At 61.3% G+C, this 115343-nt stretch carries 95 protein-coding genes, 1 tRNA gene and 1 pseudogene (2 of these 97 cut by a window edge); 66 read left to right on the top strand and 31 right to left on the bottom strand.

Features of this window, described 5'->3' with window-relative positions; translation table 11 throughout:
- The 17 genes from DDF78_RS03830 to ilvC all read left to right on the top strand — a co-directional run.
- Positions 1-166 carry the final stretch of an ABC transporter permease gene (locus tag DDF78_RS03830; RefSeq protein WP_152580456.1) on the top strand. Its footprint begins 779 nt before the window's first position, so only the last 166 of its 945 coding nucleotides appear in the window; its start codon lies beyond the left edge, outside the window; it ends in the stop codon at positions 164-166.
- Between the two features lie 52 nt (positions 167-218).
- Positions 219-1061, top strand: a complete 843-nt coding sequence (locus DDF78_RS03825; RefSeq protein ID WP_162000680.1) for an ABC transporter permease — start codon at positions 219-221, stop codon at positions 1059-1061.
- Positions 1058-1948: an ABC transporter ATP-binding protein gene (locus tag DDF78_RS03820; RefSeq protein ID WP_152580454.1), complete on the top strand. Its 891-nt coding sequence runs from the start codon at positions 1058-1060 to the stop codon at positions 1946-1948. The genes DDF78_RS03825 and DDF78_RS03820 overlap by 4 nt, the downstream gene beginning before the upstream one ends.
- Positions 1945-2901, top strand: a complete 957-nt coding sequence (locus DDF78_RS03815) for an ABC transporter ATP-binding protein (RefSeq protein ID WP_152580506.1) — start codon at positions 1945-1947, stop codon at positions 2899-2901. Before DDF78_RS03820 ends, DDF78_RS03815 begins: the two co-directional genes overlap by 4 nt.
- An 83-nt stretch (positions 2902-2984) precedes the next feature.
- Positions 2985-5348, top strand: coding sequence for a family 1 glycosylhydrolase (locus tag DDF78_RS03810; RefSeq protein ID WP_152580453.1), 2364 nt, complete (start codon positions 2985-2987; stop codon positions 5346-5348).
- A gap of 102 nt (positions 5349-5450) precedes the next feature.
- Complete coding sequence (locus DDF78_RS03805; protein WP_152580452.1) at positions 5451-6101, top strand: TetR/AcrR family transcriptional regulator; 651 nt, start codon at positions 5451-5453, stop codon at positions 6099-6101.
- A 463-nt stretch (positions 6102-6564) separates the two neighbouring features.
- On the top strand, positions 6565-7866 hold the full coding sequence (locus tag DDF78_RS03800; RefSeq protein ID WP_152580451.1) for an adenylosuccinate synthase: 1302 nt from the start codon (positions 6565-6567) through the stop codon (positions 7864-7866).
- Between the two features lie 226 nt (positions 7867-8092).
- Positions 8093-9742, top strand: coding sequence for a ClC family H(+)/Cl(-) exchange transporter (locus tag DDF78_RS03795; RefSeq protein WP_237564540.1), 1650 nt, complete (start codon positions 8093-8095; stop codon positions 9740-9742).
- A 290-nt stretch (positions 9743-10032) separates the two neighbouring features.
- Positions 10033-11382, top strand: a complete 1350-nt coding sequence (locus DDF78_RS11930) for a FluC/FEX family fluoride channel (protein WP_152580449.1) — start codon at positions 10033-10035, stop codon at positions 11380-11382.
- Positions 11382-11762: a fluoride efflux transporter FluC gene (locus DDF78_RS03785; RefSeq protein WP_415481406.1), complete on the top strand. Its 381-nt coding sequence runs from the start codon at positions 11382-11384 to the stop codon at positions 11760-11762. The genes DDF78_RS11930 and DDF78_RS03785 overlap by 1 nt, the downstream gene beginning before the upstream one ends.
- A gap of 254 nt (positions 11763-12016) precedes the next feature.
- Positions 12017-13372 carry an ABC transporter permease subunit gene (locus DDF78_RS03780; RefSeq protein WP_237564539.1) on the top strand — a complete coding sequence of 452 codons (1356 nt, stop codon included), beginning with the start codon at positions 12017-12019 and terminating at the stop codon, positions 13370-13372.
- Positions 13373-13374: 2 nt separating this feature from the next.
- Positions 13375-14358, top strand: coding sequence for a branched-chain amino acid ABC transporter permease (locus tag DDF78_RS03775; protein ID WP_152580447.1), 984 nt, complete (start codon positions 13375-13377; stop codon positions 14356-14358).
- Complete coding sequence (locus DDF78_RS03770) at positions 14351-15337, top strand: ABC transporter ATP-binding protein (RefSeq protein ID WP_152580446.1); 987 nt, start codon at positions 14351-14353, stop codon at positions 15335-15337. The genes DDF78_RS03775 and DDF78_RS03770 overlap by 8 nt, the downstream gene beginning before the upstream one ends.
- Complete coding sequence (locus tag DDF78_RS03765; RefSeq protein WP_152580445.1) at positions 15334-16128, top strand: ABC transporter ATP-binding protein; 795 nt, start codon at positions 15334-15336, stop codon at positions 16126-16128. Before DDF78_RS03770 ends, DDF78_RS03765 begins: the two co-directional genes overlap by 4 nt.
- A gap of 296 nt (positions 16129-16424) precedes the next feature.
- Positions 16425-17687: an ABC transporter substrate-binding protein gene (locus tag DDF78_RS03760; RefSeq protein WP_152580444.1), complete on the top strand. Its 1263-nt coding sequence runs from the start codon at positions 16425-16427 to the stop codon at positions 17685-17687.
- Between the two features lie 757 nt (positions 17688-18444).
- Positions 18445-19845, top strand: a complete 1401-nt coding sequence (locus DDF78_RS03755; RefSeq protein WP_152580443.1) for an MFS transporter — start codon at positions 18445-18447, stop codon at positions 19843-19845.
- 213 nt (positions 19846-20058) lie between these two features.
- Positions 20059-21114 (top strand): ketol-acid reductoisomerase, encoded by a 1056-nt coding sequence (gene ilvC / locus DDF78_RS03750; RefSeq protein ID WP_024463103.1) that lies wholly within the window; start codon positions 20059-20061, stop codon positions 21112-21114.
- 266 nt (positions 21115-21380) lie between these two features.
- Here ilvC and DDF78_RS03745 read toward each other — a convergent pair whose 3' ends face one another.
- Complete coding sequence (locus DDF78_RS03745) at positions 21381-22307, bottom strand: response regulator transcription factor (protein WP_162000679.1); 927 nt, start codon at positions 22305-22307, stop codon at positions 21381-21383.
- 203 nt (positions 22308-22510) lie between these two features.
- On the opposite strand from DDF78_RS03745, the gene DDF78_RS03740 reads away from it, so the two are divergent.
- Positions 22511-25261, top strand: a complete 2751-nt coding sequence (locus tag DDF78_RS03740; RefSeq protein WP_272869815.1) for a helix-turn-helix transcriptional regulator — start codon at positions 22511-22513, stop codon at positions 25259-25261.
- Between the two features lie 170 nt (positions 25262-25431).
- Here DDF78_RS03740 and DDF78_RS03735 read toward each other — a convergent pair whose 3' ends face one another.
- From DDF78_RS03735 to DDF78_RS03710, 6 genes are all read right to left on the bottom strand, one after another.
- The gene (locus tag DDF78_RS03735) at positions 25432-26595 is read right to left on the bottom strand and encodes a glycoside hydrolase family 6 protein (RefSeq protein ID WP_152580440.1); all 1164 of its coding nucleotides are present in this window, start codon (positions 26593-26595) and stop codon (positions 25432-25434) included.
- Positions 26596-26742: 147 nt separating this feature from the next.
- Complete coding sequence (locus DDF78_RS03730) at positions 26743-27516, bottom strand: hypothetical protein (protein WP_152580439.1); 774 nt, start codon at positions 27514-27516, stop codon at positions 26743-26745.
- 161 nt (positions 27517-27677) lie between these two features.
- Complete coding sequence (locus tag DDF78_RS03725; RefSeq protein WP_162000678.1) at positions 27678-28487, bottom strand: glycosyltransferase family 2 protein; 810 nt, start codon at positions 28485-28487, stop codon at positions 27678-27680.
- Between the two features lie 101 nt (positions 28488-28588).
- Entirely contained in the window at positions 28589-29131 is a 543-nt protein-coding gene (locus tag DDF78_RS03720; protein WP_152580437.1) for a glycosyltransferase, read from the bottom strand.
- A gap of 349 nt (positions 29132-29480) precedes the next feature.
- Positions 29481-30698 carry a sensor histidine kinase gene (locus DDF78_RS03715; RefSeq protein ID WP_152580436.1) on the bottom strand — a complete coding sequence of 406 codons (1218 nt, stop codon included), beginning with the start codon at positions 30696-30698 and terminating at the stop codon, positions 29481-29483.
- A complete protein-coding gene (locus DDF78_RS03710) occupies positions 30695-30985 on the bottom strand; it encodes a hypothetical protein (RefSeq protein ID WP_152580435.1) in 291 nt (96 codons plus the stop codon). Before DDF78_RS03710 ends, DDF78_RS03715 begins: the two co-directional genes overlap by 4 nt.
- Before the next feature lie 436 nt (positions 30986-31421).
- Here DDF78_RS03710 and DDF78_RS03705 point away from each other — a divergent pair, with 436 nt between their 5' ends.
- Positions 31422-32150 carry an ECF transporter S component gene (locus DDF78_RS03705; RefSeq protein ID WP_152580434.1) on the top strand — a complete coding sequence of 243 codons (729 nt, stop codon included), beginning with the start codon at positions 31422-31424 and terminating at the stop codon, positions 32148-32150.
- A gap of 185 nt (positions 32151-32335) precedes the next feature.
- On the opposite strand, the gene DDF78_RS03700 is transcribed toward DDF78_RS03705, so the two are convergent.
- The 3 genes from DDF78_RS03700 to thiS are packed head-to-tail and all read right to left on the bottom strand — an operon-like array spanning position 32336 to position 34169.
- Positions 32336-33238: a thiazole synthase gene (locus tag DDF78_RS03700; protein WP_152580433.1), complete on the bottom strand. Its 903-nt coding sequence runs from the start codon at positions 33236-33238 to the stop codon at positions 32336-32338.
- A 9-nt stretch (positions 33239-33247) separates the two neighbouring features.
- Positions 33248-33973, bottom strand: coding sequence for a sulfur carrier protein ThiS adenylyltransferase ThiF (gene thiF / locus DDF78_RS03695; RefSeq protein ID WP_152580432.1), 726 nt, complete (start codon positions 33971-33973; stop codon positions 33248-33250).
- Between the two features lies 1 nt (position 33974).
- On the bottom strand, positions 33975-34169 hold the full coding sequence (gene thiS / locus DDF78_RS03690; RefSeq protein ID WP_152580431.1) for a sulfur carrier protein ThiS: 195 nt from the start codon (positions 34167-34169) through the stop codon (positions 33975-33977).
- 471 nt (positions 34170-34640) lie between these two features.
- Between thiS and DDF78_RS03685 the strand changes: the two genes are divergently transcribed.
- The 9 genes from DDF78_RS03685 (at position 34641) to DDF78_RS03650 (ending at position 40669) form a co-directional block, all read left to right on the top strand.
- Positions 34641-35108 carry a PhzA/PhzB family protein gene (locus tag DDF78_RS03685; RefSeq protein WP_152580430.1) on the top strand — a complete coding sequence of 156 codons (468 nt, stop codon included), beginning with the start codon at positions 34641-34643 and terminating at the stop codon, positions 35106-35108.
- Between the two features lie 99 nt (positions 35109-35207).
- A complete protein-coding gene (locus DDF78_RS03680) occupies positions 35208-36227 on the top strand; it encodes an aldo/keto reductase (RefSeq protein ID WP_152580429.1) in 1020 nt (339 codons plus the stop codon).
- A gap of 580 nt (positions 36228-36807) precedes the next feature.
- Entirely contained in the window at positions 36808-37836 is a 1029-nt protein-coding gene (locus DDF78_RS03675; protein ID WP_162000677.1) for a TetR family transcriptional regulator, read from the top strand.
- 91 nt (positions 37837-37927) lie between these two features.
- On the top strand, positions 37928-38281 hold the full coding sequence (locus DDF78_RS03670) for a hypothetical protein (protein ID WP_152580427.1): 354 nt from the start codon (positions 37928-37930) through the stop codon (positions 38279-38281).
- Between the two features lie 16 nt (positions 38282-38297).
- Positions 38298-38420 (top strand): hypothetical protein, encoded by a 123-nt coding sequence (locus DDF78_RS12190; protein ID WP_272869813.1) that lies wholly within the window; start codon positions 38298-38300, stop codon positions 38418-38420.
- Between the two features lie 372 nt (positions 38421-38792).
- On the top strand, positions 38793-39083 hold the full coding sequence (locus DDF78_RS11825; protein ID WP_152580426.1) for a hypothetical protein: 291 nt from the start codon (positions 38793-38795) through the stop codon (positions 39081-39083).
- The gene (locus DDF78_RS03660; RefSeq protein ID WP_202613194.1) at positions 39031-39987 is read left to right on the top strand and encodes an ABC transporter ATP-binding protein; all 957 of its coding nucleotides are present in this window, start codon (positions 39031-39033) and stop codon (positions 39985-39987) included. Before DDF78_RS11825 ends, DDF78_RS03660 begins: the two co-directional genes overlap by 53 nt.
- Positions 39984-40184: a hypothetical protein gene (locus DDF78_RS03655; RefSeq protein WP_152580425.1), complete on the top strand. Its 201-nt coding sequence runs from the start codon at positions 39984-39986 to the stop codon at positions 40182-40184. Before DDF78_RS03660 ends, DDF78_RS03655 begins: the two co-directional genes overlap by 4 nt.
- A gap of 14 nt (positions 40185-40198) precedes the next feature.
- A complete protein-coding gene (locus DDF78_RS03650) occupies positions 40199-40669 on the top strand; it encodes an ABC transporter ATP-binding protein (RefSeq protein ID WP_152580424.1) in 471 nt (156 codons plus the stop codon).
- Here DDF78_RS03650 and DDF78_RS03645 read toward each other — a convergent pair.
- Positions 40638-40910 carry a hypothetical protein gene (locus DDF78_RS03645; protein WP_152580423.1) on the bottom strand — a complete coding sequence of 91 codons (273 nt, stop codon included), beginning with the start codon at positions 40908-40910 and terminating at the stop codon, positions 40638-40640. The genes DDF78_RS03650 and DDF78_RS03645 overlap by 32 nt on opposite strands.
- Positions 40911-40914: 4 nt before the next feature.
- On the opposite strand from DDF78_RS03645, the gene DDF78_RS03640 reads away from it, so the two are divergent.
- The 5 genes from DDF78_RS03640 to DDF78_RS03620 all read left to right on the top strand — a co-directional run bounded on the left by DDF78_RS03640 (position 40915) and on the right by DDF78_RS03620 (position 47783).
- Complete coding sequence (locus tag DDF78_RS03640; RefSeq protein WP_152580422.1) at positions 40915-41649, top strand: ATP-binding cassette domain-containing protein; 735 nt, start codon at positions 40915-40917, stop codon at positions 41647-41649.
- A gap of 357 nt (positions 41650-42006) precedes the next feature.
- On the top strand, positions 42007-42561 hold the full coding sequence (locus DDF78_RS03635; RefSeq protein WP_152580421.1) for a MarR family winged helix-turn-helix transcriptional regulator: 555 nt from the start codon (positions 42007-42009) through the stop codon (positions 42559-42561).
- 195 nt (positions 42562-42756) lie between these two features.
- On the top strand, positions 42757-44637 hold the full coding sequence (locus tag DDF78_RS03630; RefSeq protein ID WP_152580420.1) for an ABC transporter ATP-binding protein: 1881 nt from the start codon (positions 42757-42759) through the stop codon (positions 44635-44637).
- Between the two features lie 114 nt (positions 44638-44751).
- Positions 44752-46593, top strand: a complete 1842-nt coding sequence (locus DDF78_RS03625; RefSeq protein WP_415481422.1) for an ABC transporter ATP-binding protein — start codon at positions 44752-44754, stop codon at positions 46591-46593.
- A gap of 437 nt (positions 46594-47030) precedes the next feature.
- The gene (locus DDF78_RS03620; protein ID WP_237564538.1) at positions 47031-47783 is read left to right on the top strand and encodes an alpha/beta fold hydrolase; all 753 of its coding nucleotides are present in this window, start codon (positions 47031-47033) and stop codon (positions 47781-47783) included.
- Positions 47784-48014: 231 nt separating this feature from the next.
- Here DDF78_RS03620 and DDF78_RS03615 read toward each other — a convergent pair whose 3' ends face one another.
- Positions 48015-49049: an FAD:protein FMN transferase gene (locus DDF78_RS03615; RefSeq protein ID WP_152580418.1), complete on the bottom strand. Its 1035-nt coding sequence runs from the start codon at positions 49047-49049 to the stop codon at positions 48015-48017.
- Positions 49050-49149: 100 nt separating this feature from the next.
- Here DDF78_RS03615 and DDF78_RS03610 point away from each other — a divergent pair, with 100 nt between their 5' ends.
- The 4 genes from DDF78_RS03610 to hutU all read left to right on the top strand — a co-directional run bounded on the left by DDF78_RS03610 (position 49150) and on the right by hutU (position 56491).
- Positions 49150-50988 carry a Zn-dependent hydrolase gene (locus tag DDF78_RS03610; protein ID WP_152580417.1) on the top strand — a complete coding sequence of 613 codons (1839 nt, stop codon included), beginning with the start codon at positions 49150-49152 and terminating at the stop codon, positions 50986-50988.
- Positions 50989-51125: 137 nt separating this feature from the next.
- Positions 51126-52583, top strand: coding sequence for a formimidoylglutamate deiminase (locus tag DDF78_RS03605; protein WP_202613193.1), 1458 nt, complete (start codon positions 51126-51128; stop codon positions 52581-52583).
- A 109-nt stretch (positions 52584-52692) separates the two neighbouring features.
- The gene (locus tag DDF78_RS03600; RefSeq protein ID WP_202613192.1) at positions 52693-54339 is read left to right on the top strand and encodes an amidohydrolase family protein; all 1647 of its coding nucleotides are present in this window, start codon (positions 52693-52695) and stop codon (positions 54337-54339) included.
- Between the two features lie 100 nt (positions 54340-54439).
- Positions 54440-56491 carry a urocanate hydratase gene (gene hutU, locus DDF78_RS03595; RefSeq protein ID WP_152580416.1) on the top strand — a complete coding sequence of 684 codons (2052 nt, stop codon included), beginning with the start codon at positions 54440-54442 and terminating at the stop codon, positions 56489-56491.
- 714 nt (positions 56492-57205) lie between these two features.
- Here the strand turns inward: hutU and DDF78_RS11820 are convergent.
- Positions 57206-57889, bottom strand: coding sequence for an IclR family transcriptional regulator (locus DDF78_RS11820; protein ID WP_162000675.1), 684 nt, complete (start codon positions 57887-57889; stop codon positions 57206-57208).
- 400 nt (positions 57890-58289) lie between these two features.
- Between DDF78_RS11820 and DDF78_RS03585 the strand changes: the two genes are divergently transcribed.
- The 7 genes from DDF78_RS03585 (at position 58290) to DDF78_RS03555 (ending at position 67307) form a co-directional block, all read left to right on the top strand.
- Positions 58290-59321 carry an ABC transporter substrate-binding protein gene (locus DDF78_RS03585; RefSeq protein ID WP_202613191.1) on the top strand — a complete coding sequence of 344 codons (1032 nt, stop codon included), beginning with the start codon at positions 58290-58292 and terminating at the stop codon, positions 59319-59321.
- Between the two features lie 116 nt (positions 59322-59437).
- Complete coding sequence (locus DDF78_RS03580; protein WP_202613190.1) at positions 59438-60367, top strand: ABC transporter permease; 930 nt, start codon at positions 59438-59440, stop codon at positions 60365-60367.
- A 56-nt stretch (positions 60368-60423) separates the two neighbouring features.
- A complete protein-coding gene (locus tag DDF78_RS03575) occupies positions 60424-61299 on the top strand; it encodes an ABC transporter ATP-binding protein (RefSeq protein WP_237564531.1) in 876 nt (291 codons plus the stop codon).
- Between the two features lie 131 nt (positions 61300-61430).
- A complete protein-coding gene (locus tag DDF78_RS03570) occupies positions 61431-62858 on the top strand; it encodes an aconitase X catalytic domain-containing protein (protein ID WP_152580414.1) in 1428 nt (475 codons plus the stop codon).
- Positions 62858-63397 carry an aconitase X swivel domain-containing protein gene (locus tag DDF78_RS03565; protein ID WP_202613189.1) on the top strand — a complete coding sequence of 180 codons (540 nt, stop codon included), beginning with the start codon at positions 62858-62860 and terminating at the stop codon, positions 63395-63397. Before DDF78_RS03570 ends, DDF78_RS03565 begins: the two co-directional genes overlap by 1 nt.
- Position 63398: 1 nt before the next feature.
- Positions 63399-64445, top strand: a complete 1047-nt coding sequence (locus tag DDF78_RS03560; RefSeq protein ID WP_152580413.1) for a C-terminal binding protein — start codon at positions 63399-63401, stop codon at positions 64443-64445.
- A 177-nt stretch (positions 64446-64622) separates the two neighbouring features.
- Positions 64623-67307 (top strand): ATP-dependent Clp protease ATP-binding subunit, encoded by a 2685-nt coding sequence (locus DDF78_RS03555; RefSeq protein ID WP_152580412.1) that lies wholly within the window; start codon positions 64623-64625, stop codon positions 67305-67307.
- A 155-nt stretch (positions 67308-67462) separates the two neighbouring features.
- On the opposite strand, the gene DDF78_RS03550 is transcribed toward DDF78_RS03555, so the two are convergent.
- Positions 67463-68281 (bottom strand): hypothetical protein, encoded by an 819-nt coding sequence (locus DDF78_RS03550; protein ID WP_152580411.1) that lies wholly within the window; start codon positions 68279-68281, stop codon positions 67463-67465.
- A 347-nt stretch (positions 68282-68628) separates the two neighbouring features.
- Here DDF78_RS03550 and DDF78_RS03545 point away from each other — a divergent pair, with 347 nt between their 5' ends.
- From DDF78_RS03545 to DDF78_RS03530, 4 genes are all read left to right on the top strand, one after another.
- A complete protein-coding gene (locus DDF78_RS03545) occupies positions 68629-68910 on the top strand; it encodes a metal-sensitive transcriptional regulator (RefSeq protein WP_152580410.1) in 282 nt (93 codons plus the stop codon).
- 194 nt (positions 68911-69104) lie between these two features.
- Positions 69105-70448, top strand: coding sequence for a DNA recombination protein RmuC (locus tag DDF78_RS03540; protein WP_152580409.1), 1344 nt, complete (start codon positions 69105-69107; stop codon positions 70446-70448).
- Between the two features lie 216 nt (positions 70449-70664).
- Positions 70665-71402, top strand: a complete 738-nt coding sequence (locus DDF78_RS12075) for an orotate phosphoribosyltransferase (protein ID WP_237564530.1) — start codon at positions 70665-70667, stop codon at positions 71400-71402.
- A 40-nt stretch (positions 71403-71442) separates the two neighbouring features.
- On the top strand, positions 71443-72264 hold the full coding sequence (locus DDF78_RS03530) for a TrmH family RNA methyltransferase (protein ID WP_152580408.1): 822 nt from the start codon (positions 71443-71445) through the stop codon (positions 72262-72264).
- A gap of 358 nt (positions 72265-72622) precedes the next feature.
- On the opposite strand, the gene DDF78_RS03525 is transcribed toward DDF78_RS03530, so the two are convergent.
- Positions 72623-73594 carry a hypothetical protein gene (locus DDF78_RS03525; RefSeq protein WP_152580407.1) on the bottom strand — a complete coding sequence of 324 codons (972 nt, stop codon included), beginning with the start codon at positions 73592-73594 and terminating at the stop codon, positions 72623-72625.
- Positions 73595-74151: 557 nt separating this feature from the next.
- Here DDF78_RS03525 and DDF78_RS03520 point away from each other — a divergent pair.
- The 10 genes and pseudogenes from DDF78_RS03520 to DDF78_RS03475 form a co-directional block, all read left to right on the top strand.
- Positions 74152-74851, top strand: a pseudogene (locus DDF78_RS03520) (ATP-binding cassette domain-containing protein); the annotation flags it as partial.
- A gap of 577 nt (positions 74852-75428) precedes the next feature.
- Positions 75429-76340 carry a permease of ABC transporter system gene (locus DDF78_RS03515; RefSeq protein ID WP_152580405.1) on the top strand — a complete coding sequence of 304 codons (912 nt, stop codon included), beginning with the start codon at positions 75429-75431 and terminating at the stop codon, positions 76338-76340.
- A gap of 299 nt (positions 76341-76639) precedes the next feature.
- Positions 76640-76936, top strand: a complete 297-nt coding sequence (gene gatC, locus DDF78_RS03510; RefSeq protein WP_152580404.1) for an Asp-tRNA(Asn)/Glu-tRNA(Gln) amidotransferase subunit GatC — start codon at positions 76640-76642, stop codon at positions 76934-76936.
- Between the two features lies 1 nt (position 76937).
- Entirely contained in the window at positions 76938-78479 is a 1542-nt protein-coding gene (gene gatA, locus DDF78_RS03505) for an Asp-tRNA(Asn)/Glu-tRNA(Gln) amidotransferase subunit GatA (RefSeq protein WP_152580403.1), read from the top strand.
- 21 nt (positions 78480-78500) lie between these two features.
- The gene (gatB, locus tag DDF78_RS03500; protein WP_152580402.1) at positions 78501-80000 is read left to right on the top strand and encodes an Asp-tRNA(Asn)/Glu-tRNA(Gln) amidotransferase subunit GatB; all 1500 of its coding nucleotides are present in this window, start codon (positions 78501-78503) and stop codon (positions 79998-80000) included.
- Between the two features lie 376 nt (positions 80001-80376).
- Positions 80377-81588, top strand: coding sequence for a GNAT family N-acetyltransferase (locus tag DDF78_RS03495; protein WP_152580401.1), 1212 nt, complete (start codon positions 80377-80379; stop codon positions 81586-81588).
- The gene (locus DDF78_RS03490) at positions 81585-81899 is read left to right on the top strand and encodes a DUF2469 domain-containing protein (RefSeq protein ID WP_152580400.1); all 315 of its coding nucleotides are present in this window, start codon (positions 81585-81587) and stop codon (positions 81897-81899) included. Before DDF78_RS03495 ends, DDF78_RS03490 begins: the two co-directional genes overlap by 4 nt.
- 248 nt (positions 81900-82147) lie before the next feature.
- A complete protein-coding gene (locus DDF78_RS03485) occupies positions 82148-83812 on the top strand; it encodes an NAD(P)/FAD-dependent oxidoreductase (protein ID WP_152580399.1) in 1665 nt (554 codons plus the stop codon).
- A gap of 358 nt (positions 83813-84170) precedes the next feature.
- Positions 84171-86267 carry a transcription termination factor Rho gene (gene rho, locus DDF78_RS03480; RefSeq protein WP_152580398.1) on the top strand — a complete coding sequence of 699 codons (2097 nt, stop codon included), beginning with the start codon at positions 84171-84173 and terminating at the stop codon, positions 86265-86267.
- A 144-nt stretch (positions 86268-86411) separates the two neighbouring features.
- Entirely contained in the window at positions 86412-86816 is a 405-nt protein-coding gene (locus tag DDF78_RS03475) for a chorismate mutase (RefSeq protein WP_152580397.1), read from the top strand.
- Between the two features lie 245 nt (positions 86817-87061).
- On the opposite strand, the gene valS is transcribed toward DDF78_RS03475, so the two are convergent.
- The 4 genes from valS to DDF78_RS03455 all read right to left on the bottom strand — a co-directional run bounded on the left by valS (position 87062) and on the right by DDF78_RS03455 (position 93131).
- Positions 87062-89854: a valine--tRNA ligase gene (valS, locus tag DDF78_RS03470; protein ID WP_152580396.1), complete on the bottom strand. Its 2793-nt coding sequence runs from the start codon at positions 89852-89854 to the stop codon at positions 87062-87064.
- Positions 89855-89895: 41 nt separating this feature from the next.
- Complete coding sequence (locus DDF78_RS03465) at positions 89896-91440, bottom strand: ABC transporter substrate-binding protein (RefSeq protein ID WP_152580395.1); 1545 nt, start codon at positions 91438-91440, stop codon at positions 89896-89898.
- A gap of 143 nt (positions 91441-91583) precedes the next feature.
- Complete coding sequence (gene nth, locus DDF78_RS03460; protein ID WP_152580394.1) at positions 91584-92246, bottom strand: endonuclease III; 663 nt, start codon at positions 92244-92246, stop codon at positions 91584-91586.
- 12 nt (positions 92247-92258) lie between these two features.
- The gene (locus tag DDF78_RS03455; protein WP_152580393.1) at positions 92259-93131 is read right to left on the bottom strand and encodes a winged helix-turn-helix transcriptional regulator; all 873 of its coding nucleotides are present in this window, start codon (positions 93129-93131) and stop codon (positions 92259-92261) included.
- Positions 93132-93385: 254 nt separating this feature from the next.
- Here DDF78_RS03455 and DDF78_RS03450 point away from each other — a divergent pair, with 254 nt between their 5' ends.
- Complete coding sequence (locus tag DDF78_RS03450) at positions 93386-94213, top strand: hypothetical protein (RefSeq protein WP_152580392.1); 828 nt, start codon at positions 93386-93388, stop codon at positions 94211-94213.
- Positions 94214-94536: 323 nt separating this feature from the next.
- Here the strand turns inward: DDF78_RS03450 and DDF78_RS03445 are convergent, their stop codons facing one another.
- The 3 genes from DDF78_RS03445 to DDF78_RS03435 form a co-directional block, all read right to left on the bottom strand.
- Complete coding sequence (locus DDF78_RS03445) at positions 94537-95103, bottom strand: manganese efflux pump MntP (protein WP_152580391.1); 567 nt, start codon at positions 95101-95103, stop codon at positions 94537-94539.
- Positions 95104-95756: 653 nt separating this feature from the next.
- Positions 95757-96248 carry an inorganic diphosphatase gene (locus DDF78_RS03440; protein WP_152580390.1) on the bottom strand — a complete coding sequence of 164 codons (492 nt, stop codon included), beginning with the start codon at positions 96246-96248 and terminating at the stop codon, positions 95757-95759.
- Positions 96249-96447: 199 nt separating this feature from the next.
- The gene (locus DDF78_RS03435; protein WP_237564537.1) at positions 96448-98553 is read right to left on the bottom strand and encodes a maltotransferase domain-containing protein; all 2106 of its coding nucleotides are present in this window, start codon (positions 98551-98553) and stop codon (positions 96448-96450) included.
- 564 nt (positions 98554-99117) lie between these two features.
- Here DDF78_RS03435 and DDF78_RS03430 point away from each other — a divergent pair.
- Entirely contained in the window at positions 99118-101421 is a 2304-nt protein-coding gene (locus tag DDF78_RS03430; RefSeq protein WP_152580388.1) for a peptidase, read from the top strand.
- Between the two features lie 239 nt (positions 101422-101660).
- On the opposite strand, the gene DDF78_RS03425 is transcribed toward DDF78_RS03430, so the two are convergent.
- Entirely contained in the window at positions 101661-103052 is a 1392-nt protein-coding gene (locus DDF78_RS03425; RefSeq protein WP_162000674.1) for an MFS transporter, read from the bottom strand.
- 331 nt (positions 103053-103383) lie between these two features.
- Positions 103384-103791 (bottom strand): winged helix-turn-helix transcriptional regulator, encoded by a 408-nt coding sequence (locus tag DDF78_RS03420; RefSeq protein WP_152580386.1) that lies wholly within the window; start codon positions 103789-103791, stop codon positions 103384-103386.
- A gap of 78 nt (positions 103792-103869) precedes the next feature.
- Here DDF78_RS03420 and DDF78_RS03415 point away from each other — a divergent pair, with 78 nt between their 5' ends.
- The gene (locus tag DDF78_RS03415) at positions 103870-104892 is read left to right on the top strand and encodes a zinc-binding alcohol dehydrogenase family protein (RefSeq protein WP_152580385.1); all 1023 of its coding nucleotides are present in this window, start codon (positions 103870-103872) and stop codon (positions 104890-104892) included.
- A 924-nt stretch (positions 104893-105816) separates the two neighbouring features.
- Here the strand turns inward: DDF78_RS03415 and DDF78_RS11925 are convergent.
- Entirely contained in the window at positions 105817-106209 is a 393-nt protein-coding gene (locus DDF78_RS11925; RefSeq protein WP_202613188.1) for a DNA alkylation repair protein, read from the bottom strand.
- Positions 106206-106448 carry a hypothetical protein gene (locus DDF78_RS11920; RefSeq protein ID WP_202613187.1) on the bottom strand — a complete coding sequence of 81 codons (243 nt, stop codon included), beginning with the start codon at positions 106446-106448 and terminating at the stop codon, positions 106206-106208. The genes DDF78_RS11925 and DDF78_RS11920 overlap by 4 nt, the downstream gene beginning before the upstream one ends.
- Before the next feature lie 196 nt (positions 106449-106644).
- Here DDF78_RS11920 and DDF78_RS03405 point away from each other — a divergent pair, with 196 nt between their 5' ends.
- From DDF78_RS03405 to DDF78_RS03390, 4 genes are all read left to right on the top strand, one after another.
- Positions 106645-107121, top strand: a complete 477-nt coding sequence (locus tag DDF78_RS03405; RefSeq protein ID WP_152580384.1) for a hypothetical protein — start codon at positions 106645-106647, stop codon at positions 107119-107121.
- Positions 107081-107437, top strand: coding sequence for a transcriptional regulator (locus tag DDF78_RS03400; RefSeq protein WP_237564529.1), 357 nt, complete (start codon positions 107081-107083; stop codon positions 107435-107437). The genes DDF78_RS03405 and DDF78_RS03400 overlap by 41 nt, the downstream gene beginning before the upstream one ends.
- 102 nt (positions 107438-107539) lie before the next feature.
- Positions 107540-108013, top strand: coding sequence for a MarR family winged helix-turn-helix transcriptional regulator (locus tag DDF78_RS03395; RefSeq protein ID WP_152580383.1), 474 nt, complete (start codon positions 107540-107542; stop codon positions 108011-108013).
- Positions 108010-108327 carry a DMT family transporter gene (locus DDF78_RS03390; protein WP_152580382.1) on the top strand — a complete coding sequence of 106 codons (318 nt, stop codon included), beginning with the start codon at positions 108010-108012 and terminating at the stop codon, positions 108325-108327. Before DDF78_RS03395 ends, DDF78_RS03390 begins: the two co-directional genes overlap by 4 nt.
- A 639-nt stretch (positions 108328-108966) precedes the next feature.
- On the opposite strand, the gene DDF78_RS12185 is transcribed toward DDF78_RS03390, so the two are convergent.
- The 5 genes from DDF78_RS12185 to DDF78_RS03365 all read right to left on the bottom strand — a co-directional run bounded on the left by DDF78_RS12185 (position 108967) and on the right by DDF78_RS03365 (position 114163).
- Positions 108967-109761 (bottom strand): preprotein translocase subunit YajC, encoded by a 795-nt coding sequence (locus DDF78_RS12185; protein WP_152580381.1) that lies wholly within the window; start codon positions 109759-109761, stop codon positions 108967-108969.
- 110 nt (positions 109762-109871) lie between these two features.
- Positions 109872-111098 carry an ABC transporter permease gene (locus DDF78_RS03380; protein ID WP_152580380.1) on the bottom strand — a complete coding sequence of 409 codons (1227 nt, stop codon included), beginning with the start codon at positions 111096-111098 and terminating at the stop codon, positions 109872-109874.
- Positions 111098-112216: an ABC transporter ATP-binding protein gene (locus tag DDF78_RS03375; RefSeq protein ID WP_237564528.1), complete on the bottom strand. Its 1119-nt coding sequence runs from the start codon at positions 112214-112216 to the stop codon at positions 111098-111100. Before DDF78_RS03375 ends, DDF78_RS03380 begins: the two co-directional genes overlap by 1 nt.
- Positions 112217-112220: 4 nt before the next feature.
- Complete coding sequence (locus DDF78_RS03370; protein ID WP_152580379.1) at positions 112221-113873, bottom strand: efflux RND transporter periplasmic adaptor subunit; 1653 nt, start codon at positions 113871-113873, stop codon at positions 112221-112223.
- Positions 113874-114086: 213 nt separating this feature from the next.
- Positions 114087-114163 (bottom strand) — tRNA-Met (locus DDF78_RS03365).
- Between the two features lie 227 nt (positions 114164-114390).
- Between DDF78_RS03365 and DDF78_RS03360 the strand changes: the two genes are divergently transcribed.
- Positions 114391-115343, top strand: the 5' portion of a protein-coding gene (locus DDF78_RS03360; protein WP_152580378.1) for a homoserine O-succinyltransferase. The gene runs 97 nt beyond the window's last position; the window shows 953 of its 1050 coding nt (coding positions 1-953); it begins with the start codon at positions 114391-114393; the stop codon falls past the right edge of the window.

The raw sequence follows: 115343 nt of genomic DNA, 5'->3' as shown, positions 1-115343 counted from the left end.
CTTCGGCATCCCCGGCATCGGCAGGCTTGCCGTCACTGCCCTGCAGGGGCGCGACATCCCCTTGCTCCAGGGCATTGTGGTGTTCGCAGCCTGCGCGGTGCTGATCATGAGCATGCTCGTTGACGTCGCCGCCTATCTCATCAACCCAAGCGGCGCCCATGAGTAAGGAGCGTACCAGTGAGGAAGATACAGGTGGAGATGATGCAGGTGAGGAACGCATGAGCGGAAAACCGAGAATGCCCCATATCGCATGGCATGCCTTCGTTGCGAGGCTTACCGCGGCTAGGGCCGTGGCGATTGTCTGGCTTGTCATGCTCGTCGTCATGGTGCTGTATTCCTATCTTGCGCATATCGATGCGTACGGCAACGACTATCAGGCACTGAGCCAGGCTCCCAGCGCCGCGCATCTTTTCGGCACCGACAATCTGGGCCGCGATGTGTTCGCCCGCACGATGCAGGGAGCCATAATCAGCGCGACCGTAGGTGTTACTGCGGTATGCATCGGCTTCGTCTGCGGGCTGGTGCTCGGCATGATCGCCGGCTATCTCAAAGGAACGGCCGATACCATCGTCGAATTCGTGTGCGATGTGGCCTTTGCGGTTCCTCCGATGCTGATCATCTCCACGATTGTCGCTTTGCGAGGGCCGAGCATCATGGTCATCGCCTGCGCGATAGGCGTGTTCAGCATCCCGATGTTCACGCGCATGTGCCGCGCGGCGACGGTGCCCATCACCTCGGAGAACTACTGCCTGGCCGCTCGCGCGCAAGGCGCTGGGCTGACGCGCATCATCGCGCGTGAGATCCTGCCCGGCGTGCTGCCGCAAGTCAGCGCTTACGCCTTCACCGCCCTGGCCGGCGCGATTGTGGCGGAAGGGTCGCTGAGCTTCATCGGCTTCGGACTGCGCCCGCCTACCCCTTCATGGGGCGGGCTGATCGCGGAGGGCCGCACGCAGCTCGCCGCCGCCCCGTGGGTCACGCTGTGCCCGGTTGCGGTGCTGTGCCTGACGATCTTCTCCATCAATACCATCAAGGAACTCTTCGAGCCGGAGACCAACGCATGAACGAACCATTGAACAGCACAGCAAATAGGCAGGCGGTGCCGGTGCTCGAAGTGCGCGATCTTTCCGTCACCTTCCAGACCGGGCACGGCCCGATTCAGGCCGTGAAGCATGTCAGCCTCGTCATCCGAGCCGGGCAGGCCTTCGGCATCGTCGGGGAATCGGGAGCCGGCAAAAGCGCACTCATGCGCGCCATCGCGGATATCCAGCCGCTGGGGACCAGAAGCGAGATCACCGGCAGCGTCACCATCAACGGCCAGGAGCCGGCTCGCATGTCTGCCCGCAAGCGTCGCGCGTTCATGTGCTCGCAGGTCGGCATGATCTTCCAGGATCCGCTGCGTTCGCTCAACCCCACCTACCGCGTCGGCAGCCAGCTGACCGAGGCGCTGTCCAATATGGACAGCCGGCCCGATGCGAAGGCACGCAGGGCTCGTGGTCTGGGCATGCTGAGAACCACCGGGTTCGACAATCCCGAATCGCTCTGGCGCTGTTACCCCTTCCAGCTTTCCGGAGGCCAGCGGCAGCGCATCGGCATCGGTGCCGCAGCCATCGGCCACCCGCAGCTGCTCATCGGCGATGAGCCCACCACCGCTCTTGACGTGACGGTGCAGCACCAGGTTCTCGACGTGCTGGACGACATCAGACGCGCCACAGGATCCGCTTTTCTGCTGGTCACCCACGATCTCGATGTGGCTGCGGAACGATGTGACACGATTGCGGTTATGAAAAGCGGCAAGATCATTGAGGTCGGGCCGACCGAGCAGATCATGACGCAGCCGCAGAATCCCTACACCAAGGCGTTGCTCGCCTGCATTCCCTCGCTTGAGGGGGAGCGGCTGCGCAGGCTGCCCACCGTCGAATCAATCTACGCCGAAGGAGGCGCGCAATGACCTCTGCAGTGCAACCTGAGGCAACGTCCGCGGATGGCGGGCGCGGCGAACGGGAGGAATCTGTGCCCGCCGCGCAGCCATCTCAGCCCTCGCAGTCCGCCGCGTTGTCTATACGGCATTTGGCTTGCACATATGGCGCAACGGAAGTGCTCCATGACATCAATCTGGAAGTGCCCCAAGGCCGGTGCGCGGCGCTGGTCGGAGAATCCGGCTCGGGCAAATCCACCATCGCCAAAACGGTTATGGGCATGAAGGCGCCTGCGCGCGGATCGGTTCTGGTGTGCGACCGGGAGGTGCAGTACGGGCGAAGCCGATTGCGCAAAGCCAGCCGGCGCAGCGGCAGCCAGACCGGAGCTGCCGGCGGTAATGGCAGCAACGGCAGCAACGGCAGCGGCAGCAACGGCAGCGACCATTGGGACAGCCGCCCACGGGTGCATATGGTGTTTCAAGATCCGGTCTCCTCGCTGAATCCACATCGCCGGATTCTCGACGTCGTAGCCGAGCCCTACACCATCGCCAATCACCTCGCATCGAGCGAGCGCCTGGCGAAGGCGGCGGCCCTGCTGGCCCGGGTGGGCATCGACCCGGATCGCTACGGCCCGGCGAAAGCGGGGGAGCTTTCCGGAGGTCAGGCGCAGCGTGTGGCCATCGCACGCGCCATCGCCGCCGATCCCGAGCTGCTGATCTGCGATGAGCCGGTCTCCTCGCTCGATGTGTCGGTGCAGGCCACGGTGCTTAATCTGTTCGCCGATCTGCGCGACCAGGAGCATATGAGCATGCTGTTCATTTCGCACAATCTTTCCGTGGTACGTATGATCTCAGACGCGGTCTACGTGCTCGACCAAGGATCCATCGTGGAAAGCGGCGACACCGAGCAGGTGATCCGGCATCCGCAGCACGCCTACACACAGCGGCTTATCGCATCGGTGCCGCGCTACCGGGCGCAGGCATAGCGCATAGGCGTCACCATCATTTAGCCACAATATCGTCAGCCACAATATCGCCAATCAATCACCGCAGCAAAGGAATAGCATCAATGAGTTCAGCACTTCCCGCAACATTTCTCTGGGGAACCAGCAACGCCGCATATCAGATCGAAGGCGGCTGGGATGCCGACGGCAAGGCTCCGTCAGTCTGGGATACGGCATACCGCAACGGCAGCCTTCGCGTGCGCGATGGCGCTGATCTGGGCAGGGCCGCCGACGAATATCATCGGCTCGACGAGGATCTCGATCTGATGCGTGACTTGGGCGCGCAGGCCCACCGCTTCTCGATTTCCTGGCCGCGGGTCGTGACCGATGCCGAAGGGCATATCAACGAGTCCGGGCTGGATTACTACGACCGGCTGGTGGATGGGCTGCTGGCGCGCGGCATCCTGCCGGCGGCATGCCTGTACCACTGGGACACCCCGCAATGGCTTGAGGAGCGCTGCGGAGGATGGATGGGTCGCGAATCAGCCGAGCAGTTCGCACGCTACGCCGAAATCGTGGCGCAGCGGCTCGGCGACCGCGTCGATCAGTGGTACACGATGAACGAGCCGTCCCACCCGGCGATGGCCGGATACGTCGCGGGCTTCCTCCCGCCGATGCGCAGCGAAGGGGCGCGCGGCCTCGACGCCGTGCACAACATCCTGCTGGCGCATGGCATGGCTGTGCGCGCGCTGCGCTCGGCGAAGGTATCAGGCCGCATCGGCACCATTCTTTCTGTTGCCGGCGTGCAGCCCGCCACCTGCAATCCTGCTGACGTGCAGGCTGCCGAGACCGCGCGGCGCTCGTTCGACCGGCTGATGCTTGACCCGCTGATGGGCAAGGGCCATGCCCCGCTGATTCGCGAGCAGGTGCAGGCCGATGGCGCTTGCCGCGAGGGCGATATGGATGTCATCGCCGAACCGCTGGATATCCTCGGCGTCAATTGGTATTCCAACATGTACGCCACGACGCCGGAGCGTGCGCCGATGTTCTTCGAATCCGGGAATGATAACGAGAAGGCCCTGCATGCGTTCTCATCGATGCTGGGCGAAGGAAACGGTGTCGCCATCGTGCCGGGCCCGGGCAGGCGCTGGTGGAGCCCGCGCGGATTTCGCCAGGAGACGCCCGGCGGCCTGCGCGCAACCGTGGAATGGGTGCACGAAAGCTACCCGGATCATCCGCGCATCATCATTACGGAGAACGGGCGCGGCACCGCGTATCCGAGCGCAGCGGAGGGGCTGACGGAGTCAACGGAATCAACGGAGTCGGCGATACTGGCGGAGTCGGCGGGCGAGACCGCAGAAGACGCTGGGCAATTGCAAGCAAGCCTGAACGACGCCGTGCGCATCCGGGCGCTTGCGCACAACATCCGCGATCTGCATGCGCTTGCGAGCGAGGGCATCGCAGTCGACGGGTATTACGTCTGGTCCAACATCGACAACATCCAGTGGATGGACGGGTTCTCCGAGCGCTTCGGGCTGGTCCATGTCGATGCGGCGACCATGAAGCGCACACCGAAGGATTCCTTCGCCTGGTACCGCGACGTGGTCCGGCACAACGGCGACCTTGAGGCGCTCGATGCTCCTGTTGCCGAGGAACGCTTCGATGGCGACGTCAACGGCATCGAGCTGGGCGACGTGCCCAACGCTCGCGGCATCGGCGGCCTGCGCACCGTGAGCGACCATTATCTACGTTCGGGCTTCTTCTTCCGCTCTGCGGGGCTGAACTTCATGAAGCCTGAAGGCGCTGAAGAGCTGCGCCGTCTGGGCGTGCACACCGTGATCGATCTGCGCGACCCGTGGGAGATCGGAACCTGGCCGTACCAGCTGGACGATGATATCGAGGTGCTGCGCATCGGACTGCTGGGCAGCGGCGTTGCGGATAGTGGCGTTTCCGGTGGCGGCGGAGAGGATGACGGAGCGGGCAATGAGACCGGGGATTCGACAAGCAAACCACTCAGCGCGCGCATGATGCAGGGGCTTGCGTCGGTGCAACTGCCGGAGCTGTATCGCCGGATTGCCTTCGACCATGCGGACAAAGTCATTGCGGTGCTGCAGGTTCTGGCCCGCAGCGAAGGCAGGCCAGTGCTGATTCATTGCACGGCGGGCAAGGACCGCACCGGCATCGTATCCGCCGTGCTGCTCGGATTGCTGGGCGTCGAGGATGCGCTGATCGTCTCGAATTACGCGCAGTCCGCAGCCAACCTGACCAGCGCGTTCAAAGCGGCCATCAGCCAAAGCCTTCCGGGAAAACTGGGCAAGATTGCCAATCTTCAAGGCGCGGCGGCGGCGCTGCTCGCCTCACCGGGCGAGACCATGCAAGGGCTGCTCAACGATATGCGCGGGCGCTACGGCACGGTCACGCAATACTGCCTCGCCAATGGAATGAGCGAAGAGGAGATCGCCACGCTGCGCACGCTGTTCATCGAATAGGCTTGGATCCGGGCGTTGCGGTGCCTGATTTGCATGTTGGAGGAAAGGCGGAGGATATGATGTCACGGTAAGACATAGTCCAACAGGTGGTGCAAGTCCGAAGTGGAAGCAAAGAAGAGCGTGCGCAAAAGCCCCAAGGGCGAACGCAGGCGGGAAGACATCGTCAGGTCGGCCACCCGTCTGTTCAGCCGATATGGATATGAGCGCGTTCGCATTGCCGATATCGCCAAGGAAGTCGGCATCTCCGATGCAGGAGTGCTCTATCATTTCCCGACCAAGGAGGCGCTGTTCACCGCCATCGTCGATCTGCGCGAACGCGACTACCGATTGGACATGGCGGATGCGGACAGCGTGCGGGAGATGCTCGACCGCAGCATCGAAAGCGTGCAGCAGGCGGCCACGCATCCTGATCTGCTGCGGCTGCGCGTCACGCTCACCGGCATCGACGTGGTGGAGGACACCCCGGTGCGCGGGCGGCTGGCGCGCAACTTCGCCCTCATGCTGCCGCCTGCGGAGAAGAGGATACGCAAGGGCATCGCGGCGGGCGAAATTCGCGCGGATGTCGACCCGCAGCATGCCGCGCTGACGATGTACGCCATCAATGAGGGCGTGCGCAGCCAGTGGGTGCTCGCCAGCAGCCTGCACTACGAGATGTCGTATGTGCGCACTTACGCCGACGGGGTGAACATGCTTTACCGCGGCATCGCGGAGCGGCCATTGCCCAGCAGAATCGACGTCGACTCCATCGAGTGACGGCTGAATGACGGGGGCTGGCCTCTAGCTGTGAGGCGACCGTCACGATTCCCGCACTATCGCGGGGCTTGTGCGGGCGTTGTGTCGTTTGGGCGCGGTTATACGTCACAAGGCCCGCATGATAGTCGAAGTAGTGCGGGAATCGTGATGATTCTTTGCCGACATACGTCACAAGCCCCGCATGGGGTGCGAGTTAGTGTGGGCGTTGTGACGGTTGCGTGTGCGAACGTCGCATTTTATACGCTAAGTCGAGGCTGGCGTATGAATTGCTATGGAATCGGACCTCATAACGTTGCCTTTTGCACGGCAGGGTCGAGTTAGCGTACAAAAGTCGACGCTGAAACAGTCATGTGCCCCGCAGCCGCACACCGTCCGCAACCGCCCAACAACCGCGCCAACCCCGCTGGTATAGGCGTCACGGTAGGGTGTTTTTGGCGTAATCAGGCGGACGCGGAGGTGCGGTATGGCCGGAATCATTCTTATTGGTGCTCAGTGGGGCGACGAAGGCAAGGGCAAGGCGACCGATTTGATCGGCACGCGGGTCGACTATGTCGCGCGCTTCAACGGCGGCAACAACGCGGGCCACACGGTGGTGGTCGGCGACGAATCGTACGCGCTGCACCTGCTGCCCAGCGGCATCATCAGCCCCAACGTCACGCCGGTCATCGGCAATGGCGTCGTGGTCGACCCCGAGGTGTTGTTCGAAGAGATCGAAGGCCTGGAATCGCGCGGCGTGGATTGCTCGCGGCTGCTGGTGAGCGAGGGCGCGCAGGTCATCGCGCCGTACCATCGCGTGCTCGACAAGGTCACCGAGCGCTTCCTCGGCAAGCATAAGATCGGCACGACCGGCCGCGGCATCGGCCCGGCGTATGCGGATAAGATCAACCGCGTCGGCATTCGCGTGCATGACCTGTTCAACGCTCAGCACTTGCATGACAAGGTTGAGGCGAGCCTGCATCAGAAGAACGAGATGCTCGTCAAGCTCTACAACCGCCGCCCGGTCGACGTGGACGAGACCACGGACCATCTGCTGGCGCTCGGCGAAAAGCTCAAGCCCTACGTCGCCAACACCTCGCTGATTCTTAACAAGGCGCTCGAAGAGGGCAAGACCGTGCTCTTCGAAGGCGGCCAGGCCACGATGCTCGACGTGGACCACGGCACCTACCCGTTCGTCACGTCGTCGAACCCGACCGCAGGCGGCGCGTGCACCGGAACCGGCGTCGGCCCGACCAAGATCACCCGCGTGATCGGCGTCTCGAAGGCCTACGTCACCCGCGTGGGCGAAGGCCCGTTCCCCACAGAGCTGAACGACGAATCTGGTGAATGGCTGCGCGCCCAGGGCCATGAATTCGGCGTCACCACAGGTAGGCCGCGTCGCTGCGGCTGGTTCGACGCGGTCGTGAACCGCTACGCCGTGCAGGTCAACGGACTGACCGACATCGTGCTCACCAAGCTCGACGTGCTCACGGGCCTGAAGGAAATTCCCATCTGCGTGGGCTACGACGTGGAAGAAGCAGACGGCACGCACACCCGCTACGACGATATGCCGGTCGATCAGGCTGCCTTCACCGCCGCCAAGCCGATTTATGAAACCATGCCCGGCTGGGATGAGGACATCTCCAAGGTGCACACGTTCGAAGGTCTGCCCGCCACCACGCAGGCGTATGTGCATCGCCTCGAAGAGCTCTCCGGCTGCCGCATCTCGGCAATCGGCACCGGCCCGCAGCGCGACCACATCATCTCCGTGCATTCGCTGATCGACTAGACGCCGGCTCAGATTCGTTCGAGGCATGCGGGGCGCTGCAATGGCTCATAATAAGGTGGCTCATAACGAGGATGCGCCGGGCGGGAACGCGCCTGACACATCCGAAAATGCTGAATTGCCCCAGAATGCCGATGGGCCCCAGAATGCCAACGCAACCCAAAACGCCAAGGCGTCCGAAGGCGGTGTCGCAAAGTTTCTTGGGCAGCTCGGTCGCAAGCAGTGGACGATTGCCATTCGTGCGATTGTGTGTGGCCTCATCGCCGGTCTGCTCGTGGCGCTGTATCGCTATGGCATCGGCTACGGCACGCGCTTTGCCCGGTGGATGTATCCGCAAATCCTGGCCCAGCCGTGGTTGATCGCACCGTTCGTATGCGCCGCTGCAGCCATCGGTCTGTTTGTCGCATGGTTGGTGCGGCTCGAACCGATGGCGAGCGGCAGCGGCATCCCGCAGGTCGAGGGTGTGCTCTTGCTGGGTCTGCGGATGCGCTGGCTGCTGGTGCTTGTGGTGCGCTTTGCGGGCGGGCTGCTGTGCGGCATGTTCGGCCTGTCGCTGGGCCGCGAAGGGCCGTCGATTCAGATTGGCGCAGCCGCGAGCCAAGGCGTGTCGGGCGCGATGAAGCGCGATGGTTTCGAAGAGAACACGCTGATAACCGCCGGCGCGGCGGCCGGGCTTTCCGCAGCGTTCAACGCGCCGCTTTCCGGCATGATGTTCGCGCTGGAAGAGGTGCATCGCAATTTCTCGCCGGTCATATTATTGTCAGCCGCAAGCGCCTCGCTCAGCGCCGATTTTGTCTCGAAAACCTGGTTCGGCCTGCGCCCTGTGCTCAATTTCACCAGCATCGGGCAGCTTGCCCTGCCGCTGTATTGGTGGATGATTCCACTGGGAATCGTGGCTGGGCTTGTCGGTTCGCTCACGAACCGGATGCTGCTGGGCTTCCAGAGTTTGTATGGCAAGCTTCCGGCCATCGCTGGCCCGGTTATCGCGCTGCTCATCGCCTTGCCATGCGGCCTGTTCGCGCCGAAAGTCCTTGGCGGCGGCGAGGAGCTCATCGATTTCGCCGAGCATGCCTCTTCGGGCGTGCTGATGCTGCTGGGATTGCTGGCCGTCAAAATGCTGTTCACCGGCACGAGTTTCGGCTCGGGCGTGCCCGGCGGCATCTTCATGCCGATTCTGGCTATCGGCACGCTTGCGGGAAGCATCTTCGGGCTGCTGGCCGTGCGGCTGCTTCCTGGTATCGTGCCGCAGGGCGCGGTCGCCGTGTTCGCGGTATGCGCGATGGCGGGCACGCTCTCGGCCTCGGTCAAGGCGCCGATGACCTCGATTCTGCTCGCTGTCGAGATGTCCGGCTCGCTTGTGCATATGCTTCCCGTCGCCGCATGCGCCTTCATTGCGCTCTTCGTGTCTGATGTGCTCGGTATTAAGCCGATTTACGGTGCCTTGCTGGACCGCTATATGGCGGCTCATGGCAACGACGGCAACGATGGCAATGCTGGCGGCGGGAAGGGCGACACTGCCGATACTGCACGTCATGAGTCCGGTACACAGTCCGCGCTGCAATGGCGACACGCGCTACATGCGCCGCACGCCCTGCACATGCCGCATGCGATAGCGCATAGCCATAGCCGTGCCGCGCTCGGCAACGCGGTTCTGGAATTCCCGGTCGAGTTCGGCAGCGCCATCGCCGGCCTGCGTGTGGGCGACATCGATTGGCCGCGTGGTGCGGCGCTTGTCGACATTCGCCGGGGCGAGCGCGAGGTGGTGCCGCGCCGCGAGGAGACCATTATGCCGGGCGATTACGTGTTCGTGATGTTCCCCGCGGACGGGCTGGCTCAGGTCCGGGCGGGCATGGTGGCGTTGTGCAGTTCGCCCATGTAATATGGACGGGTCGCATCCGCCGGCGGCGTGTCCGAGTTGCGTTGGCCCAGCCAAGGCGTTCGCGGCGGCCGAGTATGACCATGACGGTGTCGTCAGGGCTGTCTAGGCGACGATGCGGCGGCAGAGACTTGGCAGCAATGCTGGGGAAGAAAATACCGGGCAGACGGTAATAATGACGGTAACAACACAGACGATAACGACAATGACGGTAACAACACAGCCGAGAACAATGCTACGGAAGGCGGGCGCTATGCGGGTGCGGTTAGGTGAACGCGGTGGATGCAATCGGCATGAGCGCATGGAACGAGGGTGATATGGGACTGTCTGACAATCACACGACGCAGGAGCGTCCGGGCGCGCCGCAGCACGGGTCCGAGTCGCTGACCGGTGCCGAGGCCGACGGAGATCCCGATTATACCGGCGCCCGCACGGGCGCGTTGGCCGATCTGTTCACCGCTTCGGTGCTCGATTCCTTGCCGCAGCTGGATTCCTCACAGTCATCGGCAGCGGCATCGAATGAGTCTCATGAGTCCGATGCTGCGCAAGCCGCTCAAGCTGGCTCAAGCTCCGGCTCGGCAGCGGGATGGGAACCCGCCCCCACCACGCAAATGGTCGCGGCGAGAAGCAACAGCTCCCCGAAATCCCGTAGCGGCAATCGCCGCGCCAAGGCTCGCCTTCGGGCCGACGCCAACGATCCGGCGTTGCCGCCGCAGATACCGCTGGCCCCTCTCAAACGCCTGCAGGCCCGGTTCAATCCGCTTGCCGATTGGGTGATGTATCTGGTGATCTTCGCCGGCGGCTGCTTCGGCACCGGAGTGGTGTTCGGTTTGGCGCTCGCTTTCGCCGGACCTGATGCGGGAAGCGATGTCAGCCAGCTGTATCTTGCGACCTTCATTGTCAATACGGTGTCGTGCTTCGGATATGCGGCGCTGACCACGTACATGTCCCAGGCCTCGTGGCTGAGCAGACGCACGCGCCAGCTCGTCGGCGGCGGCGCAGGCATCGGGATGTGGGGCTCGATGTCGAGCACGTCGATACTGATGCTGCAGAGCTTCCTGCTGCTGCGGCGCGGCGCGGGCTGGGAGCTGATTGGGTATCTGCTGGTCTCCTTCTCCGCAGGCATCCTCGCCGCGCTGGCTGGCTCGCTGCTGTCCTCGCGCATCATGACAAGGAAACGCGCCGCAACGCTTATGCAGGTCGTCGCGAATCTCAACTCCCAGCAGGGCCATCGCAGGCACGCCAGAATGGGCGGTCCGGCGCATGCGGCAGGCGCTGCTGCGGCGGCTGCGGGCACCGCGCCAACAGCCGGGCCGGGTGCCGGCTCGGGAATCGACGGTAGCGGGCATCTCAGCGACTCGGCTCACTATGTGGACAGCAAACCGACAGCGGCCTATGGCGTTGCCGCGGCAATTGGGCAGAACGGTACGCCGCAGGCCGGCAAAGCCAACACGGTTGGCACACTAGGCACGCTCAGCAAACCCGGCGCGCCTGACACCCCTGATAACGCCGGAACAGTTTCCACAGGATACGCTGCTGGCGAACTCGCCAATCATCCGACGCAACCGCTGTCGTACGAGCCGAAGCCAATCACGGCCGAAATCCCGCTGATACCCGATCCCATCACAGGAGAGGTGCGCTGATGCTGCTGACGACTTTCATACTCGTATGCCTGTGCGGCGGCCTGGGCGCTGTGGCGCGCTTCATCCTGGACACCTCGATCCAGCGCTGGTGGAGCCGCGCGTTTCCCTTCTCCACGTTGGTGATCACCGCCGTCGGCACGTTCTGCGTGGGTCTGGCGGCAGCCGCCTTCATGAACCATGCGGTCGACACGCGCACCTATCTGCTATTCGTCATCGGCTTCTTCGGCGGGTTCTCGACCTTCTCCACAGCTGTCAACCAGATGACGTCGCTGGTGCGCAGCCACCGCCAATGGAGCGCTCTGGCGTATCTGGCCATCACGGTGCTGGCCGCGCTCGCATGCCTTGCGCTGGGCTGGTGGATGGGCTCATTGAACCGCTGAGCTGCTGAACTGATGAGCTGCCTAAGCTGCTGACCCAGCTGAGCCCATGCGCCGCTGAAATCTCTCGCCCATATACCCTATCGCCGCAACATCCCGGTTACATAGGGTCGCATCTGGTTACCTGACGGAAATCTGGGCGCAACCAAGTACGCCGTTCCCATCCCTAGGTTAAGAGGGAATCGAGGGGAGGACGCGATATGACAGCTGTACGGCGCAAACTGCGCAAATACCCGGCACGAATGCTGCTGAGTGCGATGTTCTTAATGCTGCTGCTTGCCATAAGTGGCGTATGGTCCACGACTGCGCAAGCTGCGCAGCCGGTTCCGGTGTGCAATCCGACCGGCACCAACGGATGCGTCAACGGCATCCTGCAGGATGCCAACAGGAATCCGGTCGTGGGCGCTACAGTGACGCTATCCGGCAAGGAAAGCGCCACGACGACGACCGACGACACCGGCAAGTGGGCGTTCAGCGTCACGGCCGACGGAAAGTACACGGCGACCATTGACGCCGGGGTGGCAAAGGACCACGGCCTTAAGGCCAACGCCGAAACGGTGGATATCGAGAAAAGCGACTTCTCCAAGCAGCGCGGCGTCGTGCGCTTCGACAAGCCGGGCGAGACGACTTCGAGCCCCAGCGCAAGCGGCAGCGCCTCAACGAGCTCTGGATCTTCCTCCAGCTCCAGCGCTTCCACGCAGAGCAGCTCAAGCAACTCCGCCGGTGCCAATTTCGGGGCGCGTGTATGGCAGCAGCTGTATTCGGGCATCATCTTCGGTCTGATGCTCGCGCTGATGAGCGTGGGCATGAATCTCGTCTACGGCACCACGGGCCTGAGCTCCTTCTCGCATGGCGAGCAGGTGACGCTCGGCGGCCTTATGGCCTACGTCGGCGTGCAGCTGCTTCATATGCCGCTGTGGGCTGCGGCCATCTTCGCCATCATCATCGGTGCGGCCTCCGGACTGCTGCAGAACGAGCTGGTGTGGGCGCCGTTGCGGCGCAAGCATGTCGGCACCATGCAGCAGATGATCGTCACCATCGGCCTGTCGATGGTGCTGCAATACCTCTTCCAGTTCTTCTTCGGCGGCAATGTCAAAGGCATCACAACCGCGGTCGACCAGGGATTCCAGCTCGGCCCGATCACCACTGATACGGCCACGCTGGTATCGGCGGCGATAGCCATCATCGTCATTATCGGCGTCACCTTCTTCCTGTACCGCACGCGGCTGGGACGCGCCACCAGAGCCGTCTCCGACAACGCCGCGCTGGCCTCCGCCTCCGGCATCAACGTCGAGCAGGTGGTCCGCGTCGTGTGGATTCTCTCCTGCGCGCTCGCCGCCCTGTCCGGCGTGCTCATGGGCATCTACCTCAACGGCATCGCATGGAACACCGGCGCTGTACTGCTGCTGCTCATGTTCTCCGCGGTCACGCTGGGTGGCCTGGGCACGGCGAACGGCGCACTGGTCGGCTCGCTGGTCATCGGCATCGTCGCGGATATGAGCTCGCTGTTCATTCCCAACGACATGCGCTACGCGAGTGCGCTCGCGATTCTCATCATCGTCCTGCTGCTGCGGCCGCAGGGTCTCTTCGGCAAGTTGCAAAGGGTGGGCTGATCATGGATTTCATGAACCTGATATCCAATTCACTGGGCGAACTAATCGCCCCGACCACGGCGGCATACGCCTTGGCCGCCATCGGACTCAATATCCACTTCGGCATGACCGGCATGTTCAACATGGGCCAGGCGGGCTTCATGCTGCTGGGCGCCTACGGCTTCGCCATCAGCCAGTCGATGGGCTGGAACCTGTTCGCCTCGGTGTGCATGGCGCTGCTGCTGGCAGGCATCTACGCGCTGCTGCTGGGCATACCGACGCTGCGGCTCGGGCCCGACTACCTCTCGATGGTGACGCTGGCCGCCGCCGAGATTGTGCGCATCGTCGGCAGATCGACCTCGATGACCAAAATCACCGGCGGCTCGGGCGGCATCTCGCCGCAGAACTTCACCACGCAGTTCGAGGGCGCTTCGCCCTTCCCCTCGGGCCGGTCGACCTTCCTGCTGTGGACGTATTCAAATAATGTCGCTGATTCCTGGTGGATTCGTCTCGTCGGGTGGGCGCTGGTGCTCATCGCCGCGCTGCTGACCTGGCGCTGGTTCAAATCGCCGTGGGGCCGTGTGCTCAAGGGCATCCGCGAGGACGAGAACGCGGTGCGCTCGCTGGGCAAGCCGGTCACGCGCTTCAAGCTGCAATCGCTCTTCCTCGGTGGCGCGTTCGGCGCGCTCGCAGGCATCCTCTTCGTGCTGCCGAGGTCGGTGCAGCCTGATTCGCTGGGCCGCCAGGTCACGTTCTACACTTGGACGATTCTGCTCATGGGCGGCGCGGCCACGGTGCTTGGGCCTATCCTAGGCTCGTGCCTGCTGTGGGTGAGCCTGACCTTCATCAAGGAGCTGATGCGCGACACGATTCCCGACACCATCATCTCCTCCAATCAGGTCGAGGCGCTGGGCTGGGTGATCATGGGCATCGCGCTGATGTGCCTGGTGATTTTCAGACCGCAAGGATTGATGGGCGACCGAAGGGAGCTGGCGTTCCATGGCTGAGCAAAACATTCCGTTCCACGATCTGGCCAAGTGGGCGACGAAGGCGCCGGAAGGCGAGGAGCTTATCTCCACGGCCTTCGGCGACAAGGTGGAAAAGGACCTTGCATTCGTCGACAACACGCCGGGCGTGCCCAAGCCGGATCCGATTCTGGTGGCCGACTCCGTCACCCGCAAGTTCGGGGGGGTCACCGCCGTCGACGTGCAGCATTTCGAAATCGAGCGCCACGGCATCACGGCGTTGATCGGGCCGAACGGCGCGGGCAAGACCACTTTCTTCAACCTCATGACCGGCTTCGACACGCCGAATTCGGGCACCTGGCAGTTCGACGGGCATCCGCTCTCCTCGGTTTCGCCGGAGAAGGTGGCCCGTATGGGCATGGTCCGCACCTTCCAGCTGACCAAGGTCATGAGCCGGCTCACCGTGCTCGACAACATGCTGCTCGGCGCTCCGGTGCAGCCGGGCGAGGGCATGCTTACCTCGCTGTTCCCGGTGCGGTGGCGCAAATACGAGAAGCAGAACATCGAGAAGGCCGAATCGCTGCTCGAACGCTTCCTGCTCATCAAGAAGAAGGACGATTTCGCCGGCTCGCTTTCTGGCGGGCAGCGCAAGCTCCTGGAAATGGCCCGGGCGCTTATGCGTGACCCGCAGCTGGTCATGCTCGACGAGCCGATGGCCGGCGTCAATCCGGCGCTCAAGCAGTCGCTGCTCGACTGCATCATGTCGCTGCGCGAAGATGGCACCACGGTGCTGTTCGTCGAGCACGATATGAATATGGTGCGCCATATCGCTGATTGGGTCACGGTTATGGCCGAGGGCAAGATCGTGGCGGAAGGCCAGCCGAAGAGCGTGATGAACGATCAGGCCGTGGTCGACGCCTACTTGGGCGCGCGTGCCAACATCGATCTGGGCGATATCGAGGATATCGAAGAGGTGGAGCAGCCTCCGGCAGCTACGCAGGCGGAAGGAGCCGAACTATGAGCGAGACAGCAGTAGTATCCCGCGCCGAAATCCACGTCGGCGAACCTGAGGGCGAGCCGCTTATGGACGCCATCGACTTGGTGGCCGGCTATCTGCCCGGGGTCAACATCCTCGACGGCGCATCGCTGACCCTGCACGACGGCGAGATCGTCGGCATCATCGGCCCCAACGGTGCCGGCAAGTCCACGCTGCTCAAGTCGCTCTTCGGCCTGGTGCACGTATCGTCGGGCGAGCTGATGCTGCGTGGCGAGAAGATCACCAATATGCGCGCCGACAAGCTCGTGGCCCGCGGCGTGGGCTTCGTGCCGCAGACCGAGAACGTCTTCCCCTCGCTCACCATCGCCGAGAACATGCATATGGGCGCCTTCCAGGCCCCGAAACTGTTCGCTGAGCGCTTCGACTACGTCTGCTCGATCTTCCCCAAGCTCGCCGAACGCAAGGACCAGCTCGCTGGCTCGCTCTCCGGCGGCGAACGCCAGATGGTGGCCATGGGCCGGGCGCTGATGATGAAGCCTTCCGTGCTGCTGCTTGACGAGCCTTCGGCAGGCCTGTCGCCGATGCTGCAGGACGAGACCTTCATCCGCGTGCGCGAGGTCAACAAGGCCGGCGTCTCCGTCATCATCGTCGAGCAGAACGCCTCGCGCTGCCTGCAGATCTGCGACCGCGGCTACGTGCTCGACCAGGGCCGCAACGCCTACTCGGGCCGGGGCCGCGACCTGCTCAACGACCCCAAGGTGATCTCGCTCTATCTGGGCAACCTCGAAGAGGAAGTCGAAGAAGAAGGGCGCTGAGAGCGCAATTGGGCGACGATATTGCCTTATTGGCTACGGCCAAGCGGCCCGACGGGATTGCCCGCCGGGCCGCTTGGCCGTTTCGTAAGTTGCTGTGTTCCTATACCGCTGACGCATCCATGTGTCGGCAATGTTTCGGGCAGTTTACCAGCATCACTGGGTGGAAACATTCGGCACACGCCCTCGTTGCATCGCCCGCTTACATTCATCACCAAGACCGGCGGCCGTATGCGCTGCCGTTCCCGAACCATCGCCCGCGGACGCGGGCCTGAAGAGAAAAGATAGGGTGATTGCTGATGAATAATGTCCGTTACAAGAAGTTGCCGCTTATCGCGACGGCCGCGGTGGCTGCTGCGCTTATGGCCCTGGCTGGCTGCGGCTCGTCGTCATCCGGTTCCAGCTCCAGCTCGTCGTCCGGCGCCTTCGTGCTGGGCGCGCTGTTCCCGGAGACCGGCTCGCTGGCCTACCTGGGACCCGCCGAGACCTCGGCGTTCAAGCTGGCCACCAAGGACATCAACGCCGCTGGCGGCGTGCTGGGCAAGCCGATCACGACGGCGACCGCCGACGTCTCCGATGCCGACCACGCCGATCAGAACACCTCCGGCGCACAGTCGGTGCTCTCCAAGAATCCTTCGGTGATTATGGGCCCGGCTTCCAGCTCCGTGGTGAAGAACGTCTACAAGTCGATCAGCGAGGCCAAGGTTCCGCAGATTTCGATGGGCGCGACCTCGCCGGCGCTCTCCGGTGTCAGCCCGTACTTCTTCCGCACCGTGCCGCCGGATTCCGTGCAGGGCGCAGTGCTCGGCAACGTGATTGCCCAGGATGGCGTGCGCAAGCTGGCCATCGCGGTGTTCAACGATGAGTACGGCACCAACCTTCGCGATGTCGTGGTCAAGACCGCCGAGGCTGCGGGCGTGCAGGTCGTCTACGGCGAGAAGGACACCTTCGACCCGACTGAGACCAACTTCGCGCCGCTGGTCAGCACCATCAAGGCCACGAACCCCGATGCCACGCTGGTGATCGCCTTCGACCAGACCAAGCAGCTGGTCAAGGAGATGTCCAGCCAGGGCTTGGATACGAAGACCAAGATGTACATGACTGATGGCAACACGGCCGACTACTCCAAGGACTTCACCCCGGGCCTGATCACGGGTGCCACCGGCACGATTCCTGGCGCTCATCCGAGCGATGCCTTCCAGGCCAAGCTCAAGGCCATCCAGCCCGGGCTGTCGGACTTCACCTACTCCGCCGAGACCTATGACGGCTCGATTCTCGCCGCGCTCGCAGCCCAGAAGGGCGGCGCCGTGGACGGCGTGACCGTGCAGAAGAACCTCGCGGCGGTCTCCGGCGCGAAGGGCGGCACCGAGTGCAAGACCTACAAGGACTGCCTCGCGCTGCTCAAGGAGAAGAAGGAGATCCATTACGTGGGGCAGGCCGGCATCGGCCCGTTCAACAGCAATGGCGACCCGAGCAAGGCCAGCATCGGCGTCTACAAGTTCAGTGCGGACAACAAGCCGGTGTATGACCACTCTCAGGAGGGCGCTGTACCGAAGAGCTGAGCCAGCTAACCAGCTGAACTGACGGTGGTCGCCGCAATGCAGTTGCGATGACCGGCGCAGGCAGCCGCCAGCAAACCGGGTTGCGCCCGCAGTGCCATAAGGCCTGCGGGCGCAGCGCATATCTGGCCGTGTCTTGGCCAGCGGCCGGCTGCATGCATGATTATGCATTTCGGCGGTCGCCGCTATGAAGCCGTGTACAGCAGGTGATTCGAGTCGCGCCGGCCAGTCCGGCCGGCGCTCTCATGGCGGCCGGATCATCCAGGGCGGCCGGATCATCGTCATCTGAAACTCCGCAGTGGAAGCACGCCGACACGCCGGAAGTGTCCATTATGTGGACGCCCGGATGTGGTTTCAGCCTGCCGGGCCTATCTTAACAACCAGTCGGGCAAACAGCCCGCCAAGAACCGTACGACGATGAGAGGAGGTCCGCCACGATGACCATGAATATGACGTTATGCGCCCCAGTTGCACACGTTACTTCTGAACACAGTGCCTCTGCACGAATTATTATTCCGTCTTCGTTGGCGGATTGATTCGACATTCGTTTCGGCCCCGTCAATGAAGGCAGGGCCGCGATATCGCACATCATGTGACAAGCCCTGCACGAGTTGCGGGGCTTTTTTGTTGCGCCTCACAAGGTCAACGCTCCAAAGAAGCCGGAAGCAAGCAGTACGCAGCACGCATACGTGGTCGCCGCGCAGCCGCTGCCGAGAACAGTCTCGGTGCGCCGCGCAGCGCTTCAGGAGAGATATCGCAAATGACTACAGCACATGTCACGGCAGGCAGCAGGCCGGCAGGGCAGTCCACATCAGCAGGGCAGCACGAGCCTACGACCGCCGCAAAACTCGGCACTATGGCCCGGGACTCGGTGAGAACCGTCATCGCGGCCTCTATGGTCGGCACCGCCATCGAATTCTATGATTTCTACGCCTATGGGACGGCGGCGGCGAATTACTTCCCCAAGCTGTTCTTCTCGCAGAAGACCAATCCCACCGTGGCCCTGCTCATGAGCCTGCTCACCTTCGCCATCGCCTTCATCGCGAGACCGTTGGGCTCGCTGGTGTTCGGGCATTTCGGCGACAGGCTTGGCCGCAAGACCACGCTCGTGGTCTCGCTGTTCACTATGGGCCTGGCCACATTCCTGATCGGCTGCCTGCCGACATACGCGCAGTGGGGCGTGGCCGCAGTCGCCGTGCTGTGTCTGTGCCGCTTCGTGCAAGGCATCGGATTGGGCGGCGAATGGTCCGGCGCGGCGCTGGTCGCCACGGAGAACGCGCCTGACAGCAAGCGCGCTCTCTACGGCTCCTTCCCCGAGCTGGGCGCTCCGATCGGGTTCTTTCTGTCGAACGGCACGTACTTCGTGCTGGAGGCGACCACCAACTCCGCGGCGATGCTCGCCTGGGGCTGGCGCGTGCCCTTCCTGCTCTCATCGGTGCTGGTGATTGTCGGCCTCATCGTGCGCGTGCGCATGGAGGAGACGCCGATCTTCCGCATCGCCCAGCGGGAGCACCGCGTGGTCAAGGCACCGCTCACCACCGTGCTCACCAAGCATTGGAAGCAGGTGCTCCAAGCGACGTTCGTCGTGGCCGTCACCTACACGCTGTTCTACACGCTGGCCACATGGTCGCTCGCCTGGGGCACGAAAAGCGTGGCGCAGGGCGGTGGCGGGCTCGGCTTCACCAACCAGGAGTATCTGCTCATGCTTATGGTCGCGATCTGCGTGTTCGCCGTGTTCATCATGCTCTCCTGCCTGTATGCCGACAGGGTCGGACGTCGCCGCGTGCTGGTGTTCTCCTCGTGCGCGCTCGTGGTGTTCTCGCTGGTGTTCCCGTATCTGCTGATGGGTGAGGGGCGGCGCGATTTCGTGCAGGTGATGGTGTTCCTGTGCGTCGGCTTCGCCCTGATGGGCATCGCTTTCGGACCGATCGGCGCGTTCCTGCCGGAGCTGTTCGATGCGAATGTGCGATATTCCGGCTCCGGGCTGGGCTATAACCTCGCGGCCATCGCCGGCGCGGCCTTCGTGCCGACCATCGCCACCTGGCTCTCGCACAACTGGGGCGTGCGCTCCGTCGGGCTGTATCTCGCCATTATGGCGCTGTGCTGCCTGGTGGCGGTGGCGACCTGCCGCGAGACCAAAGACGCTGATTTCACCAAGTAAGCGTTTCATGCGGCAATGTACGGATCGTGCGTCCTACGATGGCATCGCGCTCGAAACGACATGGCGGCACAGCGCCGTCGGGGTTTCGAGTATGATGGGCAACGGTTAGTAGGACAAAATCCGATTGCATACGCCGCTTGAACGGCGACTGGCCCCGTGTGGGGGCCAACATGACCTGAATTTTCAACAGCACAAATAAGGAGTGCATATATTATGGCAGCACAAATCTGGTACGAAGACGATGGCGATCTCTCTGTCCTCGCGGGCAAGAAGGTTGCGATCATCGGCTACGGCTCGCAAGGTCACGCTCACGCGCTGAACCTGCGCGATTCCGGTGTCGATGTCGTCGTCGGCCTGCGCCCCACCTCCAAGTCCGTGGAATTCGCCAAGGAGCAGGGTCTTGAGGTCAAGAGCGTGCCGGAGGCTTCCGCCGAGGCGGACGTCATCATGATTTTGGCGCCCGATCAGTTCCAGCGCACCATCTGGGCCAACGACATCGAGCCCAACATCAAGCCGGGCGCCGCAATCGCCTTCGCCCACGGCTTCAATATTCATTACGGCTACATCAAGCCGTCCGCCGATCACCCGGTCTTCATGGTCGCTCCCAAAGGCCCGGGCCACATCGTGCGCCGCGAGTACGCCGCAGGCCGCGGCGTGCCGGTCGTGGTGGCTGTCGAACAGGATCCTCGCGGTGACGGCTGGGCCATCACTCTGGCCTACGCCAAGGCTCTGGGCGCGCTGCGTGCAGGCGCCATCAAGACCACCTTCAAGGAAGAAACCGAGACCGATCTCTTCGGCGAGCAGGACGTCCTCATGGGTGGCGTCAACCACCTGGTCGAGTGCGGCTTCGAGGTGCTCACCGAGGCTGGCTACCAGCCGGAGATCGCCTACTTCGAAGTGTGCCACGAGCTCAAGATGCTCGTTGACCTCATGAACGAAGGCGGCCTGAACAAGGCTCGTTGGAGCTGCTCCGACACCGCGCAGTACGGCGACTTCATCTCGCAGGTCGTCGACGACTCCACCAAGAAGCGCATGGAGTACCAGCTTGGTCGCATCCAGGACGGCTCCTTCGCCAAGGAGTTCATCGACGATCAGGATGCCGGCGCGCCGAAGTTCAAGGAGCTGCAGGAGAAGTTCTCCCACGAGAAAATCGAAGAGGTCGGCCCGAAGCTGCGTGGCATGTTCTCCTGGAACAAGGGCGAAGCCGCTGACGCCGACGAGAACCAGTCCTTCACTGGCAAGATCGTCCGCGCGCAGTCCGAGGCGTGAAGCAGACAACGCAGTGCGTTGTCAGTAGCCGAGGCCGAGCAGCCGCTAAGGCTGCGAGGAGCTGAGCCGCAGGCGAAGCTATGACAAGCGGGCCATCGCGTGAGACCTACGGATTCGGTCTCGCACAAGAGTACCGAGTGATTGAGCGTCACTCTTAACTCATGAAAACCGCCGTTCGTTGACCATAAAGGTCAACGAACGGCGGTTTTTGCATCCCGGTATGGCTCCCCGTGCGACACGCCCGACTTGCGTATCCCCTTATGGGGCTACATCTCCTTGGCGAGCTTGTAGCCCACGCCGCGCACGGTCCGAATCCATTGGTTGCCGCCGGTGTTCTCGCCGAGCTTTTTGCGCAGATTCGCGAGATGCACTTCGATCGAGCGGCATTCGGCATCGGTGACGACATAATTGGTCACGAATTTCTTGCCTGTCCGCAGCTCCAAGGCCAGATTCGCCCGCGAACGCACTCGGCTGCCGCTCTGCAGGAGCAGAGTCATGAGGTTGAACTCGGTTTTCGTCAGTTGCACCTCCGCATTGTTCACCAGCAGCTCGCGGCTGAGCGTGTTGAGGCGCAGACCATTGTATTCAATCCATGAGCTTTCGTATTCCTGCATGTCGAACGCGGCCGAATCGGTCGTCTCGCCAATGTCCACACGTTCCAGCAGCTGAGTCGCTGCGGCGGCTGCGCTTGCCGCGGGCTGCAGCCTTGGCACGGGTCGAAGCTTCGGCATGGACCACGATGTGACGGGGCCGCCGATCGCTTGCTCGAAGCCAGTGTCGGGGTATACGGGCTGATCCGCTCTGCGCAGGTAGGCTTTGAGCGAAGCCCTGAACTCGTGCGGTCTGAATGGCTTGCGGATGTACTGATCCGCGCCGGCGGCGAGCCCCTCGACGACATCGTTCTCTTCGCTCAGCGAGGTCATCATGATGATATAGGCATCGCTCAGCGCGCGGACGCGGCGGATGGTCTCGAAGCCATCGATGCCATTGCCCAGCATGACGTCGATCGTTACGATGGCGAGACTCTCCGGTCGCTGCTGCAGACTCTCGATAGCGTCCTCGCCGTTGGTGTAGATGCGCGTGGTGAAACCCGTGTGCTGGAAGATATCGCTGATAAGCCTGCCGATATCCGGATCGTCCTCAATAATCATCGCCGTGCGTGCCTGGTGCGGTGCTGTGCTGTTGCTGGACATGATCATTCCTCTCTCAAACCTTGCTGTGGGGCGAGCCGTGGGACCCGGCCAGTGCGTGTAGTTCCTGTGTGATTCCATTGAACGGCAGATTGTCGTACGCTACTAAAGAAACTGCAAAGACTATCTGACATGGATAGTGCTTTTGGCTGATAGGCTAGCCGCATGAATACCGTTGCCTACCCCTCGCTCCCCCCCCGGAGGAACTGCCCGAGGCGGTTGCCGCGCGGCTTTCGGGAGGCGGCAGCGAGCTTATCTCAGTGACTGGGCTTCCCGGAGTGGGCAAGACGACCTGGCTGCGGCAGTTTGAACAGGCAGCCGACCGTTTCCGTGTGGTCTCGGTGAGCGCCGACGCTTTCGAAGCTGATTTTTCGTTCGCTCTTATCGACAAGGTCGCGCGGGCCGCGGGCGAGCGCGCCGGGGTGCTTGCGGGGGTGGGCGAGGCGACCGGCCTTGAATTCTCGGGCGTGGTGCGTTCGCTGCTGTCCGTGCTCTCGCGAGGTACCTCGGGGACGCGCCGCCTGCTCGTCGTGATCGACAACGCGCAATGGATCGACGACAAATCATTGCGCGCGCTGCGTTTCGTGCTGGGCCGTCTCGCGTTCTCCGGCGCAGGCGTGGTGCTCAGCGGGCATGAGCCGCGCACTGGTGAGATAGCTCAGGAGATTTTCGCCGCCGAACCTGACGCTTGGGCGCGCAGGCAGCAGATCGAACTCGCGCCGCTCGATGCCCGTGCGTTGCGCGGATACGTCTCCCGGGTGCATGGCCTTGAAATATCGCTGCGGCTGGCCAGCCGCATTCGCGAGCTTTCCGGCGGTCTGCCGCTCTACATTGACGCGGTCATTGCCGCCATGGAGCCAGCGCCCGGCGAGACCCGTTCGCATTGGGATTCGGGGGTGCATCTGCCGGCTCGCCCTGGGCAGGCGTTCGCACAAGGCAGCGCCGATGCGACGCCTGCGGTGCGCCATGCGCTCGAGATTGCCGCCTTGCTTCGTGATGGTGTGTGCGCTCGGGAAGTGGAGGCAATCGCACAATGCCTCGGCGACACCGTCGATGTGGAGGCCGCCATCGCCGCAGGTCTGCTCGTGCGTTCCGCGCCCGGAAGCGTGCGGCCGTTCCATAGCCTTTTTGCCGCCGATATCGCCGAAGGACTCGACGCCCAGCGACGCATCGCCATTCTTGAGGCCGCTTCCGCGCAGGTTTCCAACCCGCACCGCGCTTTGCTGTGTCGGCTTGATGCGGCGACGGCGCGCGGCGACGGCCTCACGGCGGATCTCCTGCAGCGTGTGCGGGCGGCGGCAAGCGCTGCCGAGGCGTCCGGCGACCCGGGGCGCGCCATCATCTACCTGCGCCGGGCCGCCATGCTCGCCGACCCGGCTATGCGCGGCGAGCTGATCGTCGAAGCCTGCGTGCTTGCTGGCGCGAACTTCATCAGTCCCATCGTGCTCGATCTGCTGCCCGAGCTTGAGGCGCTCGACCCCGATCCGGTGCGCGACCTGGCGCTGCTGCAGACCCGGCAGATCACCGGAGACGTGCCGTGGGCGCTCGCGTTCGTGCATGAGCTGCTGGCGCGCGAGCCGCAGCACCCGGATGACACCGTGCTGCGCATGCATATCACGATGATGGCGGTTATGGTGCAGCTCACCACCGATGATTACACGCCGGTGCTGGGCCTGCTTGACGATGTGCGTGAACTCGCGCATCGTGTGCAGGATGAGGCGATGCCGCTGAGCGACGCGCGGCTCGCCGTGATGCCTGATGCCGGGCAGATTTTGCTGCGCGCTACAGGGCTTGCCGTCACGGCAGCCGCTCGCGTGCGCGACCTCGAACGGGTGCAACGCGAGGTTGACGCGCTTTCCGGCCTCATTGCGAACGCCGAAGCGTCACCGGCGCTGGCCGACGCGCTCACCTGCCGCGGCGGCGTGTACGCCGGTATTGGAGCCGTGCAGGCGGCGACGGCCGATCTCGAAGCGGCGAACGCGCTGGCGGCGGACGGTATCGTGGGGTGGAGCCTAGGGCATGCGAGAGTGCTGCTGGCCTACTGCTGGTGGCTTGCCGGGCGCACTTCCGAGGCCGGATCGATGCCTGAAGGGGCTGCGGTCGGCGCGCTCGACAGCATCGACGTCTCCTCGCGCCCGCTGGTCTTCCTGCTGCGCGCAGTGCTGGCGGCCCAGGCCGGCGACGAGGACGCCTATGCCGAGAACAGGCGCATCGCACGCGAAGTCACCGTCACCGACTACGACACCTTCGGTGCCGAACTCGAACTGCTCGCCCAGGTGCAGCATGCCCGCATGCATGGCGATGCACAGGCCGTGCTCGATGCGCTCTCGCCTGAGGCGCTGCAAGGGCGCTGGCTTGCCGGGCGCTCCATCTTCACCTATCGGGTCGATGCGCTCGCCGCGCTGGGACGGGCCGAGGAGGCCGACCGTGAGCTCGCCGAGCTGCACAAGCATGTCGGTCTGGACTGGTCGCCGATCTATGGCTCGATGAACTGGCTTGAAGGGCGCGTGGCGGAGGCTTACGACTTGCCGGAACGTGCGCTGCGCGCCTACCGCGCCGCCGTTCGTGGCGCTGACGATGCCGGGGCGCCGGCCCCGCGCGTGCGGGCTCAGGCGCTCAGCGACGCCGGGCGGATGCAGCTGAGCCTGGGCGATGCAGCGGGCGGGGCGCGTACGCTGCGGCAGGCTGCGGAGCAGTTCCTCACCCTTGGCGCCAGACCGGCCGTGCGCCGTGCGCTGGCGCTTATTGACGATACGGATCCGGCGGTGCTTTCGGGCATCGAATCGCTGAGCACCCGTGAACGCGAAATCGCCATGCTCGTGGCCCAGGGCCGGACCAATGCGCAGATCGCGCAGTCGTTGTATCTGGCGACACCTACCATCGCCTTCCACATGCGCAAGGTGCTCGCCAAGCTTAGGCTGTCCTCGCGGCGCGAGCTCAGCAGCGTGTTGGCATAGAGATACTGCGTCGTAGGGACCCTGCGCACTACGCGCCCTGGGTTTTGCATAGTGCGCACGAAACGAACATCATAAGCGACGCTATGCCATTGCGACAATGGCCATAATTGTTGCAATATCAAGGATACGTTGGTAATCAAGCGTGGCTAGGCATGTTCATTTCGTGCGCACTACGCGCTATACCATGCCCAGCGCGCGCTCATTCCACCACGTGCCCGCAGCAGGTCCGCCGTTGCACGGGCCGTCGGATTCCCCGGGCGGTTTGATCCACATGAATGCGTCCTGGCTGCCGTATGGCGCTGCCCCTGGAGCCGTGCCGATGCGCGCCCCGAGTCGATAATGTAGTGGGAGCCGGTGAGCTGGTTTATCGCATCCCCGTAGCGCTGCTCGTCGGCGTCACTGTTGTAGTTCGACACGTTAAGCGAAAATCCCCGGACCTTGCCCAGACCCACCCGTTGGAGCAGGGAGGCCATCTGGCGCGCGGGAACCCATGCGGAGTGCCCGGCATCAATGTAGATCGAAGCGCCGCTGGTCGAGAGCCAGTCCACAGCGATGCGCAGCAGCGGCAGATTCGCGGCGATGGGCCGGCATTGGGTGGAAAGCGCCAGCGCGTCGGGCTCAAGGATGAGAATCGGTGCGCTGGCGGATTGTCTGAGCGCAATCGTGATCGCCTGCACCCATTCGAGGTATTCATCCGCCAGAATCCCGTTGCCGGAGTAGTTGCCGCAGTCGCGGTTCGGGAATCCGTATACGACGAATACGGCGGTCTGGCGCGCTCGCTGCGCATCGGCAAGGATGCCGTGCAGATACGGTTCGACGGCGCTCGCAGGGACATGGTCGGGTGTGAGCCATATCGCGGTCGGCGTGCTGGCGAGCACGGAAAGCTGGCTTTGCTGGCTGCTCGAAGCGCTCCGGTAGGCCCGCGCCGCCTGCGAATCCGGATACACGTAGAGTCCGGCCCCGGCGAAGGGATTTTGGTCGGTGGAGGCGTAGCGCGGCGGTGCCTGGGCGAACTGGGCATTCGCCCTGATTGCGGTCCAGGCGCAGGTGACCAGCACGAGGACCAGCACGGTCGCAGCCGCAATCGTTGTGCGCAAGCCGTTGGCGAAGCCGTGCCTGCCAAGGGGGCCGCGCTGGCCGGACGATTTGCGTCCGCCGGAAGCACCGTGCCCGTCGAAGAGGCGATGCCTGCCGGACGATCTGTGCCCGTCGAAAGACCTGCGCGTGCCGGAAACACTGCGCTCACCGGAAATACTGTGTTCACCGGAAATACTGCGTTCACTGGAAACGACGCGCCTGCCGCGCCTGTTATTGTGCGATGGGAACCAGCGCATATCGCGCCTCCTTCCAATCCGTGTCCGCTTGCTGCCTAGAGCTAGGGTGCCCACATGTTATTTCATGTCACAGTATTTCATGTCACGGTATGTCTCATGCCGTGCTATGTCATAGGATGCCATACCGTGACATGACATGCGTCCGCGTCAGAAGGCGTCGACCGGCACCGACTTTGAAGCCGTGGCCTTCGTCGATGGGGTGATGCCGATCGGCACGTCCATGCCTACCGTGCGGTCATCGTAGAGCGGGCTGCCGGCCGTGCGCTGCACATGCACCGAGAATTGCATATGGAGCGTGATGCCGATGGTGTCCAGCGGCAGGTCGCCTATGGTCTGGTTGCGCATGTCGAAAATGCCCTTGGGCGACATCAGCAGTATGCCAGCGTTGCCGTTGACCAGGGGCTCCGGGTCGAAGGTGAGCTGTGCGGCATTGCCGTGGCGCACGAAGGAGGACGAGGAGCCGGTGGCCCCCGACATCGTGGTGAGGGTGCTGGTGATCGATACGGTCGACAGATACACCATGCGCTTGTTGAGATATGGCGCCCGCAAGTCCGTCGACAGGTCATAGGCCTGCAGGTTCATCGAGAACAGCTTGTCTCCCTTCGGATACCATGCGCTTGGGTCCGGCGTGGACTGCGATGGGTAGAGCGCCAGCACGTAGTCGATGCCTTCGATGTTCGTATAGATATGCACGGCGCCGTTGGCGCTGAATGGCGATAGGAAGCCGGTCTTGGAATGCTTGCTGCTCGCGTCATCCGGGGTTTTGGAGGTCGCTGCGGCGCCGCTTGCCGTGGCGGATGGGCTGGAGCTGGGCAATGACAGCCCGGTCAGGCTTTCCAGGCTGGCGCAGCCGGTCAAGGTTCCCAGGCCGAGTGCCACCGTAAGGCTTGCGGCGGCTATAGTGAAAATTCTCTTCTTCATGGTTCACTCCGTTCGTGTCGAAAATCGTGTCGAATCTTGGGTGTCGTTCGATTGACGGTTGGTGGTGCGGTTGCTGATGAATGCTTGTTATGGTTGGGGTGGCTGCGATGCTTCTGGTGCTTGAATGCACCGCTCGGGTTGCGCTGTAGCGGCTCAGCGGCTCAGACCTTGGCACCGTGTGTCGGCCGCAGCAGCGACACGAGCATAATGCAGGTCTGGGTGACGGTCAGCACCGCCAGCGACCACCACCCCAACGGCAGGATGACGGCGGTCTGCACGGCAATCGGCAGCTTGAACTGGACGAACAGGCACACTGCAAGAACGAGGACCTCGATGATCGGCGCGACCAGATAGGCGTTGCCGCGGCCGCGCTCGGCCTTGGCCTGAGCGGCCCAATTGTCGCTTTGCCCGCCGAAGAGCGACTTCCACCACGATCGCACGAAATGGCCAATGCGAACCCACAGGTAGAGTTCGGCCGGTACGAACAGCACGGCGAACAGGATGTCGCGGAAGTTACGGCTGCGGATTTTCAGCGCGATCTTCAGATTCAGCAGAATCGCGACGACGGTGGGCGCTATCCAGATCGGGTAGAACTCGAACGCGCTGATTGAAAGTGAAGAGATGAGCAGAAACGCGAAGGCGAAGCGATTGTAGCCGTTGAAGAACATGGAGATATGCTCCATCCAGCGCTGCGTCAGACTCGGATGCCTCGGATTGGAGCGCATGAGCTCGACGGCGCCGGAGTTCCATTTGACCTGCTGGCCGTCAAGGGAGCGCAGCGTGGTCATGCCGCCGACGTACGCCCGTGCGCTGGCGCTGAGCATCGTCTCGTAGCCGGCGGATTTGATCTGCAGCGAGAGCAGGGAATCCTCCACCTCGCTTTTCATGATCCACGGGGTCGCCTGATTCTCCCGCTTCGCCACCTCTTCGAGCGCCCGCACCGAGAAGAGCGAAAACTGGCCGCCAAGCACGGGAATGACGCGATGATGCCATCGCCTTGATGTTGAACGCCGCGAACTGCGCGCGCTGCCCGGCGACGAGCCACGAGGCGATAGGACCCTTGATCTTGGAATCATCGACGGTGAAAATCGCTGAGACGCCGCCGATCTTGGGACCGGACTCGATCTCCTTGAGCAGCGTGGCCACCGCATCCGGCTCGGCTACCGTATCGCCGTCGACGCCGAGCACATAGTCGAAGGGCGCGATCATGGAATAGCCCGTAGTTGAGCGCGCCGACCTTCTTCTCCGCGTTCTTGCCGATGTCGTGAATGTACACGGCGCACACCATGGTGCGCTCGGCATTTGATTTTCTGTGCACGCCGGCGAATTCACGGGCTTTCTGCAAAGTCCGGTCGTTGGAATTGTTGATGACGACGTGGATTTCGTCGGGGGTGAGCGTCTGGTCGAGCAGGGACTGGATCACGTCCCCGATGGTGCTCTCTTCGTTGTAGGCGGGGATGACGCACCCGATGAGCGGGTGCTCGACGTGGGCGAAGTCTTCGCGCAGCAGCGAAAGGTCGTCGTCCAGATCATGCAGATCGTCATCCTCCGTGGGGACGTTCCAGCCGGCAAAACCATCATCGATGGATGTGACGGGCGTCAGTGTGCGGTCCATGTCAGGTCCTTTCAACAGTGCCTTTTTCAGTGCTTTGTTCAGCAGTGCAACGCTCGGGGTTTGCAACTTAAGACCATGAAAGGATTGTGCTGTTTCGGACGTGATACGAGGCGCTCAGGTTTCGCGCAAATGTCGCGCAGCCTCTCCGCAACTGCGCAGGATTCGCCTAGGGGTTACGCAAGGGTGGCGCAGTGCTGGCGCATAATCGCTGCAAATCCGCAGACTTCGCTCAGGATTTGCGCAAATCCTGAGCACGCGCTGACCGCTGACGCGCGCAAGCCGATGATTGCGAGAGACAATGCCTCAGGAGCATGCCGGGGGAATAGGGGAGAGATGCCGGTGCCTCGCCTCAGGCCTGCTGGGGCGTGAGGGCCTCGCTCGCGCCGAACAGCTGCGGCGATGAGGGGAATCTGACGGTGATGGTGGTTCCCTTGCCTGGCTCGGAGGTGATGTCGAGACTGCTGTGCAAGCGGCGGACGATCATATCGCATGTGTACAGGCCGATTCCGCTGCCGTCGACGTCGGAGCCCTTCGCATTGCTTGCGCGATAGTACATGCTGCGGATGCTGTCCAGCTCCTCGTGCGGTATGCCGACCCCGGAATCGGAGATTTCCACGAGAATGTTGCCCGAAGCGGTGCTGGCGCTGACGAAGATGCTGCCGTTGGCCTTATTGTATTTGACGGCGTTCGAGACGAGATTGGACAGCAGCAGCCGGATCTGGCCTTCGTCGGCCACCGCGACGAGGCTGTCGTCGAGTCTGGTGCGCAGCCGAATGCCGCGCTCGTTCATCTGCCAGCCGAATGATGCCAGCACTTCATTGATGATCGGGATGATATCGGTGCGCTGGGCCGTTTTTTCGGCATCCTCAGCCAGACCGAGTCCCCGGTTGACCATCGTCTGCGGCGCAAGCATGGAGTTGAGGCGTTCGGCGTTGCGCAGCGCGATGTCGAGGTGGGAGCGGGTCTCATCGCTGATCTGGTCGCCGTCCAGCTCAAGCGAAATGTACCCGATGATGGAGGTCAGCGGCACTCGCAGATCGTGCGATATGAGGGCATATCGGTCGATGGCACTGTGGTCGATGGCGCTGTGATTGATGTTGCTGCGGTCGAATTCCCCAGGGTCGGTGGCGGCGCTGTCGGAATCGTAGCGGTCGTAGGCGGCGGCATGGAGCGCTTCGGGGCTGCTTTCCGGCCCGACGACGGCAGTGGCATGCTCAGCCGCGGCGGCCGGATTGGCGGCGTTCTCGTTGCCTCCGCGCCTGCCTCCGGTTGCGCCGTTGTTGCCTGCGCCATCGCGTATATGCCAGATGAATATGGTGATGGTGGCAACGATCAGCATAATGGGGAGCAGACTGGGCAGCCGCAGCAGCATGATGGTGGCTGATGTGCCTTGGAACAGCCCGGTGATCACGATGATGACGGCCGCCAGGCCGATGCACAGGCCGACCTGTCGTCTCATGGCGCGCGCCGACCACAGCACCGGGAATACGACAAGCAGCCACGGTCGGGCGAGCGGAATCGCTATGGACAGCGCCTCCGCCGACAGCAGCATGATCGCGCATATCACGATGCCGCCCACCGGGTGCGCGCACCGATCGCGGGCACGACGATGCACACGAGCGTGGTGGCCAGCGCCACGACGCCTGCGATCAGCAGCACGCCAGCATTGCTGACCCCGACGCCGATGAAAATCATTGACAGCGCCGCCGCGGCCCCGGCAAGGAACCACGCCAGCACCAAGCCGACGAACTCGCGCTGCAGCGAGGTCGAGGCGGCGTAGAACGGGAACCGCCTGCTGCGTTCCTTTGCGGCCGGAGTCGGCTGCGCCGGTCGTTTGTCTGTTGTCGTGGTCATCGTTTGCCCCGCCTTCTCGCGCAAGGGTGAATGAGTGCTGATAGCTACTCTACTATGAACAGGTTTTGCGTCCCTCGGCTATTTCTCATCGATTCCTATGCGACACGCCCGGGTTAAGGCGCACGGGTCGGGTGATAGCGATTCCGGCTCGCGGAATTGCGCCATCGAAAATCGCTATCGGGCGACTTGTGTATCCCAATCCGGGCGTGTCGCATGTGACGTGGCGCGGTTGTGCGCGATGCCTCGAGCGTGCTAGGGTGTGGCCTTGCAAGACACGGGAGCTGGAAAGCTGAGAGGGAGATAGTATCTCCGACCGTTGAACGTGACACGGCTAATACCGTCGAACGAAGTCAATGCCTATCTTGGTATTCCTTCTCGTGATACCTATGTCTGCCGGTTCCTTTTTGGGGCGGGCGGGCAGCATTGGAGGAGAATAATGTCTGCAAGCAACAACAACCATCAATTTGACGGGCCATCGTCTGTGTCATCGTCTACATCGTCCGCGTCGTCTGTATCGTCGTCGGCGAATGGCGCGGCGCAAGGTCGCGGCGTCCGCGTCGTTACGCGCAGCCGCCACTGGTACCGCTGGCGTCCGGTCGATATCACCGTCGCCTCGGTTATCGGCGTGGCGTCCGGCCTGGTGTTCTGGGCCTTCGATCTGATTGTCACCGCCCCGACCGCCGTGCTGAAAGGCTTCGTCCCCGGATTGGAAGGCGCATTGAACGGCTTCTGGTATTTCGGTGGCGTGCTGGCGCTGATCATCGTGCGCAAGCCCGGAGCCGGGCTGTACGCGGAAACCGTGGGCGCGTTGCTTGAGCTGGCGCTCGGCAACCAGTGGGGCGCGGCCGGTTCGCTGGTCGCCGGAATCGTCCAAGGCGTCTTCGCTGAAATTGGCTTCCTGGTCGTGGCATATAAGCTCTGGAACGTCTGGACTGCAACGCTTTCGGGAGTCATGACCGCAATCGGCGGCGCGGCCTGGTCGCTCGTGACGGCCTATGCCGGCATGGACAGCATGGGGGACTTCGGCATCATATACATCGTGGCCAGCTGCGTTTCCGGTGCCATCGTCTCCGGCGCGCTGATGTGGTTCCTTTACCTTGGCATCGCCTGCACCGGAGCGCTGTCGCGCTTCGAATCGGGCCGCATCGCCACTGCTAGGTCGTAAACGGAACGAAAGCGCCGGTGACGCTCGGAGGTGCAGCATATTCCTTCCAGGTACGTGGGCAACTGGAACGAATCGGCCGCTGAGTTGTGGTCAGCGGCGTATTTCTGCCAGTTTCCCAAGGGTGACGCTATACAACGGACGCTGCGCTGATGCCCGGACGGGCACCGGCGCAGCGCCGCTCGCGCTCAGCCGAGGTAATCCGAGGCGTTGGTGGGACTGGACGGGACCGCGTGGCCCTCGGTCACCGTGCCGAGGCCGGAGCGATATGAGGCCCGGCCGGCAGCGATGGCGTGCTTGAAGGCGCGGGCCATGAGCGGGATGTTACCCGCGCTGGCGATTGCGGTGTAGGCCATCACGGCGTCGGCCCCCATCTCCATTGCCTCGCAGGCCTGGCTTGGCCGGCCGATGCCCGCATCGATGATGACCGGCACCCCGGCATTGGCGATGATGACCTCGATGAAATCGCGCATGCGGATGCCCTTGTTCGAGCCGATCAGCGAGCCGAGCGGCATCACGCAGGCCGCGCCCGCGTCCTCCAATTGGCGTGCGGCGATCGGGTCGGGGAACATGTAGGGCATGGCGACGAAGCCTTCGTTGGCCAGTATTTCCGTGGCTTTGATGGTTTCCGCGTTGTCAGGCAGCAAGTAGCGCTGCTCGTGCTCGATTTCGATTTTCACGAAATCGGTATGGCATACCTCGCGTGCCAGCCGTGCGATGCGCACCGCTTCCTCGGCGTTGCGCGCGCCGGAAGTGTTCGGCAGCATGGTGATGCCCTTGGGAATGTAATCGAGCAGATTGTTCTCGGTCGTACGGCATCGGCGCAGCGCCATCGTCACGATCTGCGTGCCGGCGTTCTCGATCGTCGCCTTGATGAGGTTGAGATCGTAGCGGCCGGAGCCCAGGATGAAACGGCTGGTGAAGCGGTGCCCGCCGAGTATCAGCGGATCGCCGTCGCCGGTTTCGATCGCGTCATAGGCGTGGGCGTCCGGTTCCGGCAGGATCGCCGTGTTGGTCGTGGTGCCGACCAGAGCATCAATGTCGATGGTAGTGTCGGATTCGGGTGCCGTGCTTATATTCGTGCTGCTCATAGTGCCGCCCTACGCTTCCTGCTCGCCCAGAATCAGGCGGGTGATCATATTCGCCTCGTGGCAGGCCACGATTCCCACCCGCGGCGCCATAAGTCCGGCTCCCGGCTTCGGGGCTGTGACGCCGTCGCCGCAGAAGTAGAAGTTGCTCGACACCCGCCGCGTCTCGACCAGGTTCGAGCTGCGGAAGCCTGCCATGCCAGAGGCGGAGACCAGCTTCTTGCCGGGTAGCTGCTCAAGCACGGCGTTGACCAGCAGCGTTTTGTTCTCTGGCACATCGAAGGCCTCGCAGATGATGTCGTCATTGGCGAACAGCTCGCTAACGTTCTCGTCGCTGACTTTCGTGGTGTCGATGGCGACCTCGACAAAGGGGTTGATCTGGGCGAGATTGGCCCGCAGCGCCTCGGTCTTGTACTCGCCGACATCCTTGAGGAAGTACTGCTGGCGGTTGAGATTGGTCATGTCGACGCGGTCGAAATCGACCAGATGCAGGTGCCCTACGCCGATGCGGGTGAGTGCCACCGCGATGGTCGAGCCGAGGCCGCCCAGCCCGGCGATGGCGACGTGCGCCGCGTCGAGTTTGGCCTGCGTGGCTGCCGAATGGCGTTCGGTCAGCGCATCGCGCACCTCGCTTTCGCTGACCATAGCCAGCGGATTGGGCGGGGTGGTGAACGCGGTGCGGCGCGCTTCGAACTGCGTTTGCGATGCTGATGGGGTGAATCCCTGTGGTATCGGCATGTCAGCCTCCCTGCACGAAAGTGACGATTTCGAGCGTATCGGTGCCCTTGAGCGTGGTCTGCGCACGCTGGGTTCTGGGCACGATGGCGCCGTTGAGTTCGACGGCGACCCGGTTGGCGTCGAACCCTTTGGTTGCGATGAGGTCGGCGACGCTTATCGGCGTCGCGACCTCCTCCTGTGTTCCGTTGACGATCATGCGATCTTCCCTTCCGTTGCGCGTATCGTGGCAGCTTGTGCTGCGCGGAGCAGCGCGGTGCAAGCCGTCATGATACGAAAAAAGGGTCGCTGGAAAGGCCGTACCCTGTGAGGTGGTGCGCCCCTCCATGACCCTAATCATGTGATATGCAATATTCAGTTATCGCGAACGGCGGCGCGACGACAGGCCATGTATGGCATGGCACTGTCAGAATGCGAGGGATGCGGAAAGCCGCCAGCTATGGCGACATCAACAACTCGTTTCCTTACGGCGGCATTACCCGCGTCAAGTTCTCGGTCGAAGTCCGCGACTTCCTCTCAGCCCTTTCGAGCTCCCGTTCGGTTGTGTCTTCATCATGGCCGCGCCCGCGGACAAGCGTATCGATGAAAGCGGTGCGGTGCGGCGGACTGAGAACTGCTGCGCTGTCGGTGGCTATGCTATGCCCGTCCACCCCTATGCCATGATGGAGGCATGGCAACTGACGATGACGTGCGGCGCGCACGCAACCGCGCGACGGTTGAGACTTTTCTGCATTCCGGTCATGGCGATGCGCTGCTGCGTCGGCATGAACTCTTCTGCGAGGATGGGATTTCGGGGCTGTGGACCTCCGACACCGGCGAACCGGTGTTCGTGCAGGGGCGCGAGTCGATTGCGCGCTACGACCTGTGGTCGGCCAAGCATTTTCCGGATTGGCAGTGGCATGATATCGCTATCTGGACAACCAACGACGCCGATGTGGTCTGGGCGGAATGCGACGGTTCGGGCACACTGAACCTGCCCGGGCATGATTCGGTGCAGTATACGAATCATTTCCTGTATTGCTTTGATATGCGCGACGGCCTGATCGTCCGCGAACGCGAATTCATGAACCCCGTCGTCGAGATGAAGGCACTGGGGCTGGCGACGCCGACGATTGACCTCGGCGATTTTCCTGACTGATCCGCAGCGAACCAGTGACTAACCAGCACTGCCAAACGATACTGTGGCAATTGTGGCACATATCGACAGAAGATAGTTGAAATTTCGGAAGGGCGCTTCATGCAGCAGGAACAACAGCAGAACGCAACAGATCGCGGTGGCACGGCTGAGCTTGCGGGCTTCCAGACTCCGCGCATCGGAATGGGCCTGATGGCATTGTCAATCGAGGGGCGCCCGAGTTCGTGTGAGCAAGCCATCGACACGATTCACGCCGCGCTGGATACGGGCGTGCGCTACCTCGACACCGCATGGTCCTACTACCTGCCGAGCCAGCCGGGCATCGGCGCACCTGAGGATATGGGCTACGGGGAGTTCTTGCTTCGTGATGCCCTGCGCTCCTGGGACGGCCCGCGCGACGAGGTGCTGGTCGCCACCAAAACCGGATTCCGCCGCACCTGCGATGCCGGTGCGGCGTTTGCGCGCGGGGCTGAGAGCGGCGAGAAATCAGGGAATGCCGGCGATGCTGCTGCCTCGCGTCAGCAGTTGCAGACGGCGGGCAGCCGTTATGGCTGGCTGGCTGATTCGCGGCCGGAGACGATGATTCGCGACGCGAAGGAATCCGCCCAGCGGCTCGGCGTTGAAACACTTGAACTGCTGTTTTCGCACGGCCCTGATCCGGCGGTGCCTTACGAGGACCAGATGGGCGCGTTGCGGCAGCTGATTGATGAAGGAGTCGTGCATTGCGCTGGAATCTCGCGGGTCGACAACCATCAGATCGATATCGCCGCATCCACGCTCGGAAGCCATCTCGTCGCGGTGCAGAACCAGTTCTCGCCCTCTTGCCGTGACGGGGAGGAGACTATGCGGCATTGCGCCGAACTGGGCCTGGCCTACATCTGCTTTTCGCCTTTGGGTGGATTCCTTGACTCCTTCGACCACGCAGCCTACGACCCCTTCCGCGCGGTCGCGGCCGAGCGCGGAGTGTCCTACCAGCGTGTCGTGCTCGCCTGGGAGCTGACACGATATCAGCGCCTCTTCGTCATTCCCAGCGCCCGCAACCCGCACGAGATTCGCGATTCCTTCGCGGCCGAAGATTTCAAGCTCAGCGAGCAGGAGCTTCGGATACTGTCCGGCAAGTGATGCGTAAGCAGACAGGTTCACTGATCCATTTCGAGGACAGCTCGGCAAGGGCCACGATGTTTTTGGGAGAATTGGATTGTCGCTTTGCAGTGGTCGCGAGTGGCCTGTGAATTCATTAGGTTGATTTGGGGAAGTTACGGGGGCTCGCGCGTCGGATTACTCGTGCGGCGCTACTCGAAAACGGCAGTATTCCGCCAAAGTGTTGTACGCAGAATTCGGCGGCTACTTCGCGAAGGGCCTAATGAACGAAAAATGTGCCTAATGAGTGGTTAAGTCCTGCTCGAGCCCTGCTGATTGGGCGTAATCGCCGCAGCATCTACCTCAGGCCGTTCATTAGGTCTTTTTTCGTTCATTAGGCCGATGCGAGAGTACGCGCTTGCTCAGGGCGCCGCACGATTCCTGCAATTCCGCCAATCCTGAGTATGGACAGTTGCTCGAAAAGCCTTGTGCAGGGGTGGTTTGCAAGGAAATAGACCTAATGAATGACGGGTGAGCGAGCAGGAACAGCGATTCGCGCGATTTTCTATTATTAATGATAATCGTTTGCGATTTGTGGATTTTGAGTGTATGCTCCGAAAATATGACATTCTCAGAGCAGCCATACGAAGCCGTAGCCAGCCGTCGCGGCAGTCGTGAGACGAAGCGAATCATGGCATCGGGCCGTCCGCAGGCGCAGCAACGCGACGGTTCGGTCATTGCTGTGCGCGCATCGCGCAGCAACTTGGCTCAATCTGCTCCAATTGCGCCAAACCGCAAAATCAGTAAACCTGCGAAGCGGCGTGGCGCTGGCAGACCTCCGGTGCTGTCGCCGGAGGAGATCGGCCGCGCGGCGCTGGCGATGGGGCTTGAAGGGCTGACGTTCCTGGCATTGTCCAAGCGGCTTGGCGTCTCGCAGGCGACGCTGTATCGCTATGCGCCCACTAAAGATGATGTGCTGCAACTGGCGCTAGAGGTGGGGTTGGCCGGGCTCGAGCTTAATGTGCGTGCTGATGACAGCTGGCGCTCGTTGTTCATGCGGACCGTGGAGCGGGTGTGGAACGTCCTCGGCGCCATGCCCGGTGCGGCCGACGCGATCAGCCGAGGCATCGTGTGCGCCAAACTGATGCGTTCCTCGCAGATGCTTGACGATGCGCTGGCTGCGCGAGGCTTTTCCGTGGCAGATGCGGCGTTCGCCGTCGATATGGTATTCGATATCGTGCTTGATCAGCGGCGCGGCGCCGATATGCTCGATCTCGACCATTGCGCTAAAAGCGACGACAAACTCGATAATGGCAGAGGTACAGAAGGTGGCGACGCAGAGAGCGCATGGGCGTCGCGGCATGTCGACCGCGAGCGATTCAAAGCCGATTGGGCGAAGACGGGGCAGCCTGATGACGCTGTGTCGTCTCGCTCAGTGGCATCTCATTCAGTGGCATCGTCCCAATCAGCGGAATCTCGGTCGGATGGATCGCAGCCAATGGAAGCTGTATCGGTGTCATCCCCATCGGCACCGTCTTCCGCGACAGCTTCGCAGGCCTTGATTGCAGCCGATCGGCGTACGGTGATGCTGCGCAAAGTCGATATCGCGCTCGCCGGGTTTGAAGCTTCGGGCATGATTCGCAGTTCCTAGTTTGCGGAGCATGCTTCCAGAAAAGCGGTTGTGAAAGCGGTTACCGAACAACGTGAAAAAGCGAGAAACGATTGAAGGGAAAAGAGCAGGAATGCAAAGACGAACAGCCGCAGCGACGGGCGATTCCGTTGCTGCGCAAGGAGTTGCGCCCACGCGGCGCAAGCGAGATGCTGACGTTCGCCAGCCATCAAATGGCAGCGGTTTCCAACGAAACGGCAACGTGCAGGCCAAGAACGCACAAGGCTGCAGGAACGCGAAATCCAGCCAAAACCAAGCTTCGCTGATGCAGTTCTTCCGTCCGGTGCGTGGCAAGATGATTGCGGCCATCGCGTTGCAAATCGTCGCGTCGCTGTTCAGCATTATGCCGTATATTGCGCTGCTTTGGCTCGCTGACGCTATTGCGGTGCCGGCCAGGCCCGACGGGCATACGGCGTGGACGCGGTGATGCTCTATTGATCGCGGTGAGTGTGGAGTCGCTTATCGCCGCGCTGGGCATGCTGCCCACGCATATCGCTGACATCGATTTGCAGGCGCGGCCGCGAATCAATCTGGCTGATACGCTGGGCAGCGTGCTGCTGGGATGATTCGATGCGAACGGCGCGGGCCGCGTACGCAAGGCGCTCAACAACGATGTCGAATCGCTGCATCATCTGGTTTCGCACAGCGTTTTGGATATCATTCCGGCCGTGGTTACGCCGCTGGTGGGCGTCTGTTCTGCTTCGTGATGGATTGGCGTATGGGGCTGATCGCGCTGATTCCGGCGGTGCTCTACATGGCCACCCTCTCGCTGATGTCGCCGCGCGACAATCGCGGGGTGATGGACCAGCTCGCGGCCAGCCTCGCCTCGGTGAGCGAGGCGATCGTCGACTACGTCGGCGGCGTGGCCGTGCTCAAGATCTTCGGGCGTGCCAAGGAAGGCTCGCGGCGATTTCGCAAGACGAGCAACGCCTTCATCAGTGACTTCCGCGCTGCTCGTCGGCCTGCAAATGCATGCGCAGGCCGTGGCGCTTATCTGGCTTTCCGCGCCGGTCGTGGCCTTGACTGCTGCTCTGGGCGGCGTGATATTCGTGGATTCGGGAAGCATCGAACCGGCCAAGGCGCTGGTCGTGGCGCTGGTGGCGCTCTCGCTGCCCGGCGCGCTGATCACCTCGGCTTCCGGCAATCAGTCCTACAGCGAGCGAGGGGCGCGAAGCGGTGGAGCGCATCACCGGACTGCTGAACGAGCCGCCGCTGCCGCAGTCCAGTAAGCCGTTGCGCTCAGCGAATCGGACAGTTGAATTCGACGACGTGCATTTCAGCTATCCGCAGGTGGATGGTGCTGATAGTGCCGATGAAGGTGGCAATATCTCTGCCGGTGAAGATGCCGCCACAACGAACGGTTCCGATGCTGCTGATATGGGCGAGCCCGCGAATGAAGCCGTCGCAGTCGTCAGCTTCACCGTGCCCGAGGGCGGCGCGGTGAAGCTGGTTGGTCCTTCGGGCGCGGGCAAATCCACGCCGGCTTTGCTGCTGGCGAGATTCCACGATGTGGACGCCGGCTCGATACGCATCGGCGGCGTCGATGTGCGCCAGATGACGGAGCCGGTGCTGCGGTCGAACGTCGGCCTCGTGCTGCAGCAGGTGCAGCTTCCATCGCTGTCGTTGAAGGAGAATAGCGTGCTGGGGCGTTTCAACGCTTCGATGGACGACATCATCGCCGCCGCCAAAGCTGCGCATATTCACGAGCGCATCATGGCGCTGCCACGCGGCTACGATTCGGTTATCGGCGATGACGCGCTGCTTTCGGGCGGCGAGGCGCAGCGCGTGTCAATCGCGCGCGTGATCCTGCGAAACACGCCGATTCTCATCATGGATGAGGCGACTTCGGCCGCCGACCCGGAAACCGAGACGGAGATCCAAAGCGCGCTGTCCGATCTGGTGGTCGGCCGCACGGTTGCCATCATCGCGCATCGTTTGCAAACCATTCAGCATGCGGACAATATTCTGGTCATCGATCATGGCCGCATTATCCAGTCCGGCTCGCACGCGCAGTTCGCCAACGCGCCGGGAGCGTACGCCGACATGTGGCAGGCGCAGCAAAGTGACAAGGGCGCACAAACCGGTGCCGCAGCCAACGCACTCACCGCTATCAGCAAGGAGGATCGCTCATGATTAAGGCATTGATGGCAATTGGCGACAAGCCGTCCAGGCGCGCTCTCAAGGTATTTCTCATTCTCGCCGCGATCAACGGTCTGGCGCAGGGCGCGGCGCTGGCGGCGCTCGTGCCGCTGCTTGTCTCGATGTTCCGGCGCGACCCGCACGGCATGTGGCTGTGGCTCGTGGCGTTCGCCGTGGCTGCGCTCATATAAACGCAGTTTTCGTCGTGCTCTCCTCGAACCATTCGTTTGCCGTCACGGTCGATGTCATCCGCGATATGCAGGGCCGGCTCGCCGACCATATGGTGCGGCTGCCGCTGGGCTGGTTCGGCGGCAGCGCGCAGGCGACGGCGTCGGGCATCGCGGTGAGCGGCACGATGTCGGTGGCGATCGTCACGCTGGCGTTCAATTGGCGGATCGGGCTGGCGCTCGTCATCGCCATTCCGGTTGTCGCGCTGGCGACGCGGCGGGGCGAACGGCGCAACGCCAAGGCCGAAACGGGCACACAAGAGGCCGAATTCGAAACCGACCGGCAGCTGCTCGAATTCGCCGACCAGCAGGTGGTGCTGCGCTCGGCGGGCATCCACGGCACGCAGCACCAGCCGCTTGCCGACGTCATCGCGGCTTGGCGCAAGGCCGGCAGAAAGTCGCTGTGGTCATCGATAGTCAGCATGATTCCCCCAGCGCATCGTGATTGATTTCGTCTTCGGCATTGCAGCTGGCCTCGGCGTGCTGCAGGCCGTGTCGGGCGATGTGGGCCCGGTGGCGATCATCGCCGTGATCGCGCTCTCCTCGCAGGTCATCAACCCGCTGCGTGTGCTCGCTGAACTGCTGACGACGCTGCGCCGTGCCGAGCTGCAACTCGATGAAGTCGCCGACGTGCTGAACGAGCCGGAGATGGCCGTTCCCGAGGTGTCTCGCATTGTAGCCCGCAGACAACGCCGTGCAGCTGGATCATGTGGTCTTTGGCTACGGCGACCGTGCGCCGGTGCTCGACGGCGTGGATCTGGAGCTCGAACCCGGCACGGTCACCGCACTCGTCGAGCCGTCCGGCTCCGGCAAGACGACAGTCACACGGCTTATCGCGCGTTTCTGGGACGCGAATCAGGGCGCGGTGCGCATCGGCGGCGTCGACGTCAAGGATTTGAGCGATGAGTACCGCGCCGCTCAGCTCTCGCTCGTGTTCCAGGATGCGTACCTGTTCAACGAGTCGCTGCGCGAGAATATCGCGCTGGGCGACCCGGACGCCAGCGAGTCGGAGGTGCTGCATGCGGCCGAACTCGCGCAGGTCACGCCGATTGCCGAGCGCATCCCCGGCGGCTGGGATGGTTCGGTAGGCGAAGGCGGGAAGCTGCTTTCGGGCGGCGACCGCCAGCGCGTTTCCATCGCCCGCGCATTGCTCAAGAAAGCGCCGATTCTCTTGCTTGACGAGGCGATCGCCGCGCTGGACCGGCCATACGCGCTACCATCGAGTCGCTGCGAGGCCAAGTCACGGTGCCCATCATTGAGCATCAGGCCGAAACCATCGCCAACGCCGACCGCGTCGCGTTCCTTGAGCACGGCCGCATCTCCGCGCTCGGTACTCATCAGGAGCTGTTCGCCAGCAACACGCGCTACGCCGCCTTCTGGTCCGGCCGCGTCCAAGCCCAGCAGTGGCAGCTTAGCGGCAGTCATGTGAATTATAAGGGCCGCAGCCCTCTCTATATATATCTACACAAGTCGGGTGGTAGCGATTTCGACTGGCGGAATACCGCCAACTGAAATCGCTACCACCCGACTTGTGTAGATCACCCCGGGCGTGTTGTGGTTTGACCCGATAATTCGATTCCTCAAATAGCACATACTGTGAAAAGTTCATAGTGTGAGGTAATATATCAAGTATATGGAGCTTTGCATGCCGTATATGCAGGGTTGGCGCGCGCGGATGGCATGGTCATCATATTGACAGACAATGCGCGATGCACGCCAAACGGCTATGCGCCACGCGGGCACATGCCGAAACTATATGCCACGAAAAACGGGAAGAGGGAGTCGCATGGGGTTCGAGCAGGAGGCGTTCGAGACGCTGCTTGCCAATGTCATGAGCAAGCGTTCGCTGGCGGCCAAGCAATACTCGCGATATGCATCCGGCGAGCCGTTCGTGCTGCGCCATTTGCGCAAGCATGGGACGGCGATGCCATCCCAGCTCGCATCGGCCCTGCGATCCAGCTCGGGCCGCATCTCCGCAGTGCTCTCGTCCTTGGAGAAAAAGGGCTTCGTAACGCGCGAGGTCGATGTCAAGGATCGGCGCAATATCCTTGTTTCCATAACCGATGCCGGGCGTGAGCAGTCAATTAAAGACCGCGACGAGGTCAGGTCGTCGATATGCTGGATTTTCACGCAGATGGGCGAGCGACGAACCAGGGATTTCGTCGATCTGGTCATCGAGTTTCATGTCTATATGTCAATCTGCAAGCCCGGCGAGCCGCGCCCGACGCGCGAGGAGATCGAGAAGGCCTTCGCAAGCCTGCCGCACGACGAGCAGGGCGTTGGCCGATTGGCAGGCCGAGTCGGCGTGATTCCGGCAAGACGTTCCTCAATTCGGCGCTAGTCAATATCCCCATCGGACATGGTGTCGCAAAAATACGCGCTGGGCGAATTTCGTGATGTTTTGACGGAAACGAATTGCTTCTCGATTTCGGTGTGTATTATCTAATACCGTAAGAAATTAATAAACGAAGCAAATTAAGAACAAAACTTCCAAGAATTTCCAAGAATCTTCGCAATCCTTAAGGAAGGATAGCACATGCTGCGCATCTGCAAATATCTCTCCAGATCGGAGATCGGGCAGCTGCTGATCGGGCTCGTATTCATCGTGGGGCAGATCTGGTTTGATCTCAAGCTTCCGGACTACATGTCCGATATCACGCGGCTCGTCGAAACCCCGGGCAGCAACATGCACGACATCTGGGTGGCTGGCGGCAAAATGCTGCTCATCTCGCTGGGCTCCGTGCTGTGCGCGATCGCGACCGGCTACGTCGCGGCGCGGGTCGGCGCCTCATTCAGCCAGCGCCTGCGCTCGCTCGAATTCCGCAAGGTCGAATCCTTCGGCCCCGCGGAGATGAGCCGCTTCTCCACGGCGAGCCTCATCACCCGCTCGACCAACGACATCACACAGATTCAGATGTTCGTCACCATGGGCCTGCTGCTGCTCGTCAAATCGCCGATCATGGCCGTATGGGCCATATGCAAGATCGCAGGCAAGGGCGTGGACTGGACGATAGCCACCGCCGTCGCCGTCGGCGTGCTGCTCGTGATCATCGGCGCGCTCATGACTATGGTCGTGCCGAAGTTCCGCAGCATGCAGCGCCTGACCGACAACATCAACCTCGTGGCCCGCGAGAACCTCACCGGTCTGCGCGTCGTGCGCGCCTACAACGCAGAAGACTACCAGCAGACGAAATACGACGAGGCCAACAAGGAGCTGAGCGACACCTATCTGTTCACCAACCGTGCCATGTCGGTGATGATGCCATTGATCAATACCGTGATGAACGGCCTGATGCTGGCGATCTACTGGATCGGCGCTTATCTCATCAACTCGGCTGGCATCCAGGACAAGCTCACGCTGTTCTCAAATATGGTCGTCTTTTCCAGCTACTCGGTGCAGGTCATCATGAGCTTCCTGCTGATGAGCATGGTCTTCGTGCTGCTGCCGCGCGCCGATGCGTCCGCGGACCGTATCCTCGAAGTGCTCGACACCGATCCGATGGTGGCCGATGGCGCGAAGAACGCTGCCGGTGCCGCTGATGCCGTCACTACCGCAACCGCAGCCGCCCCCAAGGGCACGGTCGAGTTCGAGAACGTGAGCTTCGCCTATCCGGATTCGCGCGAGGCGATGCTCGAAGGCATCACCTTCAGTGCAAATCCCGGCCAGACGGTCGCCTTCATCGGCTCGACCGGCTCGGGCAAGTCCTCGCTGGTCAACCTCGTGCCGCGCTTCTACGACGCGACCGAAGGCCAGGTGCTGGTCGACGGCGTGGACGTGCGTAACTACACGCTCAAGGCTCTTCGCGACAAAATCGGCTACGTGCCGCAGCAATCGGTGCTATTCAAGGGAACGGTCGCTTCGAATATCCGCTACGGCGACCGCCCGCAGGATTCCGCCGACGTCGAGCTGGTCGACACGTCCAGCATCCAGGGCCGCAGGCGCGAAGCCGAGCTGATGAAGTATGCGAACGACGTGCAGGACCTCGGCGACGAGCAGCAGGTGCACAAGGCTGCCGAAGTCGCGCAGGCCGATGAGTTCATCGAGACCATGGACGGTACCTATGATGCCGCAATCGCGCAGGGCGGCTCCAACGTCTCGGGCGGCCAGAAGCAGCGGCTTTCCATCGCCCGCGCAGTGTATCGCCACCCGGAAATCCTGATCTTCGATGATTCCTTCAGCGCCTTGGACTTCAAGACCGACCGCGCCGTACGCGACGAGCTTGCCAAGGAAGCCAAGGATTCCACGAAGCTGATTGTCGCCCAGCGCATCGGCACGATCATGGATGCCGACCGCATCGTCGTGCTCGACGACGGCAAGGTGGTCGGGCAAGGCACCCACCGCGAGCTGCTGGAAAATTGCAGCGTGTACCGCGAAATCGCCGAGTCCCAGCTCAGCCCGGACGAGCTGGCCGCGTGAGGCTAGGCGTTGTGATGTTGGCCGCGAGACGCTGCGCAGGTGCGCAGATGCCAGCCGACACGCACGCGCATATACGGGCAAGCACAAGGCTTTAGGGTTTTAAGGAGAAATACCATGTCGGGACCTATGGGACCACAAGGCGCCGCAGTCGAGCGCCCTGAAAACTTAATGCAGACGATGGGCAAGCTCATCCGATTCTGCCGCAAATACATTCCCGCCATGATCATCGCGCTCGTGCTCGGCGCGGTCGGCACGATCTTCCAGATCGTCGGGCCGGACCGCCTGCGAGACATGACCAACGAGATCGTCAAAGGCATGCCGGCCATCGTGGACGGCAAGCCGATTCTGCGCGCTATCGATTTCCATGCGGTCGACCGCATCGCCTGGATCCTGGTGGCGCTCTACGCCGGCAGCGCGCTGCTCAACTACATCCAGTCATGGATGATGGCGACCGTCACGCAGCGCACCGCTCAGGAGCTGCGTAGCGCGATCAGCGTGAAGATCAACAAGCTGCCGCTCAAATACTTCGACAAGACCAGTTATGGCGACATTCTCTCGCGCATCACCAACGATGTGGACGCCATCGGGCAGACCTTGGGCCAGTCGGTCGGCGCGCTGATCACCTCGGTGACGCTGTTCCTCGGTTCGCTCGTCATGATGTTCGCCAACAATGTGCTGCTCACCATATGCAGCATCGTCGCCAGCCTCATCGGCTTCGCGCTCATGATGATCATCATGAAGTTCTCGCAGAAGTACTTCGCGCAGCAGCAGAAGGCGCTGGGCGACGTCAATGGCCATGTCGAGGAGATGTACTCCGGCCACACCGTGGTCAAGGCCTACAGCGGCGAGGCGAATTCCATCCGCATCTTCGAGCGATACAACGCCGACTTGTACGCCTCCGGCTGGAAGAGCCAGTTCTTCTCGGGACTGATGATGCCGCTCATGATGTTCGTGGGCAACCTCGGCTTCGTGGTGGTCTGCGCGGTCGGCGGCGCGCTCGCGATGAACGGCAAGATCGAATTCGGCGTGATCGTGGCCTTCATGATGTATATCCGCCTATTCACCCAGCCGCTCGCCCAGTTCGCCACCGCCTTCCAGAACCTGCAGCGCTGCGCCGCCGCCTCCGAGCGCGTCTTCGGCTTCCTCGAAGAGCCCGAAATGGCTGACGAAGGCGCCAAGCAGCCGCTGCTCGGCCGCGATGCCGCAGGCAACCCCGTGCGCGTGCGCGGCGATGTGGAATTCAAGGATGTCAGCTTCGGCTACTCGCCGGAGAAGACCATTATCCATGACTTCTCCGCTTCGGTCGAGGCCGGGCAGAAGGTCGCCATCGTCGGGCCGACAGGGGCGGGCAAAACCACCATGGTCAACCTGCTCATGCGTTTCTACGAAATCACCGGCGGCTCGATCTCCATCGACGGCATCGACGCGAAAGCCGTGCCGCGCGCCAACGTGCACGACCAGTTCTCGATGGTGCTGCAAGACACCTGGGTGTTTCAAGGCACCGTACGCGAGAACATCGCCTACGCGCGCACGGATGTCAGCGACGAGCAGATCATCGACGCCTGCAAGGCCGTCGGGCTGGATCATTACATCCGCTCGCTGCCTGAAGGCTACGGCACGGTGCTCGACGACAAGGCGTCGCTCTCGCAAGGTCAGAAGCAGCTGCTCACCATTGCGCGAGCAATGGTGCAGAACGCGCCGATTCTGATTCTGGACGAGGCGACCTCCTCGGTCGATACCCGTACCGAAGAGCTGATTCAGAAGGCCATGGACGCACTGACTGTCGGCCGCACGAGCTTCGTGATCGCGCACCGGCTTTCGACCATCAAGAACGCCGACATGATCCTCGTGATGGACCACGGCGACATCGTCGAGCGCGGCACCCACGACGAGCTGCTCAAGGCCGACGGCTTCTATGCCGGCCTCTACAACAGCCAGTTCGCGCTTACGGACTGAACTGCTGAGCCGTTACATGAGCAACGCAGTGCGTTGCTCATAGGCGAGGTGAGCGACCTCTAAGGTCGCGAAGGCTGGGCCGTAGGCCCCGCTAAGGCTGCTCACACATAAGTCGGCCGATAGTATTGTAAACTGGCGGAATTCCGCCTCTCGCAAACGCTATCGGCCGACTTACGTGTGTATGAGCGGTTCTTTGCGTTTAAGCGTGGAATGTCGAGTCCTCGCTTCTGCAGAGTAGCGGAGTATGAAATTTTGTGACCGTGCCCCCCCCAAAAAAACGGAAAGATTACGCACCGAAGCATGGGAACTCCGATGTAGCATGTGTGTCGTAGAGGGCAGCGAATCGGTCGTTTTACGCTGATGAGATGGGAGAGTGTGCGGCAATGGGCAATGAGCATATATTCGTCAGGAAAATAGGAGAGGGATTCCCTATTGTGATGCTTCATGGGTTCCCGCTGGACCATCACTCCCTGCTGCCGTTGGAACAATGCTTCTCGCAGCATGACCACTGGCAGCGGTATTACATCGATTTGCCTGGCTTGGGCCAGAGCCGCGACGGTTTTGACATACGATCAGCCAGCGACGTGCTCAAGGCGCTGAGCGATTATCTGACCGAAGAATTCGCCGAAACCGATTTCGCGATCGTGGGATATTCCTTCGGCGGTCTGCTGGCGTCCGCGTTGGCCGCGCAATATGGCGACCGCATTCGCTCGATGTTTCTCCTGGCACCTGAAACTGTAGCTGCCGATAATGCGCGAACCTTGCCGAAGAAGACGGTGTATTACGTTTCGGATCTTCCTCATGATGCCGCCGAGCAGGAGGTCGCCGCGTATCGGGCCACGGCGGTGGTGGAAAGCGCCGAGAATTTCGAACTGTTCAAACGCTATATACTGCCCGGTCTCATGGGCAGCAGCGAGAATGAGGCTGTGCGATATCTGGCCGAAAATCCGGCGCTCGCGAAAACGGCCGCCGAATACATGAGCCAGTACCGCCGCCCGGTCACCATCGTGGTCGGGGAAAACGACACCATGGTCGGCTACGAAGACGCCTTCGCGCTCTACCGGACGCTGCAGGAGGCCACATACGTGTGCCTGCCGAAGGCCGGCCACACGCTGCACCTCGATCAGGCGGAATCAGTGCAATGCGTCTTTCGGCGCTGGCTGTCGGATCTCAGCCAACAACTGCGTTAGACCGCGCGCGGCTGGGATTGCGAGATCGAGCATCTGGTTCTCAGCGACGGGTTCGGTAGTTTTAACCGAAGCCGTTAGATAGATGATGTGACGTTACAAGTATTCGCAAAATAGGATGTATCTGATTTCTGTATTATGTGGGAATTGCAATCCCGCCGTATAAAAAGGTTACGGAATTTCGTTGTTTTGTGTAGCTTTTTGTACGCTAAGGCTGGGTTAGCGGGCAAAAGGCTACTTAGTTGTGAAGAACGTTGCCGGGAAGTTACGGCTGGCGACCATGTGACGGTCAGCGAGGAGCTGGGCGCATGAGAAATCGGCAATAAGGGTCAGGCATTGCGGCTCGGTTACGAAAAGCGCGGTCGCCAGGCCGTCTGCTAGGGCAGTGGGGTACTCGATGCCGGGGAAGGCGGTGGTAGGGAGGCGGGTACCGGCGCGGGTAGCACTCGGTGAGTCGGCATTGGGTGAATTAATGCTGGATGAGTTGGCATTGACATAGGCCCAAGCCGCGGCGATATCGTTCACTGGCTGCCCGTCGATAGCGTTGAGCAGATGGTGAAGCCGCAGCCTATGCGCCTCGCCCCAGTGCCTTCGACTCGGTGCGCTGGCGCAGAACACGCCCGAGCTGATATGCGCGATGCCGATTGCATTGTTGGTGTCAAAAGGATCTTCAAGCGCGATATCGATGGAACCGCGCGAGTCGATAAGCATGTCCCCGCCCGCGTCGATGAGAAATTCCGCAGCAGACCCGAATTGCTTGCGCAGCATCATGCCTAGCAAATCCACCAGATAGCCTTTGCCGCATGCGCCGAAATCCAGCTGGACGGGGCGGGTCGTGCGCAGCGTCGCGCCATCGCGAGCCACGTCGCGCTCCCAAGTCGGGCGACCATGAATCGCGCCGAGGTGATTGGCGGCATCGGGCTGCATGGTGAAGGTCAGATCGGCCCCATAGCCCAGCCAAATCATATCCTCACCGATGCAGGGGTCGATTGCGCCTGCGCTCGCGGTTGCCAAGATGTCATACAACTTAAATAGCGGCAGCGTCCAATCAGGGAAGGTGAAGGTGCCGCCAAACTCGGCGCTCGCCATTGCTGCCACGAGGGAATCGCTGCGGAAACGCGACAGCGCCGATTCGTATTCGTCAATGAAATCGCCGATTTGTTGGCGCGACCCGTCGTCCAAAGGCCGACCGGTATGAATCAGCAGCCCGGTGCCCAAGGCGTGGGGGAATGCGGTGACGTGCGGCATGCGCCTGCTCAGCTCGACCATGATTGCATCATAAGCATCGCGCCGCATATTGCCGTTTGTTTCTGATAGCGCATTGTCACATTGTTTTTCATTCCGTAACAATTCATTTTCATTTGGTGAAATGATATCCGTATACTCGAAGGATACCGATGCGACGGGCGCTGCGCTGCTGACGAGAACTCAGGTGCGGGTGCCGAACGCAATGCTGAGCCGATTCGAGAGGAGCGCCACGATGGAGATGCCCGATTTTTGGGATCAGGAAACGGATGCGTCGCTTGCCGCGCGCGACGAGGTGGCAGGGCGCTTGGCACAGTTGTTTCGCCAGATTGACGGCATCGGCAATCACGGTGCTGAAGGCTACTCGCGATTCGCGTGGAGCGATGAGGAAGCGGCGCTGCGTGTATGGTTCGCCGCGCAGATGCAGCGTCGCGGGTTCCGTGTGGAGGTGGACGCGGCTGGCAATCAGTGGGCGTGGTTCGGTGAGCCGAGCGCTGAAAATCCCGGGGTGACCGTCGGTTCGCATATGGACTCCGTGCCGGGCGGCGGTGCATTTGACGGTCCGCTAGGCGTGCTCAGCGCGATAGTCGCCTTCGATGTGCTTCGTGAAGGCGGTTGGACGCCACGCTGCCCGATCGGCATCGTGAGCTTTCATGACGAGGAGGGCGCGCGCTTCGCGGTGGCCTGCTTCGGCTCGCGCGTGCTGACCGGGATCCTGCCCGCGGACCGGGCGCTGGCCCGCACAGACGCGGACGTCATCAGCGTGCGCGAGGCGTTGGATGGATTCGCCGCCAAACTGGAACGCGTTCGTGAAACGCAAAAAGCGGGTTCAGATTGCCTGAGTGAGTTCAACGAGGCAGAAATCGATACGGCTCTTGCCGATTCGCACGCACCCGAAGGGCAGGCCGCCGACCTTGAATATCTCAAATGTTCCGCAGCACATATCGAGTTGCATATCGAACAGGGCTGCATGCAGAGCGACCTTGGAGCGCCTGTCGCGGTGGCTGATGCGATTTGGCCGCACGGCCGGTGGCGCGTTGATTTCGAGGGCGAGCCGAATCACGCCGGTTCCACGCCGCTCGATCGTCGCCATGACGCGATGCTGGCTTTCGCCCGCTTCGTGCAGCGCGTGCGCGAGGAGGCTGCGGCCGCGCCTGATGCCCGTGCCACAGTTGGCCGCGTCGAGGTCGAGCCCAATGGCGTGAACGTGATTGCCGCGCATGTGACCTGCTGGCTCGATTGCCGCGCAGCCGAAGCACAGGCGGTCGCTGACATCGTGAATCGGCTCGGTGCGTGGCTTGCCGGCAGTGATGGCAGCGGTTTAGAAGGCAGCGCTTTGGACGGTACGGGTTCGGATGGCAACGGTTTGGAAGGTGTGACGGCCACGCTGACTCGCGAATCCTGGACCGAGGCGACTGTATTCAGCCCCGAATTGCGTGACGCGCTGGTGCAGGCGGTGAGCGCGCGGGGCGATGATACGACGTCAGACGGCGCGAAGTCGTATGGCACGGAGTCTGGCGGCGAGCAGCTGACGCTTGGACAATCAGATGGCGTGGAATTTCGCGTCGGGCAGCTTGGTGATGCGCAATCCAGCGCCGTGCGAAATAGTGACGTACAATCCGCCGCCGAGCAATCCCGCGAGAAGAAATCCACGAATTCCTCCGCCATGCACAGTGCAAAAGAACCCGCACTCGCGAATCTCGCTGCCCCTCACAGAACAACGGAACTCGCACCGGTGATCGGCACCGCCGCTGGTCATGACGCAGGAATTCTCGCCGAATCCGGCTGCGCGGCCGGGATGCTCTTCGTGCGCAATGAGACCGGGGCTTCCCACACTCCACGCGAATACGCCACGCTGGTCGATGCCACGCAAGGCGTATACGCCTATGCAGCAGCGATCCGCGATTGCGCAGACCGCGTCGCCGCCGGATGGCGACCCCGACCAGTGCAAAGCGAGCGCTGAACAATGGGTAGAAAAGCAACGAGTAGAGGGGCAATGAGTAGGCAAGTGACCAGGAGGCAAATATTAAATAGCCAATCGCTCGGTGGGAAACTTTCAGGCGCAAAGATGCTAAGCGACAAGTGGTCAATGGAGGAACGATGATGAACACCGTGCAATGCAACGCCGACACCGACTCTCGCGAATCGCGGGCCCCCTCCTCGCGCTCCTATTGGGCGGCACAAGCTTGGGTCGAAGGCGCGGTGCGCAGCAATGTGCGCTTCACGGTTTCCGATGGCGCATACGCGCAAATAGCCACCGATGAGCAAGCGCATGAGGGTGATACCAGGCTCGACGGCCTGGTGATGCCCGGCGCTGCCGACTGCCATTCGCATACTTTTCATCGCGCGCTGCGCGGACTTGGGCGTGAGGGCGCTACGTTTTGGAGCTGGCGCGACACCATGTACCGCGTGGCCGCGAACCTTACGCCGGAGCTGTATTACGAGTACGCGCGGCGCGTGTACACGGAGATGCTCATGTCCGGCTACACCACCGTGGCCGAATTCCACTACGTGCACCACCGCCCGGACGGCACGCCATACGACGAGCCGAACGAGATGGGGCTTGCGCTCGCTCGCGCCGCGCATGATGCGGGCATTCGCCTGACCCTGCTCGACACCTGCTACCTGCATGCTGACGTGCAGGGCAACGATCTGGGCGAGCACCAGCGTCGCTTCGGCGATGGCGATGTCGAATCCTGGGTGAGCCGCGTTGACGCGCTCGATCGGGCGATTCAATCCGACGAGACATTGCGCGAGAGCGTGCGGGTCGGTGCCGCTGTGCATTCGGTGCGCGCCTGCTCGCAGCATGAGGCGCAGGTGGTGGCGCAGTGGAGCCGTGGCGAAATAGACGACAGCCGCAATGCCCATACTATGCATAATGTTCACGGCGTTTCCGCGCGCCCGCTGCATGTGCATCTGTCCGAGCAAACTGCGGAAAATGAGGCGTGTCGTGAGGCGACAGGCATGAGTCCTGTCGAGTTGCTGGACAAGGCCGGAGTGTGGGGGTCGAACGCTGTCGCCGTGCATGCGACGCATCTAAGCGGCAGTGATATCGCAACGCTGGGCGCGGCGCACGCGCGGGCGGCGATCTGCCCGACCACGGAGGCTGATCTCGCAGACGGCATTCCCGCCGCTGCAGCGATGCGCAACGCCGGCATTGACTTGTGCATCGGCTCCGACGAGAACGTGTCGATTGATCCGTTTGAAGAAGTCCGCAGGCTTGACGGTAATCAGCGTTTGATCAGTGGTCAGCGCGACACTTTTGCGCCGGCCGAGCTAGTGGCGATGATGACCGAGCAAGGGCAGGCCGCATCGGGATGGGACGAATCGGGGCATGTCAGCGCCGGCACGCTCGCTGATTTCGTGGTGCTTGATACTGCTGCACCGCATCTGGCCGGTGTACGTGCGGAAAGTATCCCGATGGTCGCTACTGCGGCCGATGTGCGCGATGTGGCGGTCGGTGGGCGGTTTGTGATCCGCAATCGCCAGCCGAGTGCGATGTCCGCTGACGATGTGAGCGATGGAATCCACGAGCTGACTGAACGGCTACGGGCATGAGCCGGGTGCGAGCGGGTTGCGAGTCGGGCATAGTCACCATGAACCCAATAACAACGAGATGGAAGTCGAATAGTGCGGCGGCAACGACTGCGAAGAAGGTGAGATAGTAATGAACGGACGTGAACGCAAGTACGAGCATGAATGCGAGTATGGGACTGCGGCGCAGAACGCAGGCGCGAGTAACGCTGCGGATGCTGCGGGTGATGCAAGCTGGGATACAGCCAACTCCGCAGTACCCTCTAATATCACCATAATCACCGGCATCAGCCAGCTCGTGACGAACTGCGTCGAGCCATTGAACGCCAACGCTCCGATGACTCCGGTCGGGCAGCTTGGCATGATTGAGCAGGCTGCGGTCGTGGTTCGCGGCGAAATCATCGAGTGGGTTGGGCGTGAACAGGATTTGCCCACGGAATATCGGTATCCGTGTCGACATCGCGCGGTGACGCAATTCGGCAACGGGTCTCGCGAACAAATTGAAGCCGCCGAAGCCAACAAGCAAGCCGAGGCCATCGATGAAGCTACCAACGAAGCCACAGCCGAGCCTCGCCACATTGACCTCGCCGGTCGGGCGCTGCTGCCGGGTTTTGTGGACTCGCATTCGCATCTGGTCTTCGGCGGCGACCGCGGCGACGAGTTCGAGGCGCGCATGGGCGGCCAGCAGTATGACGGCGGCGGCATCCTGCGCACGGTGCGTGCTACCCGCGCGGCCAGCGAAGACATGCTGGCAGACCGTGCGCTTGCGCTGCTGCGCGAAGCCCGGGCGCAGGGCACCACCACGATGGAGATCAAAAGCGGCTACGGTCTCGACGTATCGAATGAAGCCAAATTACTGCGCGTGGCCGCCCGATTCACGCCCGAGACCACCTTCCTCGGCGGGCATGCGGTTCCCGAGGAATATCGGCCGGTGCAGGCTGGGGATGATGCTCGCTCCGGAAGCTCCGTGCCGCACTTCGGCGATCGCGACGACTACGTGCACTTGGTATGCGGGCCGATGCTGGACGCAGTGGTGCGCGAGGGCAACGCCCGCTGGTCGGATGTCTTTTGCGAACCGCATTCCCCCTACGCTTTCGACGGCGACGAAACCTGTGCGATGCTTACTGCCGCCAAGCAGCGTGGCCTTGGCATCCGCGTGCATGGCGCGCAGCTCGGCCCCGGCCCTGGCGCGCGCATCGCATGCGAATTGGGCGCGGCAAGCGTGGACCATTGCACTTTTCTGACCGACGATGACCTCGATGCGTTGGCCGCCACATGGCTTGGCAAGCAGCCCGGCGCATGGGCCGAAATGTCAGCGGAGACATCGTCCGCAGCATCGTCCGCAGCATCATCCAAAATGCAGCCCGCCGCATCCGCGTTGGAACGCCAATACGGCACGGTCGCAACCTATCTGCCTGCGGTTGAATTCTCGACCAAGCAGCCCTACCCGGACATGCGCCGCGCCATCGCCGCGGGCGTGCCCATCGCCATCGCTTCCGATTGCAATCCGGGCACCTGCTTCTCCGACTCGATGCCCTTCGCCTTCGCCATCGCCGTGCGCGAGATGGGGCTGACCATCGCGCAAGCCGTCTGGGCCGCGACGGCTGGTGGTGCGCTCGCCCTGCGCCGCAGCGATATCGGCGTGATCCGCATAGGCGCGAAAGCCGATTTCGCACTTGTGGACGCGCCTTCCTACGCGCATATCGCCTACCGACCCGGCGTGCCGATTACGCATGCGCTCGATTTGGGCGGGCACGACCGGCAGCCTCATCGAGGTTAGGGCAACGCGATTAGAGCCGCACCGAGGTTAGGCCAACGCAACACTAGACACCATCGCATATCACCATCCCATAAAAACACCATCACAGAAAGAAGCCACCATGACGCAACTCACCGCCACCCAACCCGCTACCACCCAACCCGCCACCGCACAAGCCATCGTGCTCAACCCCATCAGCGAGCTGCCGCCGATGCCGAAATTCGACCCGACGATTCGCCGCGCACCCTCGCGCGGATACCGCCTGAGCAAGGCGCAGACCAAAGTCGCGCTGAAGAATGCGCTGCGCTACATCGCGCCGGAACTGCACGAGCAGCTCATCCCGGAGTTTCTCGAGGAGCTCAGAACCTACGGGCGCATCTACGGCTACCGTTTCCGCCCCGCCGGGCGCATCTGGGGCAAGCCCGTCGACCAGTACCAGGGCAACTGCCTGGAAGGCAAGGCGTTCCAGGTCATGATCGACAACAATCTCGACTTCGAGGTGGCGCTGTATCCGTACGAGCTGGTCACTTACGGCGAGACTGGTTCCGTGTGCCACGACTGGATGCAGTACGTGATGATCAAGCGCTACCTGCAAATCCTCACCGACCATCAGACGCTGGCGATGGAATCCGGGCATCCGCTGGGGCTGTTTCCCTCCGAGCCGAACCAGCCGCGAGTCATTATTACCAATGGTCTGATGGTGGGCATGTACGACAATCTCGACGACTGGGAGATCGCCGAGGAGATGGGCGTGGCGAACTACGGGCAGATGACCGCCGGCGGTTGGATGTACATCGGGCCGCAGGGCATCGTACATGGCACCTTCAACACGCTGCTCAACGCTGGCCGCCAGTTCCTCGGCGTGCCAGAAAACGATGACCTCTCCGGCAAGCTGTTCGTCTCCTCCGGCATGGGCGGCATGTCCGGCGCGCAGCCCAAGGCGATCAAACTGGCCGGTGGCGTGGGCATCATCGCCGAGGTGGATGCCTCGCGCATCCAGACCCGCCTGAGCCAAGGCTGGGTGGACGAGGTCGTGGACGATCTGCCCAAGGCTTTCGACATCGCCGACGAGGCGCGCAAGAATGGCGAGGCCGTGTCCATCGCGTACGCGGGCAATGTAGTGGATCTGCTGCAATACGCGGTCGACCATGACGTGCATATCGATCTGCTGAGCGACCAGACCTCCTGCCACGCGGTGTACGAGGGCGGCTACTGCCCAGCCGGCATCACCTTCGCCGAACGCACACGGCTGCTCGCCGAGGACCCGGAGCGTTTCCGGCAGCTCGTTGACGAATCGCTCGTCAAGCACATCCATCTGGTCGAGGAGCTGCACCAGCGCGGCACGTACTTCTTCGATTACGGCAACTCCTTCCTCAAGTCCTGCTTCGACGCCGGCGCGAAGGAGCTTTCGGGCAACGGCGTGGACGACAAGGACGGCTTCACGCTGCCCAGCTATGTGGAGGACATCATGGGCCCGCACCTGTTCGACTACGGTTACGGCCCCTTCCGCTGGGTGTGCCTGAGCGGCAAGGAATCCGACCTGATGGCCACCGACGCGGCCGCGATGGCGTGCATCGACCCGGAGCGCCGCAGCCAGGACCGCGACAACTACAACTGGATATCAGCCGCCGAAGAGGCGAAGCTCGTGGTCGGCACGCAGGCGCGCATCCTGTATCAGGACTGCGAAGGGCGCATGCGCATCGCCCTGCGCTTCAACGAGATGGTGCGCGAAGGGCTGGTCGGGCCGATTATGCTCGGGCGCGACCATCACGACGTCTCCGGCACCGATTCGCCCTTCCGTGAGACCTCGAATATCAAGGACGGTTCGAATGTCATGGCCGACATGGCCGTGCAATGTTTCGCGGGCAACTGCGCGCGCGGCATGAGCCTCGTCACGCTGCACAACGGTGGCGGCGTGGGCATCGGCCGCGCCATCAACGGCGGCTTCGGCCTAGTGCTCGACGGTTCCGAGCGCGTGGACCGGATCATTCAGTCCGCGATGCTGTGGGATGTGATGAGCGGCGTGGCCCGGCGCTCGTGGGCGCGCAACCCGCACGCGATGGAGGTCGTCGGCGATTTCAACGCCGCACACGACGCCACCGGCACCGCGCACATCACCGTCCCCCAGGTCGCGCCGGACGATGACGTGCTCATCGACGCGACGCTGGCATAAGGGTGCGGCTTGTTGCTGTTGCTGCTGGGGATATTGCATGACCCTAGCGGGCAGATGCAGCGCGATAAACTGATGAACTGATAGGAATAGTGCTGCCGCATGTGCTGTTGCGTATGCGGCGGCACCATTACGTCTGCCGCGTTGCCGATTTTGGCCGAATCTTGTCTTTCCGCTCCCGCATAGCGTCCAGTTTTCGCTGCTTTCCATTTACTAAGCACATTGCAGGGTGAAGCTGCTTGCGAAAGGCCGAGCACAGTATTGCCGGCATCGTGAAATGGCGGAATTTCAAGGATCATATGAATGCTTGAGAGGCTGCATACTTTCGCATGTGCTTAATAGACGAAAAAAGTGCCTAATAGATGGAAAAAGTGCTGAGCAAATGGTCGCAACGTTTTCATGAATGGCTGCAGCGATGGTTTTCATCTGGAATCTTCGCCCGGCAACCGCTTTCGTCGTTTATTAAGCAGTTTTTTCGTCTATTAAGCACTTCGCAAAGTAGACGACGGATTCTGTCTTGTTCGGCACACGGCATTTTGGCGGAATTCCGCCATTCTTAAATTCTGAGTGCAGGCGTTGCGACGTGTATGCCAACGCATTTTCGTCGAATGTGCTTAATAAAAATTCGCTGATATGAAGAGTCTGTTGAATGGGACTCGGTATTCGCAGAATAGCAGCAGGAACGAGCGCAACACAGCCATTGCGCATCACCGCGTATCACGCCCCAAGCTGCTGGGAGACCTCTTGGCACGCTTTGACCAAGGACGCTTCGCAGCGTTGCGCTTTGCCGGAGTCCATGCGGTATGACGGCACGAGGATGCTCATGGCGGCGACGGGACGGCCGGCGACGAAGATCGGGCTGGAAATCGCGGTGACGTCAGGCTCCACGCCATTGCGTTCGATGACGGATTCGCCGAATGCGACAGTTCCGGACAATACCTGGCCTGCTGCCGAACTCCGGGCGGGAATGGACTTGCCGACCCAGCTGACGTGGCGAATCGCCTGCGAGCACTCCTCGATGGCAATGTACAGGCAGTCGCCTTCCGCATTGCGCACCGCCAGATACACCGACTCGTTGATGTCTCCTACCACGGAACGCATCGCCGGCATCGCGATGCGCATGAGATTGCTGCGGCTGAGCACGCTCGCACCAAGTCGCAGCAGCTCCGTGCCAGCGTGGAACATGCCATCCTCATCCCGGCTGACGAAGCCGCGCTGCGTCAGCGAACGCAGGAATCTCAGCGCAGTGCTGGGGGAGAGATTCGCGGTTTTAGCGCAATCGACCAGAGAGCATCCACTGCTCGAATACTGTTCAGAGCACACTACCGTCAATAAATCAAGCGCCCTATCGACGGAGCGGATGGAGCTGTTGGAGTTCGTATCAGTATGCGTGGAGCCCATGGTATGTATCTCTATTCGTTCGAATGCCGGTAACCATTGTACGGTGACATCGAGAGCAAGGATGTGTTGTGTTTGCAGTCGCATGAGTGGCAGGCAATGGTGATAACAATTTACGTGCTCCGAAGTCGTTAGACGCAATCTCATTTCAGCTGCTGTCACATGAGCAGTCGCATAAGCCGTCACATAAGCAATGGCACCGATTGAATGTTTCCAATAAACGCATTTGTTTACCGCGTAGTAACAACACGTTTTCACTACATGAAAATTACAGCTGTTACGCTGACGAGCAACATCAAGGTACATAAGAGAGTTGCACGTATCGGGAGCTCGGCGCTTGATGCTGTCGCCAGCCGGAGCTGATTCGGCAAGACGGCTTGCCGTTCGTAGAAAGGAAGCAATCATGAACAACAGGCATATGCTTACCAGAGCGATCGCTCCAACCGCGGTTGCGGCTGTGCTGGCGCTCGCATTGTCCGGATGCGGCAACAGTTCAGCCTCTGATAGCGGGCAATCTGGCGACGGCACCTATACTGGCACCGTTTCCATCGCACATTCCTCATGGCTGGGTTTTGCGCCACTTGATTTGGCCGTGAAAAAGGGCTTCTTCGAAAAGCATGGCGCCAAAGTGAAGATCGAGGACATCGAAAGCAAGTCCGATTCCAAGAGCGCGCTTGCTGCCGGCCGCATTCAGGGCATTGCCACTTCTCTTGATACCGTGGTGCTTTCCAGCGCCGCAGGCATAGACTCCCAGGTCGTACTCGCATTGGACACTTCGGACGGCGGTGATGGCCTAATTGCGAAGAAGGACATCAAGTCGTTCAAGGATCTCAAGGGAAAGTCCATAGCATTGGACACTACCGGCGGCGCGAGCTTCTTCTGGTTCAACTATGTGGCCCAGAAGGAAGGCATGTCGATGAAGGACTTCAATGTGCAGTCGATGAGTTCCGGAGATGCCGGCTCTGCATTCGTGGCGGGCAAAGTCGACGCGGCCATGACCTGGCAGCCGTGGCTGGACAAGGCCGCATCCACCAGCTTCGGCAAGGTGCTGCTTTCAAGTTCTGATTACAAAGGCGTAATCGTGGATGCCCTGTGCCTTGACACCAAATTCGTCCACAAGTACCCCAAGACAGTGCAGGCAATCGTGGATGGGTGGGATGACTCGCTAAAATATATGAAGTCCAATCCGGATGATGCCTACACGATTCTCAACAAAGTGCTTGGCAGCGATGATGTGAACGCCACCAAGAAGGAGTACCAGACCGAAATCCAACTGTGGGACAAGGCTGCCAACAAGAAATACTTCGGTCAGGATGGCAAGGGTGACGCCTACAAGATTGCCAATTATGCGGCCCAACTATGGGTCGACACCAAGATGGCCGACACCAAGGCTGATGTGAGCAAGATTCTCAATCCTCAGTTCGTCCAAGGATGAGTTGTCTGACTGAGTCGTCTGACTGTGTGCGAGCGGCGCAGGGTTGTGATTGCAGTGTGCCCAGAGCGTCGCGATTGGAACAGAGAAACGCATGAGTGCTGGAAAGCAGGTATGAGATGGTGCCTATCGAAAGTGGCGAGAGGAAGCTGGCCTTCCCCGGCGAGGAATCCAGAATCAGGCCCGGAGGCGATGGCGGTGCAACGGCTGCTGCGAGCGTGAACGAACCGCTCCCGGCAGCACCGAAAATGACATTAGGACATCGCCTTCGAGAAGCGTTCACGCCGAAAGCCTCGATTGGCAAGGTCCCCACTGTGCTGCTTGGCGTTGCTGCATTCGTGTTGATTCTTGCGGTGTGGAGTCTGCTTTCCTATGGCGGGTTTGTGGATCCGCTCTTCCTGCCTTCGCCTGCTAAGACGTGGGCCTCTGCAGTTACCATGTTCTCCGGCGGCTTTGTCGTCGACATTTGGGCTACGGTGTATCGCGTGATGGGTGGCTTCATCATCGCTGCGGTGATCGGCGTTCCTCTTGGAGTGCTGGTCGGTGCCTACGCGCCTGTCTCAGCATTTCTATCGCCGTTGTTCTCGTTCCTTCGCTATATGCCCGCCTCCGCATTCATCCCGCTGTTCATTTTCTGGATTGGCTTGGATGAGAAGGAGAAAATGGCGATTATCATCTTGGGGTCATTGCCGCAGATCGTGCTTATGGTGGCGAACAACATCGCCTCCGTCGACAGAAGCCTCATCGAGGCGTCATACACGCTGGGCACTACGCGAGCAAGCGTCCTGTGGAAGATCATTTTCCATAAGACACTTCCCGATATCGTTGATACGCTGCGAATCGTGCTCGGATGGGCGTGGACTTATGTAATCGTCGCCGAGCTGGTCGGCGCATCCTCTGGAATCGGGTATACGATTCTGCAGGCGCAACGCACGGTTCTGGTCGGCAAGATCTTCGTCGGCATTCTGACCTTGGGCATCATCGGCCTGATTGTTGACAACGTGCTGGTGTGGGCATCCAAAGCATTGTTCCCGTGGCGTGAAGAGTGATCGGCTTCCAGCATGAACAGGGCAGATATGACAGACGACAGGGAAAAGGCGGCGCGATGACGCAGGAAACGTTGAAAGAGAACGGCGGCCAGAGCGTAATGGCTGCGAATGGCATGTGGGAAGGCGCGCCCGGCGACCCGATGCGAGACATCGTCATCACCGGAGTCACGAAGACCTTTCCGCCGCAAGGCAAGCGTGGCGCAGTGCAGGCACTTGACCGCATCGATCTGGTTGTCAAGGATCGTGAATTCGTCACTTTGCTGGGGCCTTCGGGCTGTGGCAAGTCCACGCTGCTGCGCATGATCGGCGGCTTGGAAACGCCTACCACAGGCACCATCACTCATAAGAACAAGGTGGTTGACGGCCCTGGCTCGGATCGCGGCATGGTATTCCAGTCATATACCTTGTTCCCTTGGCTTACCGTTCGCAAGAACATCCAGTTCGGCCTTGAACAGCAGGGCAAGGTCGACACCCCGCAAATCGAGCAGATCGCCGATTCTTATGTCGACCTGGTCGGCCTGCGTGGATTCGAGGATCTGTATCCCAAGTCGCTGTCCGGCGGGATGAAGCAGCGCGTTGCCATCGCGCGTGCGCTTGCCGCCAATCCCGATGTTCTGCTGCTTGACGAACCATTCGCCGCGCTGGATATGCAGACTCGCATTGTCATGCAGGAGCTGTTGCTGCGAGTGTGGCAGAAGTCGCCCACCACAATCGTGATGGTCACGCACGGTATCGATGAAGCCATCCTGCTGGCCGACCGCACGGTCGTCATGTCCGCAAGACCAGGCCGTATCAAGGAGATCATGGACATCGACATACCGCGCCCACGCGATTACGAAACCCGTAGAACCCCTGAATTCCTTGCATATCGCGACCACGCGGCTGACCTGATCCGCGAAGAAAGCTTCAAAACGGCCGAACAGGGCAAGTAAGGCCGTACATGGCCGGCAGCGTGTGGAATTCATATGTGTGACTTGCGTGGCAACCGGTCTTGATCGATGCGAATAGCGACGTGAATGGCGACGTGAATCGCAGAAAAAATTTGCAAACCAAGGAGAGCGCAATGGAACTGAACGACGAGGAATTGGCCATGCTCCACGGAGAATATGGCAAAGGCACGCAGTTGGCGATGAAAGTACAGGTGGCGATTGGCGAGGCGTTCGACGCGCCGCACATGGTGCCGGTTACCAAAACCCACGTTGCGTTGAGCAACCAGGAGGCCGACTTGTGGTTCGCCGAGAAGCTTGCCGATGCCGGTGCGGTGTGCCGTGTGCGGCCTACGGTCAATCCCAGCTTCAACTTGGAGCAGATGAACTGCATCTCACCGGTGGCGCCCGAGGATGCGGATATCGTCACGCGCACCGATAAGGCGTACCGCAGGCTTGGCGCGGTTATGACCTACGACTGCACGCCATATCTTGAGACGAATGTACCGCGTTTCGGCGAGATCACGTCATATTCCGAATCCAGCGCGACCCCGTTCGTCAATTCCATATACGGCGCGCGCACCAATCGCGAATCGGCGCAGAGCGCCCTGTGCGCCGCCATTACCGGCGTGGCGCCTCTGTACGGCTATATGCTCGATGAAAACCGGCGCGGCCAGGTGCTTGTCAATGTGGAAGCGGACATGCGTAATGACTTCTACTATTCAATGCTCGGCTATCTCACGCCGCGCCTGATCGGTTTCAAGGTTCCTGTGTTCGCGGGCCTGCCGAAGAACCCATCGCGTTCCGCGCTGATGAATCTTGGCGCAGAGCTCAATACCGGCGGAAACGTAGCCATCTACCACATCGTCGGATTCACGCCTGAGGCGCCTACCGTGGAAGCGGCGTTCCAAGGGCACGAACCGGATCAGGTCGTTACCATCACGCAGTCCGATTTGGAGAAGATGCGTGCCGAACTGACCGACCCGTACGGCACAATCGATTTTGCGTTATTCGGTTGCCCGCATATCACCATCGATCAAGTCGCAATGATTGCCAGCAAAGTGCGAGGGCGTAAGCTCGCCGTGCCGCTGTTCGCGATGACGAACTCGCTTACTCGCTCCACGGCGGAGAAGATGGGATATTTCGACGATATCGAACGTGCTGGCGGCTACATCATTGCCGATACCTGCATGGACCAGCCGTGCTGGAAATTCCTGTATGGCAAGAAGGGCGTGACCGATTCGCCCAAATGCGCGTATTACACCAAGCGACGCGATATGAAGTTCGTGATCACCGAGCTGGAAAGAGCGGTGGACGCGGCGCTTGTCGGCAGCATCGCAGAGCCCGGTGGTCCGGAGAAGCCAGAGTCCGGGTTGTCTGAATCTTCGAGCGCAATCGGCTCCGCGGCAGGTGTAGGCACGATGTCCGGTCCGTCCGAAGCTGAGTTCGCTGGTATTCGTGCCGGCTCTGGTGCCGCAGAGCGTAAGGCAACAACGCCTGGTACCTGGCGTTCGACGAAGCAGCCTATGGCGAAGATGGACGTAGCGCAAAAGGTGGGTGCATGATGAGCCAGGCGCAAGATATACAAGCCGGGGCGGCGATGGAGAAGACAGCAACGGAGGAGCCTGTGCAGACGGCCGAATACCAGTGCCATATGATATCCGAAGGCAAGGCAACCGGCAGAGTGCTGTTTTCGAAGGACCCGTTCTGCTTTTATCTGGTGGATCCGAAGAACGGCGTCGTGCTTGACAAAAACCATTGCCTCTATGGGCAGTCCATAGCCGATACGATTCTCGTTTTTCCCAACGGCTCTGGCTCTAGCGTGGTGCAGGCGGACGGCATGTATCAGCTCAAAATAGCGGGTACCGAGCCTCGGGCTATGGTGGTGCGCAATCTCGACACCACGCTTGTGGCAAGCGCGATCATCATGGAAAGCCCCTTGGTCAACAGGCTGCCTGAGGAATTCTATGCGAATACGCACGATGGCGATATCGTCACCGTGAATGCGACCGATGAGCTCGTTACCGTCGAAGCATCCGGATTGGGTGCGGATGGCGTCGCGGTTGGACTGGATGGAGCGAAAACAGCGGAGACAGAGGGATAGCATGGCGCATCTAGTGTGGGTTATTGACGAGGAGTGGGCCGACTACGATGCCGAAACAGCCGCGCTGCGTGCGTGGGATCCGAATGTAGACATCCGTTTCTCCGGCTATGACTACGCGACAGACCTTGATGAATTCGGCACGCGCGCAGACCTCATTCTTGCACAGGTATATGCACCATTGCCTGCGACGACCGTTGATCGGCTGGAATGCTGCAAAGGCATAGCCCTGTTCGGCGGCGGTTATGATCGCGTGGATGTGGAAACGGCTGCACGACGCGGTATCCCCGTCACGAATGTGCATGGCTACTGCGCTGAGGATTTGGCTGACTATGTGCTCGCTGCGATTTTCCGGCACTATAAGCCGCTTGACGGGTATACTCCTAAAATCGCCAAAGGCGAGTGGGGCGCGCCTGCGCTTGGGAACCCGCCGCATCGCCTTTCTGCATCTACCTTGCTGATTGTGGGCTGCGGGCGCATAGGCAGCACGGTGGCTGTGCGCGCCGGAGCCTTGGGCATGCATGTCATAGGCTACGATCCGCATCGCGACGCCGAGAAGCTGGCTGCGCGAGGCATAGCCAAGGTGGATGATCTGCATCAGGCGCTTGCCCAGGCCGACTATATTAGCGTCAACGCACGGTTGTGCGAGGAAACCACAGGACTGTTGGGAGCTGCTGAATTCGATTGCTGCAAACCGAGTGCGCTATTGGTCAACACATCTCGTGGCAAGGTGCTCGATGAGCCGGCGCTTATCGCAGCGGTTCGGTCCGGGCATTTGGCTGGTGCTGTGTTGGATGTAGTCGCCGATGAACCGCCGAGCGTCGACGATCCGATCTTGCATGTTCCCGGCATTGTCGTCACACCGCACGTTTCGTATATCTCGATTGAATCGTTTGCCGAGCTGCGGGAGCGCACCGTGCGCAATGGCATCGACATGGTGGAAGGCGGGCATCCCGCCGATATCGTCAACATGTGGCGATGTAGTAGTGAGGGAAGTGCCGGCAATCTCAAAGGTGAGGTAAGCCGGTGGCCTTCTTCCTTGATTCTTTGACGCGCACTATTTCCACATCACAAAACTTGAGTCGACTGCGCTCAAGTTTTGGGAATAGAATGGTGACTGTCTTGGTTGAACATATCAGACATTGATGTGATGCGCTGCGGACGCGCCTCGGGACGCGATTGCGATTGCGACCGGGGCCGGCTGCGGCGCTTGACGACGGAGGTTGATATGGAACAGAAGTTCACCACGATGGCCCAGCAGGCGATAGGCGACGCCATTCAGAGCGCGTCGGCGGCTGGCAACGCGCAGGTCGATACGCTGCATCTTGCGGACGCTTTGCTACGTCAGGAGAACGGCGTGGTTCCGGCGCTTATTCAGGCTGCCGGGGGCGATACGCAGCATATCGGGGCCGAGGTGCGCAATGCGCTGGTGGCGCTGCCGAGCGCCAGCGGCTCGACGACATCCCAACCGGATGCCAGTCGGCAGCTGTCGTTGGCGCTGACGCAGGCCGAGAAGGAAATGCAGCAGATGGGCGACGATTACGTGTCCACCGAGCACTTGTTGATCGGCATCGCGCAGGCCGCGCCGAATCGGGCCGCGGATATCCTCAAATCCAACGGCGTGACCGTTGAGGCGCTGCGCAAGGCCGTGCCGCAGATTCGCGGCGGCAAGAAGGTCACGAGCGCGGACGCCGAAGGCAATTACAAGGCTTTGGAGAAGTATTCGACCGATCTGACGGCGGCGGCGAAGGACGGCAAGCTCGACCCGGTGATCGGGCGCGATCAGGAAGTCCGTCGCGTCATGCAGATTCTGTCGCGCCGCACCAAGAACAATCCGGTGCTGATTGGCGAGCCGGGCGTCGGCAAGACGGCCGTGGTTGAAGGGCTGGCGCAGCGCATCGTAGCCGGCGATGTGCCGAGCACGCTGCAGAACAAGCGGCTTATCAGCCTGGATCTCGGCTCGATGGTGGCCGGTTCGAAGTATCGCGGCGAATTCGAGGAGCGGCTCAAGTCGGTGCTTGAGGAGATCAAGAACGCCGATGGGCAGATTATCACCTTCATCGACGAGATTCACACCATTGTCGGCGCGGGCGCTGCCGAGGGCTCGATGGACGCGGGCAATATGCTCAAGCCCATGCTGGCCAGGGGTGAGCTGCGCCTGATCGGCGCGACGACCTTGGACGAATACCGCGAGAACATTGAGAAGGATCCGGCGCTTGAACGCCGCTTCCAGCAGGTGTTCGTCGGCGAACCGAGCGTGGAGGACACGGTCGCGATTCTGCGCGGGCTCAAGCAGCGCTATGAGGCCCATCACAAGGTGACGATCGGCGACGATGCGCTCGTGGCTGCGGCCACGCTGTCGAACCGCTACATCTCTGGGCGTCAGCTGCCTGACAAGGCCATCGACCTGGTCGATGAGGCGGCGGCGCATCTGCGCATGGAGCTCGACTCTCAGCCTGAGGAGATCGATGAGCTGCAGCGCAAGGTCACGCGCCTGGAAATGGAGCAGATGCAGCTCAAGAAGGCGCAGGATCCGGCTTCGAAGGCGCGGCTTGAGAAGATCGAGTCCGATATGGCCGATGCGCGCGAGAAGCTCAGCGGATTGCAGGCGCGGTGGGATGCAGAGAAAGCCGGCCATAACAAGGTCGGCGAGCTGCGCGCCCAGCTCGATGCCAAGCGCGTCGAGGCCGACAAGTTCACTCGCGAGGGCAATCTCGAAGCGGCCAGCCGCATTCTGTACGGCGAGATTCCGGCGATTCAGAAGGAGCTTGCAGCGGCTGAGAACGCTGACGACGCTGCGGGTGCTGACGGTAGTGTGAGCGGCGCTGATGGTTCTGGTGATGGTTCTGGTGATGGAAGCGTGACTGGCGATATGCCTAGCAGCGAGCCGATGGTCCCGGACCATGTGGACGCCGATTCCGTGGCGGGCATCGTCTCCGAATGGACTGGCATCCCGGTGGGCCGCCTCATGCAGGGCGAGAACGAGAAGCTGCTGCATATGGAGGACGCGCTTTCCAAGCGGGTCATCGGCCAGAGCGAAGCCATCCGCGCCGTCTCCGACGCCGTGCGCCGCTCGCGTGCGGGCATCTCGGATCCGAACCGCCCGACCGGCTCCTTCCTGTTCTTGGGGCCGACCGGCGTGGGCAAGACCGAACTGGCGAAGGCGCTCGCCGACTTCCTGTTTGATGACGAGAAGGCCATGGTGCGCATCGACATGTCCGAGTACATGGAGAAGGCCTCCGTGTCCCGCCTGATCGGTGCGGCACCGGGCTACATCGGCTACGAAGAGGGCGGCCAGCTCACCGAGGCCGTGCGGCGCAGGCCCTACTCGGTCGTGCTGTTCGACGAGGTCGAGAAAGCCAATCCGGAAGTCTTCGACGTGCTGCTGCAGGTTTTGGACGACGGTCGCCTGACCGACGGGCAAGGCCGGACGGTCGACTTCAAGAACACGATTCTCATCATGACCTCGAACCTCGGCTCGCAGTTCCTCGTGCAGCCGGACCTCGATGACGACGCGAAGCGGATTGCGGTGATGGACGCGGTACACGCGCAGTTCAAGCCCGAATTCGTCAACCGCTTGGATGACCTCATCATCTTCCACCCGCTGACGCGCCAGGAGCTTGGCGGCATCGTCAGCATCCAGGTCAAGGAAGTCGCCGCGCGGCTCACCGACCGCCGCATCACGCTCGACGTGACCGACGCGGCCCGCGAGTGGCTGGCGAATATGGGCTACGACCCGGCGTATGGCGCGCGGCCCTTGCGTCGCCTGGTGCAGACCGAGGTCGGCGACCAGATGGCGCGCATGCTGCTGGCGGGCCAGGTGCACGATGGCGACACCGTGCTGGTGGACCAGACCGGCGGCGAACACCTTGAGCTGAGCACCATGCCCGAGGATCCGCTAAAAGAAAGCTGATTAACTGATTGACTATCTAAGTGCAAAGGGCTTGTGGCTGTGGAGTATTCCCAGTCACAAGCCCTTCCTAATGCCGCATTTTCCGAGATTATAACTGAATTACGCCCCCCCCCAACACGGTGTCGGATTCCTGGGGCAGGCCGGTTCGCGGAGGGCTAGCCCTTGGCTGGTGCTGCGAATCGCTCCAAAGCGAGCCAGGCCGCCGACATGATAAGTCCGGCGAGTATGAGCACGATTGAGGCGAACATGACGGCCAGCGCAAGGCGCGGCTGCGGGCCGAACACGATTTCGATGGCGAATGCCCAAGTGGCGACGAGCAAGACTGCAGGCACGACGATGCGCGAGATGCGGACTCGGCTTGCCAGCGCTCGTTCCTTGGCTGGCGACATTGTTTCCGCGTTGAATTGATGGCACAGCAAAGCCAGCGTTATGGCTACTCCCATCAGGGCGAAGCCCCATTCGTACAGTGCTGCGGGCAGCAGATTCGGCGCAATGCAGAGCACGAGGCTGTAGGCGTAGGAGAGCGCCGAGCCGAGCATCACCAGCGAATCAGTGTTGGCGACGCGATGCGACAGGGCCGCCCAGCCGACACGGTGAATCGGCCTGCCGCAGTAGAACAGAATCGGCGTGGCGAATATGGCGCGCAGCCAGACGCTCGTGACCCATGACGGCACGACGTGCGTATTCGTGGTGTCGAGCAGCGTCGTGGCAATAATCGCGAGGGTGAGCACCGCGCTCAGCAGCATGAGATTGCGGATATGACCGGTGTGTTCTAGGCCTGCCTCCGACATGCCCGAATGCTGATTGCCGCCGTTTTCTGTGGCATCGGTGGCGTTGTGGGCGGCTGTGGCATCGCTGACGGTGCCGTTGACGGCGTCACCGCGATTCTGGCCGAAAAACAGCCACAGCGTCAGCCATGTGAGGAAAATGGCCAGAACGATGGCTACGACGGCCATGAACAGATCGAATCCCACCGGTTCCTCCTTATGATTCCCAACTTCTTATCATCGCAGTTCGAGTGGCCACAGCCAAACGGATACGGTCGCTTGTTGCAAAATAAACGCATGCGCTTCGCTCGCGCGGGGTGTCGTGCGGCGCGGAGCTTTGTGCTGTGGCGTTGCGCTGAGGGCGCGGAGGCTGGTTTGTTGGGCTGGGCAGTGCCTAGAATGAACTGTAGGCATACCCTAGGAGGGTATGGGCAAATCCGAATCGTATATGCCATATGCTGTTCGGAGAGTCGGTAGCCGATGTGCCGAGCGCGTTATCGCTTCGCGAGGCATCGGCGCGGCGGCGAGTCGTCAGGGAAGGAGCGTGAGACAACATGCAGGGATACGGGGAGGACAAGGCCAAGGTGCTGGCCCGGCTGCACCGCGTCGAAGGGCAGGTTCATGCCATCGCGCAGATGGTTGAGGACGACAAGTACTGCATCGACGTGCTCACGCAGATTGCCGCAGCCAATTCCGGTCTTAAGTCGGTCGCGTTGCTGCTGCTTGACGATCACCTGAACCATTGCGTCCGGCAGGCTTCGGCGCAGGGCGGTGAAGTGGCCGACGAGAAGCTGGCCGAAGCCTCTGCGGCCATCGGCAGGCTGGTCAGGTCGTAGCGCGGTGAGGGTTGTGGCGGTGGGCTGTGGTGGGGTCGGTTATATAAAGACAATTGACTTTTAGAGGCTGATTGCCGGCTGTTGGGTGCTGGCGAAATCACGGTTGGGGTACTGTCGGCTTTGTCGGCCCCGCCCGTTTCGGCTGTTTTTGCGGCGTGTTTCCTGCGTCCACGGCATGCATTGTAATAGAACATATGTTCGATAATCCTGTAGTGCTGGTGATACTGATATTGCTCGTGGCGGCGTTAGCGCTGTTCGCGGGTTTTGTGCTGGGCAAGGCGAAGGGGCAGAATGCGGCGCGAGGAGCAGGCGATGAGCAGCTTGCCGAGCAGAAGGCGCTGAATGAGCAGTCAGTTCGCCAGGTCGGCGAGCTCACCGCGCGGTGCGCCCAGTATCGTGCCCAGTGCGATGGGCTGAACCAGCAGTTGTCTTTCGTCACCTCGCAGCTTGCGCAGGCGCAGCGCGCTGAGCAGATTCGCTTGGAGCATGAGCGCGAGCGTGCTGAAGCTGAGGCGAAGCGAAAACAGGAGGCGCAGGCCAAAACCTTGGCCGAGCAGAGCAAAGTGCTTTCCGCGCTTGCCCCGGTGCAGAAGAACCTCGATTCTCTGCAGCTCAAGGTCGCGCAGATCGAGGAAGGCCGCAAGCATGAGATGGGTGCGCTTGGCGAGCAGCTCAAAGGGCTCGGAGAGCAGCAGACCCGGCTCGACAAGGAGACCAGCTCGCTGTCCGCAGCACTGCGCAACAACAAGGTGCGCGGTGCTTGGGGCGAGGCCCAGCTCAAGAACATCGTGGAGTCGGCTGGTTTGCTGGAGCATGTGGATTTCGACACGCAGGTCGTCGTCACGGATCCGGAGGGTCATATTCAGCGCCCGGATATGGTCGTTCGGCTGCCTGGCGGCAAGTCGATTCCGATTGATGCGAAGGTACCGTATTCGGATTACCAGCGGGCTTGTGAAATATCCGAGACTGCGAGTCCCGAGGAGCTTGAACGTCGTAATGCTTTGCTGCAGGCACATGCCAAGGCTATGCGGGAGCATGTGAAAACCTTGGGAGACAAGGCGTATTGGAATGCCTTCGAGACTGCCCCGGATTTCGTCATCGCCTTCATTCCCAATGAGTCACTGCTGCAGGCAGCCCTTGAAGCTGACCCGACGCTGATGGATGATGCCTTCGCGCGCAAGGTTGCACTCACGTCGCCGGTCACCCTGTGGGCCGTGCTCAAGTCGGTTGCCTTCGCCTGGCAGCAGCAGAGTCTGACGGATGATGCGAAGAAACTGTTTGATCTTTCGCGTGAGTTGTACGAACGCTTCTCCGTGCTCGGCGACAAGGCCAACAAGCTCGGCACGGCCATAACGCGCACGGTAGGAGCCTACAACCAGTTCGCTTCGTCCTTGGAATCGCGCGTTCTGGTGACCGCGCGCAAGCTGCAGAAGATCGACCATACCAAGGTCATCGAGCCAGTTGAGCTGATCGACCCCGACAAGGCCAATCTGCGCGAGCTTACCGCGCCCGAGATCCAGCCCGAATCCGATGACTGAGTAGGAGAAGCGGGCGGTTTGCAGCGGTAATTGTGCTGCTTGTGCTGCTTGCCACAGCAGCCGATGCACGGCAGCAGGTGATGCGCTATGGAGTCGTTGTTGTCATGCATGGCAGAGATTCCGTATGCACTGAATTGTGCGAGGTTATGACGGTGAGGCGGGTTACGCTGGGCGTATGGATAAGGCAATAATGTCGAAATGGCGAAAGGGACTGCTATGAGCGCGGACGAACGAGGTGTGCTGCCGGAATCCGGGGATGGCGGGCAAGGCGCCGACGCCAGGATTGGTGTCGGCGGCAAGGACGAACTCAGGCAGATGCTGCGTGAAGCAGTGTTGGGCAAGCCATTCAGCGAATTATCCGCCGTGACCTTTGACCAGCGCGGCGTTGCGTTAGCTGGCGAGGCCGTGCTCGACGCTTTGCATGAGCGGGGTTTCAACTTTGGCGATTTCGATGCTGTAGGTGCTTTGACCGCTGCCGCCGTGCCGCTGGTCATTGCCGTCATGCATGCCGCCGCCAGCCAAGGGAAATCGCTTGATGGCTTCGTCATGGACTTCGTCTATCCGTCAATCAAAGGACCTTCGATTCGCGGCAAGCGTGTGATACTGCTTGATTCCTGGCTGTCCGAAAAGTCCTATGTACAGACGTCGTCATTGGTGACGCTGCGCAACGGCAACGAACTGAACCTCGATTTCAGCATCGTGGAACATGAGCAGGCTCAGGTGCTCGCGATAGTGACGCTGATTGGCGGTCTTGGCGCGAATGGCAGCACGAGTGGCGGCGCTGGCGAGGCTGCAGGCGATGGAATCGCGACCGATGAAGCCACAAAGGTCAACAAGTCCGGTTCTGTACACACAAGCGATGACGCTTCATCCGTCGAAGTCGTTGACACGGTAAACGATTCGCGGCATGCGGTGCCGTTCATCCAGGTATTCGAGGAGCGCGAGCTGCGGTAGCGGCGCGCATATACAGATACGAGTATATGAGGAGCATGGCATGAGGGAGCCGAACCCTATCACGGCAGCGGCAAAGGCTTCGGGCGAACCGGTTTTCAGGCAGATTGGCGTCGGCCCGTGGTCGCAGGAGCACCCCGACTCGCCGCGTCCTGATGACCCGGCAATTCCGGATTTTGTCAGCGGATGCTACGACGCGGCGCTGCTGGATGAAGGCGACCGACGCAATGTTCTGGACCGATACCGATACTGGACGGTCGAGGCGATTCGCGATGATCTCGATGTGCGCGGGCGGCACGGCTTTGAAGTCGCCGTGGAGAATTGGACGCATGATTTCAACATCGGCTCCATGGTGCGCACCGCCAACGCCTTCGCCGCCCGAACGGTGCATATCGTCGGCCCGCACAAGTGGAACCGCAAAGGCTCGCTCATGACCGAGCTCTACCAGCATGTCGAGCATCATCCGAGCATCGAGGAACTCGTGTCGTCATGGCGCGCGCAGATGCAGCGCGAAATCGATGCAGCCCGGCACAATGCCGATACTGCTGATGCTGACCGCAGCAACACCGACCGTGTCAACACCGACCACGACGACGTTACGGCGCAGCCGTGCGAAGGCCGCGTCGTCGCCTTGGATATCATCCCCGGCGCAGTGCCAATCGAGTCCTACCAGTTCCCCGAACGCTGCCTGATGCTTTTCGGAGCCGAGGGCCCCGGCCTGTCGAGCAAGGCGCTCGAACTGGCCGACGACGTGGTCTACATCTCGCAGTTCGGCTCAGTGCGCTCCATCAACGCCGGTGCCGCCGCAGCCGTTGCGATGCACTGCTGGATCGCCCAGCACGGCCGCGGCATCCAGCAATCCTGAGTCTTAAGTCCTAAGTCCCGAATCTTGGCTCACGTCTGACTCGTATCTGAGCCGACCCTCCCCCATGCCGTTCTCCTGCGTCACAACTCCCGCATGATTACGAGGGTTATGCGGGGCTTGTGATGTATAACCGGTCTGAAACGTCACAGCCCCCGCAGTAGGTTCAAGATAATGCGGGCATTGTGACGTATGACCGCCCATATACGTCACAACGCCCGCATAAGGATCGAGTTAGTGCGGAAGTTGCACCGTTTGCCTAGTCATCGAAGCTCTGCAATTCTCCGTAGTCTTCGCGCATGATGCAACCGAATAAATCCGTTACGCAATATGGGGGCAAACGAATAGGCGAAATAAAACTTCAGAATAATTGAGAATTGTGCCGCAGCGGCACACCGGCATCGCGAAGCTTGCGTATCATCGGCCAGATCTCTTTTGCTTCCTGATAATCGATGCGAACGATGGTGGTGACTCCAGCTCGGCGCAGAGCATCCTCGCGTTCCCGCTCTTCGTGCACGACCTGTCGCGTCGACTTCCAATCGGTCATGGATGGGTCGATGTATTTGCGCATGCCGTCAAATTCGGCGACGATAATTCTGCCATCATGCAATATCCACACAAAATCGACTCGGTACCGTTTATGGGGTGCTCTTGGATCGATGAACTCGACTTGCATGCGCGGCGGAACAAGACCGCCTTCGATCATCGTGGCGAAGCAGAATGATTCACCGCCGTTCTCGCAGTCACCGGTACCATAATGCAACAGCCGCAGTGCCGGCCCGCAGTCGCGATGAAGCTTGTCGCATAGGTCAAGAACCTGGTCGCGAGAACAGAAACCCCGCCGCAGAACTTCATTGAATACCGGCATCGCCTGGCGGAATGGGTAGAGCATCGCGCAATCCACCAGCATGCGTTCAGGCGTTACCACCGACAGCCCGTCGTGGCATATCGGTTGAAGATGAGTAACGAAGATTCTACGAATTGCACTGCTCGAATGGGCATTGGCCGAAGCGGTTGTAGCGATGGTCACGCATGCATCTGATAGTGAGCGGAAGCATTCGAGTCGGTAGACCGCGGCGGCGCTTGGACCGGTAAACACCCAATGCGGATGCAGCGAAGCCAAGGACCGCAACATATGCAAGGTTTGCTGATCAGAGCTGAGAGATGCCCAGTACGATTGCTCGGCGTAGAGCCCTCGGTGCGGACTGATGAACGTACCGCTGCGAACCCGCCGGCTCAGCGCGGCTCGCTGTGCGGCACCACCTGCATGCAGGCACATTCGCTGGGATTGTGCGGAACGGGACAGTTGCTCGATTTCGTTATTGACTCTCATAAGAACACGCTAAATGTGCACGTTTGCCGGCGTAAAGCCGTGCAGGGCAATGTGGTCGAAGGCTTTGCCTTTTTGATGATTCGGCGTGTCGCGACACTGACTATTGCATTGCGAGTGCGACATTACCTGCAAGATCCCATCTGCAAGGTCACATCCTTGATAGCGCCTAGCCGGAACTGAGTCACAACTCCCGCATGATTATGGGGGTTATGCGGGAGTTGTGATGTATGTGGGCGGTCATACGTCACAACTCCTGCAGCATCTCGAACCTACTGCGGGGGTTGTGACGTTTCGGGCTAGTTATACGTCACAACGCCCGCATAAGGGTCAAGTTAGTGCGGGAGTTGTGACACATTTCGGTGCACAGACTGGGTATTGGCAGCAGGAACAGACAGGAAAGGGGAGGCGGCAGTGGTAGGTAAGCGCAAACGGGCAGGATTCTAGGCAAGGTGGGTAAGTGGTGGGGGCGGCAGACAAAGGGCAGACTGGGAACAGCAAACAACGCGAAACGGCCTTAATCCGGCATTTGCAACGTGCGTGGGCTAGAGTGGTTAAGCATGATAACCATCGAAGGCGTCAGCAAGCAGTTCAAGGGCAAGATTGCGCTCGATCAGGTCAGCTTCACAGCGGAAGATGGCAAGGTCACGGGCTTCCTCGGGCCGAACGGCGCAGGAAAATCGACCACGATGCGTGCTGCGCTGGGGCTGCTCAAGCCTGATGCCGGGCGTGCGCTGATCGACGGCAAACCCTTCCGCGAGAGCGCGTCACCTATGGCGTTGGTGGGCGCGGTGCTGGATGCCAAGTCGGCGCATAAGGGCCGGTCGGCATACAGCCATCTGCTCGCGCTCGCCCTGACTAACGGCATTCCCAGGAAGCGTGTGGACGAGGTTATCGCGCTGACTGGCCTGGAGAGCGTGAGGAAGCGCAAGGCAGGGTCGTTCTCGCTGGGCATGAGCCAGCGGCTTTCGATTGCGGCGGCGCTGCTGGGCGATCCGCATAATCTTGTGCTGGATGAGCCGGTGAACGGCCTCGACCCTGAAGGCGTCAAATGGGTGCGCGAATTGTGCCGCTTCTACGCCAGTCAGGGCCGGGCGGTGCTGCTCAGCTCCCACTTGATGAGCGAGGTCGCGCTGACCGCCGATAATCTGGTGATCATCGGCCAGGGGCGCATCCTCGAAACGACTTCGGTCGACCGCTTCGTCGCAGAGCATTCGGCGCATGCGATTCGCGTCGTTACGCCGGAGCCGGACAAGCTCAGGAGGATATTCGAAGGCGCGAATCAGGTGCAGATCAGCGAGGCTACACGGCTGTCGTCCGACCCGGAGCGCGGCGCGGTGCTGCGCATCACCGGCGCGCAGTTGGAGCGAACCGCGCAAGTGTTCGCACAGGCCCAGCTGGTGACCTACGAACTCATCGAGGAGCGGGCTTCGCTGGAAGACGCCTACATGATGCTCACTCACAGCCAGGTGCAATACGTGACGCGCGAAGTTCCCGGCCAGGCGCCCGTGCAGTATGGAGTGTCGTCGCAAGCTTTGCCACCACAAGGAATGGCTGCGGCCGCTCAGGCTCAGTCAGTTGGCCCGCAGCCGGATGATTCGGCTCAACTGGACGCGCCGTCCCCGGCGATCGTCTCGCAATTAGTCGCCCCAACTCCGTCAGCTAGCACGCGAGCAGACGCTCCGCAGTTTGGTGGTAATCAGCCGGTTGCTGCACCCGAGCAAACGCCGCCGCAACCACAGTCAGAGACACCACAGTCAGAGGCGCAGACACAACCGCAAACCGGCGACTCCAACCAGCAACCACCCGAGCAGGCGACGACGCAAGGAGGTGCGCGATGAGCAACGCGAACGGCGGCTACACGACCGGGCGGCGCATGGCGTCGAGCAGACTGCGCCTGAGCTTCTGGGGCAGCGTGCATGCCGAACTGGTGAAGCTCGCGAGTCTGACCTCGACTTGGTGGCTTATGGGCATCACCGCAGTGCTGCTGCCTGCGATGGCGGCGCTAAGCGTGTGGAGCATCACCTACGTCAGTACCATCGACTTGAATACCGGGGAAAAGCTCGGTACGCCCAGGCCAGTGTCCAGCGCCGAACTGTGGTCCTCCGTCGGCTCGAATGCCGCTACTGTGGCGCTGGTCATCGGCATTTTCGGCGTCATGGCCATCACCAGCGAATACACGACCTCCTGCGTGCAGGCGTCGCTGAGCGTCAACCCCAGGCGGGTCATGTTCATGAATGCGAAGGCGGTTGCAGCGGCAGCATTCACCGGCGTGTTCTCACTGCTCGGCATGCTGCTGTCGTGGGTGATTATGCTCGCGATGACCGCAGGCTCCTCGCTGACGCCGATTCCCGCCAAGCAGAACATACTGCCTTTCGTGGTAATTCTGGGAGCGCCGGTCATACTGATGCTGATGGCCGTACTCGCGCAAGGTCTGGGCGCGATGTGCCGGTCCACGGTCGGCGGCGTGTTCTCGCTGGTTGGTCTGCTGATGATTCTCTCGCAGATCGTCAGCATCACCTCATCGTTCAATTCCCATCTCGGGTGGCTTGCGTCAATCTCCATGTGCCTGCCGGATATGTCGATCAGCAATTTCATGCGCGGCCCGAACCCCGCTCCGAATCCGACGCTTGTCCACGCGCCGTTCTCGCCGGTCTGGTGGCAAAGCGGGTTGATATTCCTGGCTTGGACGGCGGTGTTCTATGTCATCGGCGTCATCGCCATCAGACGCAGCGACGTCAAGGGCTGAAGCTGACGTGTGCTGGCGAGTGCGTTTGGCGTTGCTCAATGACCGCTAACGCGAGCTTGCCGTATAGAATGTAACGTTTTGAAGCCTGATTGCGTTGCGTTTTGTACGGCAGCCTCACGTTAGCGGTCACAAGGCGACGCAATCCTGTTGCGCGATTCCACTGCGACTCTACCGCGCGACCCCACCCCGACTTCGTCACAGCTTCACCCCGAACTTGGCGAGGCTCCGCTCCGACCCAACCCCACCCTCAACCCTGCCCCGACCCAGCAACGTCACATATGGTCCATATAGTTGAGGCCATGCCTACGTTTACACGCGAAGAAATCGAGCATCTGGGCGATCTCGCCCGCATAGCGCTCACCGATGAGGAGACCGCCCGCCTGCAGGGCGAGCTGAACGTCATCGCCGAATCCATCAACAAGGTGCAGGAAGTCGCTGGCGACGATGTGCCGCCCACCGCGAATCCGGTGCCGCTGGAGGCCTACCTGCGCCCCGATGAGGCCGTTACGCCGCTGCCGCAGGAAGAAGCGCTTGCGGGCGCGCCGCGCTCCGAGGCCGGCATGTTCGTGGCTCCGAGAATCCTAGGGGAGGAGTGAGATGAGCGATACCACGCAACTCGTACAGCTGTCCGCCGCCGAGCAGGCAGCCGCAATCAAGTCCGGCGATACGTCCAGCCGCGAACTGGTCGAGGCCCATCTGGCCGTCATCGAAGCCGCCGAGCCGCAGATCAATGCCTTCCTGCAGGTCTCCGGCGATGAGGCGCTGGCTCAGGCCGATGCCTTCGACGCCAAGCATGCCAAGGGCGAGACCGAGGGCCTGCCGGAGCTTGCCGGCGTGCCGATCGCGATCAAGGACATGATTGTGACCAAGGGCATCGTCACCACGGCTGCTTCGAAGATTCTCGAAGGCTGGGTGCCGCCCTACGATGCGACCGTCATCGAAAAGCTCAAGGCGGCTGGCATGCCGCTGCTGGGCAAGACGAATCTGGATGAATTCGCGCAGGGTTCATCGACCGAGCACTCGGCGTACGGCCCCACGCACAACCCGTGGGATACCACGAGAGTCCCCGGCGGCTCGGGCGGTGGCTCGGCCTCGGCGGTCGCTTCCTTCGAAGCGCCGCTCGCGCTGGGCACCGACACTGGCGGCTCAATTCGCCAGCCCGGCTCGCTGACCGGAACCGTAGGCGTGAAGCCTACGTACGGCGGCGTGTCGCGCTTCGGCGCCATCGCTATGGCCAGCTCGCTCGACCAGATTGGCCCCGTTGCGCGCACCGTGCTTGATTCGGCGCTGCTGCAAGAGGTCATCGGCGGCTATGACGAGCGCGATTCCACATCGATTCCGATGCCCGTGCCCCCGATGGCGGCTGCCGCGCGCGAAGGCGCGAAGCGCGATCTGCACGGCGTGAAAGTCGGCCTGATCAAGGAGCTGGGCGGCGACGGCTATCAGCCCGGCGTGCAGGCCCGCTTCGAAGAGGCGGTGCAGCTGCTGCAAGACATGGGTGCGGAAGTCATCGAAGTTTCCTGCCCGCGCTTGGAATATGCGCTCGGCGCGTACTACATCATCATGCCTTCCGAGGTCAGCTCGAATCTGGCCCGTTACGACGGCATGCGCTACGGTCTACGCGTCATGCCGGCCGACGGCGTGCCCCAGACGGCGGCTAATATGATGGCCGCCACGCGCGAAGCCGGCTTCGGCGACGAAGTCAAGCGGCGCATCATCCTGGGCACCTACGCGCTGTCCGCAGGGTATTACGACGCATGGTACGGCTCGGCGCAGAAGGTGCGCACATTGGTCATCGAGGATTTCAACAAGGCCTTCGAGCAGGTCGATGTGCTCGTCTCCCCGACTTCGCCCAGCACGGCGTTCAAGCTCGGCGAGAAGATGGACGATCCGCTGGCCATGTATATGAACGATATCGCGACGATTCCCGCGAACCTCGCCGGCACCCCCGCCATGAGCATTCCGGCGGGCCTGAGTGACGACGGTCTGCCGGTCGGCTTCCAGCTCATCGCGCCCCAGAAGCGCGACGACCTACTCTACAAGCCGGCGGCGGCGCTCGAAGCGGCGCTCGAAGAGCGTTGGAACGGTCCGATTTGGCGCTCGATGAACGCCTCCTGGCTGAAGAATCTCGCGAAGTAACGCATCGGAAGGAATGAAATCATGGCTGAAAAACTGATGAAATACGCCGATGCCGTCGCCAAATTCGACCCGGTCATCGGTCTGGAGACGCACGTCGAGCTGAGCACCAACACCAAGCTGTTCTGCCCGGCGCACATCGAGTTCGGCGGAGAGCCGAACACACAGCTCACCCCGGTGAGCCTGGGGCTGCCCGGCTCGCTGCCGGTGGTCAACAAGACCGCGATCGACTACGCGATCAAGCTCGGGCTGGCGCTGCACTGCGATATCGCCGAGTGGAGCCAGTTCGCCCGCAAGAACTACTTCTACCCTGACATGCCGCGCGACTACCAGATCTCGCAGTACGACAAGCCGCTGAACGGCGAGGGCTATCTCGATGTCGAGCTGGAGGATGGCACGATGTTCCGCGTGCCGATCGAACGCGCGCACGTCGAGGACGATGCCGGCAAGAACACCCATGTGGGCGGCGCCGACGGCCGCATCGAAGGCGCTGACCACTCGCTGGTCGACTACAACCGCGCTGGCGTGCCGCTTATCGAAATCGTCACCAAGCCCATCGAGGGCGCGGGCGAGCGTGCGCCGGAAATCGCCGGGGCCTACGTTCGCGCCATCCGCGACATCGTGCGCGCGCTGAACATCTCGCACGCCCGCATGGAGCAGGGCAATATGCGCGCCGACGTCAATATCTCGCTGCGCAACACGCCTGACGATCCGCTCGGCACCCGCTCGGAGACGAAGAACGTCAACTCTTTCCGCGGCATCGAGAAAACCATCCAGTACGAAATTCGCCGTCAGGCCGCCATTCTGAGCGACGGCGGGGAGATTCTGCAGGAGACCCGTCACTGGGATGAGGCCTCGCAGTCCACCGCCGGCGGCCGCGTCAAGTCGGATGCTGACGATTACCGCTACTTCCCGGACCCCGATCTGGTCATGGTGCACGTCACCAAGGAGCATATCGCCGAGCTCGAAACCCAGATGCCCGAAATGCCGCGCGCTCGCCGCAACCGTTTGCAGAAGGAATGGGGCCTGAGCGACCTGCAGATGCGCGATGTGCTCAATGCCGATGCGCTCGATCTCATCGAGTCGACCGTCAAGGCCGGAGCGAAGGCTGCCGGTGCACGCAAATGGTGGCTCGGCGAGCTGAGCCGCGAAGCCAATGCGCGCAGCGTGTCGCTTGAGGAGCTGCCGATTACCCCGGCCGATGTGGCCGAGGTCGAGAAGCTCGTCGCCTCCGGCAAGCTCAACGACAAACTCGCCAAGCAGACCGTCGAAGGCGTGCTCAAGGGCGAAGGCACTCCGGCCGAAGTCGTCAAGCAGCACGGCTACAAGATCGTCGAGGACACTGGCGCGATCGAGTCGGCCGTGGAAGCAGCGTTCGCAGCCAATCCGGACGTGGTCGAGAAGCTCAAGAGCGGCAACATGAAGCCTATGGGTGTCATCATCGGCGCCGTAATGAAGGCCACGCGCGGCCAGGCCGACGCCAAAGCCGTCACCAAGGCCGTCATGAGCAAGATCAAGGGCTGAGTGCGCGCTGTACGCGATTTCGCATAACGGGTCCGGCCCGTTTACCCCGTTTCCTGCGCGAATCGGAGCAAACGAGACGGGCCCGTTCCTTGTGGTTTGCACGTTGGTCGGCGCGAAGGCAGACGTTGCTACTAGTACGTTCGTCACGCAAACCAGGCTGTTTGCGTGACGAACGTACTAGCAAAGGGTGAAGCTAGTACAAATGTCACGCCAATGATATGGTTTGCGTGGCGAATGTACGATTTCAGGTTGTGCGCACTGTGTGGGGGAAGCGGGTCGCGCTTGGCGTAATTCAGGTCACGTTCTGGATTCCATCAGCCTGACGAGTACGATAGCAGCTATAGCGATTAAGCGATGATGTGAGGAATGAAAACGAATGTCAGACAATGCTGAACCTCCCTTGGACGAAGTGATGCCAAGGAGCCTGCCCGAGCGCATCGCCATCCCGCCCATCCGCGGTGAAATGGTGCGGCTGCGCCCGGCGACACTCGATGATCTGGACCTTCTCGACCCTCTGGACGCCTTCCACGGCGCATCCAGAATCACCGGCAAGGACTCCCAATCCGAGCGGGCCGCCGTGCACGCGTGGGTACGTCGTTCGGTTGCATGGTCGCAAGGCCTGGCATCGGACGAATCCGGGGTGGGGGACCCCGAATCCCGCCGCACGCTCGCATGGGCGGTGCTTTCGGATGCCCCGCGTGACGATGAGCATCAGTCCGCCAAGGCTGAGGACATTGTCATCGGCATGATTTTCCTGATCGACATCGATGGCTGGGCCCGTTCGGCGCGCATCCAGGTGATTCTGGGCAAGGACTATCGCGGCCGCGGCTACTCGCGTGATGCGATGCCGCGCGTGATGACCTACGGTTTCGCGCCGCAGCCGGCCGGACTCGGCCTGCACCGGATCTGGGTTTCGGTGCCGGAGAAGAACTCCCGCTCGCTCTGGGTCTATCAGTCCCTAGGTTTCGTGCTCGCCGGCACCTCGCGCGATGCGCTGTGGGATGCCGAAAACGGCCAGTATCAGGACCAGCATGTGCTGGAAACGCTGGTGGACGAATACGACCCGATCAGGTCGCTTGACGCCTTCGGCATGCATGTGATTGAGGACAATCCCGGCGTGCGTGAGGCGCTGAGCGCCCGCGAGCATTCGCTTGCCATCGAACAGCATGCGCGTAGCGTTGCGACAGACGGCGCTGCGGCAAACAGTGCTACGCAAGAATCGCGCGGCGGCAAACCCGGCAGTTCCAGCGAAGCTAGCGGAGATGCCAATGCTGCCGGGCGTGCCGGTGACGACGCACAGACACGAGCGCAGGCGCCATCCCAGCCGAAATCGCAGATTCGCGAGCCCGAGCTGGGCGACGCAGGCGATGACGGCGACGCCGCGCTGGAATCGCTGGCGCGCAATCTGCAGCAAGGCGGTGCCGACGCGGGCAGCGCTGAGGCGCACGATACTATTCCGGGAACGGATGACGGCTCATCCCAGGAAGGCAGCTGGCCCTTTGCCTCGACCGAGCGCAAATCGTCCAAGCAGGCCTGGTGGCGCAGCCTGGGACGCAGCCGCAAGAACGACAAGGAAGGCAGTCAATGAGCGCCGAGGATCTTGACAACTACGAAACCGACGCCGAGCTTTCGCTCTACAGGGAGTACCGCGACGTCATCAAGCTCTTCACCTATGTGGTGGAGACCGAACGGCGCTTCTACTTGGCGAACAAGGTTGATTTCAACGTGCGTTCGGCCGGGCAGGACGTCTATTTCGACGTCCAGCTCACTGACGCCTGGGTGTGGGACGTCTACCGCTCCTCGCGCTTCGTCAAGAACGTGCGCATCGTCACCTTCAAGGACGTGAACGTGGAGGAAGTCCAGAAATCGGATATCGACATTCCCGATTCGCTTGACTGAGCATAGGGTTTAGCTGAGTAGTGGGTTTGACTGAGTAGTGGGTTTGATTGGGCATTGCATCTGGCTTAGGGCATAGGTCTTAGGCGCATGGCATGCAGTGCTCAGCTAGGGCTCCACGATATATACAGAACACAATATACAGAACACACGCATGATGCGGTGCATTCGTGCATATTTGCCGGTTTTGGCGGCACGGCAAGCTGCATCGGGTAGAGTATGAACGATTTATTTGCTTATAGGAGGTCAATGTGACGCAGAAGGAATCCATCGTGATCATCGGCGGTGGACCCGCCGGCCTTACTGCCGCGTGGGAATTCGTCAAGGACGGCGGCGCCGATCACTACGATGTGACGGTGCTGGAAGCCACGAAGGAATTCGGCGGCATCTCGCGCACGGTCAAGCACAACGGCAACCGCATGGATATCGGCGGCCACCGCTTCTTCTCCAAGGACGACCGGATCATGGACTGGTGGAAGAACATTCTGCCGCTGCAGGGCGCGCCGTCCTACGACGACAAGAAGCTCGGCCGGCATCATGATTTGGAGCCCGGTGGCCCGGATCCGGAACTCACCGACAAGGTCATGCTCAAGCGCCACCGCGTCTCGCGCATCTTCTGGAACCATCATTTCCTCGACTACCCGATCTCGCTGACCCCGGGGCTGCTCAAGGCGCTCGGCTTCAAGCTCACGATGGAGGTCGGGTTCAGCTACCTGAATTCGATGTTCCGCAAGCTGCCGGAAGACAATCTCGAGAACTTCTACATCAACCGCTTCGGCCGCAAGCTTTACTCGATGTTCTTCGAGGGCTACACCACGAAGGTCTGGGGCCGTCCGCCCAAGGAGATTTCCTCGGATTGGGGCGCGCAGCGCGTCAAAGGCCTCGACGTGGTTGCGGTGCTCAAGAACGCGGTGCTCAAGATGATGCCGAAGAAGCGCGACAGCAGCCAGGTCGAGACTTCCCTGATCGAAGAGTTCTGGTACCCCAAGCTCGGCCCCGGCCAGCTGTGGGAAACCGTGGAATCGCAGTGCGTCGAGAACGGTGCCAAGGTCATCACCGATGCGCGCGTGAGCGAGATTCGCCAGCAGAACGGCAAGATCGCTTCGGTGGTTTATGTCAATTCCGAAGGTAAAAGCACCGAGCTCAAGGCCGATCAGTTCATCTCCTCGATGCCGGTCAAGGACCTGATCAATGCGCTGGCCGAAGGACCGGCTGACGGTGTCGCTGCGAAGAAAGCCGCCGAGGCCGCTGAAGCTTCTGCAACCGACGCCAAGGAGACCCAAGGCAAGGCAGTCCCCGCAGACATGATTCATGTCGCCAACGGCCTGCCGTACCGCGACTTCGTGACCATCGGTCTGCTCGTCAAGCACCTGCGCATCCAGAACACGACCGACATCCCCACGCTCGGCGACCCGCAGATCGTGCCGGATTGCTGGATCTATGTGCAGGACCCGGGCTACAAGGTCGGCCGCGTGCAGATCTTCAACAATTGGAGCCCGTACCTGGTCAAGGATGTCGACGACACCGTGTGGGTCGGCCTCGAATACTTCTGCCAGGAAAACGACGACTTCTGGAATATGAGCGACGAGGAAGCCACCAAATTCGCCATCAAGGAGCTCACCCGCATGCGGCTCATCAACGGCCCGACGGATGTGCTCGACTCGCATCGCGAGCGCGTCAAGAAGGCCTACCCAGCCTACTTCGACACTTACGAGCATATGCCCGAGCTGGTCGAATACCTCGATTCCTTCGGCAACCTGTACTGCGTGGGCCGCAACGGACAGCATCGCTACAACAACCAGGATCATTCGATGGCCAGCGCCATCGAGGCCGTCGGCAATATCCAGACCGGCAAGACCTCGAAGCGCAACGTGTGGTCGGTGAACACCGAGAAGTCCTATCACGAGAAGAAGTGAGGCAGTAGCCGGGGCAGATGATGAAACAACCGGATAGCTTAGCCGACTGGGTGCTTTGATTGACTGCTTCGATTGAGTGCACTGATTGAGTGCACTGATTGACTGCATGAGGCGGGGCGGATGTATTGCATTGGCATATTCAACAATGCGATATTCGCCCCGCCTCAATGCGTGGTATAGGGCGAAATGGCATTGGGCAATGATGCCCTGTTTGCGCTGGTCGCCGCCACGTTGTACAGTAAACCTCAGTTCAACGGCCGGTTGCGATGGTCTTGAGCGTTCATAGCGGTTTTTACCGCATCTTTTTCGTAAAGCTCTCCGGCAGTGTGTCGGCGGGAGCCAAGGAAAGGCAACACTAGTGGCAACAAGCCAGAATATTGAGGATATGAAGCTGCCTGAGCTCAAGGAGCTCGCCAAGCAAATGAGACTTCGGGGCACGTCGACGATGCGTAAGCCCGAATTGCTCGCCACTTTGCAGGCGGCTCGTTCGGGTGGGCAGGCGCCAGCGGGCGTCACGGTGCGCGGCAGCAAACCGAAGAGCAGCGCCGCTGCAAAGAAGGCATCCGACAGTCAGGATGCGCAAGGGAATGGCAATTCGGCCGCCGGGAAGGCGCAGGCTGAGGCCCGCGAGGATGAATCAGCGAAGGCTGTGGCATCGTTGACCCCATTTGCTCCAGCGGCACCTGCCGCATCGCCTGCGCAATCGTCAGCATCGTCGGCAGTTGATAGTGCATCGAAGGGCGCATCACAGACTCCGGTGCAAGACGAACATCCTGCGCAGGATCATGTTCGTAGCATACGTCGTCGCGTTCGCAAGAGCGATGAGAGCGCGAATCTGCTTGATGAGTTGGATCTTGCGCTTCCCGAACCCAAACGCAACGAGGGCGCTGACAAGCGTAGGCAGCGCAATACCGCGCAGTCTGATCTCGATCAGCCCCGCCGCCGTCATCGTACGACGAAGCAGGAAGAGGAGCATGATCCGCACGCTGTGCGCGATCTGAATGACATTCTCGCCTCGCTGCCCGTGCAGGACCACGAGGACGCGGGCGAGGGTGCGAAGGAAGACGCCCATGAGCACGAACACGAGCGTGAGTTCGTGCGGCGCACCCGCGACTGCAGCGATCGTAATGAGCGCAACGAGCGCAACGAGCATAGCGACCGCAATGACCATAACGACCGCAATGATCGCAACAACGGTTCCGATCGCCGTCAGCGCCATATGCGCGGCCGCGACCGGGATTATGGCAACAACAATGCCAATACCAATAACCGCGACGAGCGCGATGAGCGCCGCGACAACCGCCGCGAGGAGGCGTCGGACGATCTCGTGCCCGTGGCAGGCATTGTCGATGTGCTCGATTCCTATGCCTTCGTGCGCACCTCCGGATATCTTCCCGGCCCCAACGATGTCTATGTCTCGATGGGTCAGGTCAAGAAGTACGGCCTGCGCAAAGGCGATGCCGTGCAAGGTTCGATTCGCACGCCTCGCGAAGGCGATCGGCGCAACCAGCGGCAGAAATTCGTGCCGCTGCAGTCGATTGACACCATCAACGGCATGAGCATCGAGGATTCCGTAAGCCGTCCGCACTTCTCCAAGCTCACGCCGCTCTATCCGCAGGAGCGGCTCAAGCAGGAGACCACGCCGAATAGGCTCACTGGCCGCCTGGTCGACATCGTCGCGCCGATTGGCAAGGGCCAGCGTGGCCTGATCGTCTCCCCGCCGAAGGCCGGCAAGACCATCACCTTGCAGAATATCGCCAATTCGATTGCGACGAACAATCCCGAAGTGCATCTTATGGTCGTGCTCGTGGACGAGCGCCCCGAAGAGGTCACCGACATGGAGCGCACGGTACAGGGCGAGGTCATCTCCTCGACCTTCGATCGCCCGGCTTCGGACCACACCACGGTCGCCGAGCTGGCTATCGAGCGCGCTAAGCGTCTCGTGGAGCTTGGTCAGGATGTGGTCGTGCTGCTCGACTCCATGACCCGTCTGGCCCGCGCCTATAACATTTCCGCACCGGCCTCCGGACGCATCCTGTCCGGCGGCGTCGACGCGCAGGCCTTATACCCGCCCAAGAAGTTCTTTGGCGCGGCCCGCAACATCGAAAACGGCGGTTCGCTCACCATCATCTCCTCGGCGCTGGTGGAAACCGGCTCCAAGATGGACGAAGTCATCTTCGAAGAGTTCAAGGGAACCGGCAACATGGAGCTGCGCCTGAGCCGCGAGCTGGCCGACAAGCGCCTCTTCCCGGCCATCGATGTCAACGCCTCCGGCACACGCCGCGAGGAACTCATCACCGCCAGCGACGAGCTGCCGGTCATCTATCGCCTGCGCAGGCTGCTCGGCGGGCTTGAGCCCGAGCAGGCCTACCAGACGCTGGTGCCGCGCCTGAAGAAAACCGCTACGAACCGCGACTTCCTCACCGCGATCATGCACCAGAGCGGGCTGAACTAGACAGGCTGAATTCAGCGCTGATGCTAGGGGCCGGATAGCATTGCAGATGCCATCCGGCCCTTGGCATATCGTGAGCCGAAAATTCAGCACCTACGCAATATGGATGAAAACTGCTCGACTGAACCGTGCGCTACTGTGTGAAGTATGACCGATAGTGATACCGATAGCGAGAACGGCGACTGGCGCAGCACGACCATCGATGCGGCGCAGGCCGAGCATAATCCGAAAGTAGCGGTGGTAGTCGCGCGCATCACGCAGCTGCGCCAATCCATCGACAACATCGACGGCGCGGCCATCGCGCTGCTTGCCGAGCGTTTCAAGGCCACGGCCCAAGTGGGCCAGCTCAAGGCCGAAGCGGGGTTCGCTCCAGCGGATTACCAGCGCGAGGACTATCAGATTCAGCGTCTGCATCGCATTGCCGAGGACGCTGGACTGGATCCGGACATCGCTGAAATGTATCGAGAATTCGTCGTCACCGAAACCAAGAAGCGCCACGCCCGCATCGCAGCCGCCGGGGGAGGCCCCCAAGTGCTCGACGTCTTCGCGTGACTCTGCGGTGCTTCATGCGCGATTCGCGGCGTATAGGCAGATAAACCTATATTCCGTCGCCTTTTGCACGCTAACGCGATGCTGCCGTACAAAATGTAACGTTATGAGGGCTGATTGCGTCGTCTTTTGCACGCTAGGGCTGAGTTAGCGTACAAAAGACGACGTTCTGCGGACGCCAGCCATACGACAAGCGGCCCGGAAGCCCTTACCAGGCTCCCGGGCCGCTTGTCGTATCCGGCTTACGTTCAGCGCTTCGGCTTCTTGGCCGGAGGCTCGCCGAGTTCGCTGGCGGCGACGGTTACGGTCGGTTCGCTCGACTCGCCTTCGGAGGCTTCGGCTGCTTGGACATCCAGCGGCCCGGTGACGCGGCCGGCTTCTGCTATGTCGTCGATTGCCGCCTGCACTGCCTGCACGCCAGCAGTGGGCACCAGCAGCGTGGCGGAGAGGATCGGAGTCTTCATGGAGACCTTGGCATGTGATTTCAGACCGCGCAGCTCGGCCAACGCTTTGCCCGCCCACAGCAAGATATCGGCGGAGGTGTCAGCGGCAGATGTATCGGCATCAGCCGTACCAGCCCCGGCAGCCGCCTGCTCGTACAGCCCGGCGTCCGGCCATGCGGCGCGATGCACGGAGCCAGCACCGTCGTGCATCCACGACCACACCTCTTCCGTGGCGTAGGGCAGGTACGGCGCGAGCAGCCGTGCAAAGGCATCCAAACCAAGACCGAGCGTCGTGCGTGCAGACAGTACGGCGGCCTCCGTTGGCACCTTTCCGGTCGTGTCAGCGGTGCCATACGCGCGGTTCTTCGCCAGCTCGATATAGTCATCGCAGAACTGCCAGAAGAAGGTCTCGATGGCTTCCAGAGCCTTGGAATGCTCGTAGGAATCAAGCGCCTGCCCGGATTCGCGCACGACCTGTGCGAGCGAGGCCATAACCGAGCGATCCAGCGCCTCGGTCACGTCCGAAGGCTTCCACACCTGCGAACCGCCTTCGCCGACATGGTGATTCTCGTCTTCGCGGCCGATCGCCAGCGCGAACTTGGTCGCGTTGAGCAGCTTGATCGCCAGGCGCCGCCCGATCTTCATCTGGCCCTCGTCGTAGGTGGCGTCCAGGCCGAGGCGTGCGGAGGCAGCCCAGTAGCGCACCGCGTCCGCGCCGAACTTCTCGATCGGCTCGTTGGGCACAACGACGTTGCCCTTGGACTTCGACATCTTCTTGTGGTCGGGGTCCAGAATCCAGCCGGAAAGCGCGGTATGCGCCCACGGCAGGCACTTGTTCTCCAAGTGCGCGCGGTCCACGGAACTGAACAGCCACGTGCGGATGATGTCCTGGCCCTGCGGGCGCAGGTCCATGGGGAAGGTCGCCTTGAACAGCGCCTGGCTGGCCTCGTCCGGCTCGGCCCAGTGCGTCACGATCTGCGGGGTGAGCGAGGAGGTGGCCCAGGTGTCCATGATGTCCTGCTCGGCCACGAAGCCATTCGGCTGGTCGCGCTGCGATTCCGTGTATCCGGCTGGCACGTCGCTGGTCGGGTCGATGGGCAGCTGGTCTTCGGCAGGGGTGAGCGGGTGGGCGTAGTCGGCCTCACCATTCGCGTCGACCGGGTACCACAGCGGGAACGGCACGCCGAAGAAGCGCTGGCGCGAAATGAGCCAGTCGCCGTTCAACCCGTGCACCCAGTTCTCGTAGCGCACGCGCATGAAGTCCGGATGGAACTGCAGCTCCTTGCCGCGCTCGATCAGCTGTGCGTTAAGCGCCTCGTCGGTGCCGCCGTTGCGCAGGTACCATTGGCGCGAGGTGACGATTTCGAGCGGCTTGTCGCCCTTCTCGTAGAAGTTCGTCATACGATCGGTCGGTGTCGGTTCGCCGTCCAAGTCGCCGGATTCGCGCAGCGCGTCCACGATGATCTTGCGGGCCGAGAACGTGGTCTTGCCGGCGGTCTGCGCGAAGATCTCGCGCCCGCCTTCGTCGGTGATCCATTCCGGGGTGCCCATTGCGATGCGACCGTTGCGCTGGATAATCGGCCGGGTGGGCAGCTTGAGCTCGCGCCACCACTCGACGTCGGTCATATCGCCGAAGGTGCAGCACATGGCGATGCCTGCGCCCTTGTCCATTTCGGCGGCCGGATGCGCCAGCACCGGCACTTTGACCTTGAACAGCGGGGAATAGACTTCCTGTCCGAAATATTTCTTGTAGCGCTCGTCCTCGGGGTTGGCGATCAGCGAAGTGCAGGCGGCGAGCAGTTCGGGGCGGGTCGTCTCGATGTAGATCGGCGTGCCGTCGGCGAAGCGGAAGGCGATGCGATGGTAGAAGCCGGGGTATTCGCGGCTTTCCAATTCGGCCTGCGCCACGGCGGTCTGGAAGGTCACATCCCACAGGCCCGGCGCGTCCTTCTGATAGACCTCACCGCGCGCCAGATTGCGCAGGAACGCCTTCTGCGCCACGCGCCGCGGATGCTCGCCGATCGTATGGTAGGTCTGGCTCCAATCCACCGACATGCCCAGCGAGCGCCACAGCGCCTCGAACAGCTTCTCGTCCTGCCCGGTGAGCTGTTCGCACAGCTCGATGAAGTTCTGGCGGCTGACCGGCACCTGGTCCTTGGCGTTGATCTTCTTGCCATCCGTGCCCTCGAAGGGCGGCTTGAAATCAGGATCGTACTTGAGCGACGTATCCACGCGCACGCCGTAGTAGTTCTGCACGCGCCGTTCGGTCGGCAGGCCGTTGTCGTCCCAGCCCATCGGGTAGAACACGTCATAGCCGCGCATGCGCTTGTAGCGCGCGATCACGTCGGTATGCGTGTAGGAGAACACATGCCCCACATGCAGCGAGCCGGAGACGGTGGGCGGCGGGGTGTCGATGGAGTAGACGGCTTTGCGGTCGCGCGAATTGCGGAAACGGTACACGCCTGTCTCGTCCCACACCGAACGCCACTTGCCTTCAAGCCCCTCGACCCCCACTTTGTCGGGAAGCGGGATCAGCTTCGCGTCGATACTATTATCGATGCCATCGTCGGTGGCGTTGCTCTTGTCCTGATCAGTCATGAAGTCCAAGTCTAGAAAGCCTTGGTGACATACTGAAATGGCTACTTCATCGCCAGATTCTGCAGCGGCAATATCTGATCCACCATGTTCTTCGGATATCCTTCGAGCTTGGCCTTGGCGACGATGCGATCCTTGCGCGTGTACAGCCAGTCGCTGGCTGCGTCCTGGCTCACCGTACGCGCGAAAGCCTGCGTGGCCTTGCGGTAGTCGTCGCCGTTGGTGGCGCGCAAAGCGTCCGCATATTGGCGCTGGGCGTCGCCGTTTTCGTAGTGGAACACCGAATTGGCATTGGCGAAGGCGCTTGCGTCACCGGTTTCGTCCATCGTCATCAGCGCCATCGTGTAATCGCCCTTGGCCATGCGATCGTTCAGCGTCGCGTCATCGACCACCTGCATCTGCACATGGAAGTATCCGCTGTCCTGCAGCTGCTGCGTGATGGTCTCGCCAAGCGCCTGATAGCGCTGCGGAACGAGGAAGGTCATCGTGCCCAGATACGAGGCGCTGAAATACGACAGCATTGAGGATGCCTTGGCGCTGTCGTGCGGGAACAGGCCCGTCAGGTCCTCATAGCCCGGCTCAAGCTGGCTGATGGGGCCGCCCAAAGCCGCTGCGGCATCGGGCTGCGCGTGCGCGATTGCGGCGGAGTCGACAAGGTAGCGCGTCGCCTGGCGCACCTGCTGGTCGGAGAAGATGGCGTTGGCGCTGTTGTTGAAGGCGAGCAGCACTTTCGATGTGCTCATGCCATCGACGACTTTCAGGCTGGGGTCTCCCGTGGCGCTGGCATCCAGGTTCGGATTGTCGGGTATCGCCATGTTCACGTCGTTGTTGCGCAGTGCCGACAGCAGCGAGACGTCATCGGGGTAGTAGCGCAGCGTCACCTGCGAGGACGCCGCCCGCTGGGCTGAATAAGTTCCGTTGCGCTTGAAGGTGATGGACTGCCCGGGCTGGTAGCCGGAGATGATGAAGGGCCCCGAGCCGACCGCGCCGCGCGAGTAGTCGACATTGGCCTGCGCGTCGTAGACGATGCCGGCCCTGCCGGACAGCGCGCGCAGCAGCGTGGGATTGGGATTCGCCAAGGTGATGACGATAGTCGAGGAGCCTTGATTCTCAACCGATTTCAGCCCGCTCAGCGCATCCGAGCCAACGAAATGCCCCTTGACTGCCTGCTGCAACGACCACACGACGTCGGCGGCGTCAAGCCGATCCCCGTTCGAGAAGCGCAGGTTTGGGCGCAGCGTGAGCGTGTAGCTCAGCGCGTCCTTGGAGACCTTCCACTGGCTGGCAAGCCCCGGTTCGAGCTGATTGCTCTGATTGCGCTGCACCAGCGTCTCATAGACGTTGCCGAGCAGCGCCTGCTCGACGGCGTGACCGCCCTGCGTGCGGATATCGAGTGAGGCCGGCGCCTGACGCAAGCCGACCGTCACCGTCGTATTGCGTTGCAGCGGGTTGATGCCGGGAAGGAAGCTCGGCCGGTTGAGCACCGACCAGGCGAGCCAGACAAGCGCGAACAGTGCGGCGGCGACGGTCACGAAAACGCCCCAGCGTTTGGCGGCGTCGTGCGTGCGGTGCTGTGTCTGCTGTGTCATATGGCGAATCCATCCTCGTTGCCGTGTTCATAGTTGTCGTGTTCGTATCGTGTATTCATGATTGCGGTGCTGGCGACGCGCAGCACGGTCATACTTCGGCCCTCAGCACGGTTATATCTCAGCGCGGTTATATCTCGGCATGCTCATACCTCGGAGCTGGGGCACGTTGCATTCAGCGGGCAGTTCGCGCAGTCGGGCTTGCGGGCATGGCATATGGCGCGCCCGTGCAGTATCAGCCGGTGAGACAGATCGGTCCATTCCTCGGGCGGGAAGCATGCGGTGATCTCCCGTTCGATGCGCACCGGATCGGGGTGTGTGGAGCGCCAGTCCGAACGCCAGCGCAGCCGGCCGGTCACGCGCATCACATGCGTGTCGACGGGGAAGCCGGGGACGCCGAAGGCATTGCCCAGCACCACATTCGCGGTTTTCCTGCCCACGCCGGGCAAGGTCACCAACTCCTCCATGCGCTGCGGCACCACGCCGTCGAAGCGCTCCTGCAGCTGGTCAGCCAGCGCAATGATATGCGCGGATTTTGAATGGTAGAAGCCCAGCGGATGAATGATGTCCTCGACGCGCTCGGGGCTTGCCGCAGCGAGCTCGGCGGCGCTGGGATACTCGCTGAACAGTATCGGCGTGACGGTATTGACGCGCTTATCGGTGGTCTGCGCGCTCAGCACCGTCGCGATGAGCAGCTGCAGCGGCGTGGAGAAATCCAGCGCGCATTTCGGCTCGGGTATCTCCTCGCATAGCAGCGCATACTCCTCCTGCATTCTGGCATGCAGCGCGCGCTTTGATTCCCGTGGCATAGTGCCGCGCCCTCAGCGCTGTGCGCCGTGCGATGGGTTCGAATCGGCAGCCGGCTGGCCTGCAGCTTCATCATCGATATCGTCGACGCCGTGGGTGCTTTCGGCATCCTGCGCGTCCTGCATATTCTGCGCGGACTGCGCTTCCTGGGCCTCTTGCGCGGCCTCGACCGCTGCGGGCTTCTCGCCCTCCGGCGGGTCGAAGCGGTAGCCGACGTTGCGTACGGTGCCGATCAGATGCTCGTATTCGCCGCCCAGCTTGGCGCGCAGGCGCCGGATATGCACGTCGACGGTGCGCGTGCCGCCGTAATAGTCGTAGCCCCACACTTCCTGCAGCAGCTGGGCGCGGGTGAAGACCCGATTGGGATGCTGCACGAGATACTTGAGCAGCTCGAATTCCTTATATGCCAGGTCGATCGGATGACCGTGCAGACTGGCGGTGTAGCCGTTGGTGTCCACCATCAGATCGCCGCTGCGAATCTGCCCATCCTCGCCCTGCTCAGGCACCTCTTCGTTGCCAGCGGTGTGTACCATGACCTGATTGCCGCGCTCGGAGACCAGCCGCAGCCGCCCCTCGACCTCGGCGGGCGAGGCGCTGGCCACGACCACATCCGACACGCCCCACTGCGAGTTGACGACTGTGAAGCCGCCCTCGGTCAGTATCAGCATGATAGGAGTGCTCAGGCCCGTGGCCTGCACCAAGCGGCACAGGGTTTTCGCGGTGGCGAGATCATCGCGGGCATCGAGGAAGAGAATCGTGTTCTCAGGCATCTTCACCAGGCTCGCGGCGTCCATTGGCAGCACGCGCACGCGGTGGGAAAGCAGGGCAAGAGAAGGCAGCACCGAAGCTGGATCGCCGGCGGACGTCATCAGCGTAAGATCGGTCACGCAACCTCCTCTTTCACGGGTTCTCTGGAAGTACAGAGTATCGCCACAGTCGTTACGACCACGGTCTCGCATCATGCCTGCTGTGTATTGTAGGCGCAGGTTGTGGACACATGCGGCTACATTGAGAACCATATTCTTTAGCGTGGTATTCGCCTGATATCGCCATGATATCGTATGGCCTCGCAGCTGCGGCACATGGGCGGATGGTCCGACCATACGGGCCATACATACGAGCCATACAGAGAGGAACGATTATGAGCGATGATTTCGCTGGTGATTCCCGGCCGGGCAGCGCTGCGCCGTCCGCTACAGTCATGATGGTCGTGCAACTGGCCGCCTATGCGATTTTCGCGCTGGCTTGCGCCGCAGGCTGGTTGTGGGGGATTAGTGAAAATGTCGTCACTGTGCTGGCGTTGGCTGCGCTGCTGGCCTTCGTCGTCGCCTGGCCGTTGCGCTCTGACACAGTGGCGCGCGTCGTAGCTGCGATTGTGGGCGTGGCTTCGATAGTTGCTGCGGCGCTTCCTGCCGATATCCTGGGCTCGAGCGGGGAATGCATTATCATCCCGGAGACTTCGTTGCAGGCATCGTCCACAGGCACCTGCGCCGCGGATGGCGCCTTGGCCTTGCTGGGGACCGCGATCTCGCATTGGGCCTCGACTGCGCTGGTGCTGCTGGCACTGCTCATCATCGGCGGATTCCTGCGCCAGATGCTGCGCGAGCAACGTACCGAGCTGGTGCGCTCGCTCTCCTCCTTCGTGCTCGGTGGCGTGACTGCTGTCGCCGCCGGCGCGTGGGTTGTCACCGCCCGGGTCATGCGCGCCCTGCATGATGCGGATGCGCTCAATGTTTCGGCTCCGCTGTTCGCCTCGTCAAGCTCCACCTGGTATGCGCTCGGCGGGCTGCTCATCGTCGTCGCCGTGATGGTGGCGCTGGCCATCGTTTCATGCCGCTGGTGGCGTGAGCTGCAGCTGGGATTGAACTCCTCCGTGCGCGCGGCATGGCTCGGCTTCGTGCTGATGCCGGTGCTGATATTCGGTCTGGCGGCGTTTGCGTATGCTTTCGCGCTGGTGGCGATGGTGTGATTGCTGGCTGTGCGATTGTGACTTGCGAGGGTGATTGCGATTGACGAAGGCTGAACTGCTGAACGCGCCTGAACCGCTGAACGGATGTCTGCGAAGCCGCAAACGTTGCGTTTCGACCGCTACTGTGAGGCTACCGTACAAAAGGTGACGGAAATCGACTGAATACCGTTGCGTTTTGTACGGTAACAGCGTGTTACCGTACAAAACGCAACGCAATCGAGAGATTTTCGATGCTGATGGCTGGATTCAAGGCCGGTCGGAGCCGAATCTAGGTGAGCCGGGGCTATTCGAGGCCAGTTGTTCAACCGGCCACAGCTAAGCGCTCAGCCGATGATGCCTAGATGTTCCAGCAGTATGTTGGTGCCGATTAGAATCAGCACGATGCCGCCGGCAATCTGCGCCGGCTTCTGCCAACGCAGGCCCACGACACGCCCAAGATACAGGCCTGCGGCAGTGAACGCGGCCGTCACGATGCCGATGACCCCGATGGCGAAGGGCACGCTGAACTGCATGAATGCGAAGCTCACCCCGACGGCGAAGGCGTCGATGCTGCACGCGATGGCCAGCGGCATCATGTGGCGCCAGCCGAACTGCGGGGTTTCGTGCGCATTGGCCTCGTCTTCGTGCAGCGCCTCGTAGATCATGTTGCCGCCGATCAGGGCGAGCAGGCTGAAGATAATCCAGTGGTCGAAGGATGCGACGTAGTCGTTCAGCGCGGAGGCTCCGATGTAGCCCAGCAGGGGGAACAGCGCCTGGAACCCGCCGAACCACAGTGCGGTTTTCAGCGCGTCAAGCGGGCGGATGCGGGTTGCCGCAAGGCCTTTGCCGACGGCGACGGCGAACGCATCCATAGATACGGAAATAGCAATAAGCAATGGTTGAATAATCATATGTGGTATTCAAAGGGTTCATCGCCGGTTTCCCGCCGATGGGCCTCGACGGCTTTCACAGCCTACGCCTCGGATACCGACATAGAACTGCCGGTCTGAAGCCGGCTTTGAATTCACAGCGAATGCTGTCCGCATGTCGTTTAATTAACAGATCCTACTATACCACCGGATTGCGGAGGCGTTAAACTCACAGCGCAGTGCGCTGTGAGTAGCCGACGCCGAGGGCCCACCAAGGGCCCGAGGAAACAACGGAGTTCACCCTTGGCCAGTCGTCAAGCCACGAACCGTCACAACTCCCGCACTAACTTGACCCTTATGCGGGCGTTGTGACGTATACGGCCAGTCATATGACACAAGCCCCGCATAGGTTCCGTCATCATGCGGGAATTGTGACGTTAGGATAGCGATTCGGCGGCTGGGGAATGTTCGAGGCGAGGAAAGCGTGCGGACGAATCATGCTCGCCTGCTGCACATAGCCGCAGACACAGCCGCAGATACGGCGAAAGCCACCCGAGTGGGTGGCTTTCTTTGCGGCTGCGATTTATCTCTTCGCGTCCTTAGCGGACGCTCAGCCTCGGCTAGTAAGAGTCCACTGGACTCTTACTTTGACGCCTCGGGCCTTTACCAGTGCCCTTGGCAAGCGTTCCACGAAATCAGGCCTGTGCCGTCAGGCGCTCGCGTGCGGCCTTGATCTGCTTGTCGGCCTCGTCGATGCCGGCCCAGTAGTCGCCGGGCTGTACTTCCTTGCCCGGTTCCAGCGCCTTGTACTGCTCGAAGAAGTGCTTGATCTCGGCTTTGTGGAAGTCGTTGACGTCATCGATGTCCTTGATGTCGTCGAAGCGCACGTCGGCGGGCACACACAGCACCTTGTCGTCGCCGCCGGCCTCGTCGACCATGTGGTACAGGCCCACGGCGCGGCACTCGACCACGCAGCCGGGGAACACGGAGTTCGGGATCATCACGAGCGCGTCAAGCGGATCGCCATCTTCGCCCAGCGTGTTGTCGATGTAGCCGTAGTCGTCCGGGTAGCCCATCGCGGTGAACAGCGTGCGGTCGAGGAATACGCGACCGGTCTCATGGTCGACTTCGTACTTGTTCTTGGAGCCGCGAGGAATCTCGACGACTACGTTGAATGTCTCTGCCATTATTCGTTTCTCCTTATGATCTTCGGCCTGCTTTCGTCGCAGGCCGTATTCGGTTGATTATGGTCTTGAGCAGCCCAGCGCAAGCGCCAAGCTTTCAATGCCTTACCTGGCCTAGCGTACCCGCACCACGCGAAGGCGAGTGCCGCCTTGTGTGGTGCGGATAGCAGGTCAGCCGGTCGGCATCTTCGGTATGCTGCGCTCAGTATTCAACGCTGAGGATATGCGCGACATCCGCCCACGGCGCGAGGGACACGAAATTGTCCCAGCCCCAGTCGAATTCGCGTCCGGTGAGCTCGTCTCGGAGCCTGACCGCGCGATCGGTGGGCAGCCCGTAGTCGCCCAGTTCGAGATGCACCACGGCCTGATGGCTGTTATGCGCGTCGAGATTGACGACCACGATCACCGTGTCCGGCTTGCCGGTGCCGGTGAGTTCGGCCGGCACATGGCGGATGAAGGCGATGATGCTCTCATCCTCGCAGGGCAGCAGATTCAGGTCGTGGTAGCTGCGGCAGGCGGGGTGCGCTCGCCGGATGCGGTTGAGCGATGCGAGCAGCTCGCCGATGCCGTACTGCCCGGCCTGGCTCCAATCGCGCACCTTGACCTCGTACTTCTCGTTGTCCTGCTGCTCCTCGTAGCCGGGGCGCTGCCGGTTCTCGATAAGCTCGTAGCCGTTGTAGATGCCCCAGGACGGCGAGCCCATGGCCGCCAGCACCGCGCGGATCGCATGCCCGGCGATGCCGTTGTCGCGGATGTAATCGGTGAGGATATCGGGCGTGGTGGGCCAGAAGGTGTTGTGCTGGTAGAAGGCCTCATCGCTGTTGGTTTCGAGCAGGTAATCGTCCAGATTCCACTTTTCGTTGCGCCAGGGGAAGTAGCAGTGCGACTGCGTGAAGCCGACGTAGCTCAGCGCGCGCATCATGCCAGGGCGGGTGAAGGCCTCGGCGAGGAAAAGCACTTCGGGGTGTTTGCGCGTGACGGCGGCGATCACGTCCTGCCAGAAGCGCACCGGCTTGGTGTGCGGGTTGTCGATGCGGAATATGGTGACGCCCGCCTCGATCCACAGGTCCATGAGCCGTTCGACCTTGCGCTCGATGCCGGGCATGTCCGCGTTGAAATCGATGGGATAGATGTCCTGGTATTTCTTCGGCGGGTTCTCGGCAAAGGCGATGGTGCCGTCGGGCTTGTGGCGGAACCAGTCTGGGTGCTCCTTGACCCACGGGTGGTCCGGCGAGCATTGCAGCGCGAAGTCGAGCGCAATCTCCAGATTCAGCTCATGGGCGCGGGCGCACAGCGCCTTGAAGTCGTCCATGGTGCCCAGCTGCGGGTCGACGGTGTCGTGGCCGCCCAGCTCGGAGCCGATGCCGAAGGGGGAGCCGGGGTCTTCAGGGCCGGCGACCAGGCTGTTGTTGCGGCCCTTGCGGTTGGTGACGCCGATGGGGAAGATTGGCGGCAAATAGACCACGTCGAAGCCCTGCGCGGCGGCGCGTTCGAGCCCGCTCACCGAGGTGCGCAAAGTGCCAGGGGTGATCTTGCCGGTCTGAGGGTCGCGGGTCGCGCCTTCGGAACGGGGGAAGAACTGGTACCAGGCCGTGAAGCTCGATTTCGGCCGCTCGACATGGACCGTCTTGGGATGGCTGGGCGAGATGGCATCGCGCAGCGGATGCTCGACGTGCAGGCGCTCAATGGCCTCGTTGTCGGCGGCGGCAAGCCGTTCGTGCCCGTTCAGGCTATGGTCGGCGATGCGCTCGGCAGCTTCGCGCAGCGTCCGGCGCTCGCTTGCCGACAGTCCTGCATCGTGCCTGTCTGCCCAGCGGCTGAGCAGATTCGCGCCCGAGTCGAGAGCGTTCTCCACATCGTCATGGACATCGACCTTGATGCGTGCGTCGTGCAGCCAGGAGGCGTAGGTGTCCTCCCAGCCTTCGACGATCAGACTCCAATCGCCGAGCTGGCGGCGCAGCGCGGGCCATTCCTCGTCCCAGGGCTTCACGGTGCTGTGCTCGCCGGCCTTGAGCGTCACGGCCCAGCGGTCCAGCCCGGGGTTGACGCAGGCCATCGGCATGCGCAGCATCTCGCGGCCGCGCGGGTTGCGCAGCACGGCCGTTGCGCCGATTTTGCTGCGGCCTTCGATGAAGACCTGCGCGGTGACGGAGAAGGTCTCGCCGAGTTCGACGCGCACCGGGAACACATCGTTTTCACGGCTCGGCGTGATGTCGAGCACTGCGACGCGACCAAGCTGCTCGGGCGAATCGGCCGGCAGGGTGGGGGCTGGGGCCTCTTCGCCTGGCTGCAGGTGGATTCGTGGCATGCGCGACTGCGTCGAGGCGGCGGAATGACGCGATCCTGCGGCTTTCGAATGCCGTGCACGGTGCACTTTGGGCGGGACCGGCGGCTTGGTGACAGACGCGGCGTCCTGCTTGGCGGACGCGCCTGCCGAAGCCGTTGCGGCGGCGGTGCCGGCGGAATCGTGGCGTTTGGATGGTGCTTCTTTGCTTGTGTGGTGTGTAGCCATAATGCCATTGTAAGGTGCGTGCGGCGCAGGATGTGTTTCTATGACCGCATGTCGGCGGCTTTGCCGTGTTGATAACGCGGTGATCAGTGGTGTCGTACCGGTTAAGGGCGCTGTTGTGAAGGCATTGTTTGCGCTCGTCGCGTGCGCTGGGTGCCGGCAGATGCTGGTAGATGTCTGCAGCGAAGTTATCCACACCGCAGTTATCCACAGGTGAGTTATCCACAGGTGAGTTATCCACAACACGCCGAGACCCCAAGCCTTCGACCACAGTACCCGTTTCAGGATGCGCGGGGATGCCCAGCTATGACAGGCTCGTTATCACGCACACTATGACGTTGCGTGCCAACGAAAGGAAAGATCATGAACGCAATGCTACGAAGCCGGTTGACGGCCATCGTCGTCGCGCTGGCGGCGGTCCTGATGGCAGTCTGCTTGCCTACGGTCGCGCGGGCTGCCGATTTGCGCAGGCCGGACAACAGCCGTTATCTCGTATACACAGTCGATGGCAAAGCTCTGCGCCTCGGGGTGATCGCTCAGGATGACGACACTGATTATTACTGCATCGAAACAGGCTCGCTCGCCTCCTATCAGATCGACGAGGTGCGTGAAATTGCCTCCACTGATGACGCGCGACGGCTGGCCTGGCTCATAGACCATTACCGAGGCGGCACCGATCAGCTCACCTATGCCGCGATCGCCGTGCTTGCGCATGATCACTATGACCTGAATCAGGCGCTCTGGGCACCTCACCGCGAGAGCATCGTTCGCACGCATGCCGGCATCCTCGAACGCGCCGATGCATTGTGGCGCGAAGCCGCAGCGCATGCGTCCTCCGGCGCGAAGATCACGCAGCGCTACGCGCAAGGGCTGCGCCAAGGCGTTGTGGAGGCGATTGTCACGAATGCCGCGGGCTCGCCCATTGCCGGAGTGCCCTATACGGTTATGCTCGACGGCCCGGCGCGCTTCCAGAACGGAAAGAACTCCATCAGCGGCGTCTCCGGCGCGCAGGCAATCGCGCATAGCTGGCAGGCGACTGGCGCAGGCGAGGTGACGGCGTCCATATCCTATGATCGTCCAACGCTTGAGCATATCGTCAGCGGACAGGACTTCGTGCGCTTCGGTGGAATGAAGCAGGTGCGTGGTAGTGCCATATCGTTCACGGTTCGCAAGGATTTCACGCCTTCGCTGGATACTCGCGTGTCCGCGAAAATAGTCGACGCGGGCCAGAGCGTGGTCGATGAGGTGACTTCCGGAGTGCGCGGCGCAGACAGCCACTGGCCGCAAGGTCTCAAGCTGGCGGCGACTGGCTGGTACTTCGACAAGCTGTCACCCGGCGCGCTGAATGAAGGCGCATCCGTGCAGCCAGGCGAAAGCGCGGCGGCGTTCCTCAAGCGGTTGGCGCAAGCGGGCCACAAGCCCTCAGCGTACGGAGCTGCGAGCTTTACCGGGCCTGGTCAGATGGTGAAGGTGAAGGCCACGACGAAGCCTGGTGGTTCCGAAGCGTACAAGGCCCCAGCCGCCGGAGGATTCGGCACCTGGGTATGGGCCTTCGAGCGCGGGACACTGAGCGAGCAGGCGCGCGAGTATGTTCTTGCCGACGCTGTCATGCCGTTCCTGGAAGTAGCGGAAACCAACGCGCATCGAGCCAGGCTCAGCGTGCGGTCCAGCGTGACCGAACACAGCGCAAGCGTGGGATCCGAGCTCAGCGACACCATAACCGTCTCCGGCTTCCCGGACGATCACGGGTCGTTCGCAGGCAGCAAGGCATTCGGCTTCGGGCCGGACCGCGCGCATGTGCAGGTGAGCGTGTGGTGGTCGGGCGATGCGAATGACGCCGCCAATGATGAGCAGTACCGCCCCAGCACAGCAGACGTGCCCAAGGAAGACGAGCATCACCGGCGCATAGGCACGTGGAACTACGCGGCTGCCAACGGCACCTTCCGTATCGGTGCCGGGGTACCTGACGCTCATGGCAAGCCGGTGAACATCCGCGGCGAAGCCCACGGCTGGTACGTGTTCGTCTGGCAGTTTGCAGGCGACGACCGCGTCATGCCGGCGGCAAGCGCGTACGACGATGCCTGGGAGCGCACGCGCGTCGAGGAATTCGCGCATCCCAAGGCACCGGTGATCACCACTCAGGTCGATCACGACAAGGTCAAGGTCAATGAGCCGTTCAGGGATGTCGCGCGGGTCGTCGGCGATGTGAAGGAAGGGTCATACGTCGAATTCGGCGCGTACGAGGCCGTAGCCAAAAGAGTCAAACCCGGAGCGAATGCCAAGCTGCTCGACGGCGACCGCGTGAAGCTGAACCATACGTCAGGCGACCAGAAGGTGCCTAGCAGTCAGGTGCGCTCAGCAAAGCCCGGATTCGTGTACTGGAAGGCCACGGTATTCTCGCCGAAGGGCGATGTGCTCGCCACGCATGAACTCGGTGCCGAGGGAGAGGTGGTGGAGGTCGTTGAGGACAGCAAGCCGACGCAGCCAGCCCCGAACCAGCCGAATCCAAGTCCCGGTCCCGGCAATCCAGCTCCTGATAAGCCGGCCGCCGACCGGCCTGCCGCCTTGGCTAAGACGGGTTCCTCGGTGGTGGCATTCGCCGGAGTCGGCATCGTCGCAGCACTCGTCGCTCTGCTTATGGTCGCAGCGATTCGCCGACGCATGTGAAACAGCATGTGAGGATGTGTGCGAGTGCGAGTGCATGAAAGCGCGCGGAACGAGTGCGAGTGAGTGCGGGGCGAGTGCGAAAGTGCATAAAAATGCATGAGGAGAAAGGCTCTCGCAGTGATTAGGCTGGCACGGCAACAACTATGGAGTTGCGGTGCCAGCCCGATCACTACTCAGTGTTTCTTACTCAGTGTTTCTTGGTCGGTGGCTCTCAGTCAGTGGCTCAGTGTCCCGGCAGCCTACTTGCCAACCAGTCGTGGAATGTAGCGCTGCATCATGAACGCGCCGACTAGGCCGCAGCAGCCCATTAGCACGGCTGCGCCGGCCAGACTCGATACTGCCGTCATCGCTGAAATGGCGAGCGGACCGAATGCTGAGCCGGAATCCGAGAACACACGCCAGCCGCTGAGGAAACCGGGCATATCGTCAGGCGCGTATCGGGCGGCGAGATCGGAGCCCAGCGTCATGACGATGCCGCTGCCCAGACCATTCGCCATCGAGAAGAGAATCGCGACGACGATGTACGACCATTCGCCTAGTGCGAAGGGGAGCAGCAGATGGCTGATGCTGATGCCGACCAGCACCGGCACGGCGGCCCAGCGGCGGCCGAAACGGTCCATGATCTGCCCGGAAGTGTAGAAGAGCGAAAGGTCCACGGCCCCGGCGATGCCCATGATGAGCGCGATATGCGATTCTGAGACGTTGAGTTGCACGCCCCACAGCGGCAGAATCACCTGGCGGGAGGCGCGCATGGCCTGCAGTATCCCGGCGGCGGTGCCCATGCGTATCAGCACTGGGAAGTAGGTGACGATCGGCAGACGATGGCGGGTCGGCTGCTGTGCCGCGTCGTCATCGGCCCCGTTGCTGGCGTCGGTGTTTGTGCCGGTCTTCGTACTGGTGTCAACGGAAGGAGATTGCGATACCGCAGGCGCAGGTGAGGCGGTTGCTGCAGAAAGCGTGTTTTTATTATGCGATTCAGCGGCGGCCTTGTTCTTGGAGAGCATCTGCTCGGGATCGGGTATCACCCACAGCACGATCAGCACGGTTATGCATGCGACCACATGCAGCCAGTACACGCTGCGCGAGCCGGCGAACGCGATGACGGGGGAGGCGAGGAACGGGCCGACGAAGTACCCGACCCTGGTGGTGCCGCCGAGCAGCGACATGGCGCGGGCGCGGTACCACAGCGGGGTCCATACGGTGAGGAAGGTGTGGCGTGCGAGGTTGAAGGCGGCCGAAGCGATGCCGATCATCAGCACTCCGACGGCCAGCATGGCGAGGTTCGGGGCCCTCCAGCAGATGACCGCTGACACGATTGCCACGATTGCGGACAATCGCATGGCGAAGGTCTCGCCCCAGCGCGCGACGATGATGCCTGCGGGCATGTCGCCTATCACCACGCCGATCATGAGCAGGCCGGATATGATGCCCGCCGTGGCGACATTCGCCCCCAGCGCCGTCGCGGTCAGCGGCACCACTGGAATCAGCGCGCCCTCACCGGTCGCGAAGAGAATCGCGGGCATATACACCGGCACGAACAAGTGCCGCAAAAAATCCGTCTGATCCGACTTCGCGTTCTGCTCCATATCGTGCGCCATCCCAGGCCGTGCCTCCTCTTCGTGCTGTGTCACTGTTTCATTCATCCTGCGTGAACCGTCGTAAGCGTAAGTTAAGGAGTTCCCGTCACAGCCCAATGAACTGCAACTGTGGCTAGCTAGCTGTTTGCGCAAGAATTCCCTGCTGACCCTAGCAGTATAGCGTGTGCCTGTATGCTGCGCTGCTGCCCGATTCAATACATGGAATAGTCAAGAGACATGTCTGCCATAAGTTTAAGGAATATGGGCTCAAGGAGGCAGCCATTAACTGCCGAAAGTATCAGGTGTCTCTACCGGCATAGCAAAAAACAATCACAAAACACGGTAAAAACGGGAGTACTAGACATGTAGGATGTCACAGCGTGCGTCACGCCACGCCAACACTGGCTTCGACCCAGTCGCGTAACTGCTTGAGCGGGATCGAAGCGCTTGTGCCGAGGTCGGTGAGCGCGTATTCGACTCGTGCTGGCACTTCGGCATACACGGTGCGCGTGATAAGGTCCTCTGCTTCCAAGCGCTTGAGGGTATGAGAAAGCACTTTCGGGCTGATGCCTTCGAGAAGCCGACGAAGCTGGCCGAATCGCAGCGGACCAGCTTCAAGTGCGCCGATGGCCAGCGCGCTCCATTTGTTGGCGAGAAGATCGAGCATGTCGCGGCATGGGCACATCGCGGCGTAGACATTGTTGCGGGCGCACGCATCGGCTGGTGCGGCAGCAGAAACAACAGAAACGGCAGAAACGGCAGAAGAAGCAGAAGCTACAGGACTCTGAGACATAACCTAAAGTATATCAAGTTTCCTAAAGAAACCATATATCCTTGACGGTAACTGGCTACTGTTTGATACGGTGCTCGCATGAATATAACAACAACAGCTATAGGCTATGAAGCAAACCTGCCCATCACCAATCCGTCGAGTCTTGTCGAGCGTGAGATAGAGTTACCTTCCCCTCGCGCACATGACCTGCTGGTCGAGATCAAGGCCGTATCCGTGAACCCAGCGGATGTGAAACTGCGTGCGCAAGCGTCTGCGAAAGATTTTCCCAGCGGATTTCGTGTGCTCGGGTTTGACGCGGCGGGCGTCGTCAAGTCGGTCGGTAGTGCGGTCACCCTATTCAAGCCAGGTGACGAAGTCTTCTATGCGGGAACGATTGACCGGACGGGAACGAATCAGCGCCTGCACCTGGTCGATGAGCGCATCGTCGGGCGCAAGCCCGCTTCGCTCTCATTCGCGGATGCCGCCGCGCTTCCGCTGACTTCGATTACCGCTTGGGAGGTGCTGTTCGATCGATTCGGGCTTACGTCCGAGAGTCGCGGCACCTTACTCGTGGTCGGGGCTACGGGCGGCGTGGGTTCGGTGATGGTGCAGCTGGCCGAGGCCTTGCTGCCGAAGGTGTCGGTGATTGCCACTGCGTCCACGCCAGAACGCGCCGAATATATCCGAGAGTTAGGGGCGGAATACACAGTGAACCATCGCGGCGACCTTACTGCGCAGGTTTTGAATATCGCCCCGCAAGGAGTGGACTGGCTGTTTACTGCACATTCCGAGCATCAGCTGCCGCTGTATGCGGAGATTGTTCGTCCATTCGGCCAGATTGCCGCCATTGATGACGGCCCGCGCGATGTCGAGCCGCTGAAGGCCAAGAGCATTACATGGCATTGGGAGCTTATGTTCACGAGGCCGGTTCAGCAGACGCCGGATATGATTGCTCAGCATGAGCTGCTCGACCGCGTTGCCGATCTGGTCGACGAAGGCCGGCTGCGCACGACCGTCACACGGACGATCACGCCGATTAATGCGGCTACGCTGCGGCAGGCTCACGAATTGGTAGAGTCCGGGCGCACCGTCGGCAAGGTCGTTGTGGCAGGTTGGAAGTAGTAGGGCTGCGTGCAGCTGGGCGCCGGACTTCGGGTTGCGGCTCGGGTTACAGACAATGTCATGTACAGCACGCTGTGCCTGCAGGAGCGCATCTTGCTGATGTGCGGCGGTTTGACATCGAATGCCAGTAAGCGTAAGCGTTCTGGTTTTGTATACCTTATTGCGCTCTGGCATGTATGTGGTTCATGGCGCAGTCCATCTGACTGTTCGCCCGGGTCGCTCTTAGCTGCTGTTTGAAATTCATTAGGTTGATTTGAGTGAATAGGGCGGTCTTACGTGAGAAAACACTCACACGGTAGCTCCCAGAAACGTTGGAATTTCGCCAAAATGCCGTGTGCTGAATTCATCGGCTACTTGACGAAGTGCCTAATGAACGAAAAAACACCTAATGAATGAGTAAACGACGATGCTGATGTGCCGTGGGAGCGTATGGAACCTGTGCCATCCGACCGTAGCGCTACAGCCATTCATTAGGTGCTTTTTTCGTTCATTAGGCAGACACGAAAGTATGCGACGCATGTGTGACGTGCATGCTGTCTCGTAATCGTTGATATTTCGCCGATCCTAAATGCGCGATGAAGCTTCGTGGTCGCCCACTCAGACAGCTGCACATGGAAATCAACCTAATGAATTGTCTACGCGTCTCTAGTGTGTACTTGTTCGCCTGCATCAGTTGCGGGAACCGGAATTCGAGCTGCTGCCGCTGCTAGTGCAGCCGCCTTCGTGACGTTCGCTGCCATCGTCTGTGTGCTGTGCATCGCCATCGGCCTCATGCTTGCCGCCATGCGCAACCGCATCGGCTCCACTGACCTTGCCGATTCTGTCGAGAGCTAGGGGTGTGTGATGCAGAGAAGGCGCGTATTTTGCCGATTTTCACAGCGTCTGCATCACCTAAGAATATTCGCAACGACTGCCCGAAGCGTGTTATCGATTGTTGGTGAACTTGCCTGCCAATGTATGCACCTGCCTGATCTCGCTTGAGGATAGCTCCCATTGCCTGAGTTCCCCTGCGATGAGCTCTGGATGCTTTTTGCTGATATCCCGTAACGCGTTCCCGACGGATTTGCGCATATACAAGCTGCTGTCTTCCTTGTGGGCGGATAGTAAGCGTATGGCTACTTGCGGATTCTCCTTGAAATATGGGCGGCTCGTCCATATTCTCAACCCTTCCGAAACGGCCCTGCGCGTGTTCGCGCAATCGCTATCGAGCCAGTTTTCGATAACCGGCAGCGCCTGTTCGTAGCCGGTCAGCCGGCAGTAGCTGTCGAATGCCTTTGCCAGCACCTCTTGGATTCGCCAATTATCATGCTGGCTCACTGTGTCTCTGAGGAAGAGCAGCGCATCGTCGTTCTCGGCTGCGCAATATCCCAACATATACACGCCGCCTCTTGAACTTGATAATTGCCGGATTCGTAAAGCGCCAATCCCATGGCATAGCATTCTTCCAGCGGATGAGACTCGTAAAATTCCTCGGCGTCGTCCCGTATCAGCGTGAAGCTGATTTTTTCGGAATATCTCTCTTCGAGGAGAGCGGGGAAATCCGTGTAATCGTTCATTATGGTGTCTCCGAGTCCGACTGTGCGCTATGCCTTATCGATAGCTCTCAAACCGCTTATTGCCTCAATTGTAGATGTGCCGCAGTGCGCTGTGACCTCCTACTTGACTTTCCCCAACGGAAAGTATTATGCTTTCCTTATCGGAAAGTAAAAGTCTCGAACTCCCTTGCGAGGCACGGCAGTAAAGGAACTCATCATGGATAACAGCAATGAGCCGTCTGCAACGCAGGCCAAAGAGCTCCTCGACTCTCTCGCTGTCGACCGGCGGGCCCTCAGCGGCAAGGCAACCGTGTCTACCTGGTACGCCTTGCTGAGCGGGTTCGTGATGTTCGCCTTTGCGGTGATGTCGGGTTTCATGATTCGAGAGAACAATCTTGCCCTGCTTATACCGATGATGACGGTATGTATCATTTTTATCGGCATATCCATCTGGTATTCGATTCGTTCGGGCGTAGGCATAGTCCATCCCAGAACCAGAAAAGCTGGCGTCCTCTACGTGCTCAGCAGCGTAAGTTTACTTGTGGGGCTCCTGGGAGGCGTAGCTGTCGCGCTGTTCACGTCGCTGCATTGGGCGGTCTTCTGCGGCATCGCTCTGCTGTTCGAAATGCTAGCTGCGGCGTTGCTTGTGCTGTATGGCCGCGAGCAACGCCGTGCCATCGAAGCAGGCGAGTGAGCCGATGGCCGATACGACGAAAGTTCCAGCCAAATTCGATGAGCTTATCCATGAACCCACCAGAATGCGCATCTGCGGTCTGCTGGCTCAGACGACTGCGCTGAAATTCAGCACGCTCAGAGACACGCTCGGCGTCAGCGACGCTGTCTGCTCCAAACACGTCAAGGCGCTCGCCGATCGGCAGTACGTAACCGCAAGCAAAGTCAAAAGTGAGAACAGCAACCATCAGGTGTCATGGATATCGCTCACCAAGCAAGGCCGCCGAGCCTTTGACGGGCACATGAACATGCTCCGCAACATAGCCGAGGGCAAGTGATTGCGGGGAAGGGGCGTCTGCGAATTTCTAGCGGCGTGTGTATTGCGAGATCAGAAAATAATTTAGTTAGACAAATCTAATTAGATGTGATAAACCGTAAGTGTGATTGAAGACAGCATCGCGACCATCGCGAACTATTTCTGGAAGCAGTCGATCGACCATATCAACCGCTTGTTTTCAGATGAGGAGCGGCGGCGTTTCAGCGTGAACGACTACTACTATCTGACCGTCATCAGCCAGATGGGCGAATCGAAGATGGGCGATGTAGCAGCCGCGCTGCACCTGACGAAACCTTCCGTCACGGTGATGGTCGAACGACTCAAAAAGGCTGGGCTGGTTTCGACATCCCGCTCGCAAACGGATCGGCGCGTCGTCCTCCTGCGGCTCACCGACAAGGGCGCGCAGCTGATTCAGGGGGACAATGCGATGTATGGCGAGCTTGCGGATAGCGTTCTCGGCCAGCTTACGGATGCGCAGCGCGCCGATGCGGAATGCCTGCTCGGCATGGTCGCCGAGCATATCACCGGACAAATCGAGGGACATGCTATCAACCAAATCGCAGAGCAGACCCAATGAGCTGGCTCTACCTCTTGCTCGCAATTGGTTGCGAAGTGCTCGGAACCACGACGTTGAAAGGCTCGCAGCACCTGCTCAGCGTCAACACGGCCGTGATGCTGTCCGCGTACGGGCTGAGTCTGGTGTTCCTCTCGCTGGCATTGAAGCGCATCGACATCGGCGTGGCCTACGCCATCTGGTCAGGGCTGGGCATCACCGCCATCGAGGTCATCGGCGTGCTTGCGTTTCATGAGCGGCTGGATTGCATGAAAATCATCTTCATCGCGCTGATTTTGGTTGGTACCATCGGATTGAACTTCACGCGCGTCAGCTGAGCGGTGCAGTCGTGGACGAATCGGGCTGCGCGACAACGTTGGGCAAAGTAGGAACGGGTATTGGTATTGCGGCATGCATCAGCCGGTGTCATCGAATTTGAAATGTTGCGGGAATCGTGCCTGTGGGGGAGCGGAGACCTGTAGACCCGTAATTGATGCCATTTCAGTTTGGTTAAGACACATTTGGCTGCTGCTTGAACATCTATTAAGCAGATTTGAGTGAACGAGATGGTCAGGCACGAGAAAACACTCATATGTTAGCTGGCAGGAACCTTGGAATTCCGCCAAAATGCAGCGGCCAAATTTGTTGGCTACTTTGAGAAGTGCTTAATAGACGAAAAAAGTGCTTAATTGATGGGTAACCGATGATGTTGTTTGCCGGTGGCTTATGTGGACGCTTACCCGAGCGGGCAGATCGGGCAGATCGGGCAAATCGCGTTGCAGACGCTTATTAAGCACTTTTTTCGTCTATTAAGCACATGCATGAAGTATGCGGCGGGTGCGCAATCGTGCAATCATTGGAATTCCGCCAATCCGAACTATGCGTCGAAGCTCCATGAAGCCCTGTTCGGGCACTTGCGCATGGAAATCTGCTTAATAGATTTCCATGCGCCTCTTATTTATGCCTGTTCGTCTGCGTCAGTTGTTGCTGGAACCGGAATTCGAGCCGTTGCCGTTGCTGGCACTGCCACCATTGCCGCCGCTGAAGCTGCCGCGCATGCCGCCGAGGCCGATCTGGCCTTCCATGATGGATTGGGGCGAGCTGATGGTGCCGTTGTCGTTCTGCCCGATGACGGTCACGGTGTCGCCGGACTTGAGGTCGCTGATCTTGCCCTTCGAGGTCACCGTGACCGGCGTCGAGGAGGAACCTTGAACGGTTACCGTCGTGCCGTCTGCCTCCTTGATGGTGATGGTGTCGCCGTCGACCTTTGTCACCGTGCCGCGCGCACCGAAGCCGCCCATCATGCCGCCGCTGCCTGAGCCTGAACCGGTGCCGCCGTTCCGGTTTCTCATGCCGTAGCGGCTGTACGATGACGCGGGGGAGGCCGGTGCCGTGCTCCGGCCGAGGAAGAAGCCGCCGGCGCCGAATATCAGCGCTGCGACGACGACAATCAGTATCCAGGTCACCGTGTTGATCTTGGGGCCGTTTTCGCGTGCGACAGCAACCGAAGCGGCGGAGCTGGGCGGCGTGGAAAGAATTCGCGCCGTGTTGGGATTGTAAGCCGGTCTCGGCTGCGACTGGATGGGCTGCGGCTGAGGCTGATTAGGCTGGGGCTGATTGGGCTGCTGGATATATGGCCCTCGGGCTTGGCCTTGCTGGGGTTGAGGCTGCGGCTGCTGCGGCAAACTCTGTTGTGGTTGCTGATACTGGGGCTTACCTTGATTCGGCTGGATGTTGTTGCCGCTCTGAGGCTGCGGATTCGGATTGGTCATGATCTTGTTTGCTTTCTTGGTAGATGATAATTATGTTGGTACATGCTGTGTTGGCCGGCCTATGCGGCGTCGTTGACGTCGTCCCTTTACGGTCCTGCTCCTACGCCGCGCTACTCATGCCGCAGCGCCTCGACCGGTTTCAGCGACGAGGCTCGGATGGCCGGGTAGCCGCCGAAGATGATGCCGATGGCCACGCTGACGCCGAAGGCCAGCACCACCGAGCCGAGCGTGATGACGGGTTTGATGCCTGCAATGGTCATGGACGACAAGGCGAAAGCTGTGCCAACGCCTAGAAGCCCACCGACGGTCGACAGAATCGTCGCCTCGATGACGAACTGCAGGGAGATCACCCATCGGGGCGCTCCGAGCGCCTTGCGGATGCCGATTTCCCGGGTGCGCTCCGAAACCGTCACGAGCATGATGTTGGTCACGCCGATGCCGCCGACGACAAGCGATATGGCCGCAATCGCCGCCAGCATGGTGGTCAGTGACGAGGTCACCGACGAGGTGGTCGAGAGCAGTTCGGACTGGGTGGTCACGGTGAAGGTCGCGTTGGCCGGCTGGATGCCCATCTGGCCGGCGATGATATCGGTCGCCTCGGCCGCCGCATTGTTCACGGCCTGCGTCGATTTGGCTTGCAGGGTGAGCGAGGAGAGATTGCCATAGCCGGTCAGCGAACGCTGGGCCCGGGCGATGGGCACGATGACATCCTCGTTGACCGAGGAGCCGCCGGTCGTGTCCTTTTCGGCCATGACGCCGTAGACGGTGAACGGCGTGGAATCGACGGTTATGGTCTTGCCGACCGCGTTATCGCCGGAGCCGAACAGGGTCTGCGCCAAGTCGGCGCCGATGACGGCCGTATTGCGGGCCAGCGTATTGTCGATGGTCTGGAAGGCCGTGCCCTGGGCCAGCTTGGTGTCGGTCACCGTGAAGTAGTTCGGGGTCACGCCGAGTACCTGCGTCGAAGTGGACTGCGAGCCGTAGGCCACCGTAGTCGAGGTCGAAACCTGCGGCACGACCTGCGCCACATCAGGCGCGGCATCCGACTTCTGCAAGGCGTTCGCGGAGGCCATAGTCAGGCTCTGCGCGCTGGTTGATCCTGAGCCAGAGCCTCCGCCGGCATTCCCGTATCGGCTCATGCCGCTCGACACGGTAATGATATTGGTGCCCAGCCCTTCGATGCGGGAGGTCACCGAGGCCGAGGCTCCGGAGCCGACGCCGACCAGCAGAATGACCGAACCAACGCCGATGAGGACACCCAGCAAGGTCAGCGCCGCGCGGGTCAGGTTCGAGGCGATCGAACGGAACGCCGAGGAGAAGATCTCGCCCAAGCCCATCAGATCACCTCCGTTTGCGCGAGGTCGCCTGCGTTGCTGCCCGCAATCGCCCCGCCATCCCCGCCTGCCAAAGCGGCCAAATTCGGGTCTGCGTAGCTCTGCAAAGTCGCAGCCAGCGGCGAATCGACCGCTGCATATGGCGTTGTCATTGCCGCAGTCGTCGCAACAGCACTATCGGCGATAAGCCGGCCGTCTTTCATAGTGACGACCCTGTTGGCGCGCGCGGCCACGTCATCCTCATGCGTGATGAGCACCACCGTGCGGCCTTGGGCGTTGATTTCGGCGAATACATCAAGAACGTCCGAGGTGGCTTTGGAATCGAGATTGCCGGTCGGCTCGTCGGCCAGAATCAGAGCCGGCGCGTTGACCAGCGACCTGGCCACGGCCACCCGCTGCTGCTGACCGCCGGAAAGCTGCGAAGGGAAGTGCTTGGCCCGCTCGGCCAGACCGACCATCGAAAGCGCCAGTTCGGCCCGCTCCTGGCGCTCGCGGCGGGCGACTCCGGCATAGGCCATGGGCAGCTCGACGTTGGCCAGGGCCGTCATGGTCGATATGAGGTTGAAGGACTGAAAGACGAAGCCGATCTTGCGGTTGCGTATCAGCGCCAGATCGCGGCCGCGCAAATGCGAGACGTCGTCGCCGTCTAGGTAGTAGCTGCCGCCATCCGGCTCGTCCAGCAGTCCGAGAATGTTCATCATGGTCGACTTGCCCGAACCCGAGGCACCCATGATGGCGAGGAATTCGCCCGGCATCATGCGCAGATCGACCCCGGCGAGGGCCTGCACCACCGACTCGCCTTCGCCGTAGGTGCGACGCAGATCGTGAATCTCGATGACGGGGGTCTGCGGGCCGCCATTCGTTGAAGCTGCGGCTCCGGCCAGCTGAACTGTCGGCATTGCTGCCTGCACTGGCATCCGAGCCGTCGACTGGACAGGCGGCAGCACTTCGGTTTCCGACCAGTCGCGCGGCGAGCCGCTCAACTGGCCGTTCGCATCAAGCTGTTCGGATGCGCCAGGCATTCTCGCAGAAACGCCGGCGAGCACATCGTCGGTGGATACGTTGCCGGTGGACGCGTTGTCAACCGGAGCATCGGCGGAGCTGTCATTTGCATTGCGCATCAGCTCAGCCCCGGCTTCCCAAGCCTGAGCTACGGCCCATCGAGCCGCCGCCTAGGCCTCCCATGCTGCCGCCCAAGCCACCGTAGCCGCCGCTGCCCAAGCCGCTGCGGCTGCCGTAGCCGCTTGTGGTGCCCGAGGTCGCGCCAGTCGCCGTGTCAGTCGAAATCAGCACCTTGTCACCGGATTTCAGGCCTGAGGTGATTTCCACCGTCGAATCGCCCTGCACACCGACTCCGACCGTCTGGGTCGTTGCCTTGCCGTCGGAGCCGATGAGTTGCACTGTGCCGGACGAGGTGTCCGAGCCGATGATCACCGCATTGCTGGGCAGATAGAGGACATTGGAAGCCGATTTGGTCGTGATGGATGCGGTGGCGGTCTGGCCGAGCTTCAGCGTGGTCGGATAATCGCTCAAGGTTATGGTGACAGGATATGTCGTCACGGAATTGGAAGTCGTGGCGGTCGGCGAGATGGCTGCGACGCTGCCGGTTCCGGTCTGCCCGCTGATGGCTGGGAAGGTGACCGTGGCCGCTTGGCCGGCCTTGATATTGGCGGCATCCGCCTCGGCGAAGTTGCCGATGATTTCCAAATTTTTGTTAGATTGCACGGTGATGACCGTGCTGCCGGAGCTGGTGGAGCTCGAAGAGGATGACGACGAGCCAGAACTGCTCGCCGTAGCAGAGCCGGATCCGCCGCTGCTACTGCCGCCGGAACCCGAAGCCGACGCAGAACCGGAGCCATTGCCCGAGCCTGAGCCCGAAGATGATCCCGAACCCGAAACCGACGAGGATCCGGAGCTGACCGCGTTGGTCGAGCCGGTGACGTTTTGCCCTACTGCATAGTTGACGGCTGTCACCATGCCATCGATGGGCGAGACGATCGCCGTATTGTCGGCATCCGACTGGGCTGTTGACAGATTCGATTGGTCGGTCGTCAGTGAGGCTTGGGCGGAGGCCACCTGCGACTGGGCCGAATAGACCTGCGCTTGGGCGGAAGCCACCTGTGAGGCCAGTGTCGAGGCTGAGCAGTTCGACGCGGAGGAACTGGAATCAGCACTCGAACCGCTGCTTGCGCGGGCTGCGCTGGTGGAGCCGCTGCCGTTGGAACCCGAGCTGCCGGTGCTGTTGACGGTCGTTGTCGTCGTCGGGCAGCCGGCGGCCTGATTCGCCTGCGCCTGTGACAAGGAGTTGCTGGCTGACGTCAATGAGGCGTTGGCTGACGATATCTGGTAGTTGGCCTGATTTACTGCGGCTTTTGCCGAATCGAGCGCCGTCGTGGCGGTGGTCGAGGTCTGCGTCGCCAGCGTTTGCCCTGCTTTGACGGTGTCGCCGACCTTGGCCGAGAGTCCGCTGATGATGCCGGAGTTGACGAATGCCAGATTGTCGACCGTCTGCGCCGTGACATTGCCCTGCGCCGACACCGTAGCCGTCACCGAGCCACGTTCGACGCTCGCCGTGCGCTGCGTGCCGATTGACGATTTCGAACGCGAATTCACTGCCGGAATCACGACCAGCCACGCCAGCAGACCAATCACGATAACAGCGATCACGGCGATAAGAATGATATTGAGCCAATTGTGTTTTTTCGCCGCGATCTGACCGCTTGCCCCGGTTTTGGCTTCCGCGCCGGCACTAGCTTTCGCGGCATCGTTTCTTGCCACGATTTAGTTATCCGCCTTAACAACGAATGAAAGCTCCCATTCGTGACAAAAAGCAATGGGAAACTGCTGAACTTTCCATGAGAAGGGCTGATTTCTGAGAAAGGCAGCAGGTATGCCCATTATTATTGTCCAAATTTTGTCCTGACTCGATGCCTGCCCCGTGCCGGCCGAGAACGCGAAAAGGCTAGGAACCTTGTGGTTCCTAGCCTTTAATGGTAGCGGGATCAGGATTTGAACCTGAGACCTCTGGGTTATGAGCCCAGCGAGCTACCGAGCTGCTCCATCCCGCGTCGGCTGCCTTCAAGCAGCTCTATATACAATAGGTGCGGAATCCTAAAAGTCAAACCGTCGGCGAGTTTCAGCGCCCAGCGAACGACTGGTAAGAGCGCCTCGCAAGTGTCCTAATCCCTTTGTGCACAAGGGCTGGGGGCAGTGAAAACGTCGAATTGACACGGCGACACGAACGGTATTCAGTGCGCCGACCGTCGCTTATCCGTGGCCCCGCGATAATAGGTATATGCCTATCAAGATCCCAAGCGGCCTGCCCGCTCGTGACATCCTCGATTCCGAGCGCATCTTCGCGCTGGAGAAGCCCGAGGCCGAACAACAACGCGTGCGTCCGCTGCGGCTTGTGATCCTTAACCTCATGCCCAAGAAGATCGAGACGGAGACCCAGCTGCTGCGGCTGATCTCCAAGTCCCCGCTGCAGGTGGATGTCGACTTCATGAAAACCTCGACGCATGAGGGCACGCATGTCAGTTCCGACCATCTGGTGAAGTTCTACGAGAACCCTGACGAGTTCGCCGACAACTACTATGACGGGCTGGTTATCACCGGCGCGCCGGTCGAGCATCTCGACTTCGAGCAGGTCGACTACTGGCCGGAGTTCAAGGAGATCGTCGACTGGGCCTCGCGCCACGTGTTCTCGACGATGTACCTGTGCTGGGGTGCGATGGGCGCGCTCAACTATCGCTACGGGGTGCACAAGGAGCTGCTGGACGAGAAGATCTTCGGCGTCTTCCCGCAGTATCTGCAGGACGAGTATTGCTTCCTGACCAATGGCTTCGACGAGATCGCCCTGCAGCCGCATTCGCGCCTCGCCGGGGTCAACGAGGCCGATGTGGCGGCCAATCCCGACTTGCAGGTGCTGACCTGGGGTCCGCAGTCCGGGCCGGGGCTGATTGCGACGCGCGACTTCTCCGAGGTCTTCGCGCTGGGCCACTGGGAGTATGGCAAGTACACCCTCGCCGAGGAATACAAGCGCGATATGGACAAGGGCATGACGAACGTGCCCTTCCCGCGCAACTACTTCCCCGACGACAACCCGAACGTGGAGCCGCCGTTCTCGTGGCGCGCGCACGCGAACCTGCTGTGGCGCAACTGGCTCAACTGGGTCTATCAGACCACGCCGTACGATCTGCGCGAGGTCCCGCAGTTGCGGGCGGAGAAGCGCCTGGGCACCGAGCGCTC

Origin of the sequence: Bifidobacterium tibiigranuli (assembly GCF_009371885.1) — a bacterium.
Classification (GTDB): Bacteria; Actinomycetota; Actinomycetes; order Actinomycetales; family Bifidobacteriaceae; genus Bifidobacterium; species Bifidobacterium tibiigranuli.
Note: the sequence above shows the minus strand (reverse complement) of the source record. Positions and strands in the feature narration are given on the sequence as shown.

Excerpts from the sequence above, each read along its gene's own strand:
- DDF78_RS03415 (WP_152580385.1), top strand. The coding sequence starts at position 103,870 with ATGAATATAACAACAACAGCTATAGGCTATGAAGCAAACCTGCCCATC.
- DDF78_RS11930 (WP_152580449.1), top strand. The coding sequence starts at position 10,033 with ATGAGCGCATGGAACGAGGGTGATATGGGACTGTCTGACAATCACACG.
- DDF78_RS03390 (WP_152580382.1), top strand. The coding sequence starts at position 108,010 with ATGAGCTGGCTCTACCTCTTGCTCGCAATTGGTTGCGAAGTGCTCGGA.
- gatA (WP_152580403.1), top strand. The coding sequence starts at position 76,938 with ATGAGCGATACCACGCAACTCGTACAGCTGTCCGCCGCCGAGCAGGCA.
- DDF78_RS03730 (WP_152580439.1), bottom strand. The coding sequence starts at position 27,516 with ATGAAGAAGAGAATTTTCACTATAGCCGCCGCAAGCCTTACGGTGGCA.
- DDF78_RS12185 (WP_152580381.1), bottom strand. The coding sequence starts at position 109,761 with ATGACCAATCCGAATCCGCAGCCTCAGAGCGGCAACAACATCCAGCCG.
- DDF78_RS03755 (WP_152580443.1), top strand. The coding sequence starts at position 18,445 with ATGACTACAGCACATGTCACGGCAGGCAGCAGGCCGGCAGGGCAGTCC.
- ilvC (WP_024463103.1), top strand. The coding sequence starts at position 20,059 with ATGGCAGCACAAATCTGGTACGAAGACGATGGCGATCTCTCTGTCCTC.
- nth (WP_152580394.1), bottom strand. The coding sequence starts at position 92,246 with ATGCCACGGGAATCAAAGCGCGCGCTGCATGCCAGAATGCAGGAGGAG.
- DDF78_RS03580 (WP_202613190.1), top strand. The coding sequence starts at position 59,438 with ATGGTGCCTATCGAAAGTGGCGAGAGGAAGCTGGCCTTCCCCGGCGAG.
- DDF78_RS03775 (WP_152580447.1), top strand. The coding sequence starts at position 13,375 with ATGGATTTCATGAACCTGATATCCAATTCACTGGGCGAACTAATCGCC.
- DDF78_RS03825 (WP_162000680.1), top strand. The coding sequence starts at position 219 with ATGAGCGGAAAACCGAGAATGCCCCATATCGCATGGCATGCCTTCGTT.
- DDF78_RS11820 (WP_162000675.1), bottom strand. The coding sequence starts at position 57,889 with ATGGGCTCCACGCATACTGATACGAACTCCAACAGCTCCATCCGCTCC.
- gatC (WP_152580404.1), top strand. The coding sequence starts at position 76,640 with ATGCCTACGTTTACACGCGAAGAAATCGAGCATCTGGGCGATCTCGCC.
- DDF78_RS03785 (WP_415481406.1), top strand. The coding sequence starts at position 11,382 with ATGCTGCTGACGACTTTCATACTCGTATGCCTGTGCGGCGGCCTGGGC.
- DDF78_RS03800 (WP_152580451.1), top strand. The coding sequence starts at position 6,565 with ATGGCCGGAATCATTCTTATTGGTGCTCAGTGGGGCGACGAAGGCAAG.
- DDF78_RS03490 (WP_152580400.1), top strand. The coding sequence starts at position 81,585 with ATGAGCGCCGAGGATCTTGACAACTACGAAACCGACGCCGAGCTTTCG.
- DDF78_RS03610 (WP_152580417.1), top strand. The coding sequence starts at position 49,150 with ATGATATCCGTATACTCGAAGGATACCGATGCGACGGGCGCTGCGCTG.
- thiF (WP_152580432.1), bottom strand. The coding sequence starts at position 33,973 with ATGCCGATACCACAGGGATTCACCCCATCAGCATCGCAAACGCAGTTC.
- DDF78_RS03495 (WP_152580401.1), top strand. The coding sequence starts at position 80,377 with ATGTCAGACAATGCTGAACCTCCCTTGGACGAAGTGATGCCAAGGAGC.
- DDF78_RS03430 (WP_152580388.1), top strand. The coding sequence starts at position 99,118 with ATGAACGCAATGCTACGAAGCCGGTTGACGGCCATCGTCGTCGCGCTG.
- DDF78_RS03585 (WP_202613191.1), top strand. The coding sequence starts at position 58,290 with ATGAACAACAGGCATATGCTTACCAGAGCGATCGCTCCAACCGCGGTT.
- DDF78_RS03745 (WP_162000679.1), bottom strand. The coding sequence starts at position 22,307 with ATGTCCAGCAACAGCACAGCACCGCACCAGGCACGCACGGCGATGATT.
- DDF78_RS03815 (WP_152580506.1), top strand. The coding sequence starts at position 1,945 with ATGACCTCTGCAGTGCAACCTGAGGCAACGTCCGCGGATGGCGGGCGC.
- DDF78_RS03570 (WP_152580414.1), top strand. The coding sequence starts at position 61,431 with ATGGAACTGAACGACGAGGAATTGGCCATGCTCCACGGAGAATATGGC.
- DDF78_RS03380 (WP_152580380.1), bottom strand. The coding sequence starts at position 111,098 with ATGGGCTTGGGCGAGATCTTCTCCTCGGCGTTCCGTTCGATCGCCTCG.
- DDF78_RS03675 (WP_162000677.1), top strand. The coding sequence starts at position 36,808 with ATGACATTCTCAGAGCAGCCATACGAAGCCGTAGCCAGCCGTCGCGGC.
- DDF78_RS03375 (WP_237564528.1), bottom strand. The coding sequence starts at position 112,216 with ATGCGCAATGCAAATGACAGCTCCGCCGATGCTCCGGTTGACAACGCG.
- DDF78_RS03770 (WP_152580446.1), top strand. The coding sequence starts at position 14,351 with ATGGCTGAGCAAAACATTCCGTTCCACGATCTGGCCAAGTGGGCGACG.
- DDF78_RS03565 (WP_202613189.1), top strand. The coding sequence starts at position 62,858 with ATGAGCCAGGCGCAAGATATACAAGCCGGGGCGGCGATGGAGAAGACA.
- DDF78_RS03655 (WP_152580425.1), top strand. The coding sequence starts at position 39,984 with ATGATTAAGGCATTGATGGCAATTGGCGACAAGCCGTCCAGGCGCGCT.
- hutU (WP_152580416.1), top strand. The coding sequence starts at position 54,440 with ATGACGCAACTCACCGCCACCCAACCCGCTACCACCCAACCCGCCACC.
- DDF78_RS03405 (WP_152580384.1), top strand. The coding sequence starts at position 106,645 with ATGGATAACAGCAATGAGCCGTCTGCAACGCAGGCCAAAGAGCTCCTC.
- DDF78_RS03445 (WP_152580391.1), bottom strand. The coding sequence starts at position 95,103 with ATGATTATTCAACCATTGCTTATTGCTATTTCCGTATCTATGGATGCG.
- DDF78_RS03680 (WP_152580429.1), top strand. The coding sequence starts at position 35,208 with ATGCAGCAGGAACAACAGCAGAACGCAACAGATCGCGGTGGCACGGCT.
- DDF78_RS03555 (WP_152580412.1), top strand. The coding sequence starts at position 64,623 with ATGGAACAGAAGTTCACCACGATGGCCCAGCAGGCGATAGGCGACGCC.
- DDF78_RS03760 (WP_152580444.1), top strand. The coding sequence starts at position 16,425 with ATGAATAATGTCCGTTACAAGAAGTTGCCGCTTATCGCGACGGCCGCG.
- DDF78_RS03525 (WP_152580407.1), bottom strand. The coding sequence starts at position 73,594 with ATGAGAGTCAATAACGAAATCGAGCAACTGTCCCGTTCCGCACAATCC.
- DDF78_RS03545 (WP_152580410.1), top strand. The coding sequence starts at position 68,629 with ATGCAGGGATACGGGGAGGACAAGGCCAAGGTGCTGGCCCGGCTGCAC.
- DDF78_RS03670 (WP_152580427.1), top strand. The coding sequence starts at position 37,928 with ATGCAAAGACGAACAGCCGCAGCGACGGGCGATTCCGTTGCTGCGCAA.
- DDF78_RS03540 (WP_152580409.1), top strand. The coding sequence starts at position 69,105 with ATGTTCGATAATCCTGTAGTGCTGGTGATACTGATATTGCTCGTGGCG.
- DDF78_RS03635 (WP_152580421.1), top strand. The coding sequence starts at position 42,007 with ATGGGGTTCGAGCAGGAGGCGTTCGAGACGCTGCTTGCCAATGTCATG.
- DDF78_RS03765 (WP_152580445.1), top strand. The coding sequence starts at position 15,334 with ATGAGCGAGACAGCAGTAGTATCCCGCGCCGAAATCCACGTCGGCGAA.
- DDF78_RS03780 (WP_237564539.1), top strand. The coding sequence starts at position 12,017 with ATGTTCTTAATGCTGCTGCTTGCCATAAGTGGCGTATGGTCCACGACT.
- DDF78_RS03530 (WP_152580408.1), top strand. The coding sequence starts at position 71,443 with ATGAGGGAGCCGAACCCTATCACGGCAGCGGCAAAGGCTTCGGGCGAA.
- DDF78_RS03465 (WP_152580395.1), bottom strand. The coding sequence starts at position 91,440 with ATGACACAGCAGACACAGCACCGCACGCACGACGCCGCCAAACGCTGG.
- DDF78_RS03440 (WP_152580390.1), bottom strand. The coding sequence starts at position 96,248 with ATGGCAGAGACATTCAACGTAGTCGTCGAGATTCCTCGCGGCTCCAAG.
- DDF78_RS03685 (WP_152580430.1), top strand. The coding sequence starts at position 34,641 with ATGGCAACTGACGATGACGTGCGGCGCGCACGCAACCGCGCGACGGTT.
- DDF78_RS03625 (WP_415481422.1), top strand. The coding sequence starts at position 44,752 with ATGTCGGGACCTATGGGACCACAAGGCGCCGCAGTCGAGCGCCCTGAA.
- DDF78_RS03560 (WP_152580413.1), top strand. The coding sequence starts at position 63,399 with ATGGCGCATCTAGTGTGGGTTATTGACGAGGAGTGGGCCGACTACGAT.
- DDF78_RS11920 (WP_202613187.1), bottom strand. The coding sequence starts at position 106,448 with ATGAACGATTACACGGATTTCCCCGCTCTCCTCGAAGAGAGATATTCC.
- DDF78_RS03735 (WP_152580440.1), bottom strand. The coding sequence starts at position 26,595 with ATGCGCTGGTTCCCATCGCACAATAACAGGCGCGGCAGGCGCGTCGTT.
- DDF78_RS03620 (WP_237564538.1), top strand. The coding sequence starts at position 47,031 with ATGCTTCATGGGTTCCCGCTGGACCATCACTCCCTGCTGCCGTTGGAA.
- gatB (WP_152580402.1), top strand. The coding sequence starts at position 78,501 with ATGGCTGAAAAACTGATGAAATACGCCGATGCCGTCGCCAAATTCGAC.
- DDF78_RS03600 (WP_202613192.1), top strand. The coding sequence starts at position 52,693 with ATGAACGGACGTGAACGCAAGTACGAGCATGAATGCGAGTATGGGACT.
- DDF78_RS03630 (WP_152580420.1), top strand. The coding sequence starts at position 42,757 with ATGCTGCGCATCTGCAAATATCTCTCCAGATCGGAGATCGGGCAGCTG.
- DDF78_RS03475 (WP_152580397.1), top strand. The coding sequence starts at position 86,412 with ATGACCGATAGTGATACCGATAGCGAGAACGGCGACTGGCGCAGCACG.
- DDF78_RS03705 (WP_152580434.1), top strand. The coding sequence starts at position 31,422 with ATGTCTGCAAGCAACAACAACCATCAATTTGACGGGCCATCGTCTGTG.
- DDF78_RS03575 (WP_237564531.1), top strand. The coding sequence starts at position 60,424 with ATGACGCAGGAAACGTTGAAAGAGAACGGCGGCCAGAGCGTAATGGCT.
- DDF78_RS12075 (WP_237564530.1), top strand. The coding sequence starts at position 70,665 with ATGAGCGCGGACGAACGAGGTGTGCTGCCGGAATCCGGGGATGGCGGG.
- DDF78_RS03435 (WP_237564537.1), bottom strand. The coding sequence starts at position 98,553 with ATGCCACGAATCCACCTGCAGCCAGGCGAAGAGGCCCCAGCCCCCACC.
- DDF78_RS03515 (WP_152580405.1), top strand. The coding sequence starts at position 75,429 with ATGAGCAACGCGAACGGCGGCTACACGACCGGGCGGCGCATGGCGTCG.
- valS (WP_152580396.1), bottom strand. The coding sequence starts at position 89,854 with ATGACTGATCAGGACAAGAGCAACGCCACCGACGATGGCATCGATAAT.
- DDF78_RS03720 (WP_152580437.1), bottom strand. The coding sequence starts at position 29,131 with ATGGACCGCACACTGACGCCCGTCACATCCATCGATGATGGTTTTGCC.
- DDF78_RS03400 (WP_237564529.1), top strand. The coding sequence starts at position 107,081 with ATGGCCGCGAGCAACGCCGTGCCATCGAAGCAGGCGAGTGAGCCGATG.
- DDF78_RS03615 (WP_152580418.1), bottom strand. The coding sequence starts at position 49,049 with ATGGTCGAGCTGAGCAGGCGCATGCCGCACGTCACCGCATTCCCCCAC.
- DDF78_RS03700 (WP_152580433.1), bottom strand. The coding sequence starts at position 33,238 with ATGAGCAGCACGAATATAAGCACGGCACCCGAATCCGACACTACCATC.
- DDF78_RS03605 (WP_202613193.1), top strand. The coding sequence starts at position 51,126 with ATGATGAACACCGTGCAATGCAACGCCGACACCGACTCTCGCGAATCG.
- thiS (WP_152580431.1), bottom strand. The coding sequence starts at position 34,169 with ATGATCGTCAACGGAACACAGGAGGAGGTCGCGACGCCGATAAGCGTC.
- DDF78_RS03810 (WP_152580453.1), top strand. The coding sequence starts at position 2,985 with ATGAGTTCAGCACTTCCCGCAACATTTCTCTGGGGAACCAGCAACGCC.
- DDF78_RS03420 (WP_152580386.1), bottom strand. The coding sequence starts at position 103,791 with ATGTCTCAGAGTCCTGTAGCTTCTGCTTCTTCTGCCGTTTCTGCCGTT.
- DDF78_RS03820 (WP_152580454.1), top strand. The coding sequence starts at position 1,058 with ATGAACGAACCATTGAACAGCACAGCAAATAGGCAGGCGGTGCCGGTG.
- DDF78_RS03450 (WP_152580392.1), top strand. The coding sequence starts at position 93,386 with ATGAGCGATGATTTCGCTGGTGATTCCCGGCCGGGCAGCGCTGCGCCG.
- DDF78_RS03710 (WP_152580435.1), bottom strand. The coding sequence starts at position 30,985 with ATGACCACGACAACAGACAAACGACCGGCGCAGCCGACTCCGGCCGCA.